Raw genomic sequence first — 115343 nt, 5'->3', positions numbered from 1 at the left:
CATCCCCAAAGCGCGGGAGGGATAACGATAGCCGCCTACGTCGGTCACATGGTCACGAGTGAGCTGCTCAAACTCGGCACCACGTAAGCGAAATACCAGCGTATCGCCCATATGGAACAGATGCCCTTCGCGGCCCAAAAACACCATCGCGGAGAGTGAGGAAACAAAGCCACCCTCTTTAACATGCTGGCTCTGGCTGTAGCACCAACTATTAAGAGCACGCAGCACACGGGTAGCCGAGGTTTTGGTATCCCAGTGTTCAGGCGTCGAGTAGTAATCCGCAAGAAACCCGCGCACGCTCAAATCTCCCGCCTGCTTGGCCATGGTATTGCGGGAAATCGAGTCACTAATCACCGCACAGCCGCCCTTCACTTTTAACAGCGGTGCTTCCGGCAGGCGCACCGACATTGAGCTGCGGTGCTGCCGCCGCTCCGGGGCAACAAACGCTTGACCATAACTAATTAGCAACTGGGCGTGCGCCAACTCATCCTCCTAGGCTTACGACTCACCATCGCAACTACCATTTCACCAACATCACAACCACACAGGGCTATCATACACGCTGGCACAGTGAAACGATGCCCACCAAACGTCGCGAACGGTACAAAAACCCTACTCATGGCGCGTGACTGCCTGGAAGTGCATCAAGCCGACTAATATGAGACATCCCCTTAAATCGCAATGAACTTCAACATCCACGCCGCTAAACACCTATGTCGCATTGGTAATCTATCGACCATGTTCGTATAATTCTTCACCATTAATGCAATGCATCAACTGCTTAGCTACTGCGCTCTGCAATAGGTAAGAAAAGCCAAGCCAAGGAACCAACGATGAACTTTGATAACATCCCCGCTGGAAAGGATCTGCCCAACGATATCTACGTGGCGATCGAAATTCCTGCTAACCACGCGCCGATTAAGTATGAAATCGACAAAGATATGGGTGCCCTCCTCGTTGACCGTTTCATGGCCACGCCCATGTTCTACCCGGCCAACTACGGCTTTATCCCGCACACGCTGGCCGACGACGGTGACCCGCTAGACGCGCTGGTAGTGACCCCTCATCCGGTAGCGCCTGGCAGCATCATTCGCGCGCGTCCGGTGGGCATTCTGAACATGACCGACGAAGCCGGCGAAGACGCCAAGCTGGTATGCGTGCCGCACCCGAAACTCTCAACGCTGTATGATGACGTGCAGGAAGTGACTGACCTCCCCGAACTGCTGCGCCAGCAAATTGCTCACTTCTTCGAGAACTACAAAGACCTCGAAAAAGGCAAGTGGGTCAAAGTTGAGTCTTGGGAAGGCGTTGAAGCCGCTCGCAAGGCCATTGAAAAGTCGGCCGCAGCTTACAAAAAAGCGTAATTAGCGTCACGACACTGATTGCAAAGGCCGCCTTTAGAGAAGCGGCCTTTTGCGTTTACATTAACGGAGCATGAAGCACCGCGTCACGTCACCGCAGTAAATGCGCTAATCTCAACAGGTGCGCTATCCTGCCTCTTTGCACCCAACCTGTTACCAACGCGTAAGGATACTCCGTGTTACTCATGCAACGTTTTAGCCTATTTTTTTTGTTGTGCTGGCTACCTTTATTGGCCCACGGGCAGTGGTTCTCTTCTAGCAATCAGAGCGACTTCCTGCCGGTAATGGAAGCCTTCCAGCCCAGCGCTTGGCACGATGGTGATACGCTCAGCATCGGGGTCGATATTGCCGATGAGTACTATTTGTACCGCCACCAGCTTGACGTCACGAGCCAGCAGGCATCGGTCGACTTAGAAGACCCCATCATTCCACAGGGCTCATTCACCACCGATCAATTTATGGGGGATGTGTACGTTTTTCGCGATCAGCTCGTTTTTGATGTTCCGCTGAGCGCCCCTTATAGCGGGCCAATCAGTATCGAGCTGACCTTTCAGGGATGCGCCGATGCGGGGTTATGCTACCCACCTGAGCGTATCACCCTTGAAGCCGCAGAAACGTCACCGCCCAGCACGTTTGCCAACTGGCAGTATGAGAGCGAACAAAGCTCTCCAAATCAAACAAGCACGGGTGAACCTACCCCAAGCAGCGCAGCGACTCAATCGGGCGAGAACGCTGGCTTCTCCGCCCCGCAAAGTGAAGATAGCAAATTCAGCGCGCTGATTAGTGATACCAGCCTACCGCTCGCCTTAGGGCTCTTTTTCCTCGTGGGTATTGGGCTCACCTTTACGCCCTGTGTGCTGCCTATGATTCCCATTCTGTCGTCCATCGTGGTTGGCCAGAACCCCACCAAGCCCCGCGCTTTTGTCCTGTCAGCCAGCTATGTACTCGGCATGGCCATTACCTATGCCTTGGTGGGCGTGCTAATGGGGCTATTTGGTGCGGGGCTCAACCTCCAGGCACATTTACAGTCCGCCCCCGTTTTAATTACTTTTGCCATTCTGTTTACCCTGTTCGCTTTGGCAATGTTTGGCGCCTTTGACCTTCGCATGTCACCGCGAATCGCCAGCAAAATAGACTCTTGGCAAGCCCGCGCCCAGCGCAGCGGCCCACTGGGCTTGGCGGTGGCGGGTGCGCTGTCAGTGCTAGTGGTGTCTCCCTGCGTAACGGCTCCGCTAGCGGGCGCCTTGGTATTTATCTCTTCCACTGGGGACGCCATTATGGGTGGCGCAGTGCTGTTTGCGCTTGGACTTGGCATGGGGCTCCCTTTATTGCTTGTGGGCACCTTCGGCGCAACGCTGCTACCCCGCTCTGGCGGCTGGATGAATGGCGTTAAAATTGCTTTCGGGCTGTTGTTATTAGGTATAGCGATTTGGATGATTGAGCGTTTAATTGCGCCATCAATCTCTCTTCTGCTGTGGGCGGCCCTAGCAATCGGCAGTGCCCTTACCCTTGGCGCACTGAATACATCGCCCTCTCACGGCTGGGCAAAAGCCCGGCAAACGGCGGGGTTAATGCTGTTGGCCTGGGGGGTAGCACTCGTGTTGGGCGCCGCCCAAGGAGGCAGCAATCCATTACGACCGCTATCGGTGACCACTTCTAGTACAGGGGAAGCCGCTACCACTCCAATCTTTGAAGAAGTCGACAGTCTCAGCGCACTACAGTCTGAGCTGGAGCAAGCCTCTCAAGCGGGGCAGCCCGTGTTTGCCCACTTCACGGCAGAGTGGTGTATCTCCTGCAAACTGATGGAGCGAGAGGTCTATCCTGATCCTCAAGTCGCCGCTGCATTGAACGATTTTCAACTAATCGCGGTCGATGTGACAGAGACCAATGCACAAAGTCGCGAACTGCTCAATCATTTCAACCTTTTTGGCCCGCCCAGCCTGCTACTCTTTAGCCAGGGCAAGGAAGTGCGCGAAGCTCGCATTCAGGGCGAAGTGACTGCTCAAGACCTCATTCAGCATCTCGACTCGTTCAAGCGCTGGCAGCAGGGATAAAAGATGAACTCATGGTCGGTTGCGACAGTGCAACCGGCTTTGAACACATTTTTAAGCTGCCGTGTCGCGATCGTCGTCAAACAGTTGTTTAAGTCGCAAATATCACACACATTACCGCGGCTACTGGACAGTGGGTGACTTTTTCGGCAAACTCCACAGCCATATTTGCTAAAAAACCCATCTTTTAGCACTGAGTCTGGGTTAACGTTCGCCATCGTGCTGCGTTCTCTTCATTTTTAAATTTGGTTTACTGCACTTAAAAGCGCCGCGCCTAGCAGGCATATCTCTCCTGTGACGACGTGTTACTTTGATCAACTTTTGGGGCTATACGAATGGATATTCGCAAAGTTAAAAAACTGATTGAGCTGCTGGAAGAGTCCAACATCAGTGAAATCGAAATTCAGGAAGGTGAAGAATCGGTTCGTATCAGCCGTCACCCCAACGGCACTGCGTGGCAGCCGCAACCGATGCCTCAGTACGCGCAGCCCGCGCCTGCTGCTCCTCAAGCGCCGGTGGCCACTACCCCCGCCGATGCCGAACCTCAAGGCGCTAACTATCGCGGTGAAGCAGTTAACTCGCCGATGGTAGGCACCTTCTATCGCAGCCCGGCACCAGGTGCGAAAGCATTCGTTGAAGTAGGCGACACAGTGAAGCAAGGCGACACTGTGTGTATCGTTGAAGCGATGAAAATGATGAACCAGATTGAAGCCGACCGCGACGGCGTGGTTGAGGCCATCCTAGTGGAAGATGGCGAGCCGGTGGAATTTGATCAACCGATGATCGTCCTCGCTTAATCTTTCATATCAACACGGGTGGATTCTCCCATGCTGGACAAGGTACTTATCGCGAACCGCGGCGAGATAGCCCTTCGTATCTTACGCGCATGTAAAGAGCTAGGGATTAAAACTGTTGCGGTTCACTCCAAAGCAGACCGCGAACTGATGCACGTTCGTCTTGCCGATGAAGCCGTCTGTATTGGCCCTGCCTCTTCGGCGCAATCGTACTTAAACATCCCTGCGCTGATCAGCGCGGCTGAAGTGACTGACTCAAGCGCCATTCATCCCGGCTATGGCTTCCTATCTGAGAACGCCAACTTTGCCGAGCAAGTGGAGCGTTCGGGCTTCACTTTTATTGGCCCACGCGCTGAAACCATTCGCCTGATGGGCGATAAAGTCAGCGCGATTGAAGCCATGAAGGTCGCTGGCGTACCGACAGTACCCGGTTCCGACGGCCCGCTAGGTGATGATGACGCCACCAACCTGGCCACTGCACGTCGCATTGGCTACCCAGTCATCATTAAGGCGGCTGCCGGTGGTGGTGGACGCGGCATGCGTGTTGTGCATACCGAAGGCCACCTACTCTCCGCCATTACCGTTACCCGCACCGAAGCCCATGCCGCTTTTGGCGATGGCACGGTTTATATGGAGAAGTTTCTCGAGAAGCCTCGCCATGTAGAAGTTCAGGTGCTGGCTGATGGCCAGGGCAATGCTATTCACCTGTATGACCGCGACTGCTCGCTACAGCGCCGCCACCAGAAAGTACTCGAAGAAGCACCGGCCCCCGGCATTGATCCGGAAGCCCGCGCGAAAGTGCTCGAAGCCTGCCGCCAGGCGTGCATCGAGATTAACTACCGCGGTGCGGGTACGTTCGAGTTCCTATACGAAGACGGTGAGTTCTTCTTCATCGAAATGAACACCCGCGTACAGGTAGAGCACCCGGTGACAGAAATGGTCACGGGCGTGGATATCGTTAAAGAGCAGCTGCGTATTGCTTCAGGCATGCCGCTCTCAATTCGCCAGGAAGACGTAAAGCTGAACGGTCACTCCTTTGAGTGCCGTATCAATGCCGAAGATTCGCGTACCTTTATGCCCTCTCCTGGCAAAGTCACACTGTTCCACGCACCCGGTGGCTTAGGCGTTCGAATGGACTCCCACCTTTACACCGGCTATACCGTTCCGCCGCACTACGACTCCCTGATTGGTAAATTGATTACCTGGGGCGCTGACCGCGAGATTGCCTTAACGCGCATGCGCAACGCGCTCGATGAGCTGCTGGTCGAAGGCATCAAGACCAATATCGACCTTCAGAAAGATCTGGTGCGGGATAGCTACTTCCGCCAGGGTGGTGTCAATATTCACTACCTGGAAAAGAAACTAAGCAGCTAAGCCATAGGTTGCTACTACGCCTGCCGCTTGGCGGGTGTTTCTGCGGGGTGGCCATCGCCACCCCGCTGCTGTTTTGTCCTAGTTATATCGCAATTTCGCTTGTTCCTTTATCCTCTAAACGCCGTGGAGACCCCCGATGCCCTGGCTGCAATTAAAAGCACACGTCGCCCCCGAACAAGCCGACCTTCTCGAAGAGCTGCTGCTCGAGGAGGGCGCGACGGCCATTGGCCTACAGGACGCCCACGACGATCCCGTCTTTGAGCCCGAGCGCGGCACGACCCCACTATGGCAAGACACCATTTTAACGGGTCTCTACGATGACCTTGATGGCATCGATGAGATGCTCAGCCGCATCGAAGCCACCTGGGCCGAACAAGTGCCCGGTGAGCCGTGCCCGACCATTGAATACGAGCTGCTGGCGGACCGTGACTGGGAGCGGGAGTGGATGGATGATTTCACCCCTCTGCGCATGGGTGAACGGCTATGGATTGTTCCTAGTTGGCATGAGCCGCCCGAAGCAGGCGCAGTGAACTTGATTCTTGACCCAGGCTTGGCGTTTGGAACTGGCACGCACCCCACAACGGCGCTCTGCCTTGAGTGGCTCGACGGATTAGCTGTGCGCAATGAACTGCAGGGCAAAGCCATACTGGATGTAGGCTGTGGGTCAGGCATCCTCGCCATTGCGGCGCTGAAGTTAGGCGCGACCCATGCAGACGGCACGGATATTGACCCACAAGCGCTACAAGCCAGCCGCGAAAACGCGGAGCGTAATGCTATTGGCGCGGCGCAGCTTGCGCTCTACTACCCTGAGCAACTCAAAGGCGGCTCCTACCCCATCGTCACGGCCAATATTCTGGCAGGACCACTGGTCGAGCTTTCTAGCATGATTGCTGGCCACGTAGCGCCCGGTGGTCACATTGCACTATCCGGCATACTGGCCAATCAAGCCTCAGACGTGCTGGAGGCCTACGAAGCCCAAGGGCTTTATATGGATGAACCCACCGTGCGCGAAGGCTGGGTGCGTTTGACGGGTCACCGCCCCGCATAAAATCGGAATTGGCCTTCAATCCCTTGCCGAGTAGGCGTATCATACGCCCCCTTGAAACGTCCTACTCGTCGATTTCATGCCTACCAAAGTGCACCGCAATGACCTTGATGATTACTTCGCCACCTGCGATTGGGCCTTACCAACTGCCTAACCCGGTAATGCTGGCCCCCATGGCGGGCGTCACCGACCGCCCGTTTCGTCAGCTCTGCCGTCGGCTAGGGGCGGGCTGGGTAGTGGGTGAAATGGTGACCGCTGACCCTTCGCTATGGCATACCCGTAAATCTCAGCTACGCATGGATCATCAAGGCGAGCCCGCCCCCCGGGTAGTGCAAATTGCCGGTGGCGATGCCGAGATGCTGGCCCAGGCCGCCCGGCTTAATGCTGAGCTTGGCGCGCAAATCATCGACATCAACATGGGCTGCCCAGCGAAAAAGGTCTGCAACAAGGCGGCGGGCTCTGCCCTAATGCGCGATGAAGCGCTAGTTGCTGAGATTTTAGATGCCGTAGTGAGCGCAGTGGATATTCCCGTCACGCTCAAGATACGCACCGGCTGGTGCGCTGCGTCGAACAATGCACTGCGCATTGCCAAACTGGCAGAGTCTGCAGGCATTCAGGCTCTGGCTGTCCATGGCCGTCACCGAGAACAGCGCTATACTGGTGAGGCTGAATACGACACGATTGCTGAGGTTAAGTCACACCTTGCTATCCCGGTGATTGCCAACGGCGATATCACGTCGCCCGAAAAGGCTGCCTATGTGTTGCGCTATACCGGCGCAGATGCCGTAATGATAGGCCGAGGCGCTCAGGGAAATCCGTGGATTTTTCAACAGATCACCCACTACTTAACTCATGGTGAACGGTTAGCACCACCCAGTTTGACAGAGCGCTGCCAGATACTACTTGAGCATCTGCAGGCACTGCATGCGTTCTATGGCGACACCATGGGCGTACGCATCGCACGCAAACATGTCGGCTGGTATCTCAATGACGACCAGCGCTTTTCAGACGCTGAACAGCGAGCGCTCAAGCAGCAGTTTAATGCCCTTGCCTCGACTGAAGCGCAGTTTGACTGGATTAATAACGCCATGACCCACGACGCCGCTCAGCGTCTGCTAGCCAAAGGAAGCCATGCGGCATGACTGAACGCAACCTGCTCTCCAGCGAACGCTCCTCCCATCTCTCTGGCACGCTAGCAGACCCTTCCGACAGTGCCCAGCCACAGCCGCTAAGAGAAGCGGTTGAGATGGCAATGCGCCGCTACTTCGAACATCTCGATGGCAGCCAAACTACCGATTTGTATGCCATGGTGATGGCAGAGGTGGAAGCTCCTCTGTTGGCATGTGTAATGGAACACACCGATGGCAACCAAACGCGCGCGGCGGATGTGCTTGGTTTAAACCGTGGCACGCTGCGCAAAAAGCTTAAGCTGTATGGATTAATTGAAAGTGACGCCCCTTAAAGGGGCGTTGTTGTTTTAAACTCCGACCTGCACACGATGAGCACCCTTATGGCCGATAGTACCGCTACCCCCGTTCGCCGCGCCCTGCTGAGCGTATCCGATAAAACTGGCATCGTAGAGTTTGCCCGCGGCCTCGCCGAACATGGCGTCGAGCTGCTATCCACTGGCGGCACCTTCCGCTTACTGCAAGAGAACAGTATTGCGGTTAAGGAAGTATCTGAGCACACCGGTTTTCCAGAGATTATGGATGGACGCGTTAAAACACTGCATCCAAAAATTCACGGCGGCATTTTGGCACGCCGCGGCCAGGACGACGCTGTCATGGCGGAGAATGACATCTCACCAATCGACATGGTGGTGGTGAATCTTTACCCCTTTGCCGCCACGGTCGCCAAGCCAGACTGCACGCTGGAAGACGCCATCGAGAATATCGATATCGGTGGCCCCACCATGGTACGTGCCTGCGCCAAAAACCACGCGTATACTACGATTGTGGTTAACGCCAGCGACTACGACCGGGTACTGAGCGAACTTAATGACCACTCTGGCCAAGTGAGCGCCGCCACCCGTTTTGATCTAGCCGTTAAAGCGTTTGAGCATACCGCTGGTTACGACGGCGCCATCGCCGACTATCTTGGCCGTCAGGTAGCCAGCGAAGACGCCACCTTTGCCCGCACCTTCAACCTGCAGCTGCATAAAAAGCAGGACATGCGTTACGGTGAAAACCCGCATCAGAAAGCGGCTTTCTATGTGGACCCCGCCGCCAGCGAGCCAAGCGTTGCTACGGCCAAAACGCTTCAAGGCAAACCGCTCTCTTTCAATAACGTGGCTGACACTGACGCGGCGTTTGAGTGCGTAAAAGCCTTTGAGAATACCGCCTGTGTCATCGTCAAGCACGCCAACCCTTGCGGCGTTGCCGTGGGCGCAACGGCTCTGGAAGCTTACGAGAAAGCTTTCGCGACCGACCCGACCAGCGCCTTTGGCGGCATTACCGCCTTCAATGTACCGCTGGATGCCAAGACTGCACGCGCGATTATTGACCGCCAGTTTGTCGAAGTCATTATCGCTCCAGGGGTCAGCGACGACGCAGCCGTCATTGTGGCCGAGAAGCAGAACGTGCGCCTACTGGACGTAAGCGCTCATTGGCCCGGTACGGCGCAGCCTGCGTTTGACTTCAAACGCGTGAATGGCGGCCTGCTGGTACAAGATCGTGATCAAGGCATGGTCACTGAAGATGAGCTTACCGTGGTAAGCGAACGCGCTCCGTCTGAAGAAGAACTGCGCGACCTTGCCTTTGCATGGCGAGTAGCAAAGTTCGTGAAATCCAATGCGATTGTTTACGCCAAAGCAGGCCAAACGATTGGCGTAGGCGCAGGCCAAATGAGCCGGGTTTACTCGGCTAAAATTGCCGGCATTAAAGCGGCAGATGAAGGGCTTTCCGTTCCTGGTTCAGTGATGGCTTCTGACGCCTTCTTCCCCTTCCGAGACGGCATCGATGCCGCCGCAGCAGCGGGCATTACGGCGGTTATCCAGCCTGGCGGCTCCATGCGCGACCAGGAAGTGATTGATGCCGCTAACGAAGCAGGCATTGCCATGGTATTTACCGGCATGCGCCACTTCCGCCACTAATCAGAGGATAGCCTCCTGCATTAACAAAAGCCCTCACTTGCTTCAAGTGAGGGCTTTTTCGGTCTAGGACGTATTACTTGCCAAGATCAATGCACAGGTATTTCGTTTCCAGATACTCTTCCAAGCCTTGATGGCCACCTTCACGGCCAAGACCCGACGCTTTCACCCCGCCAAAGGGTGCCGCCGCATTGGAAATAAGCCCGGTGTTAATGCCCACCATGCCATACTCCAACGCCTCCGCTACGCGCCACACGCGAGCCAAATCGCGAGAGTAGAAGTAAGAAGCCAAGCCGTACTGGGTGTCATTGGCCATCTCAATGGCGGTCTCTTCGTCATCAAAGGGGAAAACGGCTGCCAGCGGGCCAAACGTCTCTTCGTGGGCCACTTTCATTGCATCGGTAGCAAAGCTGATCAGCGTTGGTGTGAAATAGTTGCCACCCAAGGGGTGCGGGTGTCCACCCAGAAGCAGCTCCGCACCGTTATCAATGGCATCTTGAACGTGCTCACTGACTTTCTTAACAGCATTCTCGTCAATAAGCGGGCCAATATTAATATTTGGCTCTGTTCCATTCCCCACCTTTAGCTCGCTGTTCATTGCAACGGCAAGCTTTTCACAAAACGCGTTAATGACGCTGGACTGCACCAGAAAGCGGTTAGTACATACACAGGTTTGCCCGGCGTTACGGAATTTAGCCGCCATGGCACCTTCAACAGCCGCGTCTAAATCCGCATCTTCAAAAACGATAAACGGCGCATTGCCCCCCAGTTCCAAAGAAATTTTCTGGATATGCTCAGCGGCCTGAGCCATCAGAGTGCGCCCCACCTCAGTCGAGCCCGTGAAGGTGATCTTACGGACTTTGGGAGATTCTGTAAGCGCTTTCGCGATGTCAGACGCACTGCCTGGCACCACATTGAAAACCCCACGGGGAATGCCAGCACGTTCGGCGAGTAATGCCAGTGCAGTGGCGGAAAAAGGCGTTTGACTGGCAGGTTTCACCACAATGGTACAGCCAGCAGCCAGTGCCGCCCCTGCTTTACGAGTAATCATCGCAGCGGGAAAGTTCCACGGCGTAATCGCGCCAACAACGCCTACCGGCTGTTTCGTCACCACAATACGCTGATTAGCATTGGCGGCAGGAATGGTTTCACCATAAACACGGCGAGCTTCTTCAGCAAACCAGCGTAAGAAGCTCGCGGCGTAGGCAATTTCACCTTCTGCTTCTCTTACTGGCTTGCCCTGCTCATAGGTCATCAGCAGAGCAAGGTCATGCTTGTGTTCAAGCATTAGGTCATGCCACTTGAGCAATAAGTCTGCCCGTTCCTGAGCGGTTAACGCCCGCCATGACGGCAGCGCCGCATCGGCAGCATCAATGGCACGTTCGGTTTCCGCCTTACCTAGGCGTGGCATCTCACCAACCGACTCACCAGTGGCTGGGTTCAAAACGTTGATTTGCTCACCGCTGTCGGCGGCTACCCAACTGCCGTCAATATAGGCAAACGGGCAATACAGCTGTGTTTCTTTCAGCGCTTCCATGACAGACTCCTGACCAAATGACGGCCTTGCAGGCTCATTTACTTGTTCATGCTAAGACGAAACGAGGCATTTAACCAAGCCTTTGACATGAAACCTGCTGAGTTTCACTCAGGTCAGTTGATCAGCGTTAAAAATTCTTGGCGCGTTGCCTGGCTACTGCGAAAACCTCCCAACATAACCGATGAGGTCATACTGGAATTTTGCTTTTCCACACCGCGCATCATCATGCAGAGGTGGCGGGCCTCAATCACAACAGCCACCCCTCTTGCCTGAGTAACCTGCTGAACCGCCTCGGCGATTTCACGCGTTAAATTCTCTTGGATTTGCATTCGACGTGCATACATATCGACGATACGAGCAAATTTGGAAAGGCCCAGCACCCTGCCACTCGGCAGATAGGCGATATGGCATTTGCCGATAAAAGGCAGTAAATGGTGCTCACACATGGAGTAGAGCTCGATATCTTTGACCAGCACCATCTCATCGGTCTGTGACTCAAAAACGGCCCCATTCACTATTTCTTCTAATGATTGATGATAACCAGCATTTAAAAACTGCATGGCTTTAGCTGCGCGCTTTGGTGTATCTCGCAGCCCTTCACGGTCAGGGTTTTCACCGAGCGCGGAAATAATTTGACGGTAGTGTTGGGCGAGATCGTCGGTCATTGTAGGCCTCATCAAAACTGTGCTTATTCGCTATCACTTAATCGCCTTGCAGCAATGTTATCGCGCCAGCGAGCTTCCATTATCGGCAAGCTACTGAGTAGCTTACGGTTTCTTCCGTTTAGCTGCCTTACCCTGCGAGTGCTAGCTGAACCCTTTATTCTGTACAAAAAATATATATCAATCAATTTATGTACAATACTAACAGTAGATTAATCTATTTTAACGCACCTATGCAGGCTGTGGCAGAGTGACACGCACCCCCCTTCGGCACTAATTGAGCTGTGCTATGATAAAAGCACAATTTTCCTGCTAATAGTGCAGGGGCCACTGTTGAGAGTATGCTATGTCATTTAAATCATCGCCCTTTTGGCTAACTGCCCTGCTGGGTACTTTCTTTGTATCACCTTTGCACGCAGAAGAGTCGGCGCTGGAACTTCCCAGCGGCGCGAAAGTAGGCGTTGAAGTCGTTGAAGCTTTGAAGTTTGATAGCAGCGAAAAACGTTACAGCGATATTCTGCTGCATCCAAAACAAGCAAGCGGCACCACCCATTCACTGCCTGAATACTGCTTGTTAGTAGCCAATGCGCAATTAAACGGTGATCGCGTCCGTATTACTACCCAAGATGCAACCTGCATTGAAACCCACGATTCAGAAAGCGCCATCTACTCAGGCACTTTTTCAGCCAGCGCCTATGCAGAAGATGGCCAGTATGGTCTTGCCTGCGACGACGGCTCCTGTTCATTAACTCCTGGACAACCCTTCGTCTTGGCATTAGATCAAAGCGTCCGTATTGATGCTCAAGACAATCCCTCGGCTGACATTAATGCCATCCGTCGCCAAGCTAATGGGGAAGGTGTCGGCAACCCTATTCCTGGTGAGCGTCCAGACCCTGACCAAAGCGTAGAAAACCCAGCCCCGACAGAGCAGCCTGAGTAGTCAACCTGCAAGACCCAGGCGGCCCTTCGCGAGCATCTCACTAAGGGTCGCCTTTAAAGGTACAAGATAAAACTAATCCAGCCGATGCATTAGGCCAACCATAATGGCTTATCCAGGTGCAGTAGTTGCTGCTCAAGCTGGCGAATATGCTGATCCCAATAGCCACTTTCTGCCAGCCAGGGAAATGCCCGAGGAAAGGCAGGATCATCCCACCGAGTTACCAGCCACGCCGCGTGACGTATTAAGCGGTAAGCACGCAATGGCTCAATAAGCGACATTTGCTGATGGGGAAACGGACTTGTCTCTTCATAGCCTTCTATCATCTCACTGAGTTGCGCCCGCCATAGCTGCGGATTTTCCATGGGCAGCAGCATCCATATATCTTGGATGGCGGGCGCCATCAGGCAATCATCAAAATCGACAAGCGTAAATGTCTCATCGCGACCAAGTATATTGCCTAAATGGCAGTCTCCATGGGTACGTATCATGCTTGCAGAAGGGATATGTACTGTCTCAAGTTGGCGGCGAATCTTATCGACTGCGTTTTGATAGGCGCGGGTTTGATGATTATTAAGCCAAGGGCTTGTCACTACGCGCTGCTCGGCCTCGGTCACCCCTTCACTGAGCAATAGCGTTCCGCGATGCTGAAACGGCTTTTTAGCAGCCACTTCATGAAGTTGACCCAGCACCTCACCTAAGGCAAATAGATGGGCAGGGTTATCTAACTCGGGCGCTTGGCCTATGCACTGTGGGAATAAGGCAAAGCGAAACTGCTGATACTCATGCAACGATACATCTTGGCCATTGCGCCACGGCGCCACCACCGAAACGCCCGCCTGCGTTAACTCGGTTAAAAAATCATGCTCTTCCTGAATAGCCTCATTTGACCAGCGGTTTGGCCGATAGAATTTCACGATCCAGCGGCCACCGTCGTCATCACGAAACATCAGCACACGATTCTCATAGCTATTGAGAGCAAACGGTTCGCCAGCAGGCCAAATACCTATCGACTCAACGGCTGACATAACCAGATCAGGCGAAAGCGCGCTAAACGGATGCGACATAGATGACTCCTTGGATGGGCTGCCTAGTTTATCAACTCTTCTGCAGCGGTGTACGGGCAGCGGCCCAAATATCAACGCGCTTGGCACCCTGTTCCAGCAGTACGGTCGCTAACGCATGGCCAGTGGCACCGGTTGTTACTACATCATCGATAATAGTCACATGCGCGGGCATCTCAGTGTCCACCATAAATGCACCTGCTAAGTTTTGCTGTCGCTCCCGGCGGTTTAAAAAGCGCTGAGAAGGCAAACGCTTAATACAATGCGCCTGCATCACCGGTAGATCCAACCGGTCGCCTAGCCGTTCAGCCAGCCACTGTGCCTGATTGAATCCGCGCTCTTTGGCACGCCCAGGATACATAGGTACAGGGAGCAATGCGCTGGCCATCTGGCTGGGGCACCGGGATAACATCAACTCAACTAGCAGCATTCCCGCACGCGGGGAGCCATGAAACTTAAAGTCGTGCACCAAGGAAGTTATCGTATCTTGGTAGCAAAGCGGCACTGTCGTGGTGGTAAAGCTAGGCGGCTCCGTCAGACAGTGACTACACCGTTTACCAGCCACCCCTGCCAGCGGCTCGGCACACTGCTCGCAGCTATGAAGATTCCAGGGGAGCAATGCAAAGCATTCATCGCACCACCCTGCACTTGATGAGCGCCCAGCAAGGCAAAATGCACAGTAGCCGGGCAGCCCCTGCTTGAGCCACTGGTTAATGGTCGCGATCCATTTCTTCACCGCTTCACGTCCCCCTTTACCCTCATGTTAAAAAATAGCGCTGCAAGATTTGACATTAGCGCAAATGTTGATAATATGCGCCTCGTCTTCTGCGGATGTGGTGGAATTGGTAGACACGCTAGATTTAGGTTCTAGTGCCGCAAGGTGTGGGAGTTCGAGTCTCCCCATCCGCACCAATTTAAAGCGTATCATTTCAAATAATTCGGTAGCTTCATGCTAACCGAATTTTTTTGTTTCCAAACTCCCTCAAACTGCTCTAACTAGCTGACGAGCGCCTATTTTTACGCTACGTTAGCGACGACGCGCTGTGCTGCCATTAAAAGTCGATACAGAGCGCATGAATAGCCGAAGAGATCGCAAACGCGTTTTGAAATGGACCAAAGATATCGAAATGCATAAAGCACAATAATGCAGTGCGCATAATTAAAATTTTTGGGACAGACCTATGAAACCCGTCATTGCGTTTATTTGCCTTGGCACACTTACCGTCCTCTCGTTTCAAAGTCATGCTGCTGAGGAAGATAGCGATTTACCTGACTGGGCAGAGGAGCGCGTTGAGCCATTTCGAGCCAACGTTGGCAACTGGGTCGACAATACCTCTCGCAACATTGATGCATTTTTTGGGGGCGGCGAGTCCGCAACCGTCAATAATGAATCCTATCTGCGCCTTGGCCAGGAAATTGATTGGATGGAAGGTGATGGCACTAGCGGCGATATTAGTGTCCGCTACCGGATCGACTTGCCTACGACAGAAGAGCGTCTACGCCTAGTCATTGAAAGCGACCCCGAAGAATCACAAGGCACGTTGACAGATCAAGGCTCCGGCCGCCTCTATAACGACCAGCGTGACCGCAGCACCTCCACCTTTGGCCTGGATTGGCTAGAGAGTCGTGATAAGCGCGAAAACTGGAGCAACCGAATTGGCGCGGGTATTCGCCTTCGCATGCCTCTGGACCCTTACGTACGCTTTACCAGTGAGCGGCTTTGGGATATTGGCGACGGCCCCTGGCAGTTAGAGTCTTTCAACCGAGTATCCTGGTTTAATAATGATGGTTACTCAGCGCGTACTACTTGGGACATGGGCCGACCGCTATCGGAAAATCGCCATCTACGCTTCATTACCACGGTTCAATGGCGCGAAGAAGAAGACACCTTAGAATATAGCGAAGTGGCTGAGCTGAATCAGCGACTAAATGACCGCAGCGCCATGCGCTACTCTGCCATTGCGATTGGTGAAAGCGCTTCTAACCCGCGCATGACCAATTACTACCTACAGACGCGCTACCGTCGCGATCTTCATAAAGGGATTCTGTTTGGCGATGTGATTCCTGAACTGCATTTCCAGCGTGAAGATAGCTACGACCCGCGCTGGGCAATGACCGTACGCCTAGAAATGTACTTTCAGCGGGCAATTCAGCGGGACTACTTTGAGTTTTAGCGCTACTTAACACAACCCCCTAGCCGATGAGCATCAGCGCACTATATGGCCAATGCTCATCGCTTTTTGGTTAAAGCCGCAAACCACCGTCGCATTCAATAATACGTGCAGTGAAGTAGTCGTTATCAAACACAAACGCCACGCTTTGAGCAATATGGTCAGGCTCACCTAAATGCTTTAATGGAACGCTGGCGGCAATTCTTTCCAGCATGTCTGGGCGCATTGAGGCAGTCATCTCAGTCTCGATAAACCCTGGCGCCACTGTACCGGTGCGAATTCCATAGCGCGCCAGCTCTTTCCCCCATGTCACCGTTAGCGCATGTACCCCCGCCTTTGCCGCTGCGTAGTTACTTTGCCCCATATTACCCGCACGGGAAATACTAGAAATATTGACGATAACGCCTTCGTGCCCAGCCTCAACCATGTGCGTCGCCGCTTCACGCCCACATAGGAATACACCCGTTAGGTTAACGTCCAGCACACGCTGCCATGAAGCGAGCGACATGCGCTTTTCTACAACGCCACCTTTCGCTTTAATCAACATCCCATCGTCAGTAATACCTGCATTATTCACACAGCCACTGACAGGCCCCAAGCGCTGGGCGATATCAGCGAAGGCATGCTGAACCGATTGCTCGTCTGCCACATTAGCAACAAATGCATGGGCTGATACGCCCTCAGAACCAAGCGCAGAGACCGCGCTATCTAAAGCCTCTGCACTCATATCAATGAGAGCAATCTGAGCACCCTGCTTGCCTAACCGCTTGGCAATGGCAAACCCTAATCCACGGGCACCACCGGTAATCGCCACCACTTTTTTATCTAATTGCATCTCTTTCTCCTTAAGCAAGCGTGCTGGCAGCTAGCTAGTACCAACAACACGCACTCTCTCACCCACATTTGTGCACCGCAGCATATAAGAGCCAGTTTAAAATATCGAGCAGCCTTTGGCTTGCCAAACCACACTTGCTGCTTGTTTTTTATATTTCTGTCACCATATTCAACGATTACGCCTGTTTTGGAGTCGTCCATGCCTATTCTTCTCTTTATTTCGCTGTTCACTCTACTGGACTTTGTGCTGCTTTTTACCATCGGCGGCCAAATAGGCCTGCTAACCACGCTTTTATTAGTGCTAGGCACAGGCTTTATCGGGCTTTACCTCATTCGCAAGGAAGGCGTTTCTACTTTTGCCCGCGCACGCCAGCGCATGCAGATGGGTGAAATACCTTCCCAAGAGCTGCTTACTGGAGCTGCGCTAATCTTTGGTGGGGCGCTTTTGCTCGCCCCGGGGTTTCTATCGGATGCACTGGGCATTGCCTGCCTCATACCCAATGCGCGCCAGTTGCTGATGAAAGCGCTGACCTGGGCGGGGCTCAAAACTGCAACGGCCAAGCAACACACTTACCAGAGCGGCTCTTCAGGCTGGGAGCAGAACACTCAGCGCGACTATTCCAACACGCAAAACGGCCCAATTGAGGGAGAGTTTATTAGCGGCGACGATACGCCTCGTCGGCGCTAAGTGCTTATCGCCTTTGCAAACCGCTATTGTGTAATTTTTTTTCTTATCCACCCCTTGAAAGGTGTTGGCTAGCCCCCATTTTTGAGTCAGCACACAGGTTCGGTGAAAGCTACGCTTTCGCCATAAACATGAAGGCAACGTGCCTTCACTTTCCGAGGGCTTAGCCCACGGAAATCACTTTAAGCTAACTGCCCTTTTTGGGCTTTGACGAACCTCAGGAGAACGTGAGCATGAATATCCGTCCTTTGCACGATCGCGTTGTGATCCGTCGCGTGGAAGAAGAGCAGAAAACCGCTGGCGGCATCGTGCTACCGGGTAATGCACAGGAAAAACCCACGCGTGGCGAAATCCTGGCTGTTGGCAATGGCCGCATTCTCGACAACGGCGACGTGCGCCCGCTGGATGTAAAAGTTGGCGATACGGTGATTTTCAAAGACGGCTACGGCGTTGAAAAGCAAAAAATCAACGGCGAAGAAGTTCTGATCATGAGCGAAGCCGATATCCTGGCCGTCGTTGAAGGCTAATCCGCATCGGCTACTTACTTTCACTTTTCTATTTCAATATTTAGGAAGTAACGAACATGGCAGCTAAGCAAGTTAAGTTTTCTGATGATGCTCGTAAACGCATGGCGCGCGGCGTCGACATTCTGGCAAACGCCGTAAAAGTTACGCTGGGCCCGAAAGGCCGCAACGTAGTGCTGGACAAGTCGTTTGGCGCACCGACTGTGACCAAAGATGGTGTATCGGTTGCCAAAGAGATCGAACTGAAAGACAAGTTCGAAAACATGGGCGCCCAGATGGTAAAAGAAGTTGCTTCAAAAACTTCTGACGCTGCGGGTGACGGCACCACCACCGCCACCGTTCTGGCTCAAGCGATTGTCGCGGAAGGCCTGAAAGGCGTTACTGCCGGTATGAACCCGATGGATCTTAAGCGCGGCATCGACCAAGCGGTCGCGGCGGCGGTGAAAGAGATCCAGGCAATGTCTGTACCCTGCACCGACACCAAATCCATTGCCCAGGTAGGCACCATCTCTGCCAACGGCGACAAGCGCATTGGCGAGATCATTGCCGAAGCGATGGAGAAAGTAGGTAAAGAAGGCGTCATCACCGTTGACGAAGGTCGCGGCTTCGAAGACGAGCTGGAAGTCGTCGAAGGCATGCAGTTCGACCGTGGCTACCTCTCTCCCTACTTCGTCACCAATCAAGACACCATGGCGGTCGAGCTGGAAGACCCCTACATCCTGCTGGTCGACAAGAAAATCTCCAACATCCGCGAGCTGCTGCCGGTGCTGGAAGGTGTTGCCAAGCAAGGCAAGCCGCTGGCCATCATCGCCGAAGATATCGAAGGCGAAGCGCTGGCAACGCTGGTCGTGAACAACATGCGTGGCATCGTGAAAGTCGCGGCTGCCAAAGCACCTGGCTTCGGCGACCGTCGCAAAGCCATGCTGCAGGATATCGCTATCCTGACGAACGGCACCGTGATCTCCGAAGAAGTAGGTCTGACCCTTGAGCAGGCAAACCTGGATCACCTGGGTACTGCCAAGCGCATGACCATGTCCAAAGAGAACACCACCATCATCGATGGCGCAGGTGCCGAGGACGACATCGAAGCGCGCGTTAACCAAATCCGCGCGCAAATCGAAGAAACGTCCTCTGACTACGACAAAGAGAAGCTGCAAGAGCGCGTTGCCAAACTGGCAGGCGGCGTTGCCGTTATCCGCGTCGGTGCGGCGACCGAAGTCGAAATGAAAGAGAAGAAAGCACGCGTCGAAGATGCGCTGCACTCGACTCGCGCTGCCGTAGAAGAAGGCGTCGTACCTGGCGGCGGTACTGCCCTGGTTCGCGTGATGGCCAAAGTACAGGGCCTGACCGGTGACAACGAAGATCAGAACCACGGTATCAACATGGCGCTGCGTGCCATGCAGGCACCGCTGCGTCAGATCGTCACCAACGCGGGCGAAGAAGCCGCTGTGGTCATCAATCGCGTCAAAGATGGTGAAGGCAACTTCGGTTACAACGCGCAAACCAGCGAGTACGGCGACCTGTTCGAAATGGGTGTTCTCGACCCGGCAAAAGTAACCCGCACTGCGTTGCAGTCTGCTGGTTCCGTTGCTGGCCTGATGATCACCACCGAGTGCATGATCGCCGACGATCCGGAAGAGAAAGAAGCTGCCCCGGACATGGGCGGCATGGGTGGAATGGGTGGCATGGGCGGCATGATGTGATGCACCCCATGAGCCTAACGCTCTGACGTTGAACGTCATCAAGAACCCCGCTTCGGCGGGGTTCTTTCATTAGTACCGACGTCATGGCGTCATAAAGCGTGCTACCATCACCGACTTTATTTGGCAGCTTTTAGGTTCGACTTCTCGTGCTTTCCAATATTCGTATCGTGCTGGTGCAAACGTTCCACCCGGGCAACATAGGCGCAACAGCCCGCGCCATGAAAACCATGGGGCTGACGGAGCTCGTGCTGGTCAATCCTCGTACCTTCCCCGATGAAGAAGCCACTCGCCTAGCCGCCGGTGCAACGGACGTATTAGAAAACGCTCGCTGCGTAAAGACACTCGAAGAGGCCGTGAACGACTGCGTGCAAGTGGTCGGTGCCAGCGCTCGGCTGCGCAGCATGCCGCTGCCCCATTTCGACGAGCCTGACGAGATGGCCCAGCAAGTCATCGACAACGCCCACCAAGCCCCAGTGGCCCTGGTGTTTGGCCGCGAACGCTCCGGGTTGACCAACGATGAGATTCGCTGCTGCAGCCACCAAGTCAGCATTCCCGCCAATCCCGAGTATGGCATTCTCAATCTATCGCAAGCGGTTCAGATTCTAGCCTACGAAGTGCACCGCGCCTGGCGCAAGCGCAACGCCAGCGGCTATGAGTATCAGCGCCCGCTGGAAGCGACGCCGCCTAGTCGCCAACAGTTTGGCTATTTCCAAGAACATCTTGGCCGCTTGATGCAGCAAAGCGGTTTTTTAACCCAGCCCCACGCCCGTACCGAAGAGCAGCTTCAAGCGCTGTTTGCCCGTGCACAGCCTAGCCGCAAAGAGCTGTCCCTACTCCGTGGTCTGCTAAGTGCCTTTGAAGCACACTTGCCTAAACAGTAACGTCTTATCCACTCAACGCGCTTTCATCAAGCACTTCCATCAAAAAAGGGCAGCCTCAGCGCTGCCCTTTTGGTAAGTATTGAGTGTGCTTAAAGCGTCATGGCCGCCAGCCAACCAAACGCAATCAGCGGAAGGTTATAGTGAAGGAAGGTCGGCACGACGCTATCCCACATATGGTCATGCTGGCCGTCCACGTTCAATCCTGAGGTGGGCCCCAAAGTGGAATCCGAGGCTGGCGAACCCGCATCGCCCAAAGCGGCAGCGGTGCCCACCAGCACTACAGTCGCCATGGGTGAGAAACCAAACTGCACGGCCAGCGGTACGAAGATCGCCGCAATGATGGGAATGGTTGAGAACGAAGAGCCGATGCCCAGGGTAATGAACAGGCCGACCAGCAGCATGACCAAAGCGGCCAAGCCACGATTATCGCCAAACAGATCGAAGGCACCCGCAACCAGCGAGTCGATATCGCCGGTGGCTTTCATGACTTCCGCAAAGCCTGCCGCCGAAATCATGATAAAGCCAATCAAAGCCATCATCCGCATACCGCTGGTGAACAGATCATCAGCCTCGCGCCATTTGAAAATACCACCCAATGACAGCAAGCCGATACCCACCAAGCCTCCAACGATCATCGAGCCGGTGTAGAGCTGAAGGCCTAACGCTGCCACGATCGCCACGCCTGACATGACTAACCCTAAGAGGTGCGGTTCGACAGGCGTGTGCGTCTGGCCATTGGGCGCGGCCACGTCCTTACTCGCGTAGCTACGCTGGCCGCGGTAGCTAAACAGTAGGGCGACCAACAGGCCCATGGCCATGCCGCCCACCGGAAGCGCCATGGCCATGGGCACCATGCCACGCGAGATCTCCAGCCCTAGTGGCTCTCCGGCACTGTTCAGGTTTGCCAACAAAATATCGTTCAAGAAGATCGCCCCGAATCCTACCGGCAGCAGCATATAGGGTGCCGTAAGACCAAAGGTCAGCGCGCAGGCCACGGCACGGCGGTCGAGTTGCAGGCGATTCATCACCGCCAGCAGCGGTGGAATCAGCACGGGAATGAACGCGATATGGACCGGAATGGCATTTTGTGAGGAGATGGCGACCAGTAACACGGCCACCAACAGCAACATCTTCACCCGCGCTTGGTGGGCGGCGGTCGCCTCTTTACCTAGCAAGGTGATCAATCGATTTGCCAGCATGTCCGGCAACCCAGAACGAGAGATGGCCACGGCAAAAGCGCCTAAGGTTGCGTACGCCAGCGCCACCTGCGCGCCTCCGCCGACGCCCTCGTTGAACGCGCTGAGCGTATCGTCCAGGGAAAGGCCTCCGACCAGCCCCCCTACTAACGCACCGACCACCAGCGCAAATACAACGGACACACGAAGAAGCGACAGTGCCACCATGACGAGCACTGCGAGAATTACTGCATTCATGGAAATACCCAGGGTTATTGGAAGGTCATCAACGCCAAAGGTGGCGGATTTTAACAGATGGGGCGCGCTTAAGCAGGCGAAAGTGACGCTCTCTTTTGGTTACGACTTTAGTCACAACACTATTGCTGCGATGCAATATAATACCTAGTATTCCGGCCTTTGTTTACACGCACCGATGACTAAATTAACAAATACTTTGGAGCCTGTATGGGCATGCTCGCTATTATCGTCTCATTGTTGCTGTTGATGCTGCTGGCCTACCGAGGTATCTCGGTCCTCCTGCTTGCGCCGTTAATGGCCGCGTTAGCGGTTTTACTATCAGGCGACGGCGCTTTTTTACTGCCGATTTACACCGACACCTTCATGGGCGCCCTGGGTAACTATGTTATGCAGTTCTTCCCGCTCTTCTTGCTTGGTGCGCTCTTCGGTCAGTTGATGGCAGATTCAGGCGCCGCGCAGTCCATTTCCAACGGTATCGTCAAGCGGCTGGGCACGCATCACGTGGTGCTGACGGTCGTCATGGCCTGCGCCGTTCTGACCTATGGCGGCGTCTCGCTGTTCGTCGTGGCCTTTGCCATTTACCCGATCAGCCGTGAGCTGTTCCGCCAGGCCAATGTACCCAAGCGCCTCATCCCCGCCTCCATCGCTCTAGGCTCCTTCACCTTTACCATGACGGCGCTGCCCGGCACGCCAGCCATCCAAAACGCGATTCCCATCCCTTACTTTGGCACCAACAGCTTCGCGGCACCGGGGCTTGGCATCATTGCTGGGTCGATCATGCTAGGTCTAGGAACGTTCTACCTTCAGTCGCGAGTCAAGAAAGCCGCTGCCCAAAGGGAGGGTTACGGTACCCACACGGAACGTGAAACCGATACCCACAGCGACGTCGACACAGCACCCGGCATGCCGCTGGCCATCGCGTTGATCCCACTGGTTATGGTGATTGGTCTCAATGCCCTCTTTACTTACTGGGTATTCCCGGCGATGGACCTGAGCTTCATCAGCGACGCGTTCGATAACGTCACACCCAGCCGACAGACCGGGCTTTGGGCCATTCTGATTGCCCTGCTGAGCGCCTCGGCTTGGCTGATCATCACCCGCTGGCGCCACTGGCAAGACTTGAAAGCCACCATCAATCAAGGCTGCTTTGGTTCGCTGCTACCTATTTTCAACACGGCCTCTGAAGTGGGTTACGGCGCGGTCATCGCCAGCTTGGCAGGCTTTGCCATCCTTCGCGATGCGGTGCTCAATGTCTCCCCCGGTAACCCCCTCATCTCCGAAGCCATGGCGATGAGCGTGCTGGCAGGCATCACCGGCTCCTCCTCCGGCGGGCTCTCCATTGCACTCCAAACCTTGGGTAGCGAGTATCTGGCCATGGCGCAACAGGCTGGCATCGACCCAGAGCTCATGCACCGCGTGGCGACGCTGGCCGCGGGCGGCATGGATACGCTCCCCCATTCCGGCGCCGTCATCACACTTCTGGCCATTTGCGGGCTGACCCACCGCCAGTCGTATGGCAATGTCGCCATGGTCACCATCGTGCTCCCCATCGCCGCGCTGATGAGTGTGATTACGCTCGGCACCCTATTTGGAAGCTTCTAAAATCGCCAATGCCATGCGATAGTTGATTAACGCGTTAACCAATCCACCATAAGAGACGTGCCATGGCCCTTCAGAAACACCATACGCTGCTGTTGATCGTGCTCGCCAGCTTGGTTATTTCCACGGCCATGGGGCTACGTCATGGGTTCGGGCTGTTTCTCGAGCCCATGAGCAGCGATTTCGGCTGGGGGCGCGGCGTTTTTGCGTTCGCACTGGCCGTCCAAAACCTCATTTGGGGGCTGTCCCAGCCATTTACCGGGGCGCTGGCCGACCGTTTTGGCGCGGCCAAAATCATCGTGGCGGGCGGCATCCTCTACGTACTGGGGCTCTGCTTCATGAGCCTTTCGACCAGCGCGCTCGGCATGACCGTCAGCGCGGGTCTGCTGATTGGCTTCGGCCTATCGGGAACGACGTTTTCGGTGATTCTGGGCGCCGTCGGCCGGGCCGTTCCCGCTGAGAAGCGCAGCATGGCCATGGGGATCGTCAGTGCGGCGGGCTCGTTTGGTCAATTTGCCATGCTGCCCGGCACGCTGGGATTGATCGAGTGGCTAGGCTGGTCCTCTGCGCTCCTGGCCATGGGGGCGATTGCCGCACTCATGATACCGCTGGGCGCCATGCTCAAAGACCGGCCCAGCCCGAAGGCACTGGGCGACTTGAGCCTGCGCGATGCGCTTAACGAAGCGGCGGGGCAAAAAGGATTTTGGCTACTTTGCCTGGGCTTTTTCGTCTGCGGCTTCCAAGTGGTGTTCATTGCGGTCCACTTGCCAGGCTACCTGTTCGATAACGGCTTGGCCGTCCAAGTCGGCACCACGGTGCTCGCGCTGGTGGGTCTGTTCAATATCGTGGGCACCTACACCGCTGGCTGGATGGGGGGTATCTGGTCGAAACCGCGCCTATTGAGCTGGCTTTACCTCATCCGGGGCGTGATCATCACGGCCTTTATCGCCCTACCCCTGACGACGACCAGCGCTTATCTCTTCGGGATCGCCATGGGGCTGTTATGGCTCTCCACCGTTCCGCTCACCAACGGTATCGTCGCATCGGTGTTTGGCGTTCGCCATCTCTCGATGTTGGGCGGCATCGTGTTTCTCTTTCATCAGCTGGGCTCGTTTATGGGCGTGTGGCTGGGTGGATTTTTGTACGACCTCACCGGCCACTACGATACGGTGTGGCAGATTGCCATCGTGCTGTCCGTGGTCGCCGCCGCGCTCCACTGGTTCATCAGTGAGAAGCCGCTGGCACGCCCCTCTGCGGGACAGGTGACGACATGATGCGTTCAAGTCTATGGTGGAGTTTGATTGCCCTACCGATAGTGAGTGGCTTGATATTGCTGGCATGGTGGGGCTGGCACGCACTAGACCCTTCGATGCTGCTGTTAGGCAGCCAACTTTGTTGACTAGAGAACACTCGCAACGTGTCCTAGATCAAAAGAGACGACATGCGTAACCATTACACTGATGAGTATAGACGTATCAGCCATTGAAAAAGGGCACTAATGAACTTTATTCACTCTCTCGCCCTGCAGCTCAAAAACAGTCTTCGGGATTTGCTACCCGTTGTGCTGGTTATGAGCTTCTTTCAAACGCTCGTCATCCAACAACCTCTTCCCGATACATTGGCGCTTTTCGATTTAGCACTAGGGCTACTGTTTGTAGTGATCGGGCTAACGCTCTTCATCAAGGGGCTAGAGCTGGGACTGTTTCCTTTAGGAGAGAACCTCGCACGTGCTTTCGTTCATAAAGGTTCTGTCGTTTGGCTCCTTCTATTTGCTTTTGCACTGGGGTTTGGATCCACCGTCGCAGAGCCAGCACTGATTGCCGTGGCGGCTCGTGCAGCGATTGTCGTCTCCGAAAGCGGTCTGATCGAGAATAGCAGTCTCGCCCAAACGTCCTTTGCGTTCACGCTCCGCATGATCGTAGCGCTTTCCGTAGGCACCGCCGTGGTCGTTGGCGTACTGCGTATCTTTAAAGGCTGGCCGCTGCATTTGATGATCATTGGTGGTTATATTCTTGTACTGCTCTTGACGCTGTTAGCGCCTGCTGAGCTCGTTGGCATTGCTTATGATTCGGGAGGTGTCACGACATCGACCATTACTGTCCCTCTTGTTACGGCACTCGGCGTTGGCTTGGCCACGGCCATCAAAGGCCGCAACCCTATGCTGGACGGCTTTGGTTTGATTGCATTTGCTTCCGTTATGCCCATCATTTTCGTACTGCTTTTCGGTATTGTTGGCCTTGATCTCGTTGCAGAGGGAAGATCATGAATATGCTGGCTGTTTTTTGGGGGACGCTACGCGATATTCTTCCCATCGTGGCGATTATTTTTGGCTTCCAATATTTGGTGATCCGCAAGCCGGTCAAACGGTTTCTTAAGGTCGCTATTGGTTTTTTCATGGTATGGGTAGGACTCTCTGTCTTTTTGATAGGGCTAGAGCAAGCCCTGTTTCCCATGGGTGAGTTGATGGCCAGCCAATTGACACACCCCGATTTTCTACCTGCCATGACAGAGGGAGCTCAGCGGCATTGGAGCGACTACTACTGGGTCTATATTTTCGCGTTTACGATTGGCGCAAGCACTACGATTGCCGAGCCATCGCTGATCGCGGTGTCGATCAAAGCTGGCGAAATATCCGGCGGTACGATCAACCCTTTTACCCTGCGGCTCGCCGTTGCCCTCGGCATGGCCGTTGGAATCACCCTGGGCGCATGGCGCATCGTCATGGGCCTACCTTTGCAGTGGTTCGTGCTAGGAGCGTACTGCCTAGTGATTGTCCAAACCCTACGATCCCCAAAGTCGATTATTCCCCTTGCATTCGATTCCGGGGGCGTCACGACATCGACCATTACCGTGCCGATCATCGCCGCGCTAGGTCTTGGATTAGCCTCCTCGATACCCGGTCGTAGCGCGTTAATGGATGGCTTTGGAATGATCGCGCTTGCCTGCCTATTCCCTATTATCACGGTAATGGGATACGCCCAAATTGCTCGATGGCGAAGCAATAGGCCATCGAAAATACAGCCGCTCTCAGGCACGTCAGTGACAAAGTCTCATCAAGGAGATACCCATGCGCTTTAAACTCATTGTCGCGCTTGTAGAAGATGAGCTAAGCGACCAGATACTTCAGGCAGCTAGAGATGCTGGAGCCACCGGCGCCACTGTCATCAATAACGCGCGTGGCGAAGGCTTAAAAAAAGCAAAAGGCATTTTTGGCATGGACATTACGTCGCAACGTGACGTGCTGCTCTTTTTAGTGGAGGAGCATATTAGCCGTTCAATTCTCGAAGCGATCGCGGAAGTGGGTGCATTTGACGACACGTCGGGAACAGGCATCGCCTTTCAGCTAGACGTCGAGGATGCGGTAGGCGTCGCACACCAAGTGAAATCCCTCGAAGATGCATTCGATCAACCGCTAGGCTAGAGAGAGGCTTTAACAATGGCAAGCTCATCACTGACGGAGCGCACTGCCCAGGACGTCATGCACTCCCGCTATGTGACGACCGATGGTTTTATGACCGTTACTGACGGCATTGAACTAATGAGGCAATACGATGCCACCGCTATCATCGTTGATAGGCGCGATGAGAAAGATGAACTGGGGCTTGTGTTAGCCTCTGATATTGCTAAAAAAAGTGCTCGCAGTCAATCGCTCTGCAGACCGTGTAAGCCTTTACGAAATCATGAGCAAACCGATCATTAGCGTCCGTCCGGAAATGAATATTCGCTATTGCGCTCGCCTGTTTGCTCAGTTTGGTTTATCCCAAGCACCGGTCGTCGATGCAAAACACAGCGTCATTGGGATCATCGACTACCCACGGCTCGTCATCGGGTGGGAAACTAATTAGCGCCTCCCAAGCTTCGATGCCGCCAAAGCCGCATCAGCACACCGTGCTTTGGCGAAAACAGCAGCGCCGTGAAGAAGCACCCCGTTGCTACCAAGACGATGGTGCCACCGGACGCTACGTCAAACGCAAACGAGAGCCATAGCCCCAACACGGCAGACCCCACCCCAATCCCCACGGAGATAAACAGCATCGTTTTGAAGCGGTCGGTCAGCAAGTGGGCCGTGGCGCCCGGCGTAATCAGCATGGCCACCACGAGGATGATACCGACGGTTTCCAAACTGGCCACGATGGTGAGCGTGAGCAGTAGAATCAAACCGTAATGTATCACTCCCGTATTGAAGCCAAGCGCTTGGGCCTGCGTGGGATCGAAGGCGTAAAGCATGAGCGGACGATAAGCCAGCCATACCACCAACAGCGCAACAAGGCTGGCCGCCAACGTGAGCAATAGTGCCGACTGCTGCACTCCGAGCACGTTGCCAAACAGGATATGCATCAAGTGAGTGCTAGAGGCGATCTTACTGATCAAGACCACGCCCAGCGCAAATGCCCCGGTAAACATGATCCCCATGGCGGCATCGGATTTGATGCGCGTGTGCCGCTCGATTGCCCCAATACCGAGCGACGTCAGCGCTCCAGTGACGAAGGCACCGATAAAAAAAGGCAGGCCCAGCAGGTAGGCAACCGCCACCCCAGGCAGCACCGCATGAGAGATCGCATCCCCCAGCAACGACCAACGCTTGAGCACGACGTAACACGAAAGCATGCCGCAGATGGCTCCCACCATCATCGACGTGAGCAGCGCACGCTGCATGAAGGCGTACTGAAACGCCTCTGATACGCTGTCGGGCATTAGGTTCACGGGCACCATCAGCGCCGCAATGAGCCCCGCCACCAGCGCACTACTCCAAACATCCAACGTTTCTAACATTCAAGTCGCCTATTCTTTGCTGGCAAATGCAGGAAGGCGGACACGCCCGACATCCGCTGGAGAATTTGCAATAGAACTCACCGCAAGTTCGGCCAACTTGCTATCGCTCAGCATTTCGTCGGGCGCGCCCTCGCCGCGAATGAATCGATTGATCAGTACCACATGGTCCACGTAGCGACGCGCGCCCGGCATATCGTGCGTCACCATCACGATGGTTCGCCCGGCTTCGCGTTCGCGTTTGAGCACGTCGAGAATGAGTCGCTCGCTAGGTGGGTCGACCCCCGCGAGCGGCTCATCGAGCAGCAGGATACTCGCCTCTTGCGCTAACGCACGCGCTAGCAGCACGCGTTTTTTTTTGTCCGCCCGATAAGGCCCCGATCGGCCGCTCGGCATATGCCAGCATATCAACGTCGTTTAACGCCTTTTCCACCGCATCACGATGCCGTGACGAATGCCAACGCGCAGGAAGCAGCCTCCGCCACCACGCATCTTGACGCATGTGGCCATAGCGGGCGCTCATCACGGTTTCCCACACCGAAATAGGGAAGTCCCACTCGATGGCCTCTCGCTGGGCCATGTAGGCAATGCGCCCGGCTTTTCGATGATGCTCGATGGCTTGACCAAATGCCGTCACGCGGCCGCGTAAGGGTTTCATACTACCGGTCAGCACGTGAAACAGCGTCGACTTGCCTGCGCCGTTCGGCCCGACGATGGCCGTCCAACGCCCGCTTGGCAGCGAGAGGTGGATATCCTCTAGCACGGGCTGACGCTGGTAAGCCGCATAGACACCGCTCACATCGATGGCGCTGGCTGGTTGAGACGGTAGTGAGGACATCGTGATTTACTCGCTAGCCAAGTAGCGACGCAGCAAGGCAACGTTATGACGCTGCATGGCAAAGTAATCGGCAGCCTCCCCGTCAGGCTCACTCAACGAGTCGACATACAGCGGCCCGGCAACGGGCAGCCCCGTATCACGTGCGATACTGGTCACATGGCGGTCAGAAATCGTGCTTTCCCAAAACAGTGCCGCCGGTTGACGCTCGTTGATTCGATCGATGACCCGCATCAACTGGCGCGGAGAGCCCTCTGTTTCGGCATTGGTCCCCCAAATGCCGTCGTGCTCGAACCGATACGCGTCGGCAAAGTAGAGAAAGGCTGCTTCACTGGAGAGCAGCACGCGGCGCTCTTCGGGAATGGCTTCGAGCGTTTCTTGGAGCTCGACATGTAGGTCGTGCAGTTGCGCTTCCAGTGCCGCTGCACGCTGCTGAATCGCATCGGCTTGATGGGGCAGGCTATCCTCCAACGTGTTGGCAATGGCTTGTACATAGGCACTGGCAGCCCGCGGGTCCATCCACAGGTGTGGGTCCACGTCGCCTTCCATCTCACCGGTGACGATCGTTTGCGTCGGGTAACCCGACGCCTCTGCCACGGCGATCATAGGTATGTCATCGTTAACTGTCGCCGATACTTGGCGCATCCACTGCTCGAGCTGATAGCCGTTATAAAAAAACGATGTCGGCGTCCTCGAGCGCAGCAAAATTATCTGGGGTTAGCTCCCACTCGTGCACTTCGGCGTTGATCGGTGTCAGCACCGTGACGTTCGCATCATCGCCGGCCACTTTCTTCACCAAGTCGCCAAGAACTGAAAACGTCACGGCAATCTCGATGGGCGGATTTTGCAACTCATCGGCCTGAGCACTGGTCACAACGCCACACCAGGCGAACGGCACGCTCAAAGCTGCTAGCAAGTATGGTTTAGCCACTGGATCTCTCTTCTGTGCTAGGCTCGTGTTACAGATAACTTTAGCTCAACAAAAAAGCAATGTGCAAACAGTTTAGCCTTGGCTAACAATTATCTTCAAAAATGCGCTACCATCGCCAATTAACGCTTCCACTAACTTTGATAACCTTTGCCAATGAGTGATCACCAACAGCGGCGCACCTCCCCCCCCCTCTGGACACAGTGGTGATGCACTACCGCCTGTGGAACAGCACGCACAGCAGTATGAAACGGTGCGCAATGCACACGAAACCGAGTTGATCGAAGATTATGTCGAGCTAATTGGCGATTTAATTCGGCATCGCGGCGAGGCACGCGCCGCCGATATCGCCAATCGTATGGCAGTAAGCCAAGCAACCGTATCGAAAATGATTCGTCGCTTGAATGAACTAGGATTAGTGACCAGCAAGCCCTATCGCTCGCTTTTTTTTGACCGAAGAGGGTCAGAAAATGGCGGAAACGTCCCGCGCCCGCCACGACATTGTATTGCACTTTTTGCGGGCGCTCGGCGTAGATGACAGCACGGCAAGAATTGATGCCGAAGGGATGGAGCATCACGTCAGCGATAAGACGCTCGCCATCATGCAGCGCTTCACCGAACAGCAGATTAAGTAGTCGCCCTCTCTCCCTAGCGGGGCACCCGAAGTGTAAAGTCATCGAACCACGTTAAGTGATTCGATGACTAAACCGAATGTTATCGGCCTCTAGCATAGAGCGTATTCAGATCTTGATATTATCCGCCACCTTCCAGACACCAGGTGAATTCCTTAGTGCCTTCTGCAGTGCGTGCGAAACTATGAATGCAGTATCACGGTAGACTCATTAACCTTAATCTACCCCAAGCGCTTTGACCACTGCGTCAATCGGTTCGGCATAGAAGCTGGTTTGGAACTTGGTGAACAGCTCACCGGGGATGGTAGGAATATCCATGGCGCTGCTCATGGGCAGGGTGACGCGCTTGCCACCGGCATCAAAGGCAACCTGCAGGCATTCCGCTAAGCTTTCGACGGGTTTTAGGCTTCCTCCCAGGCTCATATCGCCCAGCACGACCATTTGGCTTTGGGTAGGTTTACCTACCAAGCCTGAAGAGAACGCGACCAAGCTGGCGAGCGAGAGATCGCGCAAAACGCCGCTATTTTGTAGATCGACCACATGCAGGTGGAAATCATGCTCCAACACCTTGCGGGCTCCGCTGATGCGGCTGGCGTTGGCCTTGAAGTAATCAAACGCCATTTTGACCTGCTCTTTGGCGGCGGTGGAGTTCCAGAGCCCTGACATGGCCAGCTTGCCACTGCCTGCGGTTACCTGCATTTCGATGCGATAAACCCCCGGCATGCCCTTATCACTCAGGCCAATGGTATGCACCACCCCTGGCTTGCCCTGGCCTTCTGGAATTAGGCCGCCACCGCCCTGCTCTTTCACCGACACAAAGTGCTCTTCCAGGGTCTCTTTGTCGATGTAGCTGAAATGGACATCGTAGAACTCCATGCCACCAATCTTTTTCAGCTGCTCCTTGACGCGGCGGCGTACCTGCATGGCGTATTCCAGGCAATCGCGTACATCGTCTTTCATCAGCCCTTGTGAACCGCCGCCATGGGGAAACATCAGCTTCAGCAGGCCCGACACCGTTTTACGTACCGCGATCACGTCACGCTGGTTGAGGTTATCACCCAACGAGAAGTAGCGATCAATGGCATCAGCGAAGCTGCGCTTGCGCATTTCACGGAAGAATTCCGCTAGGTAATCGACGATAAACCCATAGCGCTGAGTGAAGAATGAGGGCCGCATCTTGGGGATTTCCCAGCCGGGAATATAGGCATGGAAGCGGTCAAAGAAGGCAGCATCAATCATGGCATCGGGGAATGGCGTCAGCAGGTGGCTGGTTTTTACCAGCGACTCCACGCTTTGGTTGATGTTGCCGACGAACACCATCGAGGCTGAGGCTTCCATCTGTTCGCGCCCACGGGCAAAAGAGCCAGAGGCCATGTAATCCTTCATGATCTGCACCCCGTCCTTATCCTTGAACGAGATACCGGCCACTTCATCGAACGCCACCAAATCCCACATACCCACCAGGCCAATGCGCCGTGAGCTCATGTTGTAGAACAGGTTAGCCACCGTGGTTTGCCCGCCGGAGACCAAAATGCTGTTGGGCGAGCACTCTTTGTAGATATGGCTTTTGCCAGTGCCCCGTGGCCCTAGCTCGCAGACGTTGTAGTTGTTCTCGACAAATGGAATCATCCTGGCCAGCAGGTGCCATTGCACGCTCTCATCCAACTCGGCAGGTTCCATACCAATCGAGCGAACCAGCACTTCACGCCATTGAGCATTGGTAAACCCACGCCGCCCTTCAAACAGCTCGTCCATGTTCATGTGAGGCATCTGAATCGGCTTGAGCAGGCTGACACCAAACGGCGAGCTTGTTTGTCCCTCTTCATGAAAGTAGCTGAGCGTGGCAATCACCCAAATACCGCCTACCAGCAGCTTCTCGTGCTCTTTAACAATGCCTGCAGAGATTTCGGCATCTTTGATGCCCAGGTTACTGAACGCCGCTTCATAGCGATCTTTCTTCTCATTCAGACGCACCGTGACACGATCAATTACCTTGAAACTGCCGCGCTCACGCACGATGGATTTCACTTTCTCCGCTTCATCGGGCCGCACGTAGTTATCCGTCAGAATCGCTTTGACGTTTTCCAACCCCTTAGCGATCACCTCGGCATCATCAGAGGCGCAGTACATGCCCAACAGGTACTCCAGCACATACACGGGCACATTAGCGCCCTCTTTCACGCGCTGGGTGAGGTCCTTACGCACCACGCGGCCCGCAAAGTGCGTGTTAAGTAGCGTATCCAGATCGGCGTCCTGAAGAGCGTCGGTAATGTGCGTGGCGGAAGATGAGTCAAAATCCATGTGGGCGGTCACTCCTGAACGACGAAAAAAGCACAATGCACAAAATTAAAAACTCCCCAGCTGATGACGGGCCTAGAAAAAATCATCCGTAAACGCGAGATCGATCACCACCCGGTAGCGCTCCCGCTCGGTGCCCAGGTCTTTATCGCGCAGCACCAGGAAGTAGTCATTCTTACGGTCAAATGACGTGCCCGATAGCGAGAGGCGCACCGACTTCATGCGCTCGTTCATATTGTCGCTTGCGCTATCGAAGGTCACGACCTCTTCACTGGAAACCACCTCGCTGCCCGCGTAGATCGCCACGGACAGCGTGATCGGGCGGAGGCGCTCGCTCACCGCTTCGGTTTGCAGCAGGTCGAAGCGCTGAATGTTATTGACCATCTTCAGCGATGCCTTGGGTGAGATCACTTCCACCTTGCGGCTGGTGCGCTTTTCTACCTTCTCACCCCGCAGCTGCTGAACGGTGAGCACGGGCACCACGATTTCCTGGGGCATAATGCCCCCGTGTACAAAGCGAGCCCCGCCGACAAAGTGAAAACGGTGTGCGCCTTTGGGTATCCAGAACTGGGTATCGCAGGTGGTGCCTGCCGTATCGCGGGTATGGCCGTGCCACACACTGGGGTTATCGGGCAGCGACTCGCCCAGCACATAACGCTTTTTGCTTTTGAAGGCCGACGTTGGCTTGTCTGACAGCGCCGTGCGGTCGGTAGCATCCAACGCGCTGCGCTGGAACAGGAAACCATGGTCGGCGGTGACCAGCACCGTGCTGGTGTTCAGGTGCATGAGAATTTTACGGGTCAGCTGATCCAGCTCATCAATGGCATCCTCCACCGCTGCAAACGTCTCGCTTTCGGTGTTAGCGGCATCCCCACGGGCATCCACCACGTTGTGGTAAACGTACATCAGCTGCACGCCTTTGATCTTTTCGCGCCCTTCTTCACGGCTCCAGCCTTTTACTTCTTCAGCGGTGACGGCTAACGCCTCCCCGCCGAGGGCTGCTTTGAGTAACTTGCTGCGGTTCGCCGTGCCTTGGGTGGATTGGCCATTCACCAGCACCGTATCGCTGCCCGGCTGATAGCTGAGCTCTCGGTGCGGTAACAGCGAGGCCATCCCCAGCGTGGTGTAGCTTGGCACCACACCTAACTGGCTTTTTAACGTCGCTTCGCTATAGCGCTTGGCATTAATGCGTTCACGCAGCTCTTCCGCCGCCTCATAGCGGAAGGCATCACTAATCACCACCACCACACGCTTTTGGCGGCTAGCGGCTAGCTGGGGTTGCACCCAATCTCGGTAGAAATGCTGCTGGCTGGGGATATTGGGTAGCTTCCAGTGGGTGAGCCGCTGTTCGGCTTCCACGCGCTCGCTCCAGTTACGGGTGAGCTGGCCCAGGAACCACTCGTCGTAACAGCGCTCAACAGCGGCATCCAGGTTTTTAAGCAGCTCAACGCCAGTGGCATCCGATGCCACCGCGTAATGACGATAGGCGGTATCAAAACGGTAGAGATCTGTTTGGTAAGCGTGGTAGAGCGCCTCAACACTCTCGTAATGAAAGCCTTTAGCATGCAGATGACGCAGGCTAAACAGCGCAATCGCCGCCGTCAGTGCGGCATACAGCTGCCGGTAGCGCTCGCGGCGGGCATCGTTTTTATGCCGAGACGCCCAATAACCGTCCAGGCGCGCCACAATGATGCTGTCGAATAGCTTCAGGTCGCGGGCATCCGCCGTGGGAATCGCCTGGCAGAGATCGACAATGATCTGCTTCTCCACCACCTCAAACGTCGCCACATGGCTTAGCTGTTCTAACGGCACATCCTGCAGCTTGTCATCAATGCGCTGGGCATCCGCCACCCACCCGGAGATCACATCAAACGCGGGGTAAAAGCGTGAACTATCTCGCCAGCGAGTGAGCAGCGCTCGGGAGGATGCACGCGCATTAACAGAGGGAATGGCCACCTGACGCGCCCAGTCAGGAATATCAGAAATGCTCTCGCAGTAGCCGGTAATCAATAACCGCAGCATTAACTGGCCGAAGTTAAGCGGCGCTTCACCGCTGAGTTCTGCTTGGCTAGCGGGGTAACCCACTTCGGCCTGCAGGGCGCGCACCAACGCAGGCACCAAGGCGTACTTTTCCGCTTCAATCAACGCCGCTGGGTTGGCCTCTAGCCCTAGCTCATTGGCCACCGCCTCTTCAGCCAAGTGGAACAGCAGCGTGGCCACGTCAAGAGACGTGGCCCCCACCACCACGGCCAGCATCGCCAGATCCAGCTCATCTTCACTAAGAGAAGGCGTGACCAAACGCTTCAACGCTTCGATTCGCTTACGACTGGCCAAGAACGCCTGCCGCTGCGCCAAGTGCTCGCGCAGTACGTGGCGCGTTAGGCCCAGCTCGTTGAAAATCATCGAAACGCGGTCGGCGTAGAAGCGGCCAGAGTACAGCTTTATATCCAGCAGCCAGTCGTTCTCTGGGGCTGGCTCGGCGTAGGGAAAGTAGAGCAACGTGGGCATTTCCGGCTCCTCTAGCTCCAGGCGTAGCTTCACGCCCAGGGTGGACTCCCCCGCCATATTGATCACCTGAACGCCTTCCAGCGCAAGCTCGCTGAGCGAATCCGCAAAGTGGCCAGGGGCGTCGTACCAGAACACAATCCGATGGCGGTCGGTGAAGAAGGCGTGTTGTAAGCCCTGTTGGAGTTGGTCGAGCTGCATCTAGCCTCCTTGCCACATAAACGTTAAAACTTGCTGCCAGTCACGCCGCCATCTCATAGATAGCGACGTGTACTTGGACGCTAAAAGACTTAGGATTCAAAATATTATCACGTTCGGATCAGTAAAAGCGGCAGCGCTGCCTAGCCATGCTCTGCTCTGCTCTGCTCTGGCACGGGAAAATATACATCAGTCATTTTTTATCAGATTCAGCATATTGGCAGGCGCGATAAAAACGTCCTTTTTACCGACTTTATATTTTTTCAGCAGATGATACTTATCTGATAGCGCTAACAAGTCGGTTCGTGCGGTCTGATAAGCAATCCCATGGGAATTCTGATGGGATTTAATGGTGTACTCCATCCCAGGGTTATCCAACGCATTTTTTAACAGCCCCAGCTGCCGATGGTTGAGCAAACCATTGAGCTTTGATTTCTTGAGGATTTTTTCAGCCTCTCTGTACTCTCCTGCTTTGTCAGTGAGGTAGCGATGCAGATCAGCAATCGATTTTTTGATCACTTCAAGCTGATGAATAATGAAATAAGTAACATCATTACCATCCGTTTCTGTATGCAGATAGGCCGCCATGTATTGTGCGGGTGCCTGCTTCAGCACCCGAGAGATAGAGATATACTCCATCAGCCAATACCCCTCCTTGGCCATCACCCAATAGAAAAGAGCCCGTGCCGTTCTGCCATTGCCATCCACAAAGGGGTGGTCATACCCAATCATGAAGTGGACAACGATGGCCTTGATAACAGGCGGTATAAAGCTAGCCTCGTTCTCATTTTCCGCATTGACGAAGTCGCATAGCTGCTGAATACGGTCATCAAGCTCTTGATAGGATGGCGGCGTATGTAGCAGCTTGTCATCGAGTGAGTACACCCTTATGTCTTCATCTGGACCTCGAAAAACACCGGCTTTATCAGCATCTTCTGTAGGTAACGTATCTTCTGTCACGATCTTATGTAATTCGCATATCATTGACTTCGTGAGTGTTTCTTCCTTGTACTCACGAATGAAACGCATGGCGTTATAGTTGTTAAGAATCATTTTTTCAGAATGATCTTTGGGTTTTCTTCCCGAACGTAGCATATCCTTGGCCACCTGGCGGGTGGTTGAAGCCCCTTCCAGTTGGCTCGAATTGATGGCTTCTTCAATCAGCGAGTTGATCAGGTAAGTTTGCTTTGTGTGAGGGTCTGAGATTTTACTGTCTGCCTTGATTGCCCCCGTCGCGTTCTCACTGATCCAGAGAATGTCACGCATCACGGTATCCGGTATGCAAAACCGAAAGGGAGCCCCCTGCTTATCCTTAAAAGATAGGTCTCTGGAAATTTTCTCTCGCGCGTTGCGCATGGCCAGCCAGTAAAGCTCGGCATCGTAACCTTTAGGCATGGCCAGATGCCTAAGCTTGTCCCAGTGTAGGTAACGGCCTTTACTGTCCGTCGGCCCAACCGCCTGACCAAAGAGCAACGCCATTTTAGCGACATCGCCACTTTTGAGCAGCTCAAGTAGCTTTTCCTGGGACGGTGGAGAGACAGGCACCTTCATCACATTGCTCCAACTACTAATTTATTAAATATTAGTATATGAGCCACAATAGGAGCTTGCTACTTATTATTTTTCTCTTCACGGCTGCCGTTCAATTTCTAGCGCTGATTCATCCCCACAGTGAATAAAAAAGCATCCTTTGGCAATACGCGAGGATGAGAGCTTAAACCAGCCACGGCCAGATTTCTCATCGCCCTCATCATTGCCCGACCAACTGAAATCGATACGCTTGCAGCCTTCTGAAAGGCGGTAGTCAAGCTGGCCTTCAACAGCACCGAAGATAAAATAGCCAAGGCCATTGTCATCGAACCGAAAGTGCCCAGGCTCAATCAAATCGACAAAGTCCTGATCCCACGTTTCCATCCAGGTGATACGCCAACGGCCGATGGGAGTCGTCATCAAAGCTCCTTACATTGCACTTTATGGATTGATTTCATCTGCGAAGATATCATGCTCAATAGCATCCTCAATCGCGGAATCCAGGCGTATAAGCAACGCCTCAAACGACTCGCCAGGTCGTCTAGCTAACATCGCAAGACAATTAGATTCATCACAGGCAGAAGCGCCACAGCGCACCGGCCCTATTCGACCGACGGTGATTTCACCCTCGTTCTCAATCAGTTCTTCGATATTTTTAAGTTTCATCAATACGGCAACCTTTAATTGCTGGCCACAAGCCCGAGCCTATCCAAAACCGGCTGAAGATCGTAAGCCCTAGGAAGCGTTCGAACAATTGAAAACTGCCGTTCCTCGGCCCTTTTTTGGCCAAGCAGCTCATTTAGCGTTGGATTCACTACTTTTTTATAAAACTCTTTCCCATGAACGTGAACCTTCAACTTTTCATCGATTGGTTTCTGCACAACGTCACTCAACCGATCCATATAACGCGCCCAAATATCCTCTGGCTTCAGAAATTGATGCCACTCATGAAGAATTTTCTTTATTTCGTCGTCATCTTCGGCAATATCAACTGCCAGCAGTTTTTCCTTAAAGCCAAGCGAGCGAAGCCCTTCCCATAGTGGGTTCACAACCGACCACAGCACACCATGCCTAACCCACCGATCCAGATCCTCCAGAATTTTATCCTGCAACGCCTGCTGCCCACCGGGAATCTTTGCCTTTTGCTTAGGGGGAAGAGCCGCCCACAGCTCCGAAGGAACAATCAAGTAGTTTTCAAGGCAGTATCTAGGCAGTACAGCGAGGTTTCGCAGCTCGGCTTCAAGCTCCTCGTTTTTTTCGTCGGCCCATTCATCGCGGTCAACCACACCCGCCCAGGTTGGTTCTCGGCGGACTATTTCAAGTACGGCGGACTTCTTCCCCGCCTCCGCTAGCACCCAGCCACGACTCCACTCTGGTGCCAGTTTCTCCAGCATCAGCTCGAATGCTTCCACATCATCGCTTCCTTCGACCACCAATACCTGCCTGCCGCTATTACCAATCTTTTGCTCTTTAATCTCACGGATCTTTTTTTCGATTCCCTTCATGACTAACCTCGTCCGGTTTGAAGTTCAACGCGGGTACCCGAGGTTTCGTACCGCCGCCAAATATCCACAGAGTGCGACGTAATAATTAGCTGAGCGTCAAGCTCCCGTGCCGTTCGCTCCAGCACATCCAGCAACGGATCAACCAATGAAGGGTGAAGGTACAAGTCCGGCTCATCAATTAACACAACCCCACCGGGCTGCAGCCAGCGAAGCATCAGGAAAAGCAGAATTAACACTTGATGTTCACCGGCACTGAGCTCATCAATACCATGATGCACACCGCGTTCGCCTTTAATCCGCACTTTTAAACGGCCCTCGCCGGGCTTAATATCAGGGTCGATTTCCTTGCCTACTAGAAACTGGTTAAGGCCACGAATCACTTCATGGTACTTGTGCAGTTGGGTGGTTTTCAGATTGATCAGTGAGGCTTCAAGCTGTCCTTTCCAGTCATCCGTTACCACATACTTGGTCAGCCAGCGCTGAGACATAACATCGGGCAGCGGCTCGGCAATATTCCGCTTGGGCGTGACCCAACGCCTTTCCTCTGCATCCAAATACATCATGTTGGGAGCCGCAAGCTTTTCCGATGACAGAATGAGTTTTTTACGCTTTTGAGACCATTCATCAATCCAGGGCTCTTTAGGTAGATACAGCGATCTTTTAGGCTGCCCCGGCCTACCGGATCGCTCTACCGCCTCACCCAGCCAATAAACATCCGGCGTTTGAGCTTGTAATTGCTCACACCATGACATAGAGCCAAATATCAGCCCCACTTTGATATCTGGTGCTCCAGTTATATCTTCTAGGCCATCGAATATAAGCGCCATTCCACCCCAGCGCTGGAGCCACTGCTTTGCTTCATGCTTTTGCGGCAACGCCTTGCGCTGATCAAGCCAATACCCAAGCGCAACCCAAAGCATGGCGCAACCACGTATCAACGTAGACTTACCACACCCGTTCGGACCGGTGAGCAAAACCTTGGTCTCGATTTCTTCAGTCCAGTCGTTTTCAAATGAAATTGCGCCATCGGCCAGTGGTCCAACCTGTTTAGTAAAAACTCTGCCAATTCTCATAATTAGCACTCCAATGTTGTACCTGTCACAGTTTTTACTTCCGCTAACAGGTCTTAAATTCTCCATTATTCAACTTCACACCAAGAAGCGATTGCCCCGCCATTGTGATTACCTGAACGCCGCTAAGCGCAAGCTCAATCAGCGGCTCGGCAAAGTGTCCGAGGGCGTCATACCTGAAGACAATCCGGTGGTGGTCGGTGAATAAAGCGTGTTTTAAGCCTTGCATGAGTTAATTTAGGTTCACACTTGGTCACCATTTGAACCGAGTCGATTTTTCTTGTCGCAAATTCCATGAAAAAACAGCAACGTTTCAACTAATGACCTTAATGTTTCAGCTGCCAGCTCACTTACAAAACTATCAAACTCATCATCTTTATAAGCATGATGAGCAAAATAATTCCTGGCACACACAAATTTCAATATTGACTTCAAAAATAGGAGGTCTCTTTTCGGCCAGTTTTTACACCCAATAGAGTCTATTTCCGAAAAAATATCTTCTGGACGAGAATCAAGCCTTGTGCTATTAAATTTACTTTCAACAGTTTTTAAAATTCTCCTATCTTTCTCGTCAACATGGTCGCCTATATAGGATAATATTCTTGATAACTTATCATCAGCGTTAAAGCCACTTAAATCCTTAAACCTTACTCTCAGCATCTCTCTGACAACTATTTCAGTTCTAACCGTAGCAACAATAAGGCAATCTACGATTCTTGAGTGTAAAAAATCAACTTCCCCATCCCATTTCATTGTTTCATGTAGGTCGTATAGAGATCTTATCCAAGGATAAAAACCTTGTATTTTAGAAAAGTTTCCAAAAACAATTGAATTACATTCATAACCCCAACGCCAAATTTTTTCGCAATATAAGTTGAGATTATTTTCAAAGAAAAACTTAAACTTATAGTCTTCAAAATAGAGAACCTCATGGAGCTGTGACCATTCACAAGAGGTACGGCCATAAGAAAATTTTTTAAACAAGCCATCTCTATCGACTCCAACAATACACAACTGCTCAAAAACGAGGTATATATCTTTCCTCAAGACCTCAAGGGCTTTACCGATAACGGGACAACCTATTTTTTGAAGCAGATTATCCCACTGCTTATACAAGCAAAGGAATTCCTTGAGGTCATGAATTAAAACCTCTCGACCATTTTCTCTATACTTGCTAAGTTCTGAAAAAATCTCTCCATAAGTAGCATTTATATTAGAAAGCTGTTCTACAGCAATAGCCGTTCTATACCATGAAACTCTTTCAAACGAATCGCTATATCGCTCACAGAACTCTTTGACGGTCGACTTTATTATCTCTTTTGCTCTTTTTACACCTTCTTGTTGAGATAGATGTAATTCGATGTTGTTAATTTTATGGATAGAGCTAGCTAGTGCTAGCCCCTGCCAATAAGAAAAATAAACCTCCTCTGTTTTGTATTTCCTGCCGTTTGGATGCTGATAGGTGATATTTTTCACAGGGAAGTCTTTTCTATACTTTTCGACGAACTCTATCTTTAAATCACCATCATAGGGATGAATAATATCTTCAATATTATTAGTGCTCGATAACACAGCTTCATAGCTATATAGCCCAGCTATCTCTTCATATTTTTCGCCAGAATCTTGCCTTGGACAGCATGGAAAATTACTCCAACTATTAAAATATGAGCAAGGCAACTCAACTAAGAGGTTCGGCTTTATGCAACCACTAGAAACTAAACCTACCAAGGTAACATTATAGGGCAACTTTTTGATACCCAGCTTATTAGCAAGAAAACGGCCAAACCTTCCTTCACAAAACTTATTTGCGTTAGCTATTGGAAGGCTTATCCCCAGATATCGGCTGTAAACCTCATCTGTGCTATAACGAATGCGCCTTTGTAGAGAAGGATGTTTCTCTGTTGAACTATTCATTTCTTCTCCCCCGTCACCGCCTTAACCTCCGCCAACAAATCCCCAAATTTCCCATAGTTCACCTTCACCCCATCATCCAGATCCAGCGAGATGCGTTGGTCGGCGTAGTGGCGGAGTTTTTCGTCGAAGGTGTTGAGTTCGGCTTGCTGCTTGTAGAGCTTGCTTAGCTCTTTCTCAATCGCTTTTGCTTCGGCGGCGGAGGTGCTGGCGTCTTTGTCTTGTTCTAGCTTTTCCACGTAGCTGGCGAGCTTGGTGGTGAGCGGGATCACGTAGTCGGTGCGCATCTCGGCGAGGGTGCTTTCGTTGTAGCGGTGCAGGTAAACCAAACACTCGAATGCTTTCTGCTTGCCTGAACTGAACAGCCAGTAGATGGGGCGTTTTTTTGTAGGTGCGCAGGTGGTCTTTGAAGAACTGGGTACTGAGGTAGCGGCGGATGGTTTCCAGCGCCGCTTCTCCCTTCTTGGGCTTGATGGCATGCAGGCAGAGGCTTTCCGCGACGAAGTCGAGGTTTTCTTGCAGGTGCTCTTCACCCCACACAGTACGCACGAAATCGCGGAAGCGGTTGGTGGCGTCGTCGGGGAACCACTCCTGATCGGTGAGCGGGATGATGGCGTTATCATCCGGGACAAAGCTGGGTTCGGGGACCTGGGCGAGGTAGTCGCGGACGGTTTCGCCCTGGCTGGCGAGAATCAGGCCGGGTTTATCCAGCGAGTAGCGGCCCATCATGCAGCCGATGGAATAGGATATCAGCTCTTTGAAAGTATCGCACTGGAGCAGAGTTTCTAGTTCTCTTTCATGTTTTATTCCATACCGGTAACTAGGGTTACAGGTAAGCGTGATTTCTTCAAGAGAAACTTCAGGCGTTACGTCTTCTTTAAGACCATATAACTCATTGTAGAGGCGATTGCTTTCCAGTTCGATCTCCCGCATCTTTTGAACGGTTTTATTATGCTTGTCCTTCAATAATGAAAAAGATTCCTGTGCCGTTTTCCCTTCTGCTATCTCAAGAAGTGGGAGCTCTTTAAAATCCCAAGATGTCTCATAACCATCCCAGTCTCTTCTTGAGATCTCAATCGCATGCTCTGAAGCTTCTTTAATGCTATCTTTGAAATAATTATTTTCTTTCTCCATGACGGGCAACGACTTTAGATTCCCGACCTGAAAATTCAAAGTTGGGTTTAGGGCTTTCAGCATAGAGTAGCATAAGTTACTGCACAAAAATGCAGTTATCTCCTTTGGTGTATCTAAAAACAAAGACGATCCGCTTACATCAAAAACAAACCCAGGGGGCGTATATCTTGCTGCAAAGTTTGAGCTAGATATAAATGTCCATGTCACTCCTTCTCTGAAGTAGTGAGATTTCCCATCATGCCTATGCCCAGAAAATGACGCCATGAGGCTATTTCCGTACTCATCATACCTAAGCACGTACTCACAGTTGCCATACCATTTCCTATAGTCTCCTCCTTTGTTATAAGGAAACCATTTATACTTGCTTACTAGAGCTTCACTCCGTGACTCAAAACCTCGCCCAAATTCAGACCAAGATATTTCAGGCCAAAATCTTACAACAGCTTCATTTTTCCCCGTAGAGAGGCCGTGTTTAACTTCCGCCATTTCTCCAAGCAGATTTGATGACTCAAAAATATTCAGCATCTTTCGCGTTAACCAATACGCCACCGGACTCCCCGGAATCTTCTTAAAATCATCCGGCTTGGCCTCATAGAACCAGCCACAGTCGCGGTTCTGAATGGCTTCGAGCAATGCGCCCTGTTTATCGGCTTCAGATTTACCGTCTACCAGCCGCAGATAAGCGCCCTGGTAATCCGGCTTGGCGATTTTCTCCATCACAAAGGCAGTAGCGGAGACAACTTCACCGCTGATGCTGTCAAAGGCTCTGCCGCCCAAATGCGCCATGGTGATAATGGTGGTGTTATCTAGCAGCCAGTCGCGGAGCTTTTCGTAGCTGGAAAGAAACATCCATGACTGCATATTAATCTGGGCGTTGTAGCCCTGCGGTGCCAGTAAGCTGAAGGCGTGCTCCATAAAAATCGCGAACAGATCCGACTTGCTGTTGGGGTAGGCGTTTTTGGCGTAGTCCTTCAGCGCTTTATTCATGCCTTTACTGCCCATATACGGCGGGTTGGCCACCAGAGCGTCATACCGCTGGGCCAATACCCAGGCCTGCTGCACTACCGGCACCAGCCGCTGGGCGGCGGCCTTTTGCATCATATCGCCGCTGTTGGTGAGTTCGCTTAGTTCTTCCAACAGTGCTTTCAGCGGCACTTCCCGCTCATTGGGCACTTCAATCAGCGAGCCGAAGGTTTTGGCATCCTGAAAGCGTTCGATTAAATCAGCGATCAGCTTGTAGGTAGCATTGTTGCTGGCAAGGTCTTGCTGCTCGCTATCAAACAGGCTTTGGGATTGGCCCTGGTGCCAGTCGCCGGTTAGGTTCAGGTCGCGCCATAGGGTATTGGCATCCAGGTGTTGGCTGCTCTGCATGGCCAGCACGTTCAGGCGCACCTTGTTATCAACCAGGCGGGTGAGAATGCGGCGGTCGTCTTCTCGGGCTTTCATCAGCAGCGCAAAACCCGCCAGTTGGGCAGCGCGGTCGTCGATATCCAGGCCGAACAGGTTGTTTTCCAGAATCAGCTTAGGGATGTCGCGGGTGCGGTAGCCGCGCTCTTCGTAGATCGCCTTCAGCACGTTGTAGGCTTCCACCAGAATATGGCCGGAGCCGCAGGCCGGGTCGAGTACCTTGATGGTTTCGGGGTCGATGCTCGCCGGGGTGATGGCGTCCAGTTGGGCCTGTACCTTGGGTTCCTGCTCGGCTGGCTCGATGTAGTAGGGCATCTGGCCTTTGAGTGGCGAGCCTGGGTAGGTTTGCAGCCACTGGCGGCCTACCGAGTTCTGCACCAGGTATTGCACGATCCAGTTGGGGGTGAACAGCTGGGTGGCGGCGGGGATGTCTTCGCTTTTCACCACCTTACCGATCACTTGGTCTTTTTTCTCGCTGATGTAGAACTGGTAGAGCCAGCCAATCACTTCTACATCTTGCCAGTCCTCTTCGGGAATCGCTTCCACCAGCTCGCGGATCAGCGAATCGGTTTTGGTCAGGTTGTTGGGCAGCAGCAGTTCGCTAGCGTCGTCCAGCGGTTCGAACAGGAACGGCATGGCCTCATGCAGGGCGTGGCACTGGGCCAGCAGCAGCTCGCGGTAGAGGATTTCATCCTGGGTGCCGTCGAGCTTAAGTTCGCGCACGCGGGCGTTATCCAGGCTCTTATCAAGGGCCGGCAAGTCCACCTCTAAGCATTCATCCAACAGTTGGAACTGCCCGGCTTCGCCCCCTGCCCCACTCAGCACGCGGCGGCCGTGGTCTAGGTAGCCGTGAATTTCCATATAGCGAATGGCGCACAGGCGGTTGAACCAGCTATAGGCGGCCTGCTCTATCGCTTGGGTAAACCCATCGCGCTGCACCCACGCAGCCAGCGCTTCCCGTGCGCGTTTTAGGTGGGCGGGCACGGTGTGGGTTTGGCCATCCTGGGCGGTCATCACCAACACATCACCCTTTTGCTCTAGGGGGGCAATCACCACACCGCCTTTGCCATCCGGGCTAATGCCCACCCGAGCCGCCTGACGCATCATGGTGTCGATAAAGCGGGCGCGGGCCTTGGGGGCGTATTTTTTGATGTTGGCGGTGTTCATTGTGAATCCTTGAAAGTATCTTGCAAAAAGCGCTGGCCTTGAGGGGTTAAGCGGTATTGTTGAAGGCGGCTATTGGGCTTTTCGGGCAGCGTCATTTCAATCAGCTGCTGCTGGCGTAAATTGCCTACTTGTTTATTTAGCTCACCGGAAACGCCCTTGTGACCCAGCTCACGCGCTATGGCAGCTTTACCCAGCGGCTCCTGCTGCAGTATCAACAGCACTCTGGCTGCCAGCGCTGACTCTAGCCGTGACTCTAGCCGTGACTCTAGCCGTGACTCTAGCCGTGACTCAGCCTGGGTCACTGAAGCTGACTGCTGGATAGAAACCGGCGTTGCCAGCCGAATACTCAAACGCACGCGGTTGGCAATTTCTTCAATATGCGGTTCAGGCAGCCCTTGGACTTGGGCTTCCGAGAAAATACGCTTCACACCGCTGCCCCACTGCTCTATCAGCCCAAGCTCACGAAACACGCGGGCAATCACTGGGTTGCGAATCATGGAGACGCCGCGTTTCATGTCTTCAATGGTCATGCCGGGCATCAATAGCCCTGGGCTTTCAATCTCGATACGGTCATCAAAAAACGCAATGCGTATAGGGCTGCCCCTTTGGGAGTAGTCGCTGTGTACCAAGGCGTTAATAATCGCTTCACGCAGGATGGTCAGCGGGATACTCCACACATCGCGGCGACGCATGGCGCCAAACTCTGCCTGCTTGAAAGCATGTTTTTTGAGAAACAGCTCGATGTCATCAACCGCTTGGGGTAACGGCGCGCGAATATCTGTCTGGTCGAAAATCTCGACCTTATCGGTGCCGCGAAAACGGCCGCACTGAATCCAGGCATCTTCAAAGTGCCATTGGCGCTCGCGGCCAAACAGCAAAATTCCGCCCACGCTGGGTACTAGGCGACCTTGATACGAGACAAGTAGCCGTAACGTGCGAAGTTTATTGTCATCAAGCAGCTGTTCGCTGCGAAAGGCTTGCTGTATGGCGTTTTGGTCAAGGTCGTCACGGCTCAGCTCAGGCATGGGCTGAACGTCAAAGGTGGTTCCGCTCGCTTGGCGCTGCATTTCTTGAATGAGGGCCAGCCCCGCCTGCCGATTGCTAGAACCAAGCCGCACCAGCACACCGTTTTCTTCGCCAAGCGCTTTGAAAAAGTGTGGGCGTGCGCTACTCAAAAACACCTCAATACACACCAAGGTATGTTCGCCCACGCTCACCAGTTCAATATTAGGCAGTAGCCGGGGGTGAATGGCATCCGCGATCATGCTGGTAAGGCGCTCTTCTATATCCAGCGGATCATCCACGCCTAGCACGGTGCCATCATCGTCAACACCAATGATCAACTGGCCACCGGCCGTATTGGCAAAGGCGACCAGTGTTTTCATCAGTGGCTTAGGCGATGATAGGTCGCGCTTGAACTCAAGCTGCTTGCCTTCTGGCTCGCTTAGGCGCTGTTCAATGGTTGCGGTGGTCATAGGTGTCTCGTTGACTTTTCATGTTTCTTTCCGCTTCGCTGTCCCGCGTCCTAGGACACGGGACGGCAGTGAACAGGCATATTGGTCGTGTCAACAACAATCGCTGAGCGCTAGCGCAGCTACTTGGTTAAGCATGGCGTTAGGGGGCGTAGTGTTTGGTGATTGACTCAGGACGAACTATTCCGGGCGAAAAACATCGATCTCCAGGCCATCGATATGGCGGTAATGGCGGTCATTGGCGGTGAGCAAAGACACCCCTGCCTCCATCGCGGTGGCGGCAATCAGGGCATCGGCCATTTGCATGTTATGGCTTAGCGCATAGCTTTCGACCAAAAACATGGCACGCGAGGATATCCCCTCTTCCAGATGGCGGATGCTTGCTTGCCAGTAGATCAGTGCCTGGCGTAGCTGCCTTAGCTCCTGCTTGTTGCGCATGCCCTGCACCAGTTCCATATAAGTGACGGCAGAGAGCCAGAAACCTGGCGCGTCATCCAGGCGCTGGGCGGCGGCGCGGTTGCCGCGCAAATTCCAGATCAGCACATCCGTGTCCACCAGCATCAGTCGCTGCCCTCGAAGGAGCGCGGCGCGCGCAAATGGCGGACTTGGGTGTCAATCTCCTGGGCGCTTGCCTCGCCCTGATCTGCCCAGAGGCCGAACGCCGGGTTGGGGGCCAAGCGCTTGTTAGGTGTGGCAGACGCCACCCCCACTAGGCGAGCACATGGCTTGCCGTGAAAGGTGATCTCTACGGTCTCGCCACGCTGGGTAGCGGCAATCAAAGCTTTGGTTTGCAAGCGCAGCTGCTTGACGTTGGCATGCATGATGACTCACCTCTGCGGTATCGCTCAGACCCGACGCGGCTGAACGGATTATTTTTAAAGTGTAACCTGCTCGTCGATACCCTGCCAACCGGGATGCTTAGGCTTGGCGATAGTCGTTGCCACTGTTGGCGGTTCAGGGTGCGTCGGTGAATTTGGCAACAGTCTGTTGCCAAATTGCAGCGGCCCCCTGTGCTCAGCTTGTCGCTCCACTTTCAACAAAAATCGTTCGAACACTAACGCACTTGTACACGCTTGCCCGCTGAAAGTGACCCTTCCAGTTCTTTTCTTAGCTCATCCATAAACGCATCGACTTCCGCCTGGCTTTCCAGGTACACCCCGCTATGCACGCGGCTGAGTACGTCGCTTACACGCACTCTTGCCACGGGTTTGGGGGCATTTACCGCCGCTGGTGCTGTTGCGGTGTGCGGGTCGTACGCTTTATCACCTGGTGCCGTTTGTGGGGCTGGCTTGGGGTTCTCTGATGTTGGAGCCGGTGTTGTGGTGTTTCCCGCAGGCGCGGGCGTCTGCCGCTTGGCCGCCTCAGCCTGGGCGTTGTGAAGCGCATCCAAGCTTTCTTCTTCTAAATCAACGGCAGTTTCGGTTTGCAGCTGGTAGATTTGCGCGACGCTGACCGATTGACTGACCGAGGCTTTAAGCTGCTGCAGCGGGTGCAGCAAGCGGTTGCTGAGCTCGGCGGTGCCAATGCCGCTTTTGGCAATTTCAGCGCTCACCTTGGCAATGCGCGTGTCGATACGGGCAATGGCGTGCTGGCGTTTTTCCTCTATCAGGCGGTTGTTCACCTCATCCAGCGTGCGTACCAGGCCATCCACCTGGTTCAGCATGGCGTAAGGCGCTTCGGCGCGGTAAATACGCTCACACTCGGCCAGCGCTTGCTGGGCCTGGGTGTTTTTCTCAAGCTCCAGGCGGTTCACCGCAAACCGGTTGAGCGCTTGTTCTAGCTGCTGCCAGGTGGTGAGCTGCTTGGTAAAGAAGTCGTTGAGATCGCGGTAGTCTTCTTCGACATCGAGCAGAGTGTCTTGCTGGCTGGCGACGGTTTTGAAGAAATCAAAGCTATCGTCAAGGCGCAGTAGGCGCTCTACTTCCCGCAGTGAGCTATCAATGGCGTTGCGACCGGGGAAGTTGCCCACGTCGGTTTTGCTTTTATACGCTTCTAGCTCCCGCCGCCAGTGGGATAAGCGGTCTACGTAATAGGTAAACAGCTCTTTTTCACTGGTGGGGCCTAGCTGGCCAAACAGCTCTTTGGTGAGGTTACGAGCTTTGTTGAGCACCGCATCTTCGGTTTGGCGCTTTTTCTGGAGGCGGACTTCACTGCGGCGGCGGGCGTTGTTGAGTAGCTCAAAGGCTTCTTTACCGCTGAGCGCGGGGCCAGCGGTGTGGAAGGTTAAGCGCCCAGCGGCATGCAGGCGGCCCAGAATCAGCAGCGTTTCACCTTCTGGCCAGCCGAAAGGTCGGTTGCTAAAGCGCTCAATCAGCGGGTTCAGCGGCACCGGCTCGCCACCGTGCAAGGTGATGTACTGCTCCACCTCTTTCACGGCCTGGGGGTTGCCCTCCTCGCCGTCTAAGTTCAGGTTCTGGGTGCCTAGGTCATCGGCGGTTAATACGGCCTGCAGCTCACGCATCGGCTCGGGGCTGAGCACCGTGAGCTGGCTTAGCTTGTTGTAGGTGTTTTCTAGCAGGTAGCGGCAGGCCTCATCCAAGCGGGTATTCAACTGGTTACGGTTGAGATCGAGCTTCTGGCCAAGCGCGTAAACGTCCGCATCCAGCAACATCTCCTCCAAACGCACCCGCAGGCGTTTTTTGCGCTCCTGGTTTTCACGGCCACGGTCGGCCAGAATGCGCTCCACGCTGTGATCGTTGGCCGATAGGTTCAGGCGGATAAACTTATCGGTTTTTAGCAGCGTGCGCAGTTCATCGGTAAAGCGCTTGTCGTCGGGCAGTTTAATCAGCACCTGCCCGCCGTTATCGCCGCTTTTGTGAATGCAGCCTGCTTCGCTTAGCTGTACGTACTCCACGTCCAGCGGCGAGACTACCTCTACCCTTAGCTGGCTTTGATAGCGGCCATCCAGGGTGTGGCCATCCAGGTAACGGCCAATGCTGTAGTCGGTTTTGTTGACCGGATAGCGGTATTTGTTGCGGTCACGAAACGAGTCTTTGAAGATCAGGCTTGAGAGCTCTTTGTTCTCGTCGCTGCTGGTGACTTCCGTGGCTTTGATCTTGCGGGTGATGTCCCGCTCCTCGTTGGTGAGGAACTGGTACTCATCGCCGTTACGGGTTATCAGGCTCTCTTTTTCCAGCCGTGCCAGGGTCGTTTCCAGCTGCTCACGAATGGCGATGCGGTCATCGTCAATTTGGGTCAGTGAGAGCGTTACCAGGTTATCGACCGTACCCTTCACCAGATCCACATAGCGGATCATAAACAGCGTGCGTAGGGTTTCGACATCAAACGCCTCTAACACGGGGTTTTCGCTGGCCTGATCAATGGTGCGCTTCACCGCCGTATCAAGAAAGCCCTCTACCGCTGTGTAGAAACAGTGCATCGGTACCAGCGCACCAATCGCTTTCTCTTGAACGGCCTTGGCGGCCATGTGGAACGCATCGAGCATGGAGCGCTCGCCATAGGCTAAGTGAGCACCTGTCGCCCCTACCTTGCGGATCTCTTCAAAAACTTTTTGCACCAGTTGGAAGTGGTACGGCACAAAGGGGTAATTGGCGATAAAGCTTTCCACGCCTTCGATGTTTTTTAACGTGGGGCCAGAGCGGTCAAAGGTCAGCTGGTTACGCAAAATGGAGCCTTTGGCCTCAAACACGCCTTCAAGCTCGGCGCGTGCCGGGTCGGTTTTCACCAGCAGGCGCTTTCGGATCACTTCGTCAGAGTTGGAGCTTGAGAGCGATAAGCGGGTTTTAAAGCGTCCGGCAATCTTGGAGAAATCGTTGGCTTTTGAAGCGGTCATTTCGCCTAGCACGGCGTCCATATCCGCTTGGGAGGTGACCACGATCCAGGCGCGGCCCCCGCAAATGGTGCCCAGGTTTTCGGTGAGCGTTTGCAGAGTCAACATTAAGCGTGTGTCGCTGCCAATGAACTGGCCAACTTCATCCACCATGAACACCATGCGCTGGGTAGCTGACTGCGACTCCAAAAACTCTTTCACCCAGTGGCAGAAGTTTTCTACCGAGACGCTGAAGTTGGTTTCAGATTCCTCAAACCATTTATGCGCCGCTTCAGGAGAGAGATCGAGCGCGGCACCAATCGCTTGCTCGATATCGTCCTGGTAGAACTGATAGCCATCTCGCTCCTCTTCCCACACCACACCACTGGCCTCGTTAAAGGCCTGCTTAAAACGCTCATACACACCGCGTTTTTCTAGGTGGCGCTCCATATGAGCAATGTGCGGGTAATCAGAGCTAAAGCCTTGGTGCTCGTTAAACACGCGCAGGAAGACGTTCAGGATGGGGTTGCCGTCGTCATTCGAGCTGGCCTTGCTGTCGATGTTGAACAGCACCACGTGGGCCGGTTCACGGACAGCCTTGGCGATGTCTGCCCGGATAGAGCTGTCTACCAGCTTCTGCTCATCAAAAAAGTCGGCGGCCCGCTTGGCATTACCGTTGGCATCAAACGCTTCCTTATTTTCCAGCAGGTAGGAGAGCGTTTTCAAAAAGTGAGATTTACCCGACCCAAAGAAGCCACTGATCCAAACGCCCACGCGGTTGGCGATAGAGGGGTCATCCAAAGGGGTGGTATAGGATTCAAAAAAGGCACGAAAGTGCTTGTCTAGTTCCTTGGTGACGACATACTCATCCAGCTCTTGGTAGATGGTTTCCTGGTCACGCTGGTCGGCTTTGACCACGCCGTTGATTGACCGGCTAAGCGGTTTGAGGAAGAGCTCTTGAATGTGCATATCTGTCCTGTAAATGTTTAAACCCTGAGTTTTGAAAGCACTGCTTAACCACAACCGACTTTTGACAGCTGCCCACACTGTCGTCCGGCCTCATCTATGGGGCTTTATCACTGTAGAAGGCTCTGCGATAACGTTAACAGTCACGGCTCACAACCGGGGCGAACGTAACACACCATAAGGCAACACGCCGCACTAAGGCACGAGCGCGAACGCACGGTAGTAGTTGTTGCTTTTGATCTGCTTAAACAGCGACATCGTCTGCCCGTCGTAACGGCCTGGGTAGAACAACACCAGCGGCTTATGACCGAGTGGCCCGTGTAGGGCATTTAACAAGCTGTGCGCACGTACCATGGGCCACAGGCTGCCAACACCGGTGAGCAATACGATATCAGGCTCATGCGACAAAGAGTGTCGGATGAGGTACGGGGCGAACTTGTCCATGTGCAGCGGCCCACGCAGCGCCTTGAGCAGGGCTGCATCGCCTTTGCTTTTTTGCATGGCAATGGCTTTATCCAGGAAGCCGCGCTCGGCCAGGTAATCCTTTAGGACTTCCAGCAGGTTGACCTGTGCCATTTTGACATCAGGGTACTGCCGTGCCATTAACGAGGGGAGGAAATTCAGATAGGCACGCACCTGCAGCTCATGTTCGGGCGCGTAATCAAAAATCCAGAAGCCAATTTCATTACCCAAACCCTGACCCGCTAGAAATTCGGGCTGAGAAATTTTTTCAGCCACCTGGTTCAACCGTGCCCGTAGCTGATCATCCTCGTGGTGGCTAAAACCGCTGGGGGGTGGGTAGTGATTGCTCTGTGACATGCGGATGCGTCCCTGTGTCTAGCATGTTTGATGCAAGGCATTTTTAATGCAAAAGGCTTATTTTTGATAAGACTATGTCGCTTGCCACCTGCGTTGCAAGGTCTACTTAGTCGCGTTTTGACGTCAGCAATGAGAGTAGAGGGATAAAATTACCGCAACTGGCGACAACAGGCACTCAAGCGGACGTGCTGGTAGGTTTCAAGCAAGCTTTTTACTTCTGGACGCAGCAGCAAGGGCTGTAACTTGCGCGAGCGACTGGAGGCCAATACGCCGACTTCCGTCAACATACGATACACCACCTGCCCCATTTTACGTTTGGAGCTTTCCGCCCACCCTGCTATTGCTTCATCACGATGGGCACGCTCGGCTAAAAACTCATCCCACTGGTAGGCCTGAAGCGCCTCCGCCTGGGTTAAGAAAGCATCGGCGACGACACTTTCAAGAAACTCCACCAATAGCAGGTTACGTGCCATGGCCGCACAGAAAGACACCTGTGTGGCGAGCTGGTCGTCGCCATCGCGCAGCGCTTGCCAAAACGGTGGCTCCAGCTTCTCTAAGCGCTTACGAATAGCTTGCCCAGCACGTTTAGCAGTAGCGGGACGGTTCTTCTGGAGGCGGTTATCAATGATGATTGCCTGGTGCCACTGCCCTTCATCCGCATTAGAGAGCAGCAAATCAGCAACGGCACGGCTCTCGCGCACCATCAGTCCACCGCCAATCAGATCAGAGTTGTAGCTGAAAAAACCAGTCAATGAGTATCCACCTATGTCGTTTGTGTAGCTTCCTATTAGGGCACAGCTCATAAACGCCATCATCATAAAAAAAACATGATCGCTAGAAACCAGTGAGTCAGAGGGTATACGAGGGGATATGGAGCCGGTTTGCAAGTAGTATTCAGCATGCATAACGGCAAAGGCTATTAGTAATAGACCAGAAATGGAGGCGGCCCCAAAAGCCACATCCCGGCACACGCAGCCACCACTACCGTTGCTCCCTTCCGGGCCTGGCGGGGTTCGCAGTTTAGCGTTGCGGGAGGACCTAAGGGGCCACCATAGTCGTATGCTTATGAACTACATACTTGCGCTGATTGGTGGCTACGCCCTGATTTGAACAGGGGACCCCATCATTATGAGTGATGTGCTCTAACCAACTGAGCTACGTAGCCTTTCCGACATCAGCGGGTGCAGAGTATGCCTATATTAGCGGCAAAAGGCAAGCCGAAATGGCCTGCCTTTTCATACGCTCAGCGCACGCGCTTACAACGCCGACTGTACGGCAGGTAACGCGTCGCCGCCATCACGCGTCGTCACGCCTTCCAACCACGCCTCCAATACATCGGGATGTGCACTCAGGTAGTCACGCGCCGCTTCGCGAGGCTCGACCCCCTCGTCCATGATGGCGCTCATCAGCTGGTTTTCCATCTCCAGCGTGAACGTCATGTTGCTCAGCAACTCACCGACGTTTGGGCAGGACTCGACGAAACCAGTGCGAGTATTAGTGTAGACCGTCGCGCCTCCAAGATTCGGACCAAAGTAGTCGTCTGCATCAGACAGGTACGCCATCTCGAAATTGGTGTTCATGGGGTGCGGCTCCCAACCCAGGAAAACCATCCACTTTTCATTGGGAACCCGAGCGCTCAACTCGGCCAGCATGCCCGCCTCGCTGGAGTCGATTACTTGCCAGTCACCTAGCCCATAGGCGTCATCATCAATCATCTGCTGGATGAGTTCGTTACCGTCATTACCTGCTTCAATGCCGTGAATGCGTTGCTCAAACTGCTCTGCGTGCTCGGCTAAATCGTTAACAGAAGTCACGCCAGCGTCATACACATACTGAGGCACCGCCAAGGTATATTTAGCGTCTTCAAGGTTGGCGACTAAGCGCTCCACTTCTCCACGCTCAATATAGGGGTCACTGATAGAGGCCATCGACGGCATCCAGTTACCCAAAAACACATCAAAATCGTTATTACGCATACCTGCATAAGCGATGGGAACCGAGACGGTATCTACACGCGGCTCGTAGCCAAGCGCTTCGAGTACTTCGCTGGCCAGCGCTGTGGTCGCCGTAATATCAGTCCAACCCACCTCAGCAAAACGAACGCTACTGCATTCATTAGCAAAAGCCGAGACGGGTAAAAAAGCGGTGACAAATAAAGTACCCAAACGACGCGTTGTTACTTGTTTCATAAAGCTCTTCTCTCATGATCTGTTTTATTGACACACGCTCTGCAAACCGTACTGATGCAGAGGTGAGAAGCGATCAGGCATACTTTTATTGATTGAACGTTCAATAAAAAAATGCCATCATACTCAGGTAACCATGCCTACTCCTGCTTTTCAAGGCGAGGAGCCAATGGGCATTCAACGTCATTAGGAGATAGCTGTGCCTAAGGTGGGAATGGAACCAATACGCCGCCAGCAGTTAATCAAGGCTACGATGGCGGCCATTGATGAGGTTGGCCTTGCCGAAGCGACGGTCATGCGCATCGCCCGTCACGCGGGGGTTTCCGCAGGCATTATCAGCCACTACTTTGGCGGTAAAGATGGCCTGCTCGAAGCCACGATGCGACAAATTTTGACGGACTTAAGCGATGCCGTCGCCGCGCGGCGCCATGCCTTAGAAGACGATTCACCGCGTGCGCACATTGGCGCCATTATTGAAGGCAACTTTGATCGCACCCAGGTCACCGGACCCGCCGCTAAGACGTGGTTAGCCTTCTGGGCCAGCAGCATGCACAAGCCCGTACTTCAGCGGCTTCAGTATGTGAACGACCGTCGTCTTTACGCCAACCTATGTCATCAATTTCAACGTGTCATGCCCAAAGCGGATGCCCGCAACGCCGCTCGTGGCCTAGCCGCCATGATCGATGGTTTATGGCTGCGCGGTGCGTTAACGCCTGAAGGCCTGGATGCCGCAGAAGCGCGCTATCTTGCGCACACCTATCTCGACCAGTTACTGACTCATTACGGATGCTATCAAGACGCATCCACTGCCGATTTTAAATAAGGAGATCAACATGACCGCTCAAAGCGCACAACCCCTCTATATTGGTGGTCGCCCGGTTGATGCCACCTCCGGCGAAACATTTACCGTTACCAATCCTTATGATGGCAGTCTGCTGGCCACGATTGGTCAGGCAAGCCAAGCCGATGTCGATAGCGCCGTTCAGGCAGCACAGCGTGGCCAGCGTGAATGGGCCGCCATGACCGGCATGGAGCGCTCACGCATCCTGCTACGTGCCGTAGCACTTCTTCGCGAGCGTAATGACGAGCTTGCCGAGCTGGAAACCCGCAATACCGGCAAGCCGATCAGCGAAACCGCCAGCGTCGATATCGTGACCGGTGCCGATGCTCTGGAGTACTACGCAGGCCTTGCCCCGGCGATTGAGGGCAGCCAAATTCCCCTGCGCGATAGCTCGTTTGTTTACACCCGCCGCGAGCCGCTAGGTGTGATCGGCGCCATTGGTGCCTGGAACTACCCGATTCAAATCGCCTGCTGGAAAGCGGCTCCGGCACTCGCCGCTGGCAACGCCATCGTGTTCAAGCCCAGTGAAGTCACACCGCTAACGGCGCTTAAGCTTGCCGAAATCTTCACTGAAGCAGGCTTGCCCGACGGTGTATTTAACGTGGTACAGGGCGATGGTCGCGTCGGCGCCATGCTGACCGAGCACGAAGGCATTGCCAAAGTCTCGTTTACCGGTGAAGTGGGCACAGGCAAAAAAGTCATGGCCGCTGCCGGTGGTTCCACGCTGAAAGACGTAACAATGGAACTCGGCGGCAAATCTCCGCTAATTGTCTTCGCGGATGCCGACCTCGACCGCGCAGCCGATGCCGCCATGATGGCGAACTTCTACTCCAGCGGCCAAATCTGCACCAACGGCACTCGCGTGTTCGTTGAGCGCAGCGTCAAAGAGGCGTTCGAAGCCAAGCTAGTAGAGCGCGTGGCACGCATCAAAGCAGGCGACCCGATGGATCCGAGCGTCAATTTCGGTCCGCTTGTCAGCTTCGAGCATCAGGAAAAAGTGCTCTCCTACATCGCGCTCGGCAAAGAGCAAGGCGCACGCGTGCTGGCCGGTGGCGACGCGTGGAACAGCGGCGAATGGGCCAAAGGCGCCTGGGCGGCCCCCACGGTATTCACTGACTGCACCGACGAGATGCGTGTCGTCAAAGAGGAGATCTTTGGCCCGGTAATGTCAGTACTCGCCTTCGACGACGAAGAGGAAGTCATCCGCCGCGCCAACAACACCAAGTACGGCCTAGCCGCCGGCGTCTTCAGCGAAAGCCTGAACCGCGCGCACCGTGTGATTCACCAGTTAGAAGCAGGCATCTGCTGGATTAACACTTGGGGCGAATCTCCCTCTGAAATGCCGGTCGGCGGCTATAAAGAGTCCGGCATTGGCCGTGAAAACGGTGTGGAAACGCTAAACCACTACACCCAGACCAAGTCCGTACAGATCGAGATGGGGCCGTTCGAGTCGGTGTTTTAAAGGCTGAGCCCAGCTTTCGTACACCGAACTCCCCTTTCTGGATGAGAGAACCGCTATGTCTCAAGCAACTGAGTTTGATTACATTATCATCGGTGCCGGTTCAGCAGGTAACGTGCTGGCCACGCGCCTGACCGAAGACAGCGATGTCAGCGTGCTGCTGTTGGAAGCCGGTGGCCCTGACTACCGTTTCGATTTTCGCACCCAAATGCCCGCAGCGTTGGCTTACCCACTACAGGGCAAGCGTTATAACTGGGCGTTCGAAACCGACCCCGAACCTCATATGGACAATCGCCGTATGGAGTGCGGGCGTGGCAAAGGCCTAGGCGGCTCTTCGCTGATCAACGGTATGTGCTACATCCGCGGCAACGCGCTTGATTACGACCACTGGGCCAAACAGCCCGGTTTGGAGGAGTGGGATTATTTAAGCTGTCTGCCCTACTTCAAAAAGAGCGAAACCCGCGATATCGGCCCGAACGACTACCACGGTGGCGACGGGCCCGTCAGCGTGACCACTCCCAAAGCGGGCAATAACCCGCTTTACCGCACTTTTATAGAGGCGGGCAAGCAAGCCGGTTACCCAGAAACCGAGGACGTCAACGGCTACCAACAAGAGGGCTTCGGCCCGATGGACCGCTTCGTAACGCCGAAAGGTCGCCGCGCCTCCACCGCTCGTGGCTACCTGGACACGGCCAAACAGCGCAGTAACCTGACCATCGAAACCCGCGCCGTCACCGACGTGATCGAATTCGAGGGTAAGCGCGCCGTCGGCGTCCGCTACGAGCAGAAAGGCCAGCCCAAGCAGGCTCGCGCGCGTCGCGAAGTGCTGCTGTGCGGTGGTGCGATTGCCTCACCACAGATTCTCCAGCGCTCAGGCGTCGGTAATTCGGAGTGGCTGAAAGAACTGGGCATTCCCGTGGTGCACGACCTACCCGGCGTCGGTGAAAATCTGCAAGACCACCTGGAAATGTACATTCAGTACGAGTGCAAGGAGCCTATTTCGCTCTACCCTGCACTGAAGTGGTACAACCAGCCGAAGATTGGGGCCGAGTGGCTGTTTAACGGCACCGGTATAGGCGCAAGCAACCAGTTCGAGTCCTGTGGCTTCATCCGTAGCCGCGATGACGAGGAGTGGCCAAACCTGCAGTACCACTTCCTGCCTATCGCCATTAGCTATAACGGCAAGAGTGCCGTTCAAGCGCATGGCTTCCAGGCACACGTCGGTTCCATGCGTTCAGAAAGCCGCGGCCGTATTCGTCTGACATCTAAAGACCCCCACGCGGCACCGAGCATTCTGTTCAATTACATGGCCAAAGAGAAGGATTGGGAAGAGTTCCGCGACGCGATTCGCCTAACTCGCGAGATCATCGCCCAGCCCGCCTTCGACCGATACCGAGGCCGGGAAATTTCCCCCGGCCCGGACGTGCAGAGCGATGAAGAGCTCGACAATTTCGTCAAGCAGCACGCCGAAACTGCTTATCACCCCTGCGGCAGCTGCCGCATGGGCGAAGGTGACATGGCGGTGACCGATGCCCAAGGCCGGGTACATGGGCTCGAAGGACTGCGCGTGGTGGATGCATCACTATTTCCGGTCATTCCAACCGGCAACCTGAATGCTCCCACCATCATGCTGGCCGAAAAAATCGCCGACCGTATTCGCGGTCGCGAGCCCCTGCCCCGTGCCAGCGTAGATTACTACGTCGCCAACGGCGCGCCTGCCAAACAGGCATCGTAGCCTGAGACGAGTGCGGGCTTATCGACCCGCTGCGTCAAAACGCCATGGTTCCGCGCCATGGCGTTTTTTATGTCTTAACTGCGCTACATTGAAGATATAAAGCGAACGTATAACGGTGAAAGGCTTGCACTAAGCATCTTGACTCTGCGAATATTCAAACATACGTTTAAATACGTTCATTAACAACCATCCACGGAGATCCCCCATGCTCACCTTACTACTCATCGTGCTGGCCGTTGCGGGCTTGCTCGTGGTGATGCGCCGCGAGGCAGGTGCCACCGCTGCCCTTGCCCTACTAGGCGTACTGGGCTTAATTGGCGTTGTGTTAGGCGCACCGATCATAGGCACCTTGCTACTCATTGCCGCCGCCGCAGTAGCCGTGGTGGGCCTTCCTGCACTGCGCAGTAAATGGCTAACCCCGCGTATTTTTGCCACTTTCAAAAAAGTAGCGCCGAAAGTATCGGCTACCGAGCGCACCGCGCTGGAAGCGGGCAGCGTTTCCTGGGATGGCGAGCTTTTTTCAGGTAAGCCCCAGTGGCAATCGCTGCTCGACTTCAAAGACGATGGCCTAAGTGACGAAGAGCAGGCGTTTTTAGACAACCAGTGCTCAAAAGCCGCTGGCATGTGCAATGCCTGGGATATCGCCCGTGAGCGTGCCGACCTGCCCCAAGAGCTATGGGACTACCTGAAAAAAGAAGGCTTCTTCGGCATGATTATTCCGAAGGAGTACGGCGGTTTGGGCTTCTCTGCCAAGGCGCAATCCATGGTGCTGCAGAAGCTCTCCGCCAACGAAACCCTGATGGTGACTGTAGGCGTGCCCAACTCTCTCGGCCCTGGCGAACTGCTGCTGAAGTACGGCACCCAAGAGCAGAAAGACCACTACCTGCCGCGCCTAGCCGATGGTCGTGAAATCCCCTGCTTCGGCCTCACCGGCCCCCGCGCAGGTTCAGATGCGACTTCCCTTCCAGATACCGGCGTGGTGTGTAAGCAAGTCATTAATGGCGAAGAAGTCGTGGGCGTGCGCCTGAACTTTGAGAAGCGCTGGATCACCCTGGCGCCCATTGCCACCGTGGTTGGCCTGGCATTCCGCCTCTTCGACCCGGAAAACCTGCTGGGCGAAGAAGAAGACCGCGGCATTACCCTGGCGCTGATCCCCCGCGATACCCAGGGTATGGACATTGGCCGTCGCCACCACCCGATTGGCAGCCCGTTTATGAACGGCCCGATTAAGGGTAAAGATGTGTTCGTACCGCTGGACACCATTATCGGTGGCCCGGATATGATTGGCCAAGGCTGGCGTATGCTGGTGGAGTGCCTCTCGATTGGCCGCTGCATCACGCTGCCTTCTGGTGCCACCGGCACCGCGCGTTACGCGCTGGGCTGGAGCGGCGGCTTTACCCGCGTGCGTCGTCAGTTCAACGTACCGGTCGCAGAGATGGAAGGCGTGCAAGAGCCCCTGGCACGTATGGCGTCATTGGCCTACATTTCGGCAGCCACGGTGTACCAAACCGCTAACCTGATCGACCATGGCGAAAAGCCAGCGGTACCCTCTGCCATCCTGAAAAGCCAGCTGACCGAATTTCAGCGCGTGCTGCTTAGCGATGCAATGGACGTGCACGGCGGTAAAGCAGTGACGCTTGGCCCGCGCAACTACTTGGGTATCGGCTATAGCGCGAACCCGGTAGCCATTACCGTAGAAGGCGCGAACATTATGACCCGCAACCTGATGATCTTTGGTCAGGGCGCTATTCGCTGCCACCCTTATGTGCTGGAAGAGCTGGCTGCCAAAGATGCCAACGATGTGAAAGCCTTCGATAAGGCGTTCTTTGGTCATGCGGGCCTGATTTTCGGCAACGCGGCCCGTGCCTTCACGCTGGGCTTCGGTCTCGGCAAGCCCAGCGTGCCGTTCAGCGGTCCGGCCGCTGGTTACGCCCAGGATATCGCGCGCCTCTCTGCCGGCTTCGGCCTGTGTGCAGATGCCGCCATGGCCAGCCTCGGCTCTGAGCTGAAAAAACGCGAAATGCTTTCCGCCCGCCTGGGCGATATCCTTTCCAACCTCTACCTTGCCTCTATGGTGCTTAAGCAGTGGCATAACGGCAATAAAGTAGAAGGCGAAGAAGGCCTACTGCATTACAGCATGCAGTTCCTGCTTAACCGCGCAGAGCAGGCCTTTGTTGAGATTTTTGACAACCTGCCAAACCGTGCGCTGGGTAAAGTACTCAACGTCGTGGTCATGCCTACAGGCCGTCGCTGGAATAAGCCACATGATGACTTAGCCCGCGATATCGCACGGCGTGTCTCTACCCAAAGCGCGCTACGCAGCAAGCTGCTAACCAACACCTGGGACAAAGACGACGGTACAGAATCTAACCCGTTGGCACGCTACAACGCTCTGCTGAAAGAGTACGACCGCGCGGAGGCTATTTACCGCACGGTAAACAAAGCCTACGCCAAAGGTGAGCTGCCGCAAACGGCACTTCACCCCGAAGCACGGGTAGAAGCCGCTCTGGAAAAAGGCTTAATTAACGAAGAAGACGCCGCCTTCATGCGCACATTTGAAGCTGAAGTGCTGGAAATGCTGACCGTCGATGACTTTGCTTACGACGCGTTTGCCAACGACAAGTCGACACTGATCGACCATAACGCAGCACCTGCCAAAGCATCGCCGCAGGCAGAGACCAGCGTTAAGTAAATGGCTTTTAGCCCTCGACCAACCGGCCCACCAAGGGCCGGTTTTTTATGCCACCCGCATGTTCTAAAACGAATCAAACGAACATTATAGCCATAGGGCGTAGTGGAGACTGAGCAAACCGAGCTTCTTACTCACCCTGAAAACTCTATTTTTGAGTTCTTCTACGCCTAAAAGCGAATACAAACGGCCATCAAAAGCGTTGCAAGTTCGCAAATGATCAACTAGCCTTTCGTTAATGAAAATATCGCATGGGTTGGTTGCCACACAATAATCGGCAAATAAGTACGGCCAACCACCCTCCCTCGCGATCAGCGCACTACACAATTATCGATACCACCTATCAATAACAACGACGCTAGCGAGATCGGCATGTCCTTACATTTGCAAAATATCGACCACGTCGTCGGGGGTCAGACCCATATCAGTGGGGTTAACCTCGAACTGGAACCAGGTTCCTTTAACGTGTTGCTCGGACGCACGTTGGCGGGCAAAACCACGCTCATGCGTCTAATGGCAGGCTTAGAGCAGCCCACCCGCGGGCGTATCTTCATGGACGGCAAAGATGTCACCGGCGTTTCGGTTCGCAAACGCAACGTGTCGATGGTCTACCAACAGTTCATCAATTACCCCAGCCTGACGGTACGCGACAATATTGCTTCACCGCTGAAACTAGCCAAAACGCCTCAACAGGAAATTGATCGGCGTGTCGGCAGTATTGCTGAAATGCTGCATATCGAACATCTGCTCGACCGCTACCCCCAAGAGCTCTCAGGGGGGCAGCAGCAGCGCACCGCCATGGGCCGGGCGCTAGTCAAAGATGCCGATCTGATTTTGTTCGACGAGCCACTGGTCAACCTGGACTACAAACTGCGCGAAGAGCTGCGCGACGAGCTGCGTGAGCTGTTCAAAGCCCGTAACTGCATTGCCGTTTACGCCACCACCGAACCCAACGAGGCGCTGGCACTCGGCGGCAATACGGCCGTGCTGCATGAAGGACGGCTGCTCCAGTACGGCCCCACCGAACAGGTATACCGTGAGCCCAACGGTCGTCATAGCGCCGAGATGTTCTCCGAACCGCCGATTAATATCGTGCCCGGAAAGCTGACCGCAACGGAAATCACTTTCGACCAGTCGCTGCACTTCCCCTGCGACCCCGGCCTTCAGCGGCTCACCCCGGGCGATTACGACTTTGGCGTACGCGCCTCTCATATCACCCTCAAACCCCAGTCAGTCGACGATCTCGAGCTGCCAGTCAGGGTCGACGTCGCCGAGATAAGCGGTTCTGAAACGTTCTTACACGTGCGCCATGAGCGCTTCCCTCTGGTGCTGCATTTAGCGGGAATTCACGAGTTTCACGTCAACGATGCGATCAACGTGTACTTCCCAACGCATCAGCTCTACGCCTTCGATAAACAGGGCAGCACCGTGCACATCCCCTCTTCTGCTCAAGGGAGCGTTGCTCATGGCTGAGATTACTTTAAAAGGCTTGGCGCACAGCTATAGCAAAAGTCCTAGCAGCCATAGCGACTACGCGATTCGTCAGATGGATCACGTGTGGCACCAGGGCGGTGCTTATGCACTACTGGGCCCGTCGGGCTGCGGTAAATCAACCCTGCTAAACATTATTTCTGGCCTGCTGGAACCCTCCGAAGGTGACGTACTGTTCGATGGTCACCGTGTGAACGAGCTGCCGCCGGAGGAGCGCAACATTGCCCAGGTGTTTCAGTTCCCGGTGATCTACGACACCATGACGGTGTACGATAACCTGGCTTTCCCGTTACGCAACATGAACACTCCCGAGTACAAGGTCGACCCGAAAGTTCGGGAAATTGCCGATATCCTCGACCTCACGCCGCTCCTCTCCCGGAAAGCCAAAAACCTCACCGCCGATGAGAAGCAGAAAGTCTCCATGGGCCGCGGGCTAGTGCGTGACGACGTCTCTGCCATCCTATTTGACGAACCCCTCACGGTGATCGACCCGCAGCTGAAGTGGAAGCTGCGCCGTAAGCTCAAAGAGATCCATGAGCGCTTCAATATCACCATGATCTACGTTACCCACGACCAGCTCGAAGCCTCTACCTTTGCTGACAAAATTGCGGTGATGTACGACGGTCAGGTGGTGCAGTTCGGCACGCCTCGTGAACTGTTCGAAAAACCGGCGCATACCTTCGTGGGGTACTTCATTGGCAGCCCGGGGATGAACTTCATGAGCGTCACCCATCAGGCGGACAAAGTGATGTTTGGCGAGCTGCCGCTACCCGTGAATGAGGCCGTTAGCCGCAGCGTGGCGGCCGCAGGCTCCAGCAATATTAAGCTTGGCATTCGCCCGGAGTTCATTACGGTCAGCAACTCGCCGGAGCCAAACAGCGTACCGGTTGAAGTGGTTAACCTGCAGGACTTGGGGACCTACTCGCTGCTGAGCTTTACCTTGAACGGCCAGTTGTTCAAAGCGCGCCTGCCTGAAGGTCACGCGCCGGTAGGTGACGCTGCTCATGCAGTGTTTTCCGATCAGCACATCGCGCTCTACGTCGATGAATACCTAGTGGAGATCGGCCATGAATAATAAAGTACTCAATAACCGCGCATGGCTGCTGGTCCTTCCCATGCTGGTACTGGTGGCTTTTTCGGCCATCATCCCCTTGATGACCGTGGTCAACTACTCGGTTCAGGACGTGCTGGGCCCTAATGCGCGCTTCTTCACCGGTACCGAGTGGTTTCATAGCATCTTGAACGACTCGGCGCTTCGCGACGCCTTCGTGCGTCAGATTCTTTTTTCTCTGACCATTTTGGCCATCCAGGTGCCGCTCGGCATTGGCATTGCCCTGATTATGCCTAAGCGCGGCTGGCAGGCCTCTGCCGTACTGATCTTGATTACCCTGCCGCTTCTGATCCCTTGGAACGTGGTGGGCAGCATTTGGCAGATCTTCACCCGTGGCGATATCGGTCTGATGGGCTGGGGCCTGCGGGAGTTGGGCATCAACTACAACATTACCCGCAATGCGGGGGATGCCTGGGCGACGATCATTTTGATGGACGTGTGGCACTGGACCCCACTGGTGGCGATGCTCTGCTACAGCGGCCTGCGTTCGATTCCCGAGGCTTACTACCAAGCCGCGCGTATCGACCGCGCCTCCAAGTGGGCGATCTTCCGCTACATCCAACTGCCCAAACTCACCAACGTTCTGGTCATTGCGGTGCTGCTGCGCTTTATGCACTCATTCATGATCTACGCCGAGCCCTTCGTACTAACTGGCGGCGGCCCGGGTAGCTCCACCACCTTCCTGAGCCAGTCACTCGCGACTATGGCTATCGGCCAGCAGGATCTGGGGCCCTCTGCCGCGTTCTCGATCATCTACTTCCTGGTTATTTTGCTCGTGAGCTGGGTGTTCTACACCACCATCATGCACATGCAAAAAGATAAGAACCCGCACGGGGGAGCATGATATGTACCGCTTAGATAACGCCCAGCAGGGCGAGAAGTACAACACCATATTTAGCAGAACCACCCCGGCACAGCGGCGTAAACGCAATGCGCGCAGCCGCTTTCGCGCGCGGTTTCTGCTGGGGCTGTACCTGTTCCTGATGATCCTGCCAATTTATTGGCTGATTAATATGTCGCTGCAGACCAACAGCGAGATTTTGGGCTCCATGACGCTATGGCCCAAAAACCTGACGTTTGATAACTACATCGGCATTTTCACTAACTCCAGCTGGTACATGGGCTATGTGAATTCAATGCTGTATGTAGCGCTCAACATGCTAATCACGATTTGCGTGGCGCTGCCTGCCGCCTATGCCTTCAGCCGCTACCGCTTTATTGGCGATAAGCACCTGTTCTTCTGGCTGCTCACCAACTTGATGGCACCGCCTGCGGTGTTTCTGCTGCCCTACTTCCAGCTCTACTACTCGGTAGGTTTGTTCGATACCCATATCGCCGTGGCCCTGGCCCACTGTTTGTTCAATATTCCGCTGGCCATCTGGATTCTCGAAGGTTTCATGAGCAGCGTGCCCAAAGAGATCGATGAGACGGCGTATATCGACGGCTATAGCTTTCCGCGCTTCTTTATCAAGATTTTCATTCCTATGATCCGCTCCGGTATCGGCGTCACGCTGTTCTTCCTGTTCATGTTCTCGTGGGTAGAGCTGCTGCTGGCACGCACGCTGACCGCCACCGACGCTCAACCGATCGGCATGATCATGACGCGGACCTCCACCGCATCGGGCATTGACTGGGGCACGCTTGCCGCCGCTGGTGTACTCACCATCGTGCCGGGCATTTTGGTGGTGTACTTCGTTCGCAACCATATCGCCAAGGGCTTTGCCCTGGGCCGCACCTAAGGAGCACCGTTATGTCTTGGATGGTATGGACGACACCGACTGCCATTTTCTTTTCATCCATTGCAGCGATGCTAGCAGGGATGACGCTGTGGGAGATCTTATCCCCCACCGTCGAACGCAAGGGGTTTCTACCCATTAGCACCACCCGCGGCGACCGGCTGTTCATCGGCCTGCTCTCCGCCGCGTTTATTCACCTGGGGGTGATTGGCTTCACAACGCTATCCATTTGGATAGCACTGGCACTATCAGCGGTATGGCTGCTGGTGTTGATGCGCTGGGGCTAGGCCAACGGCATGCTCAGCGGATGTACGGCGGTATCAAGGACGCTCACGTTATCAAGGAAGAGCACAACAAAACGAGGTCAACATGCGTAATAACAAGTTCAAACTCACTACCCTCGCCGCTAGCCTAATGCTCGCCTCGGGGAGCCTAATGGCAGACGACCACGACGCACGGGCAATCGCCGAGCGTTTGGTGGACGAGCATTTCCAGAACTCGACGCTCAGCCGTGAAGAGCAGATCGAAGAGCTACTGTGGTTCGCCAAGGCTGCCGAACCCTTCCGCGGTATGGATATACAGACCGTGGCCGAGGGCTTGACCACCCACGTGTACGAAAGCGAAGTGCTCGCGCCCGCGTTTAGCGAGCTGACCGGCATCAACCTGACCCATAACATCATTGGCGAAGGTGACGTGGTTGATACCATGCAGAACCAGATGCAGTCAGGCAACAGCATCTACGACGGCTTCGTGAACGACACCGACTCCATCGGCACGCATATTCGCTACGGCACCACCATCAACCTAACCCAAGCCATGGAGAACGAGTGGGCAGACTATACCCTGCCGACGCTGGACCTGGACGATTTCATCGGTTTGCAGTATGGCACCGGCCCCGATGGCAGCCTCTATCAGCTCCCTACCCAGCAGTTCGCCAACCTGTACTGGTTCCGTTATGACTGGTTCCAGCGTGAAGACTTGCAAGAGCAGTTCCGTGACATTTACGGCTACGATTTAGGCGTGCCCACCAACTGGACCGCTTATGAAGATATCGCCGAATTCTTTACCGAGCATGTCGGTGAGATCGACGGTACTAAGGTCTACGGTCACATGGACTACGGCCGCCGCGACCCCTCTTTGGGTTGGCGCTTCCACGACTCCTGGCTCTCCATGGCAGGTATGGGCAGCCCCGGCGTACCGTCCGGTAACCCGGTGGATGACTGGGGTATTCGTGTCAACGAAGAGAGCCAGCCGGTCGGCGCAAGCGTAAGCCGCGGTGGTGCGACCAACTCCCCCGCCTCGGTGTTTGCGATGCAGAAAGCCGTGGATTGGCTGCGTGACTTCGCGCCGCCTGAAGCCCAGGGAATGACCTTTGGTGAAGCTGGCCCCGTGCCCGCCCAAGGCCATATCGCTCAGCAAATCTTCTGGTACACCGCCTTTACCGCTGACATGACCGACCCGTCTGTTGCCGTCACCGACGACGAAGGTAACCCGCTGTGGCGCATGGCACCCTCTCCCACTGGCCCCTACTGGGAAGAGGGCATGAAGGTGGGTTATCAGGACGTAGGTGCCTGGACCTTCTTCGATTCTACGCCTGAAGATCGCCGCACGGCCGCTTGGCTGTTTGCCCAGTTCACCGTGGCGAAAACCACCTCGCTGGAAAAACTGATGGCGGGCCTAACGCCAATTCGCGAGTCGGATATCTTCTCCGAGCAGATGACCGAAATGGCACCCCGACTGGGCGGCCTGGTGGAGTTCTACCGCAGCCCCAACGAGTCTAACTGGACGCCTACCGGCACCAACGTACCGGACTACCCACGCATGGCACCGCTGTGGTGGCAGAACCTGGCACCGGTGATGAGTGGTGAAGTCACGCCCCAAGAAGGCCTCGACAAGCTCGCGGCCGATATGGACAACACCATGAACCGCTTGGCCCGCGCCAACGTCTTCGACAGCTATGCCCCAGTGCTGAACGAAGAGCGCGACCCGCAGTACTGGCTTGACCAGGAAGGCGCCCCCAAAGCGAAGCTGGATAACGAGATGCCGCAAGGCACCACCGTTCCTTACGATGAAATGATGGAAGCATGGATGGCGGCCGGCACCCGCTAAGACCTATAGGGCGGGCGCCAGCCCGCCCCTTTTCCGTGGTGTCATCAGCGGCGGGCATTGTTGCCCTCTCCACTCGTTGAGACCGCAACCGACACGGGGCTTTTTCTTAATTAATTGGAACCGCTATGAAACTGCGTAACCGTAATGTCGAGAAATTGCACACTGATGACTTTGACGCACTGATTATCGGTGGCGGCATCAATGGTGCAGCAACCGCCGCTGCTCTTGCGGGCAAAGGTGCTAAAGTAGCCCTAATCGACCGTGGCGACTTTGCCGGCAGTACCAGCATGCACTCCTCGAACCTGGTTTGGGGCGGCATCAAATACATGGAAAGCAAAGACTTTGCGCTGGTACGTAAGCTCTGCAAAAGCCGCAACCACTTAATCAAAAGCTACCCGTCTACCGTTCAAGAAATTCGTTTCCTTACCACGATTACCAAAGGTTTCCGCCACTCTCCACGCTATTTGTGGGCGGGCACCTGGCTCTACTGGCTGATGGGCAACGGTTTTACGAAGCTGCCGCGCTTGCTCTCGCCTAAAAAGATCAAGCAAGAAGAGCCGATTATCGATATTGAAGGTGCCGTTGGCGGGTTCGAGTACTCAGATGCTTACCTGCACGATAACGACGCCCGCTTTGTGTTTAATTTTGTACGCCATGCGCTGAACTACGGTGCCGTGGCCGCTAACTACGTTGAGTCACTGGGTGCTGAGCGCGAGGGCGACATATGGATCACTAAGGCGCGCAACGTGATGGATGGCAGCACGTTCAACATCCGCTCTAAAGTGCTGATTAACGCCGCTGGCCCCTGGGTTGACCAACACAATGCCCTGACGGGGCAAAAAACGTCCCACCAGCACCTCTACTCGAAAGGCATTCACTTGATTGTGCCGCAGTTAACCGACACCAAGCGGGTGCTGGCGTTCTTTGCCGATGATGGGCGGCTCTTCTTCGTCATTCCGATGGGCAACCGCACCTGTATCGGCACCACCGACACTCATATGGAGCACCCCGAGGTCGACGTCACCGCCGACGATATCGCGTTCGTTTTGGAGAACATCAACAAGCGCCTGACGCTCGACAAACCACTCACCCAAGCCGACATCATATCGACGCGCTGCGGGGTACGCCCTCTCGCCATCAAGGCCGACCAGGGCAGCGACCGCGACTTCCTGCAGCTATCGCGCAAGCATGTCATCGATACCAATCCAGAGAGTGCCCATATCAGTATCTTTGGCGGCAAGCTCACTGATTGCCTCAACGTGGGCGATGAAATTGCCGAGGAGGTAAAAGCGCTTGGCGTGGCGCTCAGCGATCCTAACTTTCACTGGTATGGCGAGCCGCCCGAGCCGGTGAAGCAGCAGTTTATGGATCAAGCCAAGCGCATGAACCTGGATGCCATGACGGCGGCTACCTCTTCAGAGCCGCTCTCCTCAAGACTATGGCGACGTTATGCAGAACAAGCGATTCCCATGCTTGAGAAAATTCGCCAAGACCCTTCTGAAGCCGATATTTTGATCGAAGGCACCGAGTACATCCGCTGTGAACTCGAGCACGCACGTGACCATGAGATGATCACGCAGTTGGAAGACTTCTTACGCCGCCGCGCCAAGGTGTCGCTGGTCGTTCACCATGAGCAGCTGCGCCAGTCACCAGGCCTAAAAGAGGCCTGTCGGGTCCTCTTTGGCGAAGAAGCAGAAGAACGATTTACCACCTACTTCAAAGAGAATCGTGATACGTCTCGGCCGTCGGTTGAAACGCTCTCTTAAACAGAAGCGAGCATTTTAAACCGTCACTCTTGCTCACATAAAAATCCCCCTGCTAACTCAATAGCAGGGGGTATTAATATCGTGAGCAAGTGTGTTAAGGCATCACTCTTCGTGTTCGACGAGCAGTTGAGAATCGCCCGCTAATACCTCATCCCATGCTTCTTCCAGCGTACAGCCTGAACGACTATCAATGGTGTCGATAACTTCGACGGCATGTTGGAGCGACTCACGATTGCTCTTCAACGCCAATACTAGCTTGGCTAAATCTTGCTTGCTGAAAGAGCTAGCGATACGGTCGGCTTGTTGGCTCAATTCGATGCAGTTCATGGTTAGTCCCTCATGGTATGGTCAGCCGCTGCTCGTTATTGTTTGATACTTCGTATGAATAATCGAGCAGCCATCTTAATTAACGACGAATGGTGACATTGCTACTCATGCTGGGCCGGGTAAGTGCCCAGTTCGGTAACTGCGAAACGGTCACAAGCGTTACAAGACCTTCGCCTTAAGCGCCCTGGTAATACGGCAGCGCCTCGGTATGTAGCAAGGATAAGTGCGACGTATCGGGATAACAAAACACCGCCCTGATCCATGACTTCACTATGGTTCACGGCTGCCATGCTCACAATGCATCATTGGCAGCAGGCTGGGTTGTAGTTTGACTACATAACACCCATAGAAGCGCTATCGATGACGTAGACTTTCAAGAAGAGAGTTAAACGACTGTTTTAAAAGGGTAGGGAAAAATCAATAGAGAAGAACTAACACGTCTTTAAAAGATAAAAAAACGCCTGCTCATTAAAAACGAATGCAGTTTACTCCTAAATAACGATTCCTCTATACGACCAAGGACGATGGCTTCGTTAAAAAAACGCCATAAAAAAAACGCCGCTGTGCGACAGCGGCATCTTTTATGGCGCTTCTATGGCGCTTCGCGGCGGCGTTGTTTACGTAGAGCGCACACGGGATACCGCATCCAACCAGCCCTGGTAGAGCTTTTCACGGGTCTCCTCTTCCATGGTCGGCGTAAAGCTGCGCTCGCAACGCCAGAGCTGCTCGATCTCCTCTAGCGTGTCGTACCAGCCAAGACGTAACCCTGCCAAGTAAGCCGCCCCAAGGGCCGTCGTTTCCAAAATGGTCGGACGGTCAACTTGGACATTGAGCATATCGGCCAAAAACTGCATGACCCAGCTGTTTTTCACCATGCCGCCATCCACACGCAGGTTGCCCGGCGCAGCCTCCATATCATCGTTCATACAGTGCTGCAGGTCGCGGGTTTGGTAACACACCGCCTGCAGCCCCGCCGCAACGATTTCGGCGATGCCAGTATCGCGGGTTAAGCCAAAAATCGCGCCACGGGCTTTGGGGTCCCAGTGGGGCGCGCCTAGCCCGGTAAAGGCTGGCACCAAATAAATGCTGTGGCCGCTGCGGGTTTTCTGGGCCAGCGCTTCGGTTTCCGAGGCATCGGCAAACAGGTTCAAACCATCTCGTAGCCACTGCACCGTTGCTCCCGCCACAAAGATGCTGCCCTCCATCGCATAGGTGGGCTTGCCGTTAATGCGGTAGCCAATGGTGGTCAGCAGGCGATTACGCGATACCGAGGCCGTTTCCCCGGTATTCACGATCATAAAACAGCCGGTACCGTAAGTGCTTTTACCCATACCGGGTTTAAAGCACGCCTGCCCGACCAGCGCCGCCTGTTGATCACCCGCGACGCCTGCAATCGGCAGCGGCGCGCCCAGCCAGTGGGCCTCGACCGTGCCAAAATCATCGCTGGAATCGTTCACCTCGGGGAGCATATTGGCGGGCACATCAAATAGCGCCAGCAGCTCCTCGTCCCAAGTTTGGTCATGAATGTTGAACAGCGCCGTGCGCGAGGCATTGGTGGCATCGGTCACGTGACGTTTACCATCGGTCAAACGCCACATCAAAAAGCTATCGACGGTGCCGAACGCCAGCTCGCCCCGGGCAGCACGCTCGCGGGCGCCCTCGACGCAATCGAGAATCCAGGCCAGTTTGGTGGCGGAAAAGTAAGGGTCGATCAATAGTCCAGTTTTCGACTGTACTAACTCAGTATGCCCCTCGTCGCGTAGCGCCTGACAGCGCTCGGAGGTGCGACGATCTTGCCAAACGATGGCGTTGTATAGCGGCTTGCCTGTGGCGCGATCCCACACCACCGTGGTCTCACGCTGGTTGGTAATGCCGACCCCATCCACTTGTTCGGGGGTTATCTGGGCTTTGCTGAGCACTTCCCGGCAGGTCGCGATCACCGATTCCCAGATATCTTCCGGGTCGTGTTCGATCCACCCATCTTGCGGAAAGTGTTGAGGAAACTCTTGCTGGGCAACTGCCGCTATTTGGCCTTGGCGGTCAAACAGAATCGCGCGGGAGCTGGTCGTGCCTTGATCGATGGCGAGAATAAAGGAGGACATAGCGCATTCACTTTGTTGTAGGTTCTTTCGATTTTGTCTGTTTTGTTTCGTTTTATTATCATTCAAGGCTACTCCAGGCGTATGGAATGCTCAAGTATGAAACTCTGCCACCTTAGCCAAAGCACCCCTAAGCGCTGTTGTAGCAGGCGCTAAGCAATGTGCAGCGCTACATCGTGTTGGGTGAGCAGCCGTTGAATCGCCTCGGGGGGCTTACGGTCGGTAAACAACGCATCCAACTGTGAGATATTGCCCTGACGCACCACCGGGTTACGGTGGAATTTCGAGTAGTCGGCGGCTAGATACACCCGGCGGGAGTTGGCAATGATCGCCTGGGCAACGCGTACCTCTTGATAGTCGAACTCCAGCAGCGAGCCATCCTCGTCGATGCCGCTGATCCCGATGATGCCGTAGTCCACTTTGAACTGATTGATGAAGTCGATGGTGGCCTCGCCGATGATCCCGCCATCCCGAGAACGTACCTGCCCGCCCGCGATGATCACGGTGAAGTCCTCTTTATGCTGAAGAATCGCCGCCACGTTCAAGTTATTGGTAATAATCTCCAGCCCTTGATGCTCTAAAAGCGCCTGGGCGATCATCTCGTTACTGGTACCGATATTAATGAACAGCGATGCGTGGTGAGGAATGTGCTGCGCCAAACAACGGGCAATGCGCTCTTTCTCTTCTAGGTGTAGCGTTTTGCGGGTGCTATAAGCGGTATTCACCGTGCTTGATTCCACGCCTACGCCGCCATGTACGCGTCTCACGCGGCCTTCGTTGGCCAGCGTATTTAAGTCACGGCGGATGGTTTGCGGCGTCACCGCGAAGTGTTCGGTGAGCTGTTCAATACTCATATAGCCGTGCTGGCGAACCAGTTCGACGATGGCATCCTGGCGGTACTGTTGGTTCATAAGCCCGGCCTGTTCGATATTTGTTGGTCTATGTGCGTTATAGATTAGCAAAATTTTCGGAATCTAATAGCGCGAACATTCGAACAGGCCAGGTGCTGCCATTACTTTAGGCTATGTTAGAGCGGCCACACCCACAAAATCGCGGGAATGGCTACGGCCATCACCACAAGCGAAAGCGGCAACCCCAGTTTCCAGTAATCTCCAAACCGGTACCCCCCGGGGCCCAGCACCAGGGTATTCGACTGGTGTCCAATCGGGGTTAAAAACGCACAGGAGGCGCTGACGGCTACCACCATCAAAAACGGGTCCAGCGAGGCATCGAAGCCGTTGGCGAGGCTCGCCGCAATCGGCGCCATAAGTAGAGCCGCTGCCGCGTTGTTTACCACGTTGGAGAGGAGCATGGAGAGCAGAAACAGCCCCACCAAGGAAACGACAATCGGCCACTCTACGCCAAACCGCAGCAGCGCATCGGCAATGATATCAGCACCGCCGCTGGTTTCCAGCGCCTCGCCCACCGGCAGCATCGCGGCCAACAGCACGATAACGGGGCCATCAATGGCTTGGTAGCCATCCCTTAGCGACAGCACGCCAATCAGCAGCGACGCCAGCGCGGCGCTGCTCATGGCAACGGCGGCAGGCAACAAGTCAAACATCATCGCCGCAATGGCTAGCGCAAAAATGCCCACCGATACCGCCAGTTTGCGCGGCTGCCCCAAATGCAGTTCTCGGTTAGCCAGCGGCAGGCAGCCCAGGGTTGATAAACTATCGGCGATTTCGTTTTCGCTTCCCTGCAGTAACAAGACGTCACCGGTTTGGAAACGGATATCCCGCAGGCGCTGCTTTAAGCGGCCACCGTCACGGGCGACGGCGACTAAATGCAAGCCGAACTGGTGGTTAAGACGCAGCTCCCGCACGCTGCGGTTAACCATCATCGAATCGTTGCGTATCACGGCCTCGATCAGCTGAAGGCCTTCGGTATCCACCGGCTGCCGCTCATCGCCCTTCTTAGCGTCAGTTTCCTGCTCCTGCTCCTGCGCTTCATCCGGCTCTTCAGGCTCGGCAATGGCGCTCAGGCCCACTTTGTCTTCCAGCAACTTTAGCTCGTCCGGGCCAGCTTCCAGCAGGAGAATATCGCCCTCCTGCAGAACGCCGTGGAATTGATAACCCGCTCGGCGATTATCCTCACGAACCACTGCTAAGACAGGAATGGTCTCATCAAGCTCATCGCGCAGTTGTTGGAGGGTGAGCCCATTAGCTTTGGAGTCTTCGGTTACTTTCAGCTCGACCAGATAGTTGGCGGTGTCGAACATATCGTCCGCCGACGCCTGGCCGCTGCGCTTGGGCGTTAGGCGCCAGCCCACCAGCACAATAAATATCAGGCCAGCAAGCGCTACCACAATGCCCACCGGTGAGAAGCTAAACATGCCGAAGTTTTCACCGGTCATATTGCCCCGGTAAGCAGCAATGATGATGTTGGGTGGCGTGCCAATCAGCGTGGTTAAACCACCCAGCAGCGAACCAAACGCCAGGGGCATTAATAGCAGTGAAGGAGACGTATTGTGTTCCCGTGCAAGGCGCATCGCCACCGGCAGCAGTAGCGCCAGCGCCCCCACGTTATTCATCACACCGGAAAGCACGACCACCGTGCCCACCAGGACCAGAAGCTGTAGCAGCAGGCGCTCGCCCACCTTTAGCACCTGATTGGCGATGACATCGACCACGCCGGAGCGTTCAAACCCACGGCTCAACACCAGCACCGCCGCCACGGTGATCACCGCTGGATGCCCAAAGCCCGCAAAGGCGTCATCCGCAGGCACCAGCCCCAGCATCACCGAGCCTAGCAAGGCAGCCAAGGCCACCAAGTCGTAGCGGAAACGGCCCCAAATAAAGGCGACTAGCGTGAGCCCCAGCACGATGAATACCAGCGTGCTGGGAGAGAGTCCTATGCTTTCCAGAGTCATGTGCGTGCCATCTCCCTATGTTGTCGCTCCTCTTCCCTGACACGGAAAGTGCGGAGTGTTCAGCATCACATTAGGCGATGACTATACAGCCGTACAAGCACTGAAAAATAGGAAAAAATAGCGCGCGGGTTAGCGTTTCATTCGTGCCAGTAACCGCTCAACGGCTTCTAGATGTTCCGGCTCGTTGTGGCACATGCCTTGGAACACGGCGCACACATCCAGAAACGGCTTTAGCTCCATATCCGGGGCCATTTTCATGAGCCGCTTGGTGAGGCGCGTTGCTTTCGGCGGCTGGGCCGCGATGCGCTTGGCATGTGCCAAAGCGGCCTCCATCAGCTGCTCCGGCTCCACGACTTCCAGCACTACACCGTAGGCAAGCGCTTCATCAGCGCTGATCACCCGGCCTGAAAGGGTTAGTTCAAAGGCACGCTGGTAGCCAATTTGGCGCTGCATGAACCACGCCCCGCCATCGCCGGGGATGATGCCTAGGTTGAGAAACGTCTCCCCAAAGCTCGCCTTACGGGATGCAATACGCAGATCCGCCATATTGGCCAAATCAAACCCGGCACCAATCGCTGCACCATTCACGGCGGCGATGATGGGCACTTCTACCTGATTAAGTGCCAGGGGCATTCGCTGAATCCCTTGCCGATAGCGCTCAGCGACTTCGGCTACGTCCCCCGCAAAGTCGCCGCTGCGTTCGGCCATGTCTTTTACATTACCCCCGGCACAGAAAGCGCTCCCCGTTCCGGTGATCACCAGCACCGAGACGTCCTGGCAACGGTTCACCCATGCGGCGGTGGCGATGATATCATCCACCAGCGCCGTGCCGGTAAGCGCATTGCGCACGTCGTGGCGGTTAAGCGTGAGCGTTGCCACACGGTTTTCCAGCGTTAGGGTAGCGTCGGTTAATTCAGGTAGCGTTCGGCTCATGATTGGCGCTCCACAATAATTCGTGCATCGACGATGGCATAGTTAGCGGCAGAATGACCTTTCGGATAGGCAATCACCGGGTTCAAGTCTAGCTCGCAAATCTCCGGGTAGGCCTCCACCAATTGGGATACCTGCATCAGCAGTGACACTAGCGCCTGCTTATCGACACCCGCCGCCCCGCGTACTCCCGCCAGCACTTTTTGCGCTTTGAGTTGATCGACCATGGATTGCGCGTCGTGCAGGGTCAGCGGCAGCGAGCGGAAGGCCACGTCTTCGAGCACCTCCACAAAAATGCCGCCCAAGCCAAACATCAGCACCGGGCCGAAAATCGGGTCGCGCAGCATGCCGATAATCACTTCAACGCCCTTCTCAGCCATTGGCGTGACCAGCACGCCCTCTATCTGGGCGTTCGGGTCGTAAGCCTGGGCGTTTGACTGAATGGCCTGAAAGGCATCGCGCAGTGGGGCTTCACCCACCAGGTTGAGCTTGACCCCGCCCGCGTCGGATTTATGCAGAATATCTTTCGAGACCACCTTCATCGCCAGCGGCTTGCCCTGCGTGCACTGGGCGATCTCGGCGAGTTCGTCCTCACGACGCACCAACCACTCCTCGGGCACCGCGATACCGTGTTCCGCCAGCAGCCCCTTCGCCTCAAACTCCAGTAAATCGCGCCCTTCCGCCTTGGCCGCTTTTAGCATGGCCTTGCCTGTTTCCGTTGGCGCGGCGGGCGCTATCGTCTCCTGCGCCTGTTGGATGGCCAGATACTCTCCTCGCTCACCTAGGGCAGCAAGCACGCGCACCGCATGCTCAATCGAGGAATACACCGGCAAACCGGCTTCGTGTAAACGGCGCAGCGCAGGCGGCTTGATGGGTGCGTAGAGGCTGTAAATTACCAGCGGCTTCTCGGAGGCTTGAGCAAGCTCTACCATGCGCTCTGCGCCACGCATCTCAACGCCCATCAGCGATTCCGCAAAGCGCAGGCTATACCCGCCGAACATGCCGACCAGAAAGACGCTATCGACGCCTTCATCCGCCATCACCAGCTCAATGCAGCTTGCCAGCAGCGAGGGGTTCGCATCCGAGGAGCCCGCCACGTCCACCGGGTTAAGGGTAGATGCCTGAGGCAGTAGCACCTTGCGCAGTGCCGAGCGGGTAGCGTCAGAAAGCTCGGCCAGCGTCAGGCCCGCCTCCGATAAACGATCGGCGGCAATGGTGGCTTGGCCGCCGCCGTCAGAAATCACCGCCACGCGCTTACCGGGGGCTTTTTGCAGCCTTCCCAAACCTTCCGCCACGGGCAGAATTTCATCGGAGTACTGCACCACGCTAACGCCTGCCTGACGTAACAAATCGACGGTCATTTGGTAGCTACCGGCCAACGCACCGGTATGGGAGCTGGCGGCTTTTTGGCCCTGCTCGGTGGCACCGGATTTATACACCACCACCGGCTTCATGGCGGTCACGTCACGGGCCACTTTCAGAAACTGCTGCCCATCACGGAAGCCTTCCACGTAGAGCGTCGCCACACGGGTATGCTCGTCTTCCCCTAGGTAGCACAGGTAATCGTTAAAGCCGATATCACTCTGGTTGCCCGGGCCAACGTAGGTGCTAAACCCCACCTGCCCGTTGTGCTGTGCCTCCAACGCCAGGGAGAGCAGCATATTGCCGGATTGGGAAACAATACCGATATCGCCCGGTTTGACGTTCTCCAGCGCCAGCAAGTTGATCTGGTGGTGCAGGTTAAACATGCCGGAGGTATTCGGGCCGATAATACGCACACCGTGGGCACGGGCGGCCTCCATCATTTGCGCCTCCAGCGCTGCCCCCTCTTCGCCGGTTTCGCCAAACCCGCTAGCCAGAATGACCGCCCCCTTCACCCCCCGGCGGCCACACTCGGCAATCAGCGCAGGCACGGTGGCGGCAGGCGTACACAGCAGCGCAAGCTCAGGGCAGCCAGGCATCTCGGTGAGTGAAGGCCACGCCTGCACGCCTAAAATGTGATCGGCTTTGGGATTGATGGGGTAAATATGTCCCTGGTAGCCGCCATTAATCAGCCCAACCATGGCTTTGTAGCCCCGTTTGGTGGGGTCTGCAGAAGCGCCTACTACGGCAATGCCAGAGGGCGCTAAGATATCATGCAGCGGGCTGCAGACTGGAAGATGGCCTTCGAGAGTATTCATTGCGTGACCTGTTTGACAAAGAAGTGCGTGACGGAGTGATACCAAGCTAATTCAAGAGGGCCGAGATCATTGACCCAAAAAATTTGGCGCTCGCCGCTCGGCAAAGGCATCGACCCCCTCTTGCCAATCATCGGTCGTGGAGCAGGTAAACACCGCGTCCAGCTCCTGCTGCAGCTGGCTCTCCATGCTGGTATGGGCGCTGCGATTGACCAGCGGTTTGAGCATCGCCATGGAGACCGGCGCCTGCTTGGCAAGCCGCTCGGCGAGTGTTTGCGCTTCGGCCATCAGCTGCGCTTGGGGGTAGCTGGCCAGCGCCAAGCCGATCCTGGCGGCTTCTGGCCCATGAAGTTTGTCGCCCAGATAGAGCAAGCGCCGGGCTTGGGTGAGCCCTACCAGTTGAGGCAGCAATTTTGAAACACCGCCGCCCACGCAAGTGCCAATACTGGTTTCTGGAAAACCAATCTGCGCCTCGTCAGCCATCACGATAAAATCGCAGGAGACCGCCATCTCCGCGCCTGCCCCCAGCGCATAGCCGTTCACGGCTGCTACCACCGGCTTACTGAGTTTGGTGATGGCTTCGCATACGTCGTTGCCCAGCTGCAAATACGCCCGGCGCTGAAACAGCGTGCGCTTAGCGCTGCCGTGGGCCTTCATATCGGCACCGACACAAAACGCGCGCCCCTCACCGGTCAGCACCACCGCCCTAACCTGAGGCGACTGCTGTGCTATTCGCAGCACATCCAGCAGCTCTTGGTAGAGCGCCTCAACAACGGCGTTGAGGCGCTGTGGGCGATTCAGTCGCACGGTCAATACGCGGGCATCCAGAGTGACCAGCAGCGTTTCATAATTGGGCAGCGCAGTAGCGTCAGCAGGCATGGTGCTTTTTTTTAACCTCATCGGATCAGTCGTCAAAACTTAACGAAACGTTTGTTTCTTTATTTTGAATAAAAAGAAACGTATGTATTTTTTGAACGATAGAGTAGTCGCTGGGACAACGTCAATACATCTGTAGCAAAAACATCTATCATTGGCACAAATGTTTTATTTTCATAGAGAGGGTGCCATGCCAGACAACGCCACTCACGCCACCAGCCTGGACAGCATTCACCAGCAGCTAGCCGAGAGCTATGCAGCGCTTAGCCCACAGCTCAAGCGCGCCGCCAGCTACGTGCTGGAACATCCTACAGAGATGGCGTTTCAGTCGATCCGCAAAACGGCTCAGGCAGCATCCGTCACTCCCTCCACCCTGGTCAGGCTAGCCAAGCGGCTTGGGTTCGAGAGCTACGAGCCGTTTCGGGAAGTATTTCAATCGGCGGTACAGGCAGCGCCGGTGGAGCTATCCGGCCGCGCCAGCCAGTTGAATCAGCAGCACAGAAACCCAGAAGCGGCGCTGTTTGCGGAGGTAGGCGACGCTGCCTTCGATAATATTGGCAGGCTGTTTACGGCGGATAACCAAAAGCGCGTCAAAGAGGCCGCCGAGCGAATCTTATCCGCGCGGCGAGTCGCCGTGGTCGGGTTTCGCGACACCTTCGCCTGCGCGTACCACTTTGCCTACGTGGGGCGCATTGCGATGCCGGAAGTGACGCTCATTCGCGGACAGGAGGGAGGCTTGCTCACCGAGTTGGCCCCGTTCAACGAGCAGGATGTGGTAGTGGCGTTTGGCTTTGAACCCTACTGCGCCGAGACGGTGAAGGCGCTGGAGATTACTCGCGCCAACGGCGTGCAGGCGATTGTAATTACCGACACGCTGCGCTCGCCGCTGGTGCCGGGGGCCAGCGTAACGTTTACCGTTGCCAACGCTACGCCGCACTTTTTCCCGTCGATATTAGCGGCAATTACACTCAGCGAAGCGATTTTGGCGGAGTGCGTGGCATTCGGCCCCGACCAGCTGGTCGATAACGTGACCCGCTTTGAGAGCCGAATGCGTCAGTTGGGAGCGTATATAGAGATTGCCTAAACAGTCGCTTAGTAATGTCATCAGACCGGAACAACCCTAGGCGGGGGCGCTGTGAATCCTTCCATGGACGCTACTTTCACCATCCATGGCGAAAGACCCCCGCTACGGGATGATTCCGATCATCTCTAGTACCATTATCACGGCAATAAAATAGTAGAACCGGTAGTTTTACGGCTCTGTAGTGCATCCTGAGCCTTACCGGCGTCTTGCAGCGGGTAGCGGTTGGCTACGTCGATGTGGATTTTGCCGCTCTCAATCATGGCGAAAAACTCGTCGCACATCATCTCTAGGCGCTCACGGGTGTCGGCGTAGCCGTTCAGGCTTGGGCGAGTCACAAACAGCGCGCCTTTTTGGTTCAAAATACCGATATTCACGCCATCCACAGGGCCAGAAGAGTTGCCGAAACTCACCATCAGCGAACGAGGCTTCAAGCAGTCCAGCGACATTTCCCAGGTGTCTTTACCCACCGAATCATACACTACGTCACACATCTCGCCGTTGGTCAGCTCGCGCACCCGCTCTACCACGTTCTCTTCGGTGTAGTTGATGGTCGCCCATGCACCGTTGGCCATGGCTAGGTCAGCTTTTTCCTGAGAGCTCACCGTACCAATCAGCTTCACGCCCAGCGCTTTAGCCCACTGGCAGGCAATAGAGCCAACGCCCCCGGCCGCCGCGTGGAACAGAATGGTCTCACCGCCTTTAAGCTCATAGGTTTGACGCAGCAGATACTGCACCGTTAAGCCTTTCAGCAGGCTAGCGGCAGCGGTTTCAAAATCGATAAAATCCGGGAGCTTGACGACTTTGGACGCAGGCAGCGTGTGCAGTTCGGCGTATGCGCCCAGCGGGCCTTGGGCGTAAGCCACCCGGTCGCCGACTTTGAGATGCGTCACACCTTCGCCGACGGCATCCACCGTGCCAGCGCCCTCCGTTCCCAGCCCAGACGGCATGGCAGGCGCGGGATATAATCCCGTGCGGAAATAGATATCGATAAAGTTAAGCCCCACCGCTTTATTGGCGATACGCACTTCACCAGCAGCGGGGGCAGCCGGTTCGACCTCCACCCATTCCAACACCTCGGCACCACCGGTCTTGGAAAACTGGATACGCTTAGACATTAATGACACTCCTGTTGTTAATTATTGGACATACCCTGCGCGCTATCCAACCGCGTTGAGCGTCATTAATCAAGCCATTAGCTCACTAGGCCGACACGTCGTCGTCATGCACCCATGCTAAACTTGGCAACATTGTGCTTCATGACGCTCAATTGGCGACCACGACACGGAGTGGCTATGACCCATCCCGCAATTTCTGTCCCCACGCTCATCGCCCACCGCGGCTACTCCGCTGCCGCGCCCGAAAACACCCTGGCAGCCGTACGCGCCGCCCACCAAGCAGGCGCAACCTGGGTGGAATTGGATGTACAGCTGCTGAAGGATGATACACCGGTCATCTGGCACGATGGCGACGTTCGCCGCTGCTCAGATGGCCGTAGTGAGCTCGTCAACCTGACATGGCAGCAGGCTCAGCAGTTAGATGTGGGCAGTTGGTTTGGTGACCGCTTTGCGGGGGAAAAGATGGCCAGCCTTGAGGCTATGCTCGCCCTACTCAACGAGCTGGAAATGGGCGTTAATCTAGAAATTAAGGTCAACAAAGGGCGTGATCCCATCCGTTTGGTGGACGTGGTCTTGCCTGCTGTTCTAGCCGCCCTCCCCCCTGAGCGGCTAGTGATCTCGTCGTTCGACCCCGTCGCCTTAGCCCACTGCCGCCAACATGCCCCTAAAGAGGCCCTGGCGTTAGGGGCGCTGTTTGGCAGTGTGCCCAAAAACTGGCGCGAACAGTGCGAAGCGGTCGAGGCGTTTAGTATTCACCCTCATTGGCCGCGGCTCAAACAGACCCAGGCCGCCGCCATGTGCCGCGACGGTTACCAAATTCTTTGCTACACCGCCAACGACCCCAGCGCGTTTGATAGCCGCTGGGCCTGGGGCATTGCCAGCGCCATTACCGATGAACCTGCTGCCTTTAAACGCTACCTAGACAACCGCCAGCGCGCAGGCCAGCCCGCTTAACCTATTTAACCTGTTTACATTCAGGCAACGTCACTAGGGCAACGTCACTGGGACAACGTAATAAGGAGAACGATGAACTATCTTGGTGCGCACGTTAGCGCGGCGGGCGGCGCGGATCAGGCCGTCCTTCGTGCTGTTGATATCGGTGCAACGGCGTTTGCGCTGTTCACCAAAAACCAGCGTCAGTGGAAGGGGAAACCGCTAACGGACGAGGCCATTGCGGCCTTCAAGCAGGCCTGCAAAACCCACGGCTTTGGCCCTGAACAGATTCTGCCCCACGACAGCTATCTGATTAACCTGGGTCACCCAGAAGCTGAAGGGCTGGCCAAGTCCCGCGCGGCGTTTTTGGATGAGATGCAGCGCTGCGAGCAGCTAGGGTTGACGCTGCTCAACTTTCACCCCGGCAGCCATTTGAACAAGATCAGCGAAGCCGACTGCCTGTCGCGCATTGCCGAATCCATCAACCTGGCTCTGGATGCCACCCAGGGCGTGACCGCGGTCATCGAAAACACCGCGGGCCAAGGCACCAACCTCGGCTGGCGTTTTGAGCACTTGGCCGAGATTATCGATCAGGTGGAGGATAAATCCCGGGTGGGCGTGTGTATCGATACCTGCCACGCTTTCGCTGCCGGGTACGATCTCCGCACCCGCGACGCGACACAGGCCACCCTGGATGAGCTTGGCAAGGTCGTAGGTTTTGAGTACTTGCGCGGCATGCACTTGAACGATGCCAAAAGCGCCTTTGCCAGCCGCGTTGACCGCCACCACAGCCTGGGTAAGGGCAATATTGGGCTAGATGCCTTTAGCACCATTATGCAAGACGAGCGCATCCACGGCATTCCGATGATTTTAGAGACCATCGAACCCGAGATCTGGGCCGACGAGCTCAACTGGCTGCGCGCTCAAGTGCCAGAGGCCGCGCCGGGCAAGTAGTGAATCACGTCGTGAAAGCGTAATCGCGTCGCGGTGTTATTGCGCATAGCGTGGGGCCGGTCAGCAAAAAAGCGCAGCCCCTCGCCTGCCCGAAGCGTTTGCCAGCGCTCGTCAATGCGTAGCTCCATCTCTCCTTCCACCACCACGATGTGCTCCACCACCCCGCTAGCGTGCGCCGACGATTCACTGAGCGCCCCCGGTGCGAGCTCGATCATGAACATCTCGAAGCCCAGCAGCGGGTCGTAAGGAAACAGTAGCCGCGCCTGCATACCGGCGCTGTCGTCGCCCCATACCGACTCCCAGCCATCCCGGTGCAGTTCCCCTAATGCGGGCTTGTCGCTATCGAACAGCGTCGAAAACGACACCCGAAAGCCGCTGGCAATCTTCCAGAGCGTCGAGACCGTCGGACTGGACTCGCCCCGTTCGATCTGGCCGAGCATGGCTTTGCTCACCCCGGTTTCACCAGCAGCACGATCCAGGCTCCAGCCACGCTCTTTGCGCAGTTGCCGCACCGTCCCCGCAATATGTTGCGCAATGGTGTGTGGCTCACTGGCCATGGGCTTCTCCTGACTACCGCTTTGGATATGTGACACAGTCTGCTGCCCCTATTGTGCGTTATAACGCACAGTGGTAACGTGAAAGGCGTGCGCTATAACGCACATTTTGCCATCACAGCTTGGGAGAGGCCACCCATGGAAGCGCCATCCACCTGCCACGACTCCGCTGCGCCCAGTCTTTGGCGCGATATTAGTTTGTCGACGATCATTGCGGGCTTCGTCGCCGTAGTGATTGGCTATACCAGCTCGGCAGCGATTATTTTCCAAGCGGCGGCGGCCGCAGGGGCCAGCACCGCACAAATCAGCTCATGGCTGTGGGCACTAGGCATTGGGATGGGCCTGACTTCGCTGGGGCTGTCGCTGCGCTACCGGATGCCGCTATTAACGGCGTGGTCGACACCGGGGGCGGCGTTTCTGGCGACGAGCCTACCTGGCATTCCTATCGAAGAAGCTATCGGCGCGTTTCTGTTCTCAGCGCTGCTGATCACCTTATGCGGGGTCACGGGGCTGTTCGAGCGCTTGATGCGCCACATTCCCAGCGCCATTGCCTCCGCCATGCTGGCCGGCATTCTGCTGCGCTTTGGGCTAGAGCTGTTTAACGTAATGGAGCGTCAGTGGCTGCTGCCGCTGGCCATGCTGGCCGCCTGGGTGGCAGGCAGACGCTTATGGCCCACGCTGGCAGTGCCGGGGGTGCTACTCACCGGCGTGGCGATTGCCCTGTTACAAGGCCAAATCAGCACGCAGGGTATTCCGCTCACGCCCACGCTCCCAGTTTTTACCGCCCCCGCGTTCAACCCAATGACGCTGCTGAGTATTGGCGTACCGCTGTTCGTGATTACCATGGCGACTCAAAATCTGCCTGGCGTCGCGGTACTGCGGGCGTCAGGCTACCACCCCAACAGCTCGCCGCTGATCGCCTGGACAGGCAGCGCTACGCTGCTGCTCGCACCGTTTGGTGGTTACGCGCTGAATATGGCCGCTATTAGCGCCGCCGTGTGCATGGGGCCGGATGCTCATCCCAACCCCAAACGGCGCTACACCGCAGGCGTTGCCGCAGGCGTTTTCTATATAACCATGGGTATTTTTGGGGCAACGGTGACCGGCATATTTAACGCCCTGCCCAGCGCTCTCGTCTTGGCACTGGCAGGTATTGCGCTGTTGGGTACGCTAAGCGGCGGTTTAGCAGGCGCATTTGAAAAAAGCGAACAGCGCGATGCGGCCATCGTGACGTTTTTGCTGACCGGTTCGGGCATTACGCTGCTGGGGATCGGAGGAGCCTTTTGGGGCTTGGTGGCTGGCTTAGCGGTATTGAAAATCACCACAGCGAAAGCAGCATCCTAAAAAGCGGTGCGGCAATACATAAACGCGCCTGGCCGGTTAACCTGCCAGGGGCGTTTAAGACGTCCGTTCAGATAAAGATGCCAGCCCTCTACATCGTGGCCAGCCGCTCTTCATCCAGCACGCCGGACATCCGCACCATGGCCAGCGCTTCATCCAGGCTGTCCATCTCTTCAATCACCAGCAGCTCGTTTTCTAAGCTAACCGGTTGGCCGGCCTTATCTGACAGTAGCTTCTCTAATGAGGCTACATCCATAGCGTCGTCTAAGTGGTGAATATCTACCGATGCGCTACTCGCGCTGGGAAGATAGATAGTGCCATTAGAGAAATCCACGGCGTAGGCAATCACCCCTGGAACGATGAAAAACAGCAGACCCACACCATTGGCAATCGCCACCACCGGGTCTACATCACCGCTCAACTGCCCCTTACGCTCAGGGTAAAACATGGTACCGCAACCGCTCAATGCCACAATGGAGACACCTACAACGGCCCCCGTTAACCAACGGCGAACTGCTTGCTGCATGGAGGTTCCCTCGAAATCTTAACGTACCGATAGCCGATGCTGTCGTGTTTGTTGTGTTCAAATCAGCGACTATCGAATCAAATGCCGCTTGATTCTAGCATACTTCAAGAACAGCACACGTTTGGCTGCTGACGTAGGATTTTGCCGCCTTACCCGCTTAGCCGTACAATGCCGGATTCAACGCTAAATTAAGCGCTACGTTCGACACAACGATCCAGCATCACCGCTACCAACCAAGGAATGCTCACGCCCATGCGCGCCAGCCAATTATTGATTGCGACATTAAAAGAAACCCCGGCCGATGCTGAAGTCATCAGCCACCAGTTAATGCTGCGCGCCGGGATGATCCGCCGTCTCACCTCGGGCCTGTACACTTGGCTGCCCCTGGGGCTACGCACTCTGCGCAAAGTGGAAGCCATCGTGCGTGAAGAGATGAACCGGGCCGGCGCACAAGAAGTATTGATGCCTGCCGTTCAGCCCGCCGATCTATGGCAGGAGTCTGGCCGCTGGGAGCAGTACGGCCCGGAATTGCTGCGTTTGAAAGATCGCCACGAGCGCGATTACTGCGTAGGCCCCACTCATGAAGAAGTCATCACTGACCTGGTGCGCAAAGAGATCGCCAGCTACAAGCAGCTGCCGGTGAACTTCTACCAGATTCAAACCAAATTCCGTGATGAGATTCGCCCGCGCTTTGGCGTGATGCGCTCGCGTGAGTTCATCATGAAAGATGCCTACTCCTTCCACCTGGACGAAGCCTCGCTCAAAGAGACTTACCAAGCATGTACGACGCCTATTCGCGTATTTTCACACGCCTGGGCCTCGACTTCCGCCCAGTGATTGCTGACAACGGCTCTATTGGCGGCACGGGCTCTCACGAATTCCACGTGCTGGCCGACTCCGGCGAAGACGATATCGTGTTCTCCAACGCATCTGATTACGCTGCTAACATCGAAAAAGCCGAAGCGCTGCCCGCACCGCTGGGCAGCAACGTCGAGCGCGCCGCCCCTAGCGAAGAGATGCGTTTGGTTGATACACCGGATGCCAAAACCATCGCCACGCTGGTAGAGCAGTTCAAGCTGCCCATTGAGAAAACCGTCAAAACGCTGATGGTTCACGCGGCGGAAGGTGGTCTCATTGCACTGCTGGTTCGCGGCGACCACGAACTCAACGAAGTCAAAGCGGAAAACCTGCCTCAGGTAAAAGCCCCGCTGACCATGGCCAGCGAAGAAGAAATTCGTGCCGCCGTGGGTGCAGGCCCTGGCTCGTTGGGTCCGGTCGGTTTAGAAATGCCGATTATCATTGACCGCAGCGTTGCCTTAATGAGCGACTTCGGCGCGGGCGCCAACGTCGATGGCAAGCACTACTTCGGTATCAACTGGGAGCGCGACGCCCCCCTGCCCCAGGTCGCCGACCTGCGCAGCGTGGTAGAGGGCGACCCCTCGCCGGATGGTCAAGGCACCCTGCTGATCAAACGCGGTATCGAAGTGGGTCATGTGTTCCAGCTGGGCCAGAAGTACTCCCAGGCCATGAATGCCAGCGTACTGGGCGACAACGGCAAGACCAGCCACCCGTTCATGGGCTGCTACGGCATTGGCGTGACCCGTGTGGTTGCCGCTGCCATCGAGCAGAACCACGACGATGCAGGCATCATCTGGCCCAACGCCATCGCGCCTTTCCAGGTGGCGCTGGTGCCCATGAACGCCCACAAGTCTCAGCGGGTGCGTGAAGAGTCTGAGCGCCTCTACCAGGCACTCACGGCGGCAGGTCTGGACGTGCTGCTGGATGACCGCGACACTCGTCCCGGCGTCAAGTTCGCCGACCTGGAACTGATGGGCGTGCCGCACCGCCTGGTGATCGGCGACCGTGGCCTGGACAACGGCGAGCTGGAGTACAAGGGCCGCCGCGACAGCGACGCCACCATGGTGCCCGCCGACACGATCGTCGAGTTCCTGCGTGAAAAAGCGGGCCTGGCGCAGGGCTGATCGCCCCCTCATGCGGTACGGCCTGGTGCGAGCCCTGATCCTGGGGCTCGCAGTGGGGGCCAGATCATGCCCTTCTGAGTCACCGAGCTGGGCCTGCCCATGGACGACCTGACCGAACCCAACCGCAATCTGCGCTACGGCAGCACCATTCTGGCCCACTATCTTGCCGTCGAGCGGGGTGACTTCACCCGCGCTCTGGCTCGCTACAACGGCAGCCTTGGGCAAACCTGGTACCCCGAGCGGGTATTGAAGGCCTGGCGCGACCATTGGCGTTAGCCGGTCACTCAGTCACCCTGTCAACCTCTGCTTCAACACTGTGCAGCAAGCCCGCCTTAGCCAGATTGGCCAGCAACTGTGCCACGTCACGCGTTACCTGCGGCAGCGACGCCCCTTCGAAGAACGCCACGAGCGTCTCACTCAATTCCTGCAGGTTCATCGGCTCATGCTGCAATAGAGCCCATACTGCGCGGCTGGTCGCGTTCATTCGATGAATATCACCCCCGTTCTGACCAATCACGAACAGCTCATCGCCCAGCGACCACTCGAAGGCTGCCGGGCTGGTGTGCCAGTAGCGGGCGTCATCCAAGGGCAGCGCAGGCACCTCCGCCCGTTCAGCACTTGCCACCGATTGCCCCTGCTGCCGATCTGCTGAGAACGGCTGACCCTCCCAGCGCTGTGCCAGCCACAGGGCTGCCTCATAAGCATCCGAGTATCGCAGCAGAAAGCACGGTAGCCGCTGCAGTAGCGGCAGGAAGCGATCCATCAGCGCCTGATCCGACTCGTGCTCGGCAAAGTTCTGTTGCAACAACTGCCATAGGCCATCGCCGGGCTGCAGGCGTGTCAGTTGGGGGGCCGTCAACGTGGGGTCTCGGTCGATCAGCAGCACGGCCCCCAGCGGGGAGCGGTCGCCATGGGCTGCCAGTTGGGAACTCGACAAGTTCAGATAACCGTAACGGTCGTCGAAAGGACCAAGATGGCAGGCCACGAAGTGCTGAAAATCTACCGACAAGGCCTCCGGGACCGGTAACCGCAAACGCGGTGCCACGCCAAGCGCGATGCCTTCACCTTCAGGATTGAGCGCCAGCACATCATCCCCGAATACACGGCAGCCTGCGGCAGCAAATGCCGAGGTCAAGGTGCTTTTTCCAGCACGGTGGGCATCAGGAAAAATCACCAGCTGCCCGTTGAGCTCCACCGAGCCACAGTGCAAGCCCACCAGCTCAGGGTGGCGATGCAGGAACGCCCCGGCCAAATCGGCGACGACGCTACAGGCAGTGCCAACATCGGTGTCCAACAAGGCACCCTGGGGCAGCGCGGGCGCTTCCTGCCAGTAGCCGTCGGGGTGCTGCCAAACGCAGATGTCCGGGGCTTCCGGCAACACCGGGCAGCGTTCGATGGGCCAGCCTGGCATGGCCTGCTGCAACACGGGCAACAGCTCCTCCGCCTCTACCAGGCGCAGGCAGGGGCCCAGACTGGGCAGGCTGATATCGTGAGTGGTGTGGGTTGTCATCGGCCGTTACCACCTTGGCAGTACGCGGCTCAAGCGAATTTCGATGACACCATCGCGCTCCCAGCGGGATCGATGCGGACGCGAATAGCCAGCCCGGCGACGATCATGAGGGCGGTAGTATCGCTCATCACGACGACGGGCATGATGCTTATGCCGAGGACGTGAGTAGCTGGGACGTGAGTAGCTGGGACGTGAACGGCTGTGCCGTGAGCGACGGCCGCGCGCTTCCGCCTGCCCCATCGACAGGAACGTGGGAGCAACGTAGAGCGCTGCGGCACCCAGCCCAAGGCTGGCCAGCACCTGGCGGCGCGAGCGGCGCTTTTGCAATACCTCTTCAGTTTCATGGGGCATGGTGATCCTCCTGATCAAGGTGATTGAGCAAATTAACGAACACCGTTTCGTAAATCACTCTAGCCAAGCTCTGTGACCGACACCAGACGCCTTCAATGACTTCCCTATTGTTTACTCTTTTTTACCTCTCAGGGTTTTATCGTTAGAGCAAAAACATGACTTTTCAATAGTTACATGTCGGGTCCCGCATGATTAGCCACTTCGATTGCCCTTATTTAGGTAAGTGACAGCACATAAGTTTTTGCGCATAATGGGCGACTTGTTTCCCCCAGCAACACGCAAGGCCTGATGTCAGCGCTTCAGGCCTGGGAAGATCAGGGTATCGCAGAGCTTTACTATTTTGATGAATCTGGGTTTTCCCAGTCATCTGCCTTGCCCTATGCGTGGAGTCCTGTCGGGAAACCACTGGAGATGACCGCCTACTCGCGCAGTCGCCGGCTCAACGTACTGGGCTTCCTGAATCGGCAAGGCAAACTGGTCTATCAGTCCACCACCGAGTCGGTGACGACGGAGACGGTCATCGCTGCCTTCGACCACTTCATTGCCCAGAAAGCGCCGGATACCTTCGTGATCGTGGTGTTGGACAATGCCAGCATACATCGTTCGGAGTCCTTCCAACGCAAGCGCCTGGAGTGGCTGGGCCAGCGGGTCCACGTGGTCTACCTGTCGACTTACTCGCCCGAGTTGAACCTGATCGAAATCCTCTGGCGCCAGGTCAAGTATGCCTGGCTGCCGCTGACCGCCTATGAAAGCTTCGCGACGTTGCGTAGTGAGGTAGAACGGATCCTGTCAGGTTACGGAACGGAATACGCAATTTCTTTTGCTTAGGTGACGTGCTTGCCGAGTATGCTTACTAAAGCATGATTTCTCGGTAGAGAAATCATGCACTTAAAAACCGTGTGGCGACGATCAATGCCCCGCGAAGCTGGCAACATTTGGCGAACTAAGCTACTCGGCCCGCGCTAACTCCCGTGCAAGGAACGAAGCGGTTCGGCTGCAGCACGATCGGCATAAGCCGGCATGCCGTACACGGTGGCGGTCGGGGTGGGTTGTACGGTCGTCGTATTGATATTGGCCGGCTCTTTCATAACTCCCTCATTTACAGCGAATCAGTTACGTTGCTCACCGCTTTTCACTCCAGATAAGCGGGGCCTGACGCCGAAGAGACAGACCCTCAACTTTTAGAACTCCTGCACGGTTGGGCGCAGAACGATCTCGTTAATATCCACGTCAGCAGGCTGCTCAATTGCGAAGGCGATAGCTCGAGCGACCGATTCGGCGGGAATTGCATGCTTGTAGAAGTCCACCACGAAATCGCGGCTCTGTTGGTGGGTGCTGCCGAATTTCAGTTCGGAGTCCACGGCGCCCGGTTCGATAGTCGTGGTGCGGATGCTGCCACCGACTTCGTGACGCAGTCCTTCGGAGATAGCCCGCACAGCAAACTTGGTGCCGCTGTACACGGTGCCACCTGGGCTGAACACTTTCAGGCCTGCAACCGATGCGATGTTGATGAAGTGACCACTGTTTTGTTTCTGGAAGACTGGCAATGCAGCCGCGACTCCGTACAGCAGACCCTTGATGTTGATATCGATCATGCGATCCCACTCGTCAGTGCGAGTATCGCTGAGCGGTGCAATCGCCATCAGTCCGGCATTGTTGATCAGTACATCAATGCGACCGTAGGTGTCCACGGCACCTTGAATGAGCGTTTTGACCTCTTCCTGAGAGGTAACATCGGTCTGATACGCGATTGCCTGACCACCTGCATTGGTCAGCTCAGCCACCAATGCGTCGAGTTTATCTTTGCGACGTGCAGCCAGCACTACGCGAGCGCCAAGCGCAGCAAGGTGGCGTGCAGTAACCTCACCCAGGCCGCTGCTGGCACCGGTGATAACGACAACTTTTCCAGAAATGTTATTGCTCATGCTGAGAACCTCATCGGTGGTTTTATACTTCGCCATGGTTGGTTAACCTGGCAGTGCGCAAACTTTAGACCCATGATTGATCTCAATAAATGGAAATGATTGGATTATGCTATTCCTGAAAATGGAATAAATGGGAGGGGCAACATGCTTAACCGCATGGAGATGGTTAGGATTTTTTGCACAGCAGCAGAGGCAGGTAGCTTCCGCGAAGCGGCAACTCGATTAGGCATCTCCCCACAAGGGGTGACTCGAGCCATTCAAGCCCTGGAAACTGAGCTTGGCGAATCACTGTTCCACCGCAATACCCGCCAGGTGAGCATCACTGCTTTCGGTCAGAATTACGCCAAAGATGCCAGGTCAGCTCTGGATCATTTCGATACGCTATTCCGGTCGCACAGGACGGAGCCTGAGCTGTCAGGTAGGGTGGGGATTACGGCTCCACATGCTATTGGCAGGCGCTTCCTAATACCGTTTCTTCAGCCCCTGGCCGCTGCACATCCTGACCTGCAATTCGATCTCCGCTTGGAAGATCAGATGACTGATGCTGTTGAGGCGCATATCGATATTGGTATCAGGGTGGGGGTTATTCGCGACCGGCGCTACATTGCACGTGCCTTAGCTCCCGTGCAGTTTTACGTTGTCGCGTCCCCGTCTCTCCTAGGCCAAAAGACACCACCTGAATCTTTGGATGCCTTAGCTAAGCTGCCACTTTCAGTCCTGATCGACCGGAAAAATGGCCGCCCTTGGCCTTGGCTATTTGCCGACGGGCAAACGTTCACGCCCAGGCAGCCAGCGCTTATCTGTGATGATCCAGATACGGAATTGGAAGCCACCCTGGCAGGCATGTGTTTTGGCCAAATTCCTGCCTATCTGGCTGAGCCTCATCTGCGGTCAGGAAAGCTGGTTGCTGTTTTGGCTGATCTCGCTCCAGCGCCATGGGATCTGTTCATATACCGCCCGCAGCAGGGTCCTGTATCGAAGCGGGTGCGATTGGTGTACGACCACCTTAAGCAGGCTTTCTCAAACCCCAGGCTATTTCCCCAGGGCCTGGGGGAATAGCCAGAGACTCATAGACAACCCTGGTGCGAAGCACGGCGCGTTCCCAGCTGATCCAGAAGTGAGCTGCAAGGGCGTGAAAATATGCATACGTGCCGGAAATAATAGCGACATATTGACATATATAGATATTGCGAATAGCCTTGGCTCGTAACCCGCACTAGAAACCTCAGGTGGTACCCCCATGAAAGATTCCAGCGATACCTACCATGAGACCTCAGCCCATGCCCCTTTGGTGGCGATAAGAAATCTGGCCCAGGACGGGAAACTCACAAGTCAATGCTGGAAGCCTACAGCCAGAAGAAGAATATCTACGTCAGCCTCAACGAAGCACCGCTAGGCTCTTCAGAGCTCGTTGATCCATGTTTTTCGACCTACGACATCGAATATTTTAGATATGCAGGTAAGCAAAATGACACACTCAGAACTTTTTAAAACCACTCAGCTGGGCCCATACACCCTCAAGAACCGTATCGTTCTGCCGCCACTGACGCGTTCGCGCAGCTCCCAACCCGGCAATATTGCGAACGACCTGATGGCCACCTATTACCGTCAGCGCAGCGGTGCTGGCTTCATGGTGACCGAGGGCACACAGATCGAACCCCGAGGACAGGGTTATGCCTGGACACCCGGCATTCATAGCCCGGAACAGATACAAGGCTGGCGTAAGGTCACCGACGCTGTTCACGCCGAAGGGGGGGTGATCTTTGCTCAACTTTGGCATGTGGGCCGCGTGTCGCACACATCGCTGCAACCCGGTGGTGAAGCGCCCATCGCGCCATCAGCCATCCGCGCGGACAACGTCAAAGTGTTCATCGAAACTGGCCCCGGCACGGGCACACTGGCCGACCCATCGACCCCACGAGCCCTGTCCACCGAGGAGGTAAAGGAACTGGTTGAGCTCTACGCCCAAGCAGCCCGAAATGCGCTGGAAGCAGGTTTTGACGGGGTGGAGCTTCACTGCGCGAACGGGTACCTGGTAAACCAGTTCATTTCGGCCCATACCAACCAGCGTGATGATGAATATGGCGGCTCGCTGCAGAATCGTCTTCGCTTCCTGCGCGAAATCACTCTCGCTGTTGCTGGTGTGGTCGGCAAGGAGCGCGTTGGCGTTCGCTTCGCTCCGCTGTTCGCGACCACAGACGAAGACCGCGTTTACCTTGGCCTGGTCGAAGAAGATCCTCACCAAACCTACATCGAGGCAGTGAAGATCCTCGAGGAAGTGGGCATTGCCTACCTGTCGCTCGCTGAAGCCGATTGGGAAAACGCACCCGAGCTGCCTGAGACGTTCCGGGAAGCTGTTCGTCAGACCTTCAGCGGCAAGATTATCTGTGCCGGCAAGTACACCGCTGAACGAGGAAATCGCGTGATAAAAGCTGGCTGGGCCGACCTGATCGCTTTTGGTCGCCCCTTCATTGCGAACCCCGACCTGCCCGCGCGTATCGCCAACAACTGGCCGCTTAACCCACTTGATCCAAGCAGCATGTACGGCGGTACCGATAAGGGCTACACCGACTACCCTACTTACACACCCTAAGCGCTCAGTGCCACGCCCCATAACTCAGGGGCGTGGCTCAGCGTTTGCTGACCGAGGAAGTTAAGCATGTACCAACCGAGCACGACTCCCTACCAAGAGCATGGGGGATTCAAACGGACCTTCAGGCAGGGTCATCTAAGCCTTGGGCTGTTCTTTCCCCTGGAGGCTTTCGAGGGTGACACACCGCGCATGCTGGATCAGGTCGCGCTGGCCAAACGTGCAGAGGCACTTGGTTTTTCGGCGCTCTGGTTTCGCGACGTGCCGCTCAGGGACCCAAGCTTCGGCGATGTCGGCCAGGTTTTCGACCCTTGGGTGTATCTGGGCTACATGGCAGCCCATACAACAAAAGTCGCACTAGGCACCGCCTCCATCGCCCTTACTTTGCGTAATCCCTTGCACACGGCAAAGGCCGCAGCGAGCATTGATCAGTTGAGCGGAGGTCGCTTGCTCCTGGGAGTAGCCTCTGGCGATCGTCCCGTGGAGTTTCCCGCATTCAGCGTTGATCCAGAACAGCGCGGCGAGACCTTTCAAGAAAACCTCAATGTGATACGCCAAGCCCATCGAACACACTTCGAGCCCATTCGCTGGAGTCACGGTGAGTTACTGGGGGCCGATCTCGTTCCCAAACCTACGACTCGGGAAATACCGCTATTCGTAACCGGACATAGCCGCCAGTCGCTCGATTGGATCGCGCGTGAAAGCCATGGATGGATCAACTATCCACGTCCGCCAAAAATACAGCGACTCATCGTGGAAGATTGGCGACAGGAAACGGCTAAACAATGTGGCACTATCTACAAGCCGTTCTTGCAATCGCTGTATATCGACCTGGACGAACACCCATCCACGCCGCCCTCGCCTATCCATCTAGGATTCCGACTGGGACGTAACCATCTTCTGGCCTTGCTGGATACACTTCAGGAAATCGGTGTAGATCACGTCATCCTGAACCTCAAGTATGGTAAACGCCCCGCAGCAGAGGTTATCGAGGAACTTGGCAAACATATCGTCCCGCAATTCGGCGCACAGGTGTCCGATAGTCCTACCTGACAGGACAATAGGATTCCAGTCCAAGCCTGCCCATCACTGCGAAGGGCAGGCGCGGAGATCATGGTGAAGCCTTCCAATTTGCTGCGTGAAGCAGGAAGATATCCAGATATCGGAAGAGTAGGTATAAAAAAATTCATGACTATTGACGTCAACGAAGCCCTGAAAGCATTGGCGAACCCGACGCGCCTTGCCATCCTCAATTGGCTCAAGGATCCCAGGACAGTCTTTCCCGAGCAGGAAGTCGACCCAGAAACGGTAGGCGTGTGCGTCAGTATCATCCAGGAGCGCACGGGCCTCTCGCAGTCAACGACATCGCTTTATCTCGCCGCTCTACAGCGCGCGCAATTGGTGACATCGCAGCGGATCGGCCCCTGGACCTACTACAAACGCCACGATGAGAATATCGATGCCTTCTTAAAGGCGCTGCAAGAAAGAATCTAGCCTGGATTTCTCATAGCACCTCAGCCAGTACCGCACTCAGGCTCTAACACCGCTAAACACCTATTGGCTCGACTTACATCGGCTACTTTTTAACCACTTTTCGTCGTTCAGACACACCTCCCCCTTCCCCCCATTGCGTCGGGCCGGGGGCGCCCGAGGTCAGTTCGGCACCAACCGCCTGACGAGATCGGATAGCGCCGTTTTATAGGGGTAGCTGTCACTCATGAGTACGCGGATTCGACGCGTATTGCGGATGATGACCGCGCCTACTTTGATGAGCTTGAGCCTAAGGTTGCTCGGACTCATGCCCGCGAAGGGCGTGTGCTTCAGGTAAGTCCGTAACCGCTCGAACAGTGTATAAGCGAAGCCCGACAAGATCAGCCGCCACTGATTGGCCCACCAGTGTGTGCTGGAGGTACGGTCAGCGAACAGGCTCAGTTGTTGATCCTTGATACGGAAAGCGGAACGTCTCCGCTACTCATGAGGCACCGCTTTGTTACTCCTCTCACGACGGCTGAGCAGGAGGCCCTGATGGACACTTACCGATACGCCGAAAAGCCTGCGCTGCGTCGGCGTGCTCATGGCATCCTGCTCAGTCACAAAGGGCATACGATCGGGCAGATCTGCGAGATCCTGGTCGTCACCCGTAACACGGTGGCAAGCTGGTTCAAGGCCTGGGAGGCTAAAGGCCTGCAAGGTCTCCATGACAGGGCGCGTAGCGGGCGACCGCCAATTTTCGATGACCAGGAGCATGGGCGCTTGCAGGAGCTGGTCCAAGAGCATCCTCATCAGATCAAGACCGTTCGGGCTCGGCTGCTTGAGGAAACCGGCAAGACCTCCAGTACGGCGACCCTCAGGCGGACGTTAAAAAAATCGGCCATAGCTTCAAGCGCGTCCGGCGCTCACTGACGGGGCGACGTGACGAGACGGATTTCCGCAACACGCAAGGCCTGATGTCAGCGCTTCAGGCCTGGGAAGATCAGGGTATCGCAGAGCTTTACTATTTTGATGAATCTGGGTTTTCTCAGTCATCTGCCTTGCCCTATGCGTGGAGTCCTGTCGGGAAACCGCTGGAGATGACCGCCTATGAAAGCTTCGCGACGTTGCGTAGTGAGGCAGAACGGATCCTGTCAGGTTACGGAACGGAATGCGCTATTTCTTTTGCTTAGGTACTTAGGCACCGAGTTGAAAAGCACTTCGCGCAGCCTGCTAATGACCAGTGCGTTCATCGGTACGCTGTTGCTAACCGGCTGTGCCCAGCATCACCAACACGCCACGCTGTATGAGCGTATCGGCGGCCAGCCCACCATTGAAGCCGTGGTCGAAAACCTGCTTTACCGCATTGCCGATGACGAAGAGATCGTCAGCTACTTTGCCAATAACAATATTGACCTGTTTGCGGCATCGCTGGCCTCTCAGCTGTGTGATGTAAGCGACGGCCCCTGCCAGTACAAAGGCCCACCCATGGACCGCGCCCACCAAACCATGGGCATTACCGATGCGCATTTTAATCGAGTAGTGGAGTACCTGGACGCGGCCATGGTAGAGGAAGGAGTGCCGCTGGCGGCCCGCAACGATATGCTCGGCCGCCTGGCTCCCATGTACAAAGATGTTATGCGCTTGCAGTAACCTGCCAGCCATCACGCCCTGCTGTTTTCACCTGATAGAGCGCTTTGTCGGCCGCCTCATAGGCCACCGCAAACGAGTTTGCATCGGCTACAAAGCGCGCTCCCCCAATACTTAAGGTGACATCTTTGTTATCGGGATGGGCAGGGTGCGAGAACTGCGCCGCCTCAAGCTCTACTTGTAACGCCTCACAATACTGGGTCAGCGCTTGATCAGTGGGACACGGCAGCAACGCGGCAAACTCATCGCCCCCAAGGCGATATAGCGTGGCCTCGGCACCGAGCGCATCTCCTAGTAAATTCGCCAGCAGGCGCAGCAGGCGATCCCCCTCAGGGTGGCCCAAGGCATCGTTATACTGCTTAAAGAAATCGATATCGACCAGAATCAGCCCTATGGAGCGGCCTGAGTAAGCGGCGACATCCTGATGGAGCGCACTGCGGTTACCGATACCGGTGAGTGCGCCGCAATTGGCGCTCGTGCATCGCCCAAAAGAGCAAGCCTAAGACAAAAATCAGCAGACTGGAGTAGATCAATACCTGATTATGACGGCGCGTGCTGGAGGAGAAATCATTGATAGCCATACCACGGCGATCCAACTGATCCATCTCAATACGAGTTAAGCACTCCACTGGAATAAACAGCGCATGGGCCGCATCGAAAGGATCGATCTGTTGGGCGTCAATGAGCTCAGCCAACCCATCTATCAACGCTAGGCTGGATGCAGTGCAGGCGTAATACTGGCGGTAGATATGCACATCAAACAGGCCATAGGCCAGATCCAATGAAAGGCGCGCTTCGCCTAGCTCAACGGGCGACGAGGCCATCAACAGCTTTTCCTGGGCGCGCTGCACGTAACCACGCGCACGAGTCGCCAACTGTTGGCCAGTTAAGCTGCCCGTCTGGCTGAAATAAGCCTGTATTTCTGGGTAAACCCAGCGCGCCTCGTACACAATCAGTACCATCAGCCCAACAAAGCTCATCAGGCTTAGTGTCAACCATGTGACGTAACGCCGCCCTCCACGCCGTAAGCGTGACGAGACCGGCGATTTATTAGGCGGCGTGGCACTCACCATTGCGCCTCAATACTGCGAATCATCCAGACCCAATCGTTGAAATCACGCAGGTTAGCCACATCGCGGCCCGAATATTCGCGCTCAACTAACCGAATAGGCCCCCGTGTGCGTAGCGTCAGCGGCTCGCCATCTTCAGACGTCACCAAGTACCAGGTTGGGTCATCCCAGCCCCAGGCTCACTTCGTAGTCATCCCAGGTCGTAAAGTGCAATGCTGGCGGTATCTCACCAAAGTGTTCGATTAAAAAATCACGAAACGCAACGCCGCGCATTTCAACGTCGCGGCCCTGATAAGGGTCGAACACTGTAAACGTGACATCCGATTGGTGGAGTAGCTCGCCGAGCGCGATCTTTTGCGTTGACTCACCATTAATCAGGGTTAATGTCTGAGCATTTGCCGAGACAGGTGCCCCTCCAACAGTGGTAAAGACGAGTACTAATCCTGCTTTTATTAGCGCCCCACAGCGCCAATGCATCGGCAAGCGTGAAAAGACAGCATTCATAGCAGTGAGCTTCCTAATGTGGTTGAGTACTTTAGGCTTAAAACAGGCACTTTACCAACGCATAACTGCCAATGCGCTTCAACGGTTATTAATACAACTTAAAAAAAAAGACGCAAAAAAGCCGGCCCCTTGGGCCGGCAACAGGAAGCTTACACATTAACGTAAGCCCCCTCCCCTGACGACTGACACAGCCTGCTGAATTAAGGCTTCTTACGTTCATCCTTACGCAAATGGTCACGTACCACAAAGCCTACCCAACCAACCATAAAGGTGATCATTAGCGCGACAGTAACTAGGCCGAAAATTACCGCATCATCCCAGTACATGGTGCTTCCCTCCCGCCGTGATGTATGGGGCCATCGTACTGCGTTCAGAGAAGGGGAAACTGACCTGGGTCAAGCTTTTAAAATGGTGGCCGCAAGGGTAAACGGGAACTTGATACAGGTCAGTTTTTAACGCGCTTCACCCGATAAAAACGGCTTTTTTAGAGCACTTTACGGTCTTCTACTTTGCTGTGCTCGGTGCCCGGTGGCAGCGGATGGCCTTTAGCAAGCTCTGCACGGGTGGCATCGCGAACGTCTAGAATCTTCACCTGATAGCGCAGCGTATGGCCCGCCAAGGGGTGGTTGGTATCCACCGTGACGGTATCGCCGTCGATGTTCAGCACGGTGACGATCTGCGGGCCAGCCTCGCCTTCGGTTTGAAAACGGCTGCCTGGCTCAATCTCTGCACCGCCAAACGACGCGCGACTCACCTCTTGCACCAACTCTTCGTTACGCAGGCCGTAAGCATCAGCGGGAGCCAGCGTGACGCTTAGTTCATCACCTACGGCTTTGCCGGTTAAATCTCGCTCCAAGCCCGGCAAAATATTATCGTGGCCGTGAAGATACTCCAGGGGTTTCTGACGTGCGTTGGAGTCATCCAACACGCGGGGGCTGCCATCGCTGAGCACATCGCTAAGCACGTAGTGCAGAGTCACTACCTGATGGGCGGTAATCGACATGGAAAACTCCTCTCCGGTAAGCTGTCGGCTTTGTCATGGAACGCCAACCATGAACCCTATCCATAGTCTAACATCGACGGGTTTTTGAGCGGCCCACGTCACCGATGTTTCTTTTTGGAGTACTCCCTTACATGCCCACCCCGACTCCTCAGCGCAGTTGGCTGGCGGCGCTTGGTATTTACTGCAAAGCGCCTGTCATCACCATGCTGTTTTTAGGCTTTTCCGCTGGCCTGCCCTTTCTACTGGTGTTTTCGACGCTCTCCGCATGGCTACGTAGCGACGGGGTCGAAGTAGCTGCCATCGGTTTTTTTGCCTGGATCGGCATGCTCTACTCCATCAAATTCTTCTGGGCACCGGTGGTAGACCGACTCGCGCTGCCTCTGCTCACCCGCGCCTTTGGACAACGACGCGGCTGGATGCTGTTGGCCCAGGGCATGATTGCCGCCGGTCTCATTGGCCTCGCAGGAGTAGACCCAATCGACAACCTAGCTGGGTCGCCGCCTTTGCGCTATTGGTGGCGTTTGGCTCCGCCACGCAAGATATCGCCATTGATGCTTACCGTATTGAATCCGCCGATGATGATGTTCAAGCAGCCATGGCCTCCACCTACATTATTGGCTATCGCGGCGGGCTACTAGCGGCAGGGGCCGGTGCGCTTTATGTGGCATCGGCGGTATCGTGGAACGCGGCTTACCTGACCATGGCCGCCCTGGTGAGCATTGGCGTGATCACCGTACTGATTCGCCCAGAACCCAAGCGCGCTTCATTAACCGTGCAACTAATCCATGAACCCAAAGTGCGCGCCTTTATTCGCGCCAGCCGTGGAAAGCCCAAAACGCTGCGCCGCTTGGGCGCTTGGGTGATTGGCGCGATTGTTTGCCCGTTTACCGACTTCTTCCGCCGCTATGGGGTGAAGGCGATGGGTATTTTGGTGTTTATTGCCGTGTTCCGTATCAGCGACCTGGCCATGGCATCGATGGCCAACCCGCTCTATATCGACCTGGGCTTTTCACTGGCGACTATTGCCAACGTCACCAATATTTTCGGGATTGCGATGAGCATTGCAGGAGGCATTCTAGGCGGGCTGCTGGTGGCCCGTTACGGCATTGGCCCACTGCTGATTTTCGGCGCGGGGCTGGTGATGGTCACCAACCTGCTGTTTGCGGTGCTTGCGCTAATCGGCAATCAGGTGCCGATGCTGGTAGTCACGATCATTGGCGATAACCTAGCCAACGGCCTGGCCAGTGCGGTGTTTATCGCGTTTCTTTCAAGCTTGACCTCGCGGGCATATACCGCCACGCAGTACGCGCTGTTTTCGTCGCTGATGACGCTACCGGGGAAATTCCTGAGCGGGTTTGGCGGGATTGTGGTAAGCGCTCAGGGTTATGCCACTTTCTTTGTGGTAGCCACAGTGCTCGGCTTACCCGCCATTCTGCTGGCCATTTGGATAAGCCGAGATAAACAGCTAGTGCCTACCCCAGTTACCGAGGCAGGCAGCTAAAAACCGTCAGCGAATAGCTCAGCGGTGGCTGGCTAACCAATCCAGCGCCCCTGGCGTGGTGCGCCACTGGTCGCGCATCAGCGTACGGTACTGCCACGCTTCCGCTCGGGAGCCAGGGTCAACCTGCCCATCAGGATGAGGCATGGAGGGCCTTGGGTTCTCCGCGCAAATTAGTTCTAGCGCGTGGCGGTTGTGGGCAACCACCTCCGCCAGTGCCGCTTCGGCGGCCTCCTGCTGCCCTAACCGGTAAAGCGCCAGCGTGCGCCCCATCAGCAACCCTAACACCAGCGAGCCGTCATCTTTTTGCGGCTCTTCAGTCAGCGCCAGCGCCTCTTCGTTGCGGTCATCGCGCAGCAGTTGATCAAGCACCAGCTCTTTCAAGCCCAGGCTATCTTCTTGGTCAATCGCCAGCAGCTCTTCGGCTAGCTCCCGGGAGTGTTGGCGAGCGCCACGCTCCATGCCGACAACCAGCGCCAAGCCGGTGCGCAGCAGCATGACATTATCGGCATCGTCCCAACACAGGCTGCCGTCGCCTGCGGCGCGGGCCTGTTCCAGCCAGCGTGAAAGGCGCAGCGCCAACGGTTCCAGCAGGCTGGGTGCCATCCACGGTAGGCTGCCGAAGCGGCTGGTCAGCGCCAGCGTTAGGTCTTGCACCACTTGCGGCGCATCCAGCCACTCCGGGTGGGCGCACAGCGCCGACATCCAATCAATCGCATTGACCCAGGGGTCGTCACGGAAGCCCAGCGCCACCTCTTCATCTACCATGACCTGGAACTGCTCGTGCCACGCGGCAAACAGCGTCTCTTCACGGGCGGTAGTGGTGTAGTGCAGGCGGCCAGTCTCAGCATCCTGCTCAATGGAAAGCTTGGGAGCAACGGGCAGCGCCGCTAGCAGCGCCTGAAGCGAGACCAGCGGCGTCGCCATATCTTCTTCAGCACTCAAGAGCTGGTCGGCCAGCGTTGCGCCGGGGTTATCTGCCAGAGCGGCCAGGAATTCGAGCTGATCTTCATCCAGATCCCCTTGGCGCACCAACCGGCGATACCAGAAATTAGCGCGCTCTTTGGCCTCTTTCTCATGGCCTTCATGGAGTAGCAGCATGGCTTCAATGTAGGCCAGCGTTGGCGAATCGGGCAGCGCCTGCTGAGCTTTGACAAACGCCGCGCGGGCGCTATCTAAATCATCGTTATCCAGGTGCATCAAGCACAGCCTCTCAAGGGCCACGCCGCGTAAAAACAGCGGCCCGCGCTCCATCACGTCGTCCAACAGGTCGGCACGCTTGCGGGTAAAGCCGCGCTCTTGATAGATATCCAGCAGAATTTCAAAAGCTGGCTCAGCCTGCTCTGGCAGGCGCGACCAGTCGCTACCATCAAACAGCGACTCAAGAATCTGCATGGAACGGCCGGTTTGACCACTCTCTGCGGCAATCAGCCCAGCTTCTAGCAGCGCTTGAGGTGGTGCCTGCTGGCTATCTAACGCCGCCTTCAGCGTGGCCCCCTTCCATTCGCGCAGCGAGAGCATCCACATCATCTGTTCAGGGATGTCGGTCGGGAAATTAACGCGGTAGCAGCACTGCTTATATTTACGTCCGGAATCGCACCAGCACGGCTCGTTGCGGCCAGGTGTTGCCAAGGGCTCGCTAGCAAAATCCAGCCGCTCTAGCGGAGTTTGCGACCATAAAATGGGCGCTAGCGCCTGTGCGGTGGCCACATCGCCGTTAAACGCCTGCGCGCCTTTGTCACGTACCCACGTCATAAAATCGGGGTAGTGTTCCTGCTGCCTGATTGCCGAGAGTGCCCCAGAGGCAAATCCCAGCAGTTGATCGACCCATACCGCCAGCATTGCCGTCTCCACTGTCTTCAAGACTATAAAATCTGTAAAACCGATTAAAAAGCGCAATAGTCTAGCATGGCTGGCGGGGCTACCGCAGCGGTCATCGCTTGGCAGGGCCTTGGCTAAGCAGTACGCGCCCAGCCCAGCAGCGGCTGAGTTCGGTCGTGCATATCTAAACGGGCCTTTAAGCGTACCAAGTTCCAGTAGTGGCCGTTGAGCGCCCGAGAGAGCAGCAGCGTATCTGCCGGGGGCTGAAGACGATCCATGGCGGCCCACACTTTGGGGGTGAGCTCCCGCAGGCGGCGATGAACGCGCACGTCGCTGAAATCCTGCTCGCCTGGGGCGAACAGCGGGGTAATACACTCAGCGGATTCGCGATACAGCGCCAGCGGAGCGCCTTGGCCGCCTAACCGCGTTTTCAGCAGGGCACCACCCGTACGCGCACCCAGCCCAAATAAACGTCGTGTTCTACCGCGCTCGCGCATAAAAACCGCCTCCCAGTGCTTTGCGACAGCTTACTCAATCCGATAACTCTATACAAAAACTATACAAACAAATGACACACGACACCTTTTAAGTACCTGTATAAATTTTCACGCCTCGACGTTCAACCCACTGAGCGGCTTCTGCTACCATGACACTCTTTCAAAGACCGCTACCAGGGCCTACCGTATGCGCTTGATTATCGCCGAGAAACCCAGCCTCGCCCGTGCCATTGCCGACGCCCTGCCCGGTGGCGGCAAGCGCCAGGAAGGCGCGATTGTGTGCGGCGATACCACGGTGACTTGGTGCCTGGGCCACCTGCTAGAGCAAGCTCCACCGGAAGCCTACGACCCCGCCGATAAACAGTGGCGGCTCGACCGGCTGCCCATCGTGCCCGACACGTGGCAGCTCGCGCCGCGCTCCAAAGCCCGTGGCCAGTTAGCAGTGATTCGTAAACTGATCAAGCAGGCTACCAGCGTGGTGCACGCTGGCGACCCAGACCGCGAAGGCCAACTGCTGGTACAAGAGGTGATCGAGTATTTGAAGTATCGTGGCCCGGTGCAGCGGCTATTGATTAGCGACCTCAACCGCCCAGCGGTAAGCCGAGCGCTGGCCAGCCTGCGGCCGAATGCTGAGTTTCAGCCGCTGTTTCAGGCCGCCCAAGCGCGCTCTCGGGCTGACTGGCTGTATGGTATTAATCTCACCCGCGCCTGGACGCTCACCGGCCGCCAAGCTGGGCACGATGGCGTGCTCTCGGTAGGCCGCGTACAAACCCCGGTACTTGGGCTGATTGTACGGCGGGATAACAGCATTCGTGATTTCAAACCCCATCCGTTCTACCCGCTTTGGGTAGATTTACAGGTGGCGCAAGGCCAGCTGCGTGCCTGGTGGGCTCCTAAAGCGCATCAACCTTTGGATGAGCAAGGGCGACTGATTGACCGCACGCCCGCCGATGCCCTGGCCGCTCAACTACCCGGCGCACGCGGCACGCTCACCACATTAGACCAGCAAGAAAAGCGCCAAGCGCCACCGCTGCCCTACTCGCTCTCTGCCTTGCAGGTAGATGCCGCCCGCCGCTTTGGGCTTTCCGCGCAGATGGTGCTGGATGTTTGCCAGCGGCTTTACGAGCAGCACAAACTGATCACCTACCCCCGCTCAGACTGCCGCTACCTTCCGGAAGAGCACCTAGCGCTTGCCCAGCGCAGCCTCTCCGGTGCTTGCCAGAATGACGACACGTTACGAGGTTGGCTCAACGGGGCCGACTTTACCCTACGCTCGAAAGCCTGGAACGATAAGCAGGTGGGCGCGCACCACGCCTTAGCACCGACCGGCAAGCCCGCCGATGTCAGCCAGCTTTCCGCCACCGAAGGCCATGTGTTTCGGCTAATCGTGCGCAACGTGATGGCGCAGTTCTACCGCCCGCTGCGCACTTTTGAAGTGAAAGCCGAGTTCACCCTGCTGAATGAAGCCTTTCGCGCTCGCGGCCAAAGCATTCTCGACCCCGGCTGGAAGCCACTGTTCACCACCCGCGAAGACACCCCGCCGCTGCCACCGCTCACCCAAGGCGAAGCCTGCCAAGCACTCGCCGCAGGCGTGGAAGAAAAAGAGACCCGGCCATCAGAACCATTCACCGATGCCAGCTTAATCAAAGCAATGATGAACATTGGCCGCTACGTAGACGACCCAAACGTGCGCCGCACTCTGCGCGACACCGACGGCCTGGGCACCGAAGCCACCCGCGCAGGCATTATCGAAACCCTGGTGCAGCGCGGCTACCTAGTGCGCCAGCAAAAAGCCCTACGCGCCACCAAACTCGGCTGCGCGCTAATCGCCGCCCTGCCCAGCGCCGTCAGTACACCGGAACGTACTGCCCTCTGGGAGCAACGCCTGCGAGCGATCTCTGAACAACAAGACGACCCCAACGCCTTCCAGCAGGCGCTGCTGGAAGACTTACGCGCCCTACTAAGCCAAAGCGACGCGGCCAGACTACACCATAGCTTACAAACCGCCCAAGGCGAAGTTGGAGGCCCCGCCAAACGCAGCGGAGCCACTAAGAAAAGCTACACACGGCGTAAAAGCACTGGTAGTAAGACAGCTACGGGGAGCCGTAACAGTGCGGCGGGGAAGCGACGGACGAGGAGAACGACGGATTAAGAGGGCCGCAGTCGATTGAGACGTCACACTGCCGTTATGATAGAGCAACCACCACCAACGATTTAAAACGAGTAAAGAGTCATGACTAGCACCCAACAACGTGCCGCCCTGCAACGCCAAATTTGGGCCATTGCCAACGATGTGCGTGGCTCAGTCGATGGCTGGGATTTTAAGCATTACGTACTTGGCACTCTGTTTTATCGCTTTATCAGCGAGAATTTTGTCAATTACATCGAAGCCGGTGATGACAGCGTCAACTATGCCGAGCTGCCTGATAGCGTAATCACGCCCGACATCAAAGATGATGCCATCAAAACCAAGGGCTACTTTATCTACCCCAGCCAGCTGTTCAGCAACGTGGCAAAAAGCGCCAACACCAACGAAAGCCTGAACACCGATCTGGCGACTATCTTTTCGGATATTGAAAACTCCGCCAACGGCTATCCGTCTGAAGCCGACATTAAAGGCCTGTTCGCTGATTTTGACACCACCAGCAACCGCCTAGGCAGCACGGTAAGGGACAAAAACACCCGCTTGGCGCATGTGCTAAGAGGAGTAGCTGGGTTAGATTTTGGTCACGCCTTTTTTGAAGAAAACGCAGGCAGCCAGATTGACCTGTTTGGCGATGCCTACGAGTTCTTGATCTCCAACTATGCCGCTAATGCCGGTAAATCCGGTGGTGAGTTTTTTACCCCGCAGCATGTGTCCCGACTGATTGCTCAGCTAGCCATGCACAAACAGACCAGCGTTAACAAGATTTACGACCCCGCAGCGGGCAGTGGCTCGCTGCTGCTGCAAGCCAAAAAGCACTTTGATAACCACATCATTGAAGAAGGTTTTTACGGCCAGGAGATTAACCACACCACGTATAACCTTGCCCGTATGAATATGTTTTTGCACAACATTAACTACGACAAGTTCGATATTCAGCTGGGCAACACCCTGACCAACCCGCACTTTGGGGATGAAAAGCCCTTTGATGCCATCGTTTCCAATCCGCCTTACTCAGTGAAGTGGATCGGCAGTGATGACCCCACCCTGATCAACGATGACCGCTTTGCGCCCGCCGGTGTGTTGCCGCCCAAGTCCAAGGCCGATTTTGCCTTTGTGCTCCATGCACTTAACTACCTTTCCAGCAAAGGCCGTGCGGCAATTGTCTGCTTCCCCGGCATTTTCTACCGTGGCGGTGCGGAGCAGAAAATTAGGAAATACCTGGTCGATAACAACTACGTGGAAACGGTGATCTCGCTGGCTCCCAACCTGTTTTTTGGCACCACCATCGCGGTAACGATTCTGGTGCTGGCCAAACATAAAAGCGACACGACGACCCAGTTTATTGATGCCAGCGGTTTATTCAAAAAAGAAACCAACAACAACGTCCTGACGGATGAACATATCAAGCAGATCATGGCGGTGTTTGATAGTAAAGAGAATGTCGATTACCTGGCCCGCTCGGTGCCCTTGGAAAAAATCGCTGACAACGATTATAACCTCTCAGTCAGCAGCTATGTGGAAGCCGAGGACACTCGCGAGAAAACCGACATCACCCAGCTAAATGTCGAGTTGAAAACCACCGTGGCCAAAATTGATCAGCTAAGGACGGATATTGATGCGATTGTGGCGGAAATAGAGGGAGCTTGAGATGAGTGAACTGAGTTTTATGGAAAAGCTGCTGGATGGCGCTGAGGTGGAGTGGAAAGCGCTGGAGGAGGTTTGCGACTTCAAGAACGGTTTCGCATTTAAGAGCAGTTTGTTTAAAGAAAGCGGCCTGCCGATAGTCCGAATTACAAATGTTGACGGGAAAAACATTAACTTGTCCGATGTGAAGTATTTTGATCCTTCTGACTACAGGGAAAACACGGCATCCTACAAAGTATGCAAAGGCGATATTTTAATTGCTATGTCTGGTGCAACTACGGGGAAAATTGGTTTTTATTCTCATGAGAATCCCGCCTATCTAAATCAACGAGTCGGGAAGTTCTTACCAAAACTGGAAACCCTTAACAATCGGTATTTGTATCACTATCTTCTTTCAAAAGTTGAGAAAATTTACGTAATTGCTGGTGGTGGTGCGCAACCCAACCTAAGCTCAAGCGCGCTTATGGAAAAAATAAAAATCCCCGTCCCCTTCCCGGATAATCCCGCAAAATCGCTTGAGATTCAGGCCGAAATAGTCCGCATTCTGGACACCTTTACCGAGCTGACCGCCGAGCTGACCGCCGAGCTTAGCCTGCGCAAAAAACAATACAACCACTACCGCGACCAGTTGTTGAGTTTTGAGGAAGGAGAGGTGGAGTGGAAAAAGTTGGATGAGGTATCGAAGAAAATTTCATCCGGCGGGACTCCAAGAACTGGTATATCTGAGTATTATGATGGAAGTATTCCTTGGTTGAGGACACAAGAAATAGACTTCCGCGAGATATGGGATACAGGTGTAAAAATCACTGAGGCCGGATTAAAAAACTCGAGTGCAAAATGGATTCCTGAAAACTGTGTGATTGTTGCTATGTATGGCGCAACAGTTGGGAAAGTCGGAATTAATAAAATTTCTATGGCGACGAATCAAGCATGCGCAAATATAGATCTTGACGATAGAGTTGTGAATTACCGTTATGTTTTTCACTACCTAACCAGCGAATATGAATACATCAAGTCGCTAGGCACAGGTTCGCAAACAAATATAAACGCACAGATCGTTAAGAGTCTGAAAGTGCCGATTCCCTATGCAAACGACCCAGAAAAATCCCTTGCTGAACAAGCCCGAATTGTCACCATCCTCGACAAATTCGACACCCTCACAACCTCCATCAGCGAAGGCTTGCCCCGCGAAATCGAATTGCGCCAGAAGCAGTACGAATACTACCGTGACCTGCTGTTGAGCTTTCCTAAGTCTGAAAAAAGAGGCAGCCTGATATGAGCAACAAGCTTGAGGAAATAGCCCAGCAACTGATTACCCCAACGGTTACTAGGAAGGGGGCTAAGCCTGTTCCAAAAGTACAGCTCATTTACGCTTTCAATGGTACGGGAAAAACCCGTTTATCAGCTGAACTCAAAAAGCTTATTGATACTGATGATGGTGATTCTACTGGTTTCTCAAATAAGAAATTTCTTTACTACAACTCATTTACCGAGGATTTATTCTATTGGCATTATCAGTCAGGTGTTGAGGCTTCCCCTAAGTTGCAGGCTCATGAGAATGGCTTCACCAGTTGGATTTTTAGCAAGCAAGATCTTGAAAATCGTATTGATGAAATATTCAAAAGAGTCACGGGAACCCGTGTGGATTTTTATTTGGACGCTAAGTCGAATTCTATCGCTTTTAAGATGCCAGAAAAAACTCAAATATTAGATTCAAATAGTGAGCCGCTGTTGGACGACGATGGAAATCCAATGGCAGAGGATGTTTTCTCTAATATTAAAATTTCCAAAGGCGAAGAAAGCAATTTCAAATGGAGCGTTTTTTATGTTCTTTTAGAGCAGATAATAACCACATTAAACGACCCTGAAAACGAAGACCCTGAGTTTTTGTTTGATAATTTAGAATATGTGTTCATTGACGACCCCGTTAGCTCGCTTGATGAAAATCATTTGATTGAGCTGGCAGTTGGTTTAGCTAAGCTGGTAAAATCCAGCCCTTTTCAAGATGGTCAAGGTGTTAGATTTATTATCACAACGCATAACCCGCTTTTTTATAATGTGCTACATAATGAGTTTAATAATAATCTTTATAAGGACCTGCCGGATAAAAAAAAGGAAGTGTCTCTATAAACGCGACCAATCAAAAAAAATACAAATTAGAAAAAAAAGGCTGACGGAAAGTTTAAACTTCTAGACTCTAATGACCACCCGTTTTCTTACCATTTATTTTTATTGGATGAGCTTAGAAATATCGGAGATGCTGAAAAAGTTGAGAGATACCACTTTAACTTCTTAAGAAACATTATTGAGAAAACAGCGACTTTCCTGGGCTATAAGCAATGGAATGAATTGCTTAAGAAGCTGCCTAATGATGATCAAGACGTGATGGAGAGAATGTTAAACCTATACAGCCATTCTGCTCATGCGGGTGAAGAAGTAGCTGATATAAAAAGCAATGATAAAGAAAATTTAATAAAATTAATAAAAGACTTTACTCAGACGTACAGCTTTTCAGAAATTAAGGAAAATGAAAATGGTGGAACAGACTGAGCCGAATGGCCGTATCATGGAATACGTTTTATGTCGAACCTGAATCAGCAAGATCAAACCACCGATTTTATGCTCTACACCGCGCCGAGTGTAGCAGTCAAAGTTGAGGTGCTGTTTAGCAACGAGACGATCTGGTTGACTCAAGAGCGCATGGCCGCCTTATTCTGTGTTCAGCGCACCGCCATTACCAAGCACGTGAAAAACATCTTTGAAAGCGGCGAGTTACAAGAAGACATGGTGGGTTCCGTTTTGGAACATACCACTGAACACGACCAATTCGATAATCGGCAGCGTATTGAGACGGACTTCGACAAAGAAATCAAAAAGCGGCTGAGCAGGCAGGATAAAGACGCATGAGCTACCAACCGCCTTTCACCATCACCAGCGAGATTCTGAACCTAGTGGCGGATATCAGCCAGCAGGTCGGTCGGCTGGATGCCAGTGCGTTGAATGCGTCGCCGCAGTTACGCAAGCAGAACCGCATCAAAACCCTGGCAGGCACGCTGGCGATTGAAGGCAACACCCTCACCGAAGAGCAGATTACGGCGGTGATTGAGGGTAAGCCGGTGCTGGGCAGTGTGCGTGAGCTGGCAGAAGTTAAAGGGGCCATTGCTGCCTATGATGCCCTGCCCACTTGGCAGCCAGATAACGTAGATCATCTGCTGACGGCACACGGCTTGATGATGTCGGAGATTCTGACCAATGCAGGGCGTTTTCGCGACAAGGCAGTGGGCATCCAAAAAGGCAAGGAGGTGAATCATGTGGCTCCTCCTGCCCATCAGGTATCCGGGCTAATGGCGGATTTAGCCAATTGGTTGAAGCAGGCCAAGGATCATCCACTGATTACCAGCAGTGTGTTTCATTACGAATTTGAGTTCATTCACCCCTTTAGTGATGGCAATGGTCGAATGGGGCGTTTATGGCAAACCCTGATTCTGTCGCAGTGGCATCCGTTGTTTTTGTCTCTACCGCTGGAAAGCGTGATTAAAGAGCACCAGCAGCAGTATTACCAGGCACTGGAAGACGCTGACCAGCAGGCCGATAGCACACCGTTTATCCACTTCATGCTCTCGGTAATTGCCCAAACGTTAGCACAAAATGCCCCTGTAAATGCCACTCTAAACGCCCCTGTAAATATTGAAGAGATGAAAACGCCAGAGGCGATTTTGCACTTACTGCAAAACAACAACCAACTGACTCGCCAACAGCTTGCCGAGCAGATCGGCAAGAATGTTCGCACCATCGCCCGCGCCATCGCTAAACTGCAACAAGCGGGCAAGTTAACGCGAATTGGCTCGGACAAAACCGGACATTGGGAGGTCCACCTGTGACAACGTACACGCCCATCGCGGAATCCAATAACTTCATTGTGTTGGAAAGGTACAGCAAGGAATGGAAGGTGGCTGAGAGCTACCAGAGTGAAGATTCCCTAGAGCGGGAGCTGATTCAGGATCTGGTCAATCAGGGTTATGAGTACCTCCCTAACCTCAATAGCCCCGAGGCGCTGCTCGCCAATGTGCGTGAGCAGTTACAGGCGTTGAACCAGGTACTGTTTTCAGAAAGCGAATGGCGGCGCTTTGTCGAAACTTACCTGGACAAGCCCAGCGACAGCAGCGTGGATAAAAGCCGCAAGATCCATGACGATTACATCCACGATTTTACCTTCGATGATGGCCGCATCCAGAATATCTACTTGGTCGATAAAAAGACGATTGCCCGCAACAAAGTGCAGGTCATCAAACAGTTTGCCCAAACCGGTAGCCACGCCAACCGCTATGACGTGACTCTTCTGGTCAATGGCTTGCCCTTGGTGCAGGTGGAGCTTAAAAAGCGCGGCGTAGCAATTCGTGAAGCGTTCAATCAGGTACACCGCTACAGCAAGGAGAGCTTCAACAGCGAGCACTCTTTGTTCAAGTATTTGCAGCTGTTTGTGATCAGCAATGGCACCGATAGCCGCTACTTTGCCAACACCACCAAGCGCAACAAAAACAGTTTCGACTTCACCATGAATTGGGCGCAGGCCGATAATACCCTGCTCAAAGACCTGAAGGACGTTACAGCGACTTTTTTCCAAAAGAACACCCTGCTGAACGTTCTACTGCACTATTCGGTGTTTGATATCGACAACACCCTACTGGTGATGCGCCCTTATCAAATTGCCGCCACCGAGCGCATTCTGTGGAAGATAAGAAGCTCGTTTGAAGCTAAAAACTGGAGCACCCCGGAAAGTGGCGGGTATATCTGGCATACCACTGGCTCTGGTAAAACCCTGACCAGCTTCAAGGCAGCGCGCTTGGCTACCGAGCTAGAGTTTATCGATAAGGTGTTTTTCGTGGTCGACAGGAAAGACCTGGACTACCAAACCATGAAGGAGTACCAGCGCTTTTCGCCCGATAGCGTGAACGGCTCAGACAACACGGCAGGGCTGAAGAGGAACATTGAGAAAGACGATAACAAAATCATCGTCACCACCATCCAGAAGCTCAACAACCTGATGAAGAGCGAGGCCAACCTGCCCGTATACAAACAGCAGGTGGTGTTCATTTTTGACGAGTGCCACCGCAGCCAGTTTGGTGAGGCACAGAAAAACCTGAAAAAGAAATTCAAACGCTTCTATCAGTTTGGGTTTACCGGTACGCCCATTTTCCCGCAAAACGCATTAGGCGCGGACACTACCGCCAGCGTGTTTGGTCGCGAACTGCACGCTTATGTCATCACCGACGCCATTCGGGATGAAAAGGTGCTCAAGTTCAAGGTGGATTACAACGATGTGCGCCCCAAGTTCAAGGAAATAGAAACCGAGCAGGATGAGAAAACGCTAAGCGCCGCCGAGAACAAACAGGCGTTGCAGCACCCGGAACGTATTCGGGAGATTTCGCAGTACATCCTGCACCACTACCGCCAGAAAACGCACCGCCTGCAGGGTAATAATCAGGGCTTTAATGCCATGTTCGCGGTGAGCAGCGTGGAAGCCGCCAAGCTCTATTACCAAACGCTGAATGAGCTGCAAAAAGACAGCGACAAGCCTCTGAAAATCGCCACCATCTTCTCGTTTGCGGCCAATGAAGAGCAGGATGCCGTCGGCGACATTCTGGATGAAAGCTTTAATGTATCGGCGATGAACTCCAGCGCTAAGGAATTTTTAAGTGCTGCGATTGAGGATTACAACGCCTACTTCAAAACCACCTACAGCGTGGACAGCAACGGCTTCCAGAACTACTACCGCGACCTGGCCAAGCGGGTAAAAGCCAAGGAAGTCGACCTGCTGATCGTGGTCGGCATGTTCCTCACCGGCTTTGATGCACCTACGCTGAACACTCTGTTTGTCGATAAGAATCTGCGCTATCACGGTTTGATGCAGGCCTTCTCGCGCACCAACCGCATCTATGATGCCACTAAAGCGTTCGGCAACATCGTGACCTTTCGCGACCTGGAAAAGGCCACGGTGGATGCTATTACCCTGTTTGGGGATAAAAACACCAAGAACGTAGTGTTAGAGAAAAGCTACAAAGAGTATATGGAAGGCTTTACCGACTTGGTAACCGGGCATGCAAGGCGCGGTTTTATGGAAGTCGTGGCTGATCTGGAGCAAAACTTCCCTGATCCTGCGGCCATTGAAAAGGAAGCAGACAAAAAAGCCTTTGCTAAAGTCTTTGGCGAGTATCTGCGGGTGGAAAACGTGCTGCAAAACTATGATGAGTTTGCCAGCCTAAAAGCCCTGCAAAGCCTGGACACTAGCGACCCGGAGGCAGTTGAGGCGTTTAAAGCAGAACACTACTTGGACGATGAAAAGCTGGCGGAGCTGCAAACCATACGCTTACCCTCCGAGCGCAAGGTTCAGGATTACCGCTCGACCTATAATGACATCCGCGATTGGCAACGCCGCCAGAAGGCCGCTGAAGCAACTGATGCAACAACACTCGACTGGGATGATGTTGAATTTGAAGTAGACCTGTTGAAATCCCAGGAGATCAACCTGGATTACATCCTTGGGCTGATCTTCGAGCACAACAAAAAAACCAAAAGCAAAGCAGATTTGGTGCAAGAGGTGCGACGAGTGATCCGAGCCAGCCTAGGCAATCGCGCTAAAGAAGGCCTGGTGGTTGATTTCATCAACCAGACTGACCTAGATCAGATCGGTGAGAAAGCCAGCGTGATTGAGGCCTTCTTTACCTTTGCCCAAGCTGAACAGCAACGCGAGGCCGAGGCGCTGATTGAGTCAGAGAATTTAAAGGCAGAAGAAGCCCGGCGCTATATCACTACCTCGCTCAAGCGGGAATATGCCAGTGAAAAAGGCACTGAACTCAACAGCCTTTTGCCCAAGATGAGTCCTCTGAACCCGCAATACCTCGCCAAAAAGCAAAGCGTTTTTCAAAAAATTGTGGCTTTTGTAGAGAAATTCAAAGGCGTTGGGGGGAAGGTTTGATACATATGGCGAAGATAGACTAACCCTTAGTTCAAACCCAAAGAACTGCTGAACGATTAGTGCATCCTGCTCCGCCTAAGTGGAGCATGTCAGCTCAGTTTTGCGACTAAGTCATTCACCGATCTGGCCTGCAGGCCAACTGCCAAAGCGGGTCACGGCGCAGCGTGTCGGTATCGCTGAGATCGATCCAGCCCATCGCCCGCTGCAGCACCAGGGTACGCAACTGGCTGGCCAGCGATGACGGATGCGCAGCGGGTGGCGTCGATCGACCAGATTGTCTTCCAGCGCCTCGATCACGCCGCTGTTGTCGAGGGCCTCACGCAACAGCAGAGCGCCGCTGTCGCTGGTGGTGCGCTGGCCGCTCAGCTCAACACGGGCAGCACCGTTGCACGAGGGCGTCCAGGTGGATAGGCTTTCACCCATGGCGGATGGCTCTCTTGGTTCAGATTCTTGCCGGAACGTTCTGATTTCTCAAGAGAATACCATCCGCGTGCGCCAGGCAAAGCTTGGTCATCTGGGAGCAGGCCAGGGCCTGCAGAAAGGGTGAGTTGAACCCCAGTGGGTGAAATTCCCACCCGGCCAAGGGTAGCCGCCAGCCGGTAGCGAGTCTTGCGCAGCGTCGGGCAACCGCCGCTGTGAAGCGTAGACAGCAAGTGAGTAGGCCGTGTCATTGAGCCCCGAAATTTTCATCACGCGATCGCCGACGCCCTGCGGATAGCGGAAGGCAACACGAGTTCACTGAAAAGGCTTGGTGAACGAAGGTCGCCGGGGTCATTAGAGCAGGGCATGTTCACACAGGGGGTTCCCAGGAACCTGGGAGGCCCATTTCCCTCCTCCGATCTAACGCTATCAGGTACGGGAGCCACCTGCCCCCAAGCTCCCTGGCCCAGCACTGCAGTGACTGGCGGTGATGGGAGCGAAACAACAGCCACTCAGGAGGTACGGTACGGCGAGTGTAGCGAGCCGGCCAGATGGGGTAATGGGAGTCGGAGCCACTCATAGTACTGATGAAATCGGGGAACCAGCTCGATGGGACCCGGTGGAGGGAAGGAGTGGTCAACCATCAGAACCGTACGAGGGAAACATGATAGGTGCTCAGGAACCTGAAGTCATGTCCACGAAACAAGTGCGGATAG

93 protein-coding genes, 2 tRNA genes, 1 other RNA gene and 12 pseudogenes (1 of these 108 running past the window's edge) are annotated in these 115343 nt (G+C 54.9%); 56 read left to right on the top strand and 52 right to left on the bottom strand.

The annotated features are described in order from the left end of the window. Positions 1–483, bottom strand: a pseudogene (locus tag A3220_RS08565) (protein kinase) (it extends 1234 nt beyond the left edge of the window). Positions 484–833: 350 nt separating this feature from the next. Here A3220_RS08565 and ppa point away from each other — a divergent pair. The 8 genes from ppa (at position 834) to purH (ending at position 9716) form a co-directional block, all read left to right on the top strand. Then, positions 834–1364, top strand: coding sequence for an inorganic diphosphatase (gene ppa / locus A3220_RS08560; protein ID WP_044627994.1), 531 nt, complete (start codon positions 834–836; stop codon positions 1362–1364). 182 nt (positions 1365–1546) lie between these two features. Then, positions 1547–3415, top strand: coding sequence for a protein-disulfide reductase DsbD (gene dsbD, locus A3220_RS08555; RefSeq protein ID WP_252860440.1), 1869 nt, complete (start codon positions 1547–1549; stop codon positions 3413–3415). A 332-nt stretch (positions 3416–3747) separates the two neighbouring features. Beyond that, a complete protein-coding gene (gene accB / locus A3220_RS08550) occupies positions 3748–4209 on the top strand; it encodes an acetyl-CoA carboxylase biotin carboxyl carrier protein (RefSeq protein ID WP_044627996.1) in 462 nt (153 codons plus the stop codon). Between the two features lie 30 nt (positions 4210–4239). Further along, positions 4240–5580, top strand: coding sequence for an acetyl-CoA carboxylase biotin carboxylase subunit (gene accC / locus A3220_RS08545; protein WP_044627997.1), 1341 nt, complete (start codon positions 4240–4242; stop codon positions 5578–5580). A gap of 136 nt (positions 5581–5716) precedes the next feature. After that, positions 5717–6628 (top strand): 50S ribosomal protein L11 methyltransferase, encoded by a 912-nt coding sequence (prmA, locus tag A3220_RS08540; protein WP_062374399.1) that lies wholly within the window; start codon positions 5717–5719, stop codon positions 6626–6628. A gap of 98 nt (positions 6629–6726) precedes the next feature. Next, the gene (dusB, locus tag A3220_RS08535) at positions 6727–7767 is read left to right on the top strand and encodes a tRNA dihydrouridine synthase DusB (RefSeq protein WP_074210642.1); all 1041 of its coding nucleotides are present in this window, start codon (positions 6727–6729) and stop codon (positions 7765–7767) included. After that, positions 7764–8087, top strand: a complete 324-nt coding sequence (gene fis / locus A3220_RS08530) for a DNA-binding transcriptional regulator Fis (protein WP_044627999.1) — start codon at positions 7764–7766, stop codon at positions 8085–8087. The genes dusB and fis overlap by 4 nt, the downstream gene beginning before the upstream one ends. A 48-nt stretch (positions 8088–8135) precedes the next feature. After that, complete coding sequence (gene purH, locus A3220_RS08525; protein WP_062374397.1) at positions 8136–9716, top strand: bifunctional phosphoribosylaminoimidazolecarboxamide formyltransferase/IMP cyclohydrolase; 1581 nt, start codon at positions 8136–8138, stop codon at positions 9714–9716. Positions 9717–9789: 73 nt separating this feature from the next. On the opposite strand, the gene A3220_RS08520 is transcribed toward purH, so the two are convergent. Then, positions 9790–11250: an NAD-dependent succinate-semialdehyde dehydrogenase gene (locus tag A3220_RS08520; RefSeq protein WP_062374395.1), complete on the bottom strand. Its 1461-nt coding sequence runs from the start codon at positions 11248–11250 to the stop codon at positions 9790–9792. 113 nt (positions 11251–11363) lie between these two features. After that, positions 11364–11915, bottom strand: coding sequence for a GTP cyclohydrolase I FolE (gene folE, locus A3220_RS08515; protein ID WP_044628002.1), 552 nt, complete (start codon positions 11913–11915; stop codon positions 11364–11366). 343 nt (positions 11916–12258) lie between these two features. Between folE and A3220_RS08510 the strand changes: the two genes are divergently transcribed. Beyond that, positions 12259–12852, top strand: coding sequence for a hypothetical protein (locus A3220_RS08510; protein ID WP_062374393.1), 594 nt, complete (start codon positions 12259–12261; stop codon positions 12850–12852). An 89-nt stretch (positions 12853–12941) separates the two neighbouring features. On the opposite strand, the gene A3220_RS08505 is transcribed toward A3220_RS08510, so the two are convergent. Together A3220_RS08505 and A3220_RS08500 are read right to left on the bottom strand one after the other, a co-directional pair. Beyond that, positions 12942–13916 carry a serine/threonine protein kinase gene (locus tag A3220_RS08505; protein ID WP_044628004.1) on the bottom strand — a complete coding sequence of 325 codons (975 nt, stop codon included), beginning with the start codon at positions 13914–13916 and terminating at the stop codon, positions 12942–12944. A 31-nt stretch (positions 13917–13947) separates the two neighbouring features. Beyond that, a complete protein-coding gene (locus A3220_RS08500; RefSeq protein WP_044628005.1) occupies positions 13948–14649 on the bottom strand; it encodes a ComF family protein in 702 nt (233 codons plus the stop codon). 91 nt (positions 14650–14740) lie between these two features. Here A3220_RS08500 and A3220_RS08495 point away from each other — a divergent pair. Beyond that, positions 14741–14825, top strand: a tRNA-Leu gene (locus tag A3220_RS08495). 269 nt (positions 14826–15094) lie between these two features. Next, on the top strand, positions 15095–16087 hold the full coding sequence (locus A3220_RS08490; protein ID WP_062374391.1) for a hypothetical protein: 993 nt from the start codon (positions 15095–15097) through the stop codon (positions 16085–16087). Positions 16088–16157: 70 nt separating this feature from the next. On the opposite strand, the gene A3220_RS08485 is transcribed toward A3220_RS08490, so the two are convergent. Further along, the gene (locus A3220_RS08485; RefSeq protein ID WP_062374390.1) at positions 16158–16919 is read right to left on the bottom strand and encodes an SDR family oxidoreductase; all 762 of its coding nucleotides are present in this window, start codon (positions 16917–16919) and stop codon (positions 16158–16160) included. A 198-nt stretch (positions 16920–17117) separates the two neighbouring features. Here A3220_RS08485 and A3220_RS08480 point away from each other — a divergent pair, with 198 nt between their 5' ends. From A3220_RS08480 to A3220_RS08465, 4 genes are all read left to right on the top strand, one after another. Then, complete coding sequence (locus A3220_RS08480) at positions 17118–17606, top strand: FxsA family protein (RefSeq protein WP_044628008.1); 489 nt, start codon at positions 17118–17120, stop codon at positions 17604–17606. 230 nt (positions 17607–17836) lie between these two features. Continuing rightward, a complete protein-coding gene (locus A3220_RS08475) occupies positions 17837–18130 on the top strand; it encodes a co-chaperone GroES (RefSeq protein WP_044628009.1) in 294 nt (97 codons plus the stop codon). A 56-nt stretch (positions 18131–18186) separates the two neighbouring features. Next, positions 18187–19830 carry a chaperonin GroEL gene (gene groL / locus A3220_RS08470; RefSeq protein ID WP_062374388.1) on the top strand — a complete coding sequence of 548 codons (1644 nt, stop codon included), beginning with the start codon at positions 18187–18189 and terminating at the stop codon, positions 19828–19830. 146 nt (positions 19831–19976) lie between these two features. Continuing rightward, positions 19977–20711 (top strand): RNA methyltransferase, encoded by a 735-nt coding sequence (locus A3220_RS08465; protein WP_044628011.1) that lies wholly within the window; start codon positions 19977–19979, stop codon positions 20709–20711. A gap of 89 nt (positions 20712–20800) precedes the next feature. Here the strand turns inward: A3220_RS08465 and A3220_RS08460 are convergent, their stop codons facing one another. Further along, a complete protein-coding gene (locus A3220_RS08460; RefSeq protein ID WP_062374386.1) occupies positions 20801–22144 on the bottom strand; it encodes a Na+/H+ antiporter NhaC family protein in 1344 nt (447 codons plus the stop codon). A 207-nt stretch (positions 22145–22351) separates the two neighbouring features. On the opposite strand from A3220_RS08460, the gene A3220_RS08455 reads away from it, so the two are divergent. The 7 genes from A3220_RS08455 (at position 22352) to A3220_RS17890 (ending at position 27588) form a co-directional block, all read left to right on the top strand. Next, entirely contained in the window at positions 22352–23746 is a 1395-nt protein-coding gene (locus A3220_RS08455) for a GntP family permease (protein WP_062374384.1), read from the top strand. 62 nt (positions 23747–23808) lie between these two features. Then, positions 23809–25017 carry an MFS transporter gene (locus tag A3220_RS08450; RefSeq protein ID WP_044628013.1) on the top strand — a complete coding sequence of 403 codons (1209 nt, stop codon included), beginning with the start codon at positions 23809–23811 and terminating at the stop codon, positions 25015–25017. After that, a complete protein-coding gene (locus tag A3220_RS18155; protein WP_289109334.1) occupies positions 25014–25142 on the top strand; it encodes a hypothetical protein in 129 nt (42 codons plus the stop codon). The genes A3220_RS08450 and A3220_RS18155 overlap by 4 nt, the downstream gene beginning before the upstream one ends. Positions 25143–25241: 99 nt before the next feature. Then, the gene (locus tag A3220_RS08445; RefSeq protein ID WP_128082409.1) at positions 25242–26009 is read left to right on the top strand and encodes a DUF1538 domain-containing protein; all 768 of its coding nucleotides are present in this window, start codon (positions 25242–25244) and stop codon (positions 26007–26009) included. Next, positions 26006–26821, top strand: coding sequence for a Na,Li,K/H(+) antiporter subunit UmpB (gene umpB, locus A3220_RS08440; RefSeq protein WP_054641502.1), 816 nt, complete (start codon positions 26006–26008; stop codon positions 26819–26821). The genes A3220_RS08445 and umpB overlap by 4 nt, the downstream gene beginning before the upstream one ends. Then, positions 26811–27164, top strand: a complete 354-nt coding sequence (locus tag A3220_RS08435; protein WP_044628015.1) for a P-II family nitrogen regulator — start codon at positions 26811–26813, stop codon at positions 27162–27164. Before umpB ends, A3220_RS08435 begins: the two co-directional genes overlap by 11 nt. A 259-nt stretch (positions 27165–27423) precedes the next feature. Beyond that, positions 27424–27588, top strand: a complete 165-nt coding sequence (locus tag A3220_RS17890; protein ID WP_252860438.1) for a CBS domain-containing protein — start codon at positions 27424–27426, stop codon at positions 27586–27588. Here the strand turns inward: A3220_RS17890 and A3220_RS08425 are convergent. From A3220_RS08425 to A3220_RS08415, 3 genes and pseudogenes are all read right to left on the bottom strand, one after another. Next, on the bottom strand, positions 27581–28516 hold the full coding sequence (locus tag A3220_RS08425; RefSeq protein WP_044628017.1) for a metal ABC transporter permease: 936 nt from the start codon (positions 28514–28516) through the stop codon (positions 27581–27583). The two genes, A3220_RS17890 and A3220_RS08425, sit on opposite strands and share 8 nt — an antisense overlap. 9 nt (positions 28517–28525) lie before the next feature. Further along, a pseudogene (locus tag A3220_RS08420) lies at positions 28526–29351 on the bottom strand (metal ABC transporter ATP-binding protein). Between the two features lie 6 nt (positions 29352–29357). Continuing rightward, positions 29358–30246 (bottom strand): annotated as a pseudogene (locus A3220_RS08415) (metal ABC transporter substrate-binding protein). A 253-nt stretch (positions 30247–30499) separates the two neighbouring features. Here A3220_RS08415 and mntR point away from each other — a divergent pair. Further along, positions 30500–30911 (top strand): annotated as a pseudogene (gene mntR, locus A3220_RS08410) (manganese-binding transcriptional regulator MntR). Positions 30912–31124: 213 nt separating this feature from the next. On the opposite strand, the gene brxL reads toward mntR, so the two are convergent. The 19 genes from brxL to A3220_RS08315 form a co-directional block, all read right to left on the bottom strand. After that, complete coding sequence (gene brxL, locus A3220_RS08405; protein ID WP_062374382.1) at positions 31125–33209, bottom strand: protease Lon-related BREX system protein BrxL; 2085 nt, start codon at positions 33207–33209, stop codon at positions 31125–31127. A 72-nt stretch (positions 33210–33281) separates the two neighbouring features. Then, positions 33282–35912 (bottom strand): BREX-1 system phosphatase PglZ type A, encoded by a 2631-nt coding sequence (pglZ, locus tag A3220_RS08400; RefSeq protein WP_062374380.1) that lies wholly within the window; start codon positions 35910–35912, stop codon positions 33282–33284. A 186-nt stretch (positions 35913–36098) separates the two neighbouring features. Continuing rightward, positions 36099–37460 carry a Fic family protein gene (locus A3220_RS08395; RefSeq protein WP_062374378.1) on the bottom strand — a complete coding sequence of 454 codons (1362 nt, stop codon included), beginning with the start codon at positions 37458–37460 and terminating at the stop codon, positions 36099–36101. Between the two features lie 78 nt (positions 37461–37538). Further along, on the bottom strand, positions 37539–37859 hold the full coding sequence (locus A3220_RS08390; protein WP_062374377.1) for a L,D-transpeptidase: 321 nt from the start codon (positions 37857–37859) through the stop codon (positions 37539–37541). 21 nt (positions 37860–37880) lie between these two features. Beyond that, positions 37881–38105, bottom strand: a complete 225-nt coding sequence (locus A3220_RS08385) for a hypothetical protein (protein WP_062374375.1) — start codon at positions 38103–38105, stop codon at positions 37881–37883. A gap of 14 nt (positions 38106–38119) precedes the next feature. After that, complete coding sequence (locus A3220_RS08380; protein WP_062362840.1) at positions 38120–38944, bottom strand: DUF4435 domain-containing protein; 825 nt, start codon at positions 38942–38944, stop codon at positions 38120–38122. A gap of 2 nt (positions 38945–38946) precedes the next feature. Continuing rightward, the gene (locus A3220_RS08375; RefSeq protein ID WP_062374374.1) at positions 38947–40017 is read right to left on the bottom strand and encodes an ATP-binding protein; all 1071 of its coding nucleotides are present in this window, start codon (positions 40015–40017) and stop codon (positions 38947–38949) included. Between the two features lie 240 nt (positions 40018–40257). Beyond that, positions 40258–41928: a hypothetical protein gene (locus tag A3220_RS08365; RefSeq protein WP_128082408.1), complete on the bottom strand. Its 1671-nt coding sequence runs from the start codon at positions 41926–41928 to the stop codon at positions 40258–40260. After that, positions 41925–42164 carry a BREX-1 system adenine-specific DNA-methyltransferase PglX gene (locus A3220_RS17885; RefSeq protein WP_252860437.1) on the bottom strand — a complete coding sequence of 80 codons (240 nt, stop codon included), beginning with the start codon at positions 42162–42164 and terminating at the stop codon, positions 41925–41927. Before A3220_RS17885 ends, A3220_RS08365 begins: the two co-directional genes overlap by 4 nt. Then, complete coding sequence (gene pglX, locus A3220_RS08360) at positions 42103–45633, bottom strand: BREX-1 system adenine-specific DNA-methyltransferase PglX (RefSeq protein WP_252860436.1); 3531 nt, start codon at positions 45631–45633, stop codon at positions 42103–42105. Before pglX ends, A3220_RS17885 begins: the two co-directional genes overlap by 62 nt. Then, positions 45630–47108 (bottom strand): helix-turn-helix domain-containing protein, encoded by a 1479-nt coding sequence (locus A3220_RS08355; protein WP_062374365.1) that lies wholly within the window; start codon positions 47106–47108, stop codon positions 45630–45632. The genes pglX and A3220_RS08355 overlap by 4 nt, the downstream gene beginning before the upstream one ends. Positions 47109–47285: 177 nt before the next feature. Further along, on the bottom strand, positions 47286–47666 hold the full coding sequence (locus A3220_RS08350; protein ID WP_062374363.1) for a type II toxin-antitoxin system VapC family toxin: 381 nt from the start codon (positions 47664–47666) through the stop codon (positions 47286–47288). Next, a complete protein-coding gene (locus A3220_RS08345) occupies positions 47666–47926 on the bottom strand; it encodes a type II toxin-antitoxin system prevent-host-death family antitoxin (protein ID WP_062374361.1) in 261 nt (86 codons plus the stop codon). Before A3220_RS08345 ends, A3220_RS08350 begins: the two co-directional genes overlap by 1 nt. A gap of 233 nt (positions 47927–48159) precedes the next feature. After that, positions 48160–51843 (bottom strand): BREX system P-loop protein BrxC, encoded by a 3684-nt coding sequence (gene brxC, locus A3220_RS08340; RefSeq protein WP_062374360.1) that lies wholly within the window; start codon positions 51841–51843, stop codon positions 48160–48162. Between the two features lie 192 nt (positions 51844–52035). Beyond that, positions 52036–52659 (bottom strand): DUF1788 domain-containing protein, encoded by a 624-nt coding sequence (locus A3220_RS08335; protein ID WP_217284284.1) that lies wholly within the window; start codon positions 52657–52659, stop codon positions 52036–52038. A 149-nt stretch (positions 52660–52808) separates the two neighbouring features. Further along, positions 52809–53411 (bottom strand): DUF1819 family protein, encoded by a 603-nt coding sequence (locus A3220_RS08330; protein WP_084812757.1) that lies wholly within the window; start codon positions 53409–53411, stop codon positions 52809–52811. Positions 53412–53605: 194 nt separating this feature from the next. Continuing rightward, an RNA gene (ffs, locus tag A3220_RS08325) (signal recognition particle sRNA small type) lies at positions 53606–53702 on the bottom strand. Positions 53703–53747: 45 nt separating this feature from the next. Then, positions 53748–53824 (bottom strand) — tRNA-Met (locus tag A3220_RS08320). Between the two features lie 91 nt (positions 53825–53915). Beyond that, positions 53916–54848 carry a choline ABC transporter substrate-binding protein gene (locus A3220_RS08315; RefSeq protein ID WP_062374358.1) on the bottom strand — a complete coding sequence of 311 codons (933 nt, stop codon included), beginning with the start codon at positions 54846–54848 and terminating at the stop codon, positions 53916–53918. Positions 54849–55044: 196 nt separating this feature from the next. Here A3220_RS08315 and betI point away from each other — a divergent pair, with 196 nt between their 5' ends. The 11 genes from betI to A3220_RS08260 all read left to right on the top strand — a co-directional run bounded on the left by betI (position 55045) and on the right by A3220_RS08260 (position 69782). Beyond that, positions 55045–55668 carry a transcriptional regulator BetI gene (gene betI / locus A3220_RS08310; RefSeq protein WP_175565760.1) on the top strand — a complete coding sequence of 208 codons (624 nt, stop codon included), beginning with the start codon at positions 55045–55047 and terminating at the stop codon, positions 55666–55668. Between the two features lie 10 nt (positions 55669–55678). Further along, a complete protein-coding gene (gene betB, locus A3220_RS08305; RefSeq protein WP_044628023.1) occupies positions 55679–57148 on the top strand; it encodes a betaine-aldehyde dehydrogenase in 1470 nt (489 codons plus the stop codon). A gap of 55 nt (positions 57149–57203) precedes the next feature. Beyond that, on the top strand, positions 57204–58880 hold the full coding sequence (betA, locus tag A3220_RS08300; protein ID WP_062359360.1) for a choline dehydrogenase: 1677 nt from the start codon (positions 57204–57206) through the stop codon (positions 58878–58880). 205 nt (positions 58881–59085) lie between these two features. Then, positions 59086–61572, top strand: coding sequence for an acyl-CoA dehydrogenase (locus A3220_RS08295; protein ID WP_062374356.1), 2487 nt, complete (start codon positions 59086–59088; stop codon positions 61570–61572). A gap of 369 nt (positions 61573–61941) precedes the next feature. Then, a complete protein-coding gene (locus tag A3220_RS08290) occupies positions 61942–63042 on the top strand; it encodes an ABC transporter ATP-binding protein (protein WP_062359362.1) in 1101 nt (366 codons plus the stop codon). After that, positions 63035–64135, top strand: a complete 1101-nt coding sequence (locus tag A3220_RS08285) for an ABC transporter ATP-binding protein (RefSeq protein WP_058577767.1) — start codon at positions 63035–63037, stop codon at positions 64133–64135. Before A3220_RS08290 ends, A3220_RS08285 begins: the two co-directional genes overlap by 8 nt. Then, positions 64128–65015 carry a sugar ABC transporter permease gene (locus A3220_RS08280; protein WP_044628028.1) on the top strand — a complete coding sequence of 296 codons (888 nt, stop codon included), beginning with the start codon at positions 64128–64130 and terminating at the stop codon, positions 65013–65015. Before A3220_RS08285 ends, A3220_RS08280 begins: the two co-directional genes overlap by 8 nt. Before the next feature lies 1 nt (position 65016). Then, on the top strand, positions 65017–65910 hold the full coding sequence (locus A3220_RS08275; RefSeq protein ID WP_062374354.1) for a carbohydrate ABC transporter permease: 894 nt from the start codon (positions 65017–65019) through the stop codon (positions 65908–65910). Positions 65911–65921: 11 nt separating this feature from the next. Continuing rightward, positions 65922–66194 (top strand): DUF2160 domain-containing protein, encoded by a 273-nt coding sequence (locus A3220_RS08270; RefSeq protein WP_044628030.1) that lies wholly within the window; start codon positions 65922–65924, stop codon positions 66192–66194. An 82-nt stretch (positions 66195–66276) separates the two neighbouring features. Continuing rightward, positions 66277–68016, top strand: coding sequence for an ABC transporter substrate-binding protein (locus A3220_RS08265; protein WP_062374353.1), 1740 nt, complete (start codon positions 66277–66279; stop codon positions 68014–68016). 125 nt (positions 68017–68141) lie between these two features. After that, positions 68142–69782 (top strand): FAD-dependent oxidoreductase, encoded by a 1641-nt coding sequence (locus A3220_RS08260; protein WP_062374351.1) that lies wholly within the window; start codon positions 68142–68144, stop codon positions 69780–69782. 102 nt (positions 69783–69884) lie between these two features. Here A3220_RS08260 and A3220_RS08255 read toward each other — a convergent pair whose 3' ends face one another. The 7 genes from A3220_RS08255 to A3220_RS08225 form a co-directional block, all read right to left on the bottom strand. Continuing rightward, positions 69885–70109, bottom strand: coding sequence for a hypothetical protein (locus tag A3220_RS08255; protein ID WP_044628033.1), 225 nt, complete (start codon positions 70107–70109; stop codon positions 69885–69887). Positions 70110–70726: 617 nt separating this feature from the next. Continuing rightward, complete coding sequence (gene glpK / locus A3220_RS08250) at positions 70727–72211, bottom strand: glycerol kinase GlpK (RefSeq protein WP_062359367.1); 1485 nt, start codon at positions 72209–72211, stop codon at positions 70727–70729. 149 nt (positions 72212–72360) lie between these two features. Further along, positions 72361–73119, bottom strand: coding sequence for a DeoR/GlpR family transcriptional regulator (locus tag A3220_RS08245; protein WP_054645152.1), 759 nt, complete (start codon positions 73117–73119; stop codon positions 72361–72363). Positions 73120–73235: 116 nt separating this feature from the next. Then, on the bottom strand, positions 73236–75080 hold the full coding sequence (locus A3220_RS08240; protein WP_062374349.1) for an SLC13 family permease: 1845 nt from the start codon (positions 75078–75080) through the stop codon (positions 73236–73238). A 129-nt stretch (positions 75081–75209) separates the two neighbouring features. After that, entirely contained in the window at positions 75210–76013 is an 804-nt protein-coding gene (locus A3220_RS08235) for an enoyl-CoA hydratase-related protein (protein WP_062374347.1), read from the bottom strand. Beyond that, a complete protein-coding gene (locus A3220_RS08230) occupies positions 76010–78190 on the bottom strand; it encodes an acetate--CoA ligase (RefSeq protein ID WP_062374345.1) in 2181 nt (726 codons plus the stop codon). Before A3220_RS08230 ends, A3220_RS08235 begins: the two co-directional genes overlap by 4 nt. 66 nt (positions 78191–78256) lie before the next feature. After that, complete coding sequence (locus A3220_RS08225) at positions 78257–79066, bottom strand: enoyl-CoA hydratase-related protein (RefSeq protein WP_054641311.1); 810 nt, start codon at positions 79064–79066, stop codon at positions 78257–78259. 187 nt (positions 79067–79253) lie between these two features. Between A3220_RS08225 and A3220_RS08220 the strand changes: the two genes are divergently transcribed. Continuing rightward, positions 79254–80147, top strand: coding sequence for a MurR/RpiR family transcriptional regulator (locus A3220_RS08220; RefSeq protein WP_044628040.1), 894 nt, complete (start codon positions 79254–79256; stop codon positions 80145–80147). A gap of 137 nt (positions 80148–80284) precedes the next feature. Here A3220_RS08220 and A3220_RS08215 read toward each other — a convergent pair whose 3' ends face one another. Beyond that, on the bottom strand, positions 80285–81262 hold the full coding sequence (locus tag A3220_RS08215; protein WP_044628041.1) for an NADPH:quinone reductase: 978 nt from the start codon (positions 81260–81262) through the stop codon (positions 80285–80287). 177 nt (positions 81263–81439) lie between these two features. On the opposite strand from A3220_RS08215, the gene A3220_RS08210 reads away from it, so the two are divergent. Together A3220_RS08210 and nfo are read left to right on the top strand one after the other, a co-directional pair. After that, positions 81440–82216 (top strand): glycerophosphodiester phosphodiesterase family protein, encoded by a 777-nt coding sequence (locus A3220_RS08210; RefSeq protein ID WP_062374344.1) that lies wholly within the window; start codon positions 81440–81442, stop codon positions 82214–82216. A 72-nt stretch (positions 82217–82288) separates the two neighbouring features. Beyond that, entirely contained in the window at positions 82289–83149 is an 861-nt protein-coding gene (gene nfo / locus A3220_RS08205) for a deoxyribonuclease IV (protein WP_062374343.1), read from the top strand. Here the strand turns inward: nfo and A3220_RS08200 are convergent. Continuing rightward, the gene (locus A3220_RS08200; RefSeq protein ID WP_044628044.1) at positions 83119–83706 is read right to left on the bottom strand and encodes an XRE family transcriptional regulator; all 588 of its coding nucleotides are present in this window, start codon (positions 83704–83706) and stop codon (positions 83119–83121) included. The genes nfo and A3220_RS08200 overlap by 31 nt on opposite strands. 135 nt (positions 83707–83841) lie before the next feature. On the opposite strand from A3220_RS08200, the gene A3220_RS08195 reads away from it, so the two are divergent. After that, a complete protein-coding gene (locus A3220_RS08195) occupies positions 83842–85047 on the top strand; it encodes a benzoate/H(+) symporter BenE family transporter (protein ID WP_062374342.1) in 1206 nt (401 codons plus the stop codon). An 88-nt stretch (positions 85048–85135) separates the two neighbouring features. Here A3220_RS08195 and A3220_RS08190 read toward each other — a convergent pair whose 3' ends face one another. Further along, positions 85136–85570: a hypothetical protein gene (locus A3220_RS08190; protein ID WP_054641308.1), complete on the bottom strand. Its 435-nt coding sequence runs from the start codon at positions 85568–85570 to the stop codon at positions 85136–85138. A gap of 252 nt (positions 85571–85822) precedes the next feature. Between A3220_RS08190 and A3220_RS08185 the strand changes: the two are divergent. Together A3220_RS08185 and A3220_RS08180 are read left to right on the top strand one after the other, a co-directional pair. Next, a pseudogene (locus A3220_RS08185) lies at positions 85823–87552 on the top strand (proline--tRNA ligase). A 60-nt stretch (positions 87553–87612) separates the two neighbouring features. After that, a pseudogene (locus tag A3220_RS08180) lies at positions 87613–87828 on the top strand (lytic transglycosylase domain-containing protein); the annotation flags it as partial. Positions 87829–87832: 4 nt separating this feature from the next. Here A3220_RS08180 and A3220_RS08175 read toward each other — a convergent pair. Both A3220_RS08175 and A3220_RS08170 read right to left on the bottom strand, forming a co-directional pair. Beyond that, positions 87833–89062 carry a PqqD family protein gene (locus tag A3220_RS08175; protein WP_062374341.1) on the bottom strand — a complete coding sequence of 410 codons (1230 nt, stop codon included), beginning with the start codon at positions 89060–89062 and terminating at the stop codon, positions 87833–87835. A gap of 6 nt (positions 89063–89068) precedes the next feature. Further along, positions 89069–89413, bottom strand: coding sequence for a hypothetical protein (locus A3220_RS08170; protein WP_062374340.1), 345 nt, complete (start codon positions 89411–89413; stop codon positions 89069–89071). 273 nt (positions 89414–89686) lie between these two features. On the opposite strand from A3220_RS08170, the pseudogene A3220_RS08165 reads away from it, so the two are divergent. Next, positions 89687–90241: pseudogene (locus tag A3220_RS08165) on the top strand (IS630 family transposase); the annotation flags it as partial. Positions 90242–90594: 353 nt separating this feature from the next. Here A3220_RS08165 and A3220_RS08160 read toward each other — a convergent pair. Next, a complete protein-coding gene (locus A3220_RS08160; RefSeq protein ID WP_031633346.1) occupies positions 90595–91338 on the bottom strand; it encodes an SDR family oxidoreductase in 744 nt (247 codons plus the stop codon). A 99-nt stretch (positions 91339–91437) separates the two neighbouring features. Here A3220_RS08160 and A3220_RS08155 point away from each other — a divergent pair, with 99 nt between their 5' ends. The 4 genes from A3220_RS08155 (at position 91438) to A3220_RS08140 (ending at position 95422) form a co-directional block, all read left to right on the top strand. Further along, a complete protein-coding gene (locus tag A3220_RS08155) occupies positions 91438–92397 on the top strand; it encodes a LysR family transcriptional regulator (protein ID WP_217284282.1) in 960 nt (319 codons plus the stop codon). A gap of 409 nt (positions 92398–92806) precedes the next feature. Then, positions 92807–93931, top strand: coding sequence for an alkene reductase (locus A3220_RS08150; protein WP_062374335.1), 1125 nt, complete (start codon positions 92807–92809; stop codon positions 93929–93931). Positions 93932–93997: 66 nt separating this feature from the next. Next, a complete protein-coding gene (locus A3220_RS08145; RefSeq protein WP_062374333.1) occupies positions 93998–94981 on the top strand; it encodes an LLM class oxidoreductase in 984 nt (327 codons plus the stop codon). A 135-nt stretch (positions 94982–95116) separates the two neighbouring features. Continuing rightward, positions 95117–95422: a helix-turn-helix transcriptional regulator gene (locus tag A3220_RS08140; protein WP_062374475.1), complete on the top strand. Its 306-nt coding sequence runs from the start codon at positions 95117–95119 to the stop codon at positions 95420–95422. 159 nt (positions 95423–95581) lie between these two features. On the opposite strand, the pseudogene A3220_RS16845 reads toward A3220_RS08140, so the two are convergent. Continuing rightward, a pseudogene (locus A3220_RS16845) lies at positions 95582–95878 on the bottom strand (transposase); the annotation flags it as partial. 24 nt (positions 95879–95902) lie between these two features. On the opposite strand from A3220_RS16845, the pseudogene A3220_RS17880 reads away from it, so the two are divergent. Together A3220_RS17880 and A3220_RS08130 are read left to right on the top strand one after the other, a co-directional pair. Further along, positions 95903–96510, top strand: a pseudogene (locus tag A3220_RS17880) (IS630 family transposase); the annotation flags it as partial. A 97-nt stretch (positions 96511–96607) separates the two neighbouring features. Beyond that, on the top strand, positions 96608–97051 hold the full coding sequence (locus A3220_RS08130; RefSeq protein WP_252860435.1) for a group 1 truncated hemoglobin: 444 nt from the start codon (positions 96608–96610) through the stop codon (positions 97049–97051). Here A3220_RS08130 and A3220_RS17875 read toward each other — a convergent pair. The 6 genes from A3220_RS17875 to A3220_RS08115 all read right to left on the bottom strand — a co-directional run bounded on the left by A3220_RS17875 (position 97035) and on the right by A3220_RS08115 (position 99625). Continuing rightward, on the bottom strand, positions 97035–97496 hold the full coding sequence (locus A3220_RS17875; protein WP_252860439.1) for a GGDEF domain-containing protein: 462 nt from the start codon (positions 97494–97496) through the stop codon (positions 97035–97037). The two genes, A3220_RS08130 and A3220_RS17875, sit on opposite strands and share 17 nt — an antisense overlap. Continuing rightward, positions 97489–98121, bottom strand: coding sequence for a hypothetical protein (locus tag A3220_RS17870; protein ID WP_252860434.1), 633 nt, complete (start codon positions 98119–98121; stop codon positions 97489–97491). Before A3220_RS17870 ends, A3220_RS17875 begins: the two co-directional genes overlap by 8 nt. Further along, positions 98115–98264: a hypothetical protein gene (locus A3220_RS17865; RefSeq protein WP_244154903.1), complete on the bottom strand. Its 150-nt coding sequence runs from the start codon at positions 98262–98264 to the stop codon at positions 98115–98117. Before A3220_RS17865 ends, A3220_RS17870 begins: the two co-directional genes overlap by 7 nt. A gap of 16 nt (positions 98265–98280) precedes the next feature. Next, positions 98281–98622, bottom strand: a complete 342-nt coding sequence (locus tag A3220_RS17860) for a hypothetical protein (RefSeq protein ID WP_244154904.1) — start codon at positions 98620–98622, stop codon at positions 98281–98283. Positions 98623–98822: 200 nt separating this feature from the next. Next, the gene (gene ccoM / locus A3220_RS18290; RefSeq protein WP_279384657.1) at positions 98823–98948 is read right to left on the bottom strand and encodes a cytochrome c oxidase subunit CcoM; all 126 of its coding nucleotides are present in this window, start codon (positions 98946–98948) and stop codon (positions 98823–98825) included. Between the two features lie 158 nt (positions 98949–99106). Then, complete coding sequence (locus tag A3220_RS08115; protein WP_062374329.1) at positions 99107–99625, bottom strand: peptidylprolyl isomerase; 519 nt, start codon at positions 99623–99625, stop codon at positions 99107–99109. Between the two features lie 131 nt (positions 99626–99756). On the opposite strand from A3220_RS08115, the pseudogene A3220_RS08110 reads away from it, so the two are divergent. Then, positions 99757–101126, top strand: a pseudogene (locus A3220_RS08110) (MFS transporter). A gap of 18 nt (positions 101127–101144) precedes the next feature. Here A3220_RS08110 and A3220_RS08105 read toward each other — a convergent pair. After that, complete coding sequence (locus tag A3220_RS08105) at positions 101145–102965, bottom strand: SEC-C domain-containing protein (protein ID WP_062374327.1); 1821 nt, start codon at positions 102963–102965, stop codon at positions 101145–101147. 113 nt (positions 102966–103078) lie between these two features. Continuing rightward, a pseudogene (locus tag A3220_RS08100) lies at positions 103079–103360 on the bottom strand (AarF/ABC1/UbiB kinase family protein); the annotation flags it as partial. Positions 103361–103628: 268 nt separating this feature from the next. On the opposite strand from A3220_RS08100, the gene A3220_RS08095 reads away from it, so the two are divergent. The 8 genes from A3220_RS08095 (at position 103629) to A3220_RS08060 (ending at position 114207) form a co-directional block, all read left to right on the top strand. Next, a complete protein-coding gene (locus A3220_RS08095; protein WP_062374323.1) occupies positions 103629–105593 on the top strand; it encodes a DNA topoisomerase III in 1965 nt (654 codons plus the stop codon). An 81-nt stretch (positions 105594–105674) separates the two neighbouring features. Beyond that, on the top strand, positions 105675–107234 hold the full coding sequence (locus A3220_RS08090) for a type I restriction-modification system subunit M (RefSeq protein WP_062374321.1): 1560 nt from the start codon (positions 105675–105677) through the stop codon (positions 107232–107234). Between the two features lies 1 nt (position 107235). Then, entirely contained in the window at positions 107236–108510 is a 1275-nt protein-coding gene (locus A3220_RS08085; RefSeq protein WP_062374319.1) for a restriction endonuclease subunit S, read from the top strand. After that, positions 108507–109361: a hypothetical protein gene (locus tag A3220_RS08080; RefSeq protein ID WP_062374317.1), complete on the top strand. Its 855-nt coding sequence runs from the start codon at positions 108507–108509 to the stop codon at positions 109359–109361. Before A3220_RS08085 ends, A3220_RS08080 begins: the two co-directional genes overlap by 4 nt. A 102-nt stretch (positions 109362–109463) precedes the next feature. Then, a complete protein-coding gene (locus A3220_RS17555) occupies positions 109464–109781 on the top strand; it encodes a hypothetical protein (protein WP_062374315.1) in 318 nt (105 codons plus the stop codon). Between the two features lie 30 nt (positions 109782–109811). Continuing rightward, positions 109812–110138 (top strand): hypothetical protein, encoded by a 327-nt coding sequence (locus A3220_RS08070; protein WP_062374313.1) that lies wholly within the window; start codon positions 109812–109814, stop codon positions 110136–110138. Next, positions 110135–111112, top strand: coding sequence for a Fic family protein (locus tag A3220_RS08065; protein WP_062374311.1), 978 nt, complete (start codon positions 110135–110137; stop codon positions 111110–111112). Before A3220_RS08070 ends, A3220_RS08065 begins: the two co-directional genes overlap by 4 nt. A gap of 68 nt (positions 111113–111180) precedes the next feature. After that, positions 111181–114207, top strand: a complete 3027-nt coding sequence (locus tag A3220_RS08060; RefSeq protein ID WP_217284281.1) for a type I restriction endonuclease subunit R — start codon at positions 111181–111183, stop codon at positions 114205–114207. 130 nt (positions 114208–114337) lie between these two features. Here A3220_RS08060 and A3220_RS08055 read toward each other — a convergent pair. After that, positions 114338–114630 (bottom strand): annotated as a pseudogene (locus A3220_RS08055) (transposase); the annotation flags it as partial. Between the last annotated feature and the right edge of the window lie 713 nt (positions 114631–115343).

This window comes from Halomonas sp. KX33721 (assembly GCF_001596805.1).
Lineage (GTDB): Bacteria > Pseudomonadota > Gammaproteobacteria > Pseudomonadales > Halomonadaceae > Vreelandella > Vreelandella aquamarina.
The sequence above is the reverse complement of the archived record's forward strand: the minus strand, read 5'-3'. Positions and strand labels throughout refer to the sequence as shown.

What these genes read in the sequence shown, in the direction of transcription:
- ppa (WP_044627994.1), top strand. Translation starts at nt 834, where the DNA reads ATGAACTTTGATAACATCCCCGCTGGAAAGGATCTGCCCAACGATATC.
- dsbD (WP_252860440.1), top strand. Translation starts at nt 1,547, where the DNA reads ATGCAACGTTTTAGCCTATTTTTTTTGTTGTGCTGGCTACCTTTATTG.
- accB (WP_044627996.1), top strand. Translation starts at nt 3,748, where the DNA reads ATGGATATTCGCAAAGTTAAAAAACTGATTGAGCTGCTGGAAGAGTCC.
- accC (WP_044627997.1), top strand. Translation starts at nt 4,240, where the DNA reads ATGCTGGACAAGGTACTTATCGCGAACCGCGGCGAGATAGCCCTTCGT.
- prmA (WP_062374399.1), top strand. Translation starts at nt 5,717, where the DNA reads ATGCCCTGGCTGCAATTAAAAGCACACGTCGCCCCCGAACAAGCCGAC.
- dusB (WP_074210642.1), top strand. Translation starts at nt 6,727, where the DNA reads ATGACCTTGATGATTACTTCGCCACCTGCGATTGGGCCTTACCAACTG.
- fis (WP_044627999.1), top strand. Translation starts at nt 7,764, where the DNA reads ATGACTGAACGCAACCTGCTCTCCAGCGAACGCTCCTCCCATCTCTCT.
- purH (WP_062374397.1), top strand. Translation starts at nt 8,136, where the DNA reads ATGGCCGATAGTACCGCTACCCCCGTTCGCCGCGCCCTGCTGAGCGTA.
- A3220_RS08520 (WP_062374395.1), bottom strand. Translation starts at nt 11,250, where the DNA reads ATGGAAGCGCTGAAAGAAACACAGCTGTATTGCCCGTTTGCCTATATT.
- folE (WP_044628002.1), bottom strand. Translation starts at nt 11,915, where the DNA reads ATGACCGACGATCTCGCCCAACACTACCGTCAAATTATTTCCGCGCTC.
- A3220_RS08510 (WP_062374393.1), top strand. Translation starts at nt 12,259, where the DNA reads ATGTCATTTAAATCATCGCCCTTTTGGCTAACTGCCCTGCTGGGTACT.
- A3220_RS08505 (WP_044628004.1), bottom strand. Translation starts at nt 13,916, where the DNA reads ATGTCGCATCCGTTTAGCGCGCTTTCGCCTGATCTGGTTATGTCAGCC.
- A3220_RS08490 (WP_062374391.1), top strand. Translation starts at nt 15,095, where the DNA reads ATGAAACCCGTCATTGCGTTTATTTGCCTTGGCACACTTACCGTCCTC.
- A3220_RS08485 (WP_062374390.1), bottom strand. Translation starts at nt 16,919, where the DNA reads ATGCAATTAGATAAAAAAGTGGTGGCGATTACCGGTGGTGCCCGTGGA.
- A3220_RS08480 (WP_044628008.1), top strand. Translation starts at nt 17,118, where the DNA reads ATGCCTATTCTTCTCTTTATTTCGCTGTTCACTCTACTGGACTTTGTG.
- A3220_RS08475 (WP_044628009.1), top strand. Translation starts at nt 17,837, where the DNA reads ATGAATATCCGTCCTTTGCACGATCGCGTTGTGATCCGTCGCGTGGAA.
- groL (WP_062374388.1), top strand. Translation starts at nt 18,187, where the DNA reads ATGGCAGCTAAGCAAGTTAAGTTTTCTGATGATGCTCGTAAACGCATG.
- A3220_RS08460 (WP_062374386.1), bottom strand. Translation starts at nt 22,144, where the DNA reads ATGAATGCAGTAATTCTCGCAGTGCTCGTCATGGTGGCACTGTCGCTT.
- A3220_RS08455 (WP_062374384.1), top strand. Translation starts at nt 22,352, where the DNA reads ATGGGCATGCTCGCTATTATCGTCTCATTGTTGCTGTTGATGCTGCTG.
- A3220_RS08450 (WP_044628013.1), top strand. Translation starts at nt 23,809, where the DNA reads ATGGCCCTTCAGAAACACCATACGCTGCTGTTGATCGTGCTCGCCAGC.
- A3220_RS18155 (WP_289109334.1), top strand. Translation starts at nt 25,014, where the DNA reads ATGATGCGTTCAAGTCTATGGTGGAGTTTGATTGCCCTACCGATAGTG.
- A3220_RS08445 (WP_128082409.1), top strand. Translation starts at nt 25,242, where the DNA reads ATGAACTTTATTCACTCTCTCGCCCTGCAGCTCAAAAACAGTCTTCGG.
- umpB (WP_054641502.1), top strand. Translation starts at nt 26,006, where the DNA reads ATGAATATGCTGGCTGTTTTTTGGGGGACGCTACGCGATATTCTTCCC.
- A3220_RS08435 (WP_044628015.1), top strand. Translation starts at nt 26,811, where the DNA reads ATGCGCTTTAAACTCATTGTCGCGCTTGTAGAAGATGAGCTAAGCGAC.
- A3220_RS17890 (WP_252860438.1), top strand. Translation starts at nt 27,424, where the DNA reads ATGAGCAAACCGATCATTAGCGTCCGTCCGGAAATGAATATTCGCTAT.
- A3220_RS08425 (WP_044628017.1), bottom strand. Translation starts at nt 28,516, where the DNA reads ATGTTAGAAACGTTGGATGTTTGGAGTAGTGCGCTGGTGGCGGGGCTC.
- brxL (WP_062374382.1), bottom strand. Translation starts at nt 33,209, where the DNA reads ATGGATTTTGACTCATCTTCCGCCACGCACATTACCGACGCTCTTCAG.
- pglZ (WP_062374380.1), bottom strand. Translation starts at nt 35,912, where the DNA reads ATGCAGCTCGACCAACTCCAACAGGGCTTACAACACGCCTTCTTCACC.
- A3220_RS08395 (WP_062374378.1), bottom strand. Translation starts at nt 37,460, where the DNA reads ATGAAGGTGCCTGTCTCTCCACCGTCCCAGGAAAAGCTACTTGAGCTG.
- A3220_RS08390 (WP_062374377.1), bottom strand. Translation starts at nt 37,859, where the DNA reads ATGACGACTCCCATCGGCCGTTGGCGTATCACCTGGATGGAAACGTGG.
- A3220_RS08385 (WP_062374375.1), bottom strand. Translation starts at nt 38,105, where the DNA reads ATGAAACTTAAAAATATCGAAGAACTGATTGAGAACGAGGGTGAAATC.
- A3220_RS08380 (WP_062362840.1), bottom strand. Translation starts at nt 38,944, where the DNA reads ATGAAGGGAATCGAAAAAAAGATCCGTGAGATTAAAGAGCAAAAGATT.
- A3220_RS08375 (WP_062374374.1), bottom strand. Translation starts at nt 40,017, where the DNA reads ATGAGAATTGGCAGAGTTTTTACTAAACAGGTTGGACCACTGGCCGAT.
- A3220_RS08365 (WP_128082408.1), bottom strand. Translation starts at nt 41,928, where the DNA reads ATGAATAGTTCAACAGAGAAACATCCTTCTCTACAAAGGCGCATTCGT.
- pglX (WP_252860436.1), bottom strand. Translation starts at nt 45,633, where the DNA reads ATGAACACCGCCAACATCAAAAAATACGCCCCCAAGGCCCGCGCCCGC.
- A3220_RS08355 (WP_062374365.1), bottom strand. Translation starts at nt 47,108, where the DNA reads ATGACCACCGCAACCATTGAACAGCGCCTAAGCGAGCCAGAAGGCAAG.
- A3220_RS08350 (WP_062374363.1), bottom strand. Translation starts at nt 47,666, where the DNA reads ATGCTGGTGGACACGGATGTGCTGATCTGGAATTTGCGCGGCAACCGC.
- A3220_RS08345 (WP_062374361.1), bottom strand. Translation starts at nt 47,926, where the DNA reads ATGCATGCCAACGTCAAGCAGCTGCGCTTGCAAACCAAAGCTTTGATT.
- brxC (WP_062374360.1), bottom strand. Translation starts at nt 51,843, where the DNA reads ATGCACATTCAAGAGCTCTTCCTCAAACCGCTTAGCCGGTCAATCAAC.
- A3220_RS08335 (WP_217284284.1), bottom strand. Translation starts at nt 52,659, where the DNA reads ATGTCACAGAGCAATCACTACCCACCCCCCAGCGGTTTTAGCCACCAC.
- A3220_RS08315 (WP_062374358.1), bottom strand. Translation starts at nt 54,848, where the DNA reads ATGAAACAAGTAACAACGCGTCGTTTGGGTACTTTATTTGTCACCGCT.
- betB (WP_044628023.1), top strand. Translation starts at nt 55,679, where the DNA reads ATGACCGCTCAAAGCGCACAACCCCTCTATATTGGTGGTCGCCCGGTT.
- betA (WP_062359360.1), top strand. Translation starts at nt 57,204, where the DNA reads ATGTCTCAAGCAACTGAGTTTGATTACATTATCATCGGTGCCGGTTCA.
- A3220_RS08295 (WP_062374356.1), top strand. Translation starts at nt 59,086, where the DNA reads ATGCTCACCTTACTACTCATCGTGCTGGCCGTTGCGGGCTTGCTCGTG.
- A3220_RS08290 (WP_062359362.1), top strand. Translation starts at nt 61,942, where the DNA reads ATGTCCTTACATTTGCAAAATATCGACCACGTCGTCGGGGGTCAGACC.
- A3220_RS08285 (WP_058577767.1), top strand. Translation starts at nt 63,035, where the DNA reads ATGGCTGAGATTACTTTAAAAGGCTTGGCGCACAGCTATAGCAAAAGT.
- A3220_RS08280 (WP_044628028.1), top strand. Translation starts at nt 64,128, where the DNA reads ATGAATAATAAAGTACTCAATAACCGCGCATGGCTGCTGGTCCTTCCC.
- A3220_RS08275 (WP_062374354.1), top strand. Translation starts at nt 65,017, where the DNA reads ATGTACCGCTTAGATAACGCCCAGCAGGGCGAGAAGTACAACACCATA.
- A3220_RS08270 (WP_044628030.1), top strand. Translation starts at nt 65,922, where the DNA reads ATGTCTTGGATGGTATGGACGACACCGACTGCCATTTTCTTTTCATCC.
- A3220_RS08265 (WP_062374353.1), top strand. Translation starts at nt 66,277, where the DNA reads ATGCGTAATAACAAGTTCAAACTCACTACCCTCGCCGCTAGCCTAATG.
- A3220_RS08260 (WP_062374351.1), top strand. Translation starts at nt 68,142, where the DNA reads ATGAAACTGCGTAACCGTAATGTCGAGAAATTGCACACTGATGACTTT.
- A3220_RS08255 (WP_044628033.1), bottom strand. Translation starts at nt 70,109, where the DNA reads ATGAACTGCATCGAATTGAGCCAACAAGCCGACCGTATCGCTAGCTCT.
- glpK (WP_062359367.1), bottom strand. Translation starts at nt 72,211, where the DNA reads ATGTCCTCCTTTATTCTCGCCATCGATCAAGGCACGACCAGCTCCCGC.
- A3220_RS08245 (WP_054645152.1), bottom strand. Translation starts at nt 73,119, where the DNA reads ATGAACCAACAGTACCGCCAGGATGCCATCGTCGAACTGGTTCGCCAG.
- A3220_RS08240 (WP_062374349.1), bottom strand. Translation starts at nt 75,080, where the DNA reads ATGACTCTGGAAAGCATAGGACTCTCTCCCAGCACGCTGGTATTCATC.
- A3220_RS08235 (WP_062374347.1), bottom strand. Translation starts at nt 76,013, where the DNA reads ATGAGCCGAACGCTACCTGAATTAACCGACGCTACCCTAACGCTGGAA.
- A3220_RS08230 (WP_062374345.1), bottom strand. Translation starts at nt 78,190, where the DNA reads ATGAATACTCTCGAAGGCCATCTTCCAGTCTGCAGCCCGCTGCATGAT.
- A3220_RS08225 (WP_054641311.1), bottom strand. Translation starts at nt 79,066, where the DNA reads ATGCCTGCTGACGCTACTGCGCTGCCCAATTATGAAACGCTGCTGGTC.
- A3220_RS08220 (WP_044628040.1), top strand. Translation starts at nt 79,254, where the DNA reads ATGCCAGACAACGCCACTCACGCCACCAGCCTGGACAGCATTCACCAG.
- A3220_RS08215 (WP_044628041.1), bottom strand. Translation starts at nt 81,262, where the DNA reads ATGTCTAAGCGTATCCAGTTTTCCAAGACCGGTGGTGCCGAGGTGTTG.
- A3220_RS08210 (WP_062374344.1), top strand. Translation starts at nt 81,440, where the DNA reads ATGACCCATCCCGCAATTTCTGTCCCCACGCTCATCGCCCACCGCGGC.
- nfo (WP_062374343.1), top strand. Translation starts at nt 82,289, where the DNA reads ATGAACTATCTTGGTGCGCACGTTAGCGCGGCGGGCGGCGCGGATCAG.
- A3220_RS08200 (WP_044628044.1), bottom strand. Translation starts at nt 83,706, where the DNA reads ATGGCCAGTGAGCCACACACCATTGCGCAACATATTGCGGGGACGGTG.
- A3220_RS08195 (WP_062374342.1), top strand. Translation starts at nt 83,842, where the DNA reads ATGGAAGCGCCATCCACCTGCCACGACTCCGCTGCGCCCAGTCTTTGG.
- A3220_RS08190 (WP_054641308.1), bottom strand. Translation starts at nt 85,570, where the DNA reads ATGCAGCAAGCAGTTCGCCGTTGGTTAACGGGGGCCGTTGTAGGTGTC.
- A3220_RS08175 (WP_062374341.1), bottom strand. Translation starts at nt 89,062, where the DNA reads ATGACAACCCACACCACTCACGATATCAGCCTGCCCAGTCTGGGCCCC.
- A3220_RS08170 (WP_062374340.1), bottom strand. Translation starts at nt 89,413, where the DNA reads ATGCCCCATGAAACTGAAGAGGTATTGCAAAAGCGCCGCTCGCGCCGC.
- A3220_RS08160 (WP_031633346.1), bottom strand. Translation starts at nt 91,338, where the DNA reads ATGAGCAATAACATTTCTGGAAAAGTTGTCGTTATCACCGGTGCCAGC.
- A3220_RS08150 (WP_062374335.1), top strand. Translation starts at nt 92,807, where the DNA reads ATGACACACTCAGAACTTTTTAAAACCACTCAGCTGGGCCCATACACC.
- A3220_RS08145 (WP_062374333.1), top strand. Translation starts at nt 93,998, where the DNA reads ATGTACCAACCGAGCACGACTCCCTACCAAGAGCATGGGGGATTCAAA.
- A3220_RS08140 (WP_062374475.1), top strand. Translation starts at nt 95,117, where the DNA reads ATGACTATTGACGTCAACGAAGCCCTGAAAGCATTGGCGAACCCGACG.
- A3220_RS17870 (WP_252860434.1), bottom strand. Translation starts at nt 98,121, where the DNA reads ATGGTGAGTGCCACGCCGCCTAATAAATCGCCGGTCTCGTCACGCTTA.
- A3220_RS17860 (WP_244154904.1), bottom strand. Translation starts at nt 98,622, where the DNA reads ATGAATGCTGTCTTTTCACGCTTGCCGATGCATTGGCGCTGTGGGGCG.
- ccoM (WP_279384657.1), bottom strand. Translation starts at nt 98,948, where the DNA reads ATGTACTGGGATGATGCGGTAATTTTCGGCCTAGTTACTGTCGCGCTA.
- A3220_RS08115 (WP_062374329.1), bottom strand. Translation starts at nt 99,625, where the DNA reads ATGTCGATTACCGCCCATCAGGTAGTGACTCTGCACTACGTGCTTAGC.
- A3220_RS08105 (WP_062374327.1), bottom strand. Translation starts at nt 102,965, where the DNA reads ATGCTGGCGGTATGGGTCGATCAACTGCTGGGATTTGCCTCTGGGGCA.
- A3220_RS08095 (WP_062374323.1), top strand. Translation starts at nt 103,629, where the DNA reads ATGCGCTTGATTATCGCCGAGAAACCCAGCCTCGCCCGTGCCATTGCC.
- A3220_RS08090 (WP_062374321.1), top strand. Translation starts at nt 105,675, where the DNA reads ATGACTAGCACCCAACAACGTGCCGCCCTGCAACGCCAAATTTGGGCC.
- A3220_RS08085 (WP_062374319.1), top strand. Translation starts at nt 107,236, where the DNA reads ATGAGTGAACTGAGTTTTATGGAAAAGCTGCTGGATGGCGCTGAGGTG.
- A3220_RS08080 (WP_062374317.1), top strand. Translation starts at nt 108,507, where the DNA reads ATGAGCAACAAGCTTGAGGAAATAGCCCAGCAACTGATTACCCCAACG.
- A3220_RS08070 (WP_062374313.1), top strand. Translation starts at nt 109,812, where the DNA reads ATGTCGAACCTGAATCAGCAAGATCAAACCACCGATTTTATGCTCTAC.
- A3220_RS08065 (WP_062374311.1), top strand. Translation starts at nt 110,135, where the DNA reads ATGAGCTACCAACCGCCTTTCACCATCACCAGCGAGATTCTGAACCTA.